Origin of the sequence: Klebsiella sp. CN_Kp106, from assembly GCF_040064575.1 — a bacterium.
GTDB lineage: Bacteria > Pseudomonadota > Gammaproteobacteria > Enterobacterales > Enterobacteriaceae > Klebsiella > Klebsiella michiganensis.
On record NZ_JBEAIG010000003.1, the window covers coordinates 1 to 113259 of the forward strand.

Annotated in this window: 108 protein-coding genes and 2 tRNA genes (1 of these 110 only partly in view); 72 read left to right on the forward strand and 38 right to left on the reverse strand. The window is 56.8% G+C overall.

Going from position 1 to position 113259, the window contains the following annotated elements; translation table 11 throughout:
* The first annotated feature begins 320 nt into the window (after positions 1-320).
* The 8 genes from mdcA to mdcH all read left to right on the forward strand — a co-directional run bounded on the left by mdcA (position 321) and on the right by mdcH (position 7372).
* Positions 321-1976, forward strand: coding sequence for a malonate decarboxylase subunit alpha (gene mdcA / locus ABLU96_RS02900; protein WP_004851289.1), 1656 nt, complete (start codon positions 321-323; stop codon positions 1974-1976).
* The gene (locus ABLU96_RS02905; RefSeq protein WP_014838630.1) at positions 1976-2818 is read left to right on the forward strand and encodes a triphosphoribosyl-dephospho-CoA synthase; all 843 of its coding nucleotides are present in this window, start codon (positions 1976-1978) and stop codon (positions 2816-2818) included. The genes mdcA and ABLU96_RS02905 overlap by 1 nt, the downstream gene beginning before the upstream one ends.
* Positions 2819-2835: 17 nt before the next feature.
* Entirely contained in the window at positions 2836-3135 is a 300-nt protein-coding gene (gene mdcC / locus ABLU96_RS02910) for a malonate decarboxylase acyl carrier protein (protein ID WP_004102520.1), read from the forward strand.
* On the forward strand, positions 3128-3961 hold the full coding sequence (locus ABLU96_RS02915) for a biotin-independent malonate decarboxylase subunit beta (protein WP_064405925.1): 834 nt from the start codon (positions 3128-3130) through the stop codon (positions 3959-3961). The genes mdcC and ABLU96_RS02915 overlap by 8 nt, the downstream gene beginning before the upstream one ends.
* Positions 3961-4761, forward strand: coding sequence for a biotin-independent malonate decarboxylase subunit gamma (gene mdcE, locus ABLU96_RS02920; RefSeq protein WP_064374902.1), 801 nt, complete (start codon positions 3961-3963; stop codon positions 4759-4761). Before ABLU96_RS02915 ends, mdcE begins: the two co-directional genes overlap by 1 nt.
* A 129-nt stretch (positions 4762-4890) precedes the next feature.
* Positions 4891-5850, forward strand: a complete 960-nt coding sequence (locus ABLU96_RS02925) for an AEC family transporter (RefSeq protein ID WP_004851304.1) — start codon at positions 4891-4893, stop codon at positions 5848-5850.
* A gap of 2 nt (positions 5851-5852) precedes the next feature.
* Positions 5853-6473, forward strand: a complete 621-nt coding sequence (locus ABLU96_RS02930) for a malonate decarboxylase holo-ACP synthase (RefSeq protein ID WP_064357316.1) — start codon at positions 5853-5855, stop codon at positions 6471-6473.
* Positions 6470-7372 (forward strand): malonate decarboxylase subunit epsilon, encoded by a 903-nt coding sequence (gene mdcH, locus ABLU96_RS02935; RefSeq protein ID WP_064405921.1) that lies wholly within the window; start codon positions 6470-6472, stop codon positions 7370-7372. Before ABLU96_RS02930 ends, mdcH begins: the two co-directional genes overlap by 4 nt.
* Here the strand turns inward: mdcH and ABLU96_RS02940 are convergent.
* The 4 genes from ABLU96_RS02940 to ABLU96_RS02955 form a co-directional block, all read right to left on the reverse strand.
* Positions 7362-8288 carry a LysR substrate-binding domain-containing protein gene (locus ABLU96_RS02940; protein ID WP_004135593.1) on the reverse strand — a complete coding sequence of 309 codons (927 nt, stop codon included), beginning with the start codon at positions 8286-8288 and terminating at the stop codon, positions 7362-7364. The two genes, mdcH and ABLU96_RS02940, sit on opposite strands and share 11 nt — an antisense overlap.
* 215 nt (positions 8289-8503) lie before the next feature.
* Positions 8504-10159 (reverse strand): malate dehydrogenase (quinone), encoded by a 1656-nt coding sequence (gene mqo, locus ABLU96_RS02945; protein WP_025105795.1) that lies wholly within the window; start codon positions 10157-10159, stop codon positions 8504-8506.
* 300 nt (positions 10160-10459) lie between these two features.
* The gene (locus ABLU96_RS02950; protein WP_048262150.1) at positions 10460-11365 is read right to left on the reverse strand and encodes an N-acetylmuramic acid 6-phosphate etherase; all 906 of its coding nucleotides are present in this window, start codon (positions 11363-11365) and stop codon (positions 10460-10462) included.
* Between the two features lie 231 nt (positions 11366-11596).
* On the reverse strand, positions 11597-12337 hold the full coding sequence (locus ABLU96_RS02955; protein WP_025105797.1) for an SDR family oxidoreductase: 741 nt from the start codon (positions 12335-12337) through the stop codon (positions 11597-11599).
* Positions 12338-12444: 107 nt separating this feature from the next.
* Between ABLU96_RS02955 and ABLU96_RS02960 the strand changes: the two genes are divergently transcribed.
* The 3 genes from ABLU96_RS02960 to dcuR all read left to right on the forward strand — a co-directional run bounded on the left by ABLU96_RS02960 (position 12445) and on the right by dcuR (position 15778).
* Positions 12445-13368: a LysR family transcriptional regulator gene (locus tag ABLU96_RS02960; protein ID WP_064405919.1), complete on the forward strand. Its 924-nt coding sequence runs from the start codon at positions 12445-12447 to the stop codon at positions 13366-13368.
* 80 nt (positions 13369-13448) lie between these two features.
* Entirely contained in the window at positions 13449-15062 is a 1614-nt protein-coding gene (locus tag ABLU96_RS02965) for a sensor histidine kinase (protein WP_064405917.1), read from the forward strand.
* Positions 15059-15778 (forward strand): two-component system response regulator DcuR, encoded by a 720-nt coding sequence (gene dcuR, locus ABLU96_RS02970; RefSeq protein WP_348862324.1) that lies wholly within the window; start codon positions 15059-15061, stop codon positions 15776-15778. The genes ABLU96_RS02965 and dcuR overlap by 4 nt, the downstream gene beginning before the upstream one ends.
* Here dcuR and ABLU96_RS02975 read toward each other — a convergent pair.
* The gene (locus ABLU96_RS02975) at positions 15759-16709 is read right to left on the reverse strand and encodes an FAD:protein FMN transferase (protein ID WP_014838638.1); all 951 of its coding nucleotides are present in this window, start codon (positions 16707-16709) and stop codon (positions 15759-15761) included. The two genes, dcuR and ABLU96_RS02975, sit on opposite strands and share 20 nt — an antisense overlap.
* A 67-nt stretch (positions 16710-16776) precedes the next feature.
* The gene (locus tag ABLU96_RS02980; RefSeq protein ID WP_032694458.1) at positions 16777-19554 is read right to left on the reverse strand and encodes a flavocytochrome c; all 2778 of its coding nucleotides are present in this window, start codon (positions 19552-19554) and stop codon (positions 16777-16779) included.
* Positions 19555-20181: 627 nt separating this feature from the next.
* Here ABLU96_RS02980 and ABLU96_RS02985 point away from each other — a divergent pair.
* On the forward strand, positions 20182-21687 hold the full coding sequence (locus ABLU96_RS02985) for an anion permease (protein WP_004851326.1): 1506 nt from the start codon (positions 20182-20184) through the stop codon (positions 21685-21687).
* 51 nt (positions 21688-21738) lie between these two features.
* The gene (gene fumA / locus ABLU96_RS02990; protein WP_064374898.1) at positions 21739-23394 is read left to right on the forward strand and encodes a class I fumarate hydratase FumA; all 1656 of its coding nucleotides are present in this window, start codon (positions 21739-21741) and stop codon (positions 23392-23394) included.
* Between the two features lie 83 nt (positions 23395-23477).
* Here fumA (ABLU96_RS02990) and pcaC read toward each other — a convergent pair whose 3' ends face one another.
* The 6 genes from pcaC to ABLU96_RS03020 are packed head-to-tail and all read right to left on the reverse strand — an operon-like array spanning position 23478 to position 28536.
* A complete protein-coding gene (gene pcaC / locus ABLU96_RS02995; protein WP_064357309.1) occupies positions 23478-23861 on the reverse strand; it encodes a 4-carboxymuconolactone decarboxylase in 384 nt (127 codons plus the stop codon).
* Positions 23851-24618: a 3-oxoadipate enol-lactonase gene (pcaD, locus tag ABLU96_RS03000; RefSeq protein WP_048262166.1), complete on the reverse strand. Its 768-nt coding sequence runs from the start codon at positions 24616-24618 to the stop codon at positions 23851-23853. The genes pcaC and pcaD overlap by 11 nt, the downstream gene beginning before the upstream one ends.
* Positions 24608-25960, reverse strand: coding sequence for a 3-carboxy-cis,cis-muconate cycloisomerase (locus ABLU96_RS03005; protein ID WP_064405915.1), 1353 nt, complete (start codon positions 25958-25960; stop codon positions 24608-24610). Before ABLU96_RS03005 ends, pcaD begins: the two co-directional genes overlap by 11 nt.
* 9 nt (positions 25961-25969) lie before the next feature.
* Complete coding sequence (gene pcaF / locus ABLU96_RS03010; RefSeq protein ID WP_064405913.1) at positions 25970-27172, reverse strand: 3-oxoadipyl-CoA thiolase; 1203 nt, start codon at positions 27170-27172, stop codon at positions 25970-25972.
* Between the two features lie 10 nt (positions 27173-27182).
* The gene (locus ABLU96_RS03015) at positions 27183-27839 is read right to left on the reverse strand and encodes a 3-oxoacid CoA-transferase subunit B (RefSeq protein WP_233933097.1); all 657 of its coding nucleotides are present in this window, start codon (positions 27837-27839) and stop codon (positions 27183-27185) included.
* Between the two features lie 10 nt (positions 27840-27849).
* On the reverse strand, positions 27850-28536 hold the full coding sequence (locus ABLU96_RS03020) for a 3-oxoacid CoA-transferase subunit A (protein WP_038424589.1): 687 nt from the start codon (positions 28534-28536) through the stop codon (positions 27850-27852).
* A gap of 167 nt (positions 28537-28703) precedes the next feature.
* Between ABLU96_RS03020 and ABLU96_RS03025 the strand changes: the two genes are divergently transcribed.
* Positions 28704-29510: an IclR family transcriptional regulator C-terminal domain-containing protein gene (locus ABLU96_RS03025; protein ID WP_004851343.1), complete on the forward strand. Its 807-nt coding sequence runs from the start codon at positions 28704-28706 to the stop codon at positions 29508-29510.
* Here the strand turns inward: ABLU96_RS03025 and smrA are convergent.
* Together smrA and ABLU96_RS03035 are read right to left on the reverse strand one after the other, a co-directional pair.
* Positions 29507-30070, reverse strand: coding sequence for a DNA endonuclease SmrA (gene smrA, locus ABLU96_RS03030; RefSeq protein WP_004851345.1), 564 nt, complete (start codon positions 30068-30070; stop codon positions 29507-29509). The two genes, ABLU96_RS03025 and smrA, sit on opposite strands and share 4 nt — an antisense overlap.
* Positions 30071-30152: 82 nt before the next feature.
* Positions 30153-31061, reverse strand: coding sequence for a LysR family transcriptional regulator (locus tag ABLU96_RS03035; RefSeq protein ID WP_049083979.1), 909 nt, complete (start codon positions 31059-31061; stop codon positions 30153-30155).
* 166 nt (positions 31062-31227) lie between these two features.
* Between ABLU96_RS03035 and ABLU96_RS03040 the strand changes: the two genes are divergently transcribed.
* The 6 genes from ABLU96_RS03040 (at position 31228) to uspE (ending at position 38627) form a co-directional block, all read left to right on the forward strand.
* Positions 31228-32538: a M20 family metallo-hydrolase gene (locus ABLU96_RS03040; protein WP_047723727.1), complete on the forward strand. Its 1311-nt coding sequence runs from the start codon at positions 31228-31230 to the stop codon at positions 32536-32538.
* A complete protein-coding gene (locus ABLU96_RS03045; protein WP_064405911.1) occupies positions 32538-33983 on the forward strand; it encodes a M20 family metallopeptidase in 1446 nt (481 codons plus the stop codon). The genes ABLU96_RS03040 and ABLU96_RS03045 overlap by 1 nt, the downstream gene beginning before the upstream one ends.
* Positions 33984-34095: 112 nt before the next feature.
* Positions 34096-35622 (forward strand): p-aminobenzoyl-glutamate transporter, encoded by a 1527-nt coding sequence (gene abgT, locus ABLU96_RS03050; protein WP_025105810.1) that lies wholly within the window; start codon positions 34096-34098, stop codon positions 35620-35622.
* Between the two features lie 454 nt (positions 35623-36076).
* Positions 36077-36592 (forward strand): methylated-DNA--[protein]-cysteine S-methyltransferase, encoded by a 516-nt coding sequence (gene ogt, locus ABLU96_RS03055; RefSeq protein WP_014229564.1) that lies wholly within the window; start codon positions 36077-36079, stop codon positions 36590-36592.
* 194 nt (positions 36593-36786) lie between these two features.
* Positions 36787-37539: a fumarate/nitrate reduction transcriptional regulator Fnr gene (fnr, locus tag ABLU96_RS03060; protein WP_004851364.1), complete on the forward strand. Its 753-nt coding sequence runs from the start codon at positions 36787-36789 to the stop codon at positions 37537-37539.
* A gap of 137 nt (positions 37540-37676) precedes the next feature.
* Entirely contained in the window at positions 37677-38627 is a 951-nt protein-coding gene (uspE, locus tag ABLU96_RS03065) for a universal stress protein UspE (protein ID WP_004851366.1), read from the forward strand.
* Between the two features lie 128 nt (positions 38628-38755).
* Here the strand turns inward: uspE and ABLU96_RS03070 are convergent, their stop codons facing one another.
* The 3 genes from ABLU96_RS03070 to pntA all read right to left on the reverse strand — a co-directional run bounded on the left by ABLU96_RS03070 (position 38756) and on the right by pntA (position 42017).
* On the reverse strand, positions 38756-38944 hold the full coding sequence (locus ABLU96_RS03070; RefSeq protein WP_004102581.1) for a YdiH family protein: 189 nt from the start codon (positions 38942-38944) through the stop codon (positions 38756-38758).
* A gap of 144 nt (positions 38945-39088) precedes the next feature.
* Positions 39089-40477, reverse strand: coding sequence for a Re/Si-specific NAD(P)(+) transhydrogenase subunit beta (gene pntB, locus ABLU96_RS03075; protein ID WP_004851370.1), 1389 nt, complete (start codon positions 40475-40477; stop codon positions 39089-39091).
* 10 nt (positions 40478-40487) lie between these two features.
* The gene (gene pntA / locus ABLU96_RS03080; RefSeq protein ID WP_004851372.1) at positions 40488-42017 is read right to left on the reverse strand and encodes a Re/Si-specific NAD(P)(+) transhydrogenase subunit alpha; all 1530 of its coding nucleotides are present in this window, start codon (positions 42015-42017) and stop codon (positions 40488-40490) included.
* Positions 42018-42539: 522 nt separating this feature from the next.
* Here pntA and ydgH point away from each other — a divergent pair.
* The 3 genes from ydgH to folM all read left to right on the forward strand — a co-directional run bounded on the left by ydgH (position 42540) and on the right by folM (position 45814).
* Positions 42540-43490 carry a DUF1471 family protein YdgH gene (ydgH, locus tag ABLU96_RS03085; protein WP_014229567.1) on the forward strand — a complete coding sequence of 317 codons (951 nt, stop codon included), beginning with the start codon at positions 42540-42542 and terminating at the stop codon, positions 43488-43490.
* Positions 43491-43669: 179 nt separating this feature from the next.
* Complete coding sequence (locus tag ABLU96_RS03090; protein ID WP_014229568.1) at positions 43670-45052, forward strand: amino acid permease; 1383 nt, start codon at positions 43670-43672, stop codon at positions 45050-45052.
* A 36-nt stretch (positions 45053-45088) separates the two neighbouring features.
* Positions 45089-45814: a dihydromonapterin reductase gene (folM, locus tag ABLU96_RS03095; protein ID WP_014838648.1), complete on the forward strand. Its 726-nt coding sequence runs from the start codon at positions 45089-45091 to the stop codon at positions 45812-45814.
* Here the strand turns inward: folM and ABLU96_RS03100 are convergent.
* Entirely contained in the window at positions 45811-46146 is a 336-nt protein-coding gene (locus ABLU96_RS03100) for a GlpM family protein (protein WP_014229570.1), read from the reverse strand. The two genes, folM and ABLU96_RS03100, sit on opposite strands and share 4 nt — an antisense overlap.
* 1029 nt (positions 46147-47175) lie before the next feature.
* Here ABLU96_RS03100 and iraM point away from each other — a divergent pair.
* The 4 genes from iraM to ABLU96_RS03120 all read left to right on the forward strand — a co-directional run bounded on the left by iraM (position 47176) and on the right by ABLU96_RS03120 (position 51241).
* Positions 47176-47523 (forward strand): anti-adapter protein IraM, encoded by a 348-nt coding sequence (gene iraM, locus ABLU96_RS03105; protein ID WP_014229571.1) that lies wholly within the window; start codon positions 47176-47178, stop codon positions 47521-47523.
* A 348-nt stretch (positions 47524-47871) separates the two neighbouring features.
* A complete protein-coding gene (rstA, locus tag ABLU96_RS03110; RefSeq protein ID WP_004851385.1) occupies positions 47872-48588 on the forward strand; it encodes a two-component system response regulator RstA in 717 nt (238 codons plus the stop codon).
* A gap of 309 nt (positions 48589-48897) precedes the next feature.
* The gene (locus ABLU96_RS03115; RefSeq protein ID WP_064405909.1) at positions 48898-50670 is read left to right on the forward strand and encodes an EAL domain-containing protein; all 1773 of its coding nucleotides are present in this window, start codon (positions 48898-48900) and stop codon (positions 50668-50670) included.
* A gap of 88 nt (positions 50671-50758) precedes the next feature.
* Entirely contained in the window at positions 50759-51241 is a 483-nt protein-coding gene (locus ABLU96_RS03120) for a glutathione peroxidase (RefSeq protein WP_049082113.1), read from the forward strand.
* A 176-nt stretch (positions 51242-51417) separates the two neighbouring features.
* Here ABLU96_RS03120 and ABLU96_RS03125 read toward each other — a convergent pair whose 3' ends face one another.
* Positions 51418-52107 (reverse strand): VIT family protein, encoded by a 690-nt coding sequence (locus ABLU96_RS03125; RefSeq protein WP_049082114.1) that lies wholly within the window; start codon positions 52105-52107, stop codon positions 51418-51420.
* Between the two features lie 318 nt (positions 52108-52425).
* Between ABLU96_RS03125 and rstB the strand changes: the two genes are divergently transcribed.
* Both rstB and tus read left to right on the forward strand, forming a co-directional pair.
* The gene (gene rstB, locus ABLU96_RS03130; protein WP_064405908.1) at positions 52426-53727 is read left to right on the forward strand and encodes a two-component system sensor histidine kinase RstB; all 1302 of its coding nucleotides are present in this window, start codon (positions 52426-52428) and stop codon (positions 53725-53727) included.
* A 74-nt stretch (positions 53728-53801) separates the two neighbouring features.
* Positions 53802-54734 (forward strand): DNA replication terminus site-binding protein, encoded by a 933-nt coding sequence (tus, locus tag ABLU96_RS03135; protein ID WP_014229577.1) that lies wholly within the window; start codon positions 53802-53804, stop codon positions 54732-54734.
* Here the strand turns inward: tus and fumC are convergent.
* Both fumC and fumA (ABLU96_RS03145) read right to left on the reverse strand, forming a co-directional pair.
* Positions 54724-56124: a class II fumarate hydratase gene (gene fumC / locus ABLU96_RS03140; protein ID WP_025105818.1), complete on the reverse strand. Its 1401-nt coding sequence runs from the start codon at positions 56122-56124 to the stop codon at positions 54724-54726. The genes tus and fumC overlap by 11 nt on opposite strands.
* Positions 56125-56267: 143 nt before the next feature.
* Positions 56268-57914 (reverse strand): class I fumarate hydratase FumA, encoded by a 1647-nt coding sequence (fumA, locus tag ABLU96_RS03145; protein ID WP_014229578.1) that lies wholly within the window; start codon positions 57912-57914, stop codon positions 56268-56270.
* 197 nt (positions 57915-58111) lie between these two features.
* Here fumA (ABLU96_RS03145) and manA point away from each other — a divergent pair, with 197 nt between their 5' ends.
* Both manA and ABLU96_RS03155 read left to right on the forward strand, forming a co-directional pair.
* Positions 58112-59290 (forward strand): mannose-6-phosphate isomerase, encoded by a 1179-nt coding sequence (gene manA / locus ABLU96_RS03150; RefSeq protein ID WP_014229579.1) that lies wholly within the window; start codon positions 58112-58114, stop codon positions 59288-59290.
* A 98-nt stretch (positions 59291-59388) separates the two neighbouring features.
* The gene (locus tag ABLU96_RS03155; RefSeq protein WP_014838654.1) at positions 59389-60951 is read left to right on the forward strand and encodes a YdgA family protein; all 1563 of its coding nucleotides are present in this window, start codon (positions 59389-59391) and stop codon (positions 60949-60951) included.
* 25 nt (positions 60952-60976) lie between these two features.
* Here the strand turns inward: ABLU96_RS03155 and ABLU96_RS03160 are convergent, their stop codons facing one another.
* Positions 60977-62005 (reverse strand): Mal regulon transcriptional regulator MalI, encoded by a 1029-nt coding sequence (locus ABLU96_RS03160; protein WP_004851407.1) that lies wholly within the window; start codon positions 62003-62005, stop codon positions 60977-60979.
* A gap of 174 nt (positions 62006-62179) precedes the next feature.
* On the opposite strand from ABLU96_RS03160, the gene malX reads away from it, so the two are divergent.
* The 5 genes from malX to yedF all read left to right on the forward strand — a co-directional run bounded on the left by malX (position 62180) and on the right by yedF (position 66987).
* Positions 62180-63772: a maltose/glucose-specific PTS transporter subunit IIBC gene (malX, locus tag ABLU96_RS03165; RefSeq protein WP_004119586.1), complete on the forward strand. Its 1593-nt coding sequence runs from the start codon at positions 62180-62182 to the stop codon at positions 63770-63772.
* A 48-nt stretch (positions 63773-63820) separates the two neighbouring features.
* Complete coding sequence (locus ABLU96_RS03170) at positions 63821-64993, forward strand: MalY/PatB family protein (protein WP_064405933.1); 1173 nt, start codon at positions 63821-63823, stop codon at positions 64991-64993.
* A gap of 160 nt (positions 64994-65153) precedes the next feature.
* Entirely contained in the window at positions 65154-65357 is a 204-nt protein-coding gene (ydfZ, locus tag ABLU96_RS03175; protein ID WP_004851411.1) for a putative selenium delivery protein YdfZ, read from the forward strand.
* Positions 65358-65545: 188 nt separating this feature from the next.
* A complete protein-coding gene (yedE, locus tag ABLU96_RS03180) occupies positions 65546-66757 on the forward strand; it encodes a selenium metabolism membrane protein YedE/FdhT (RefSeq protein WP_064405905.1) in 1212 nt (403 codons plus the stop codon).
* Positions 66754-66987 carry a sulfurtransferase-like selenium metabolism protein YedF gene (gene yedF, locus ABLU96_RS03185; protein WP_004102619.1) on the forward strand — a complete coding sequence of 78 codons (234 nt, stop codon included), beginning with the start codon at positions 66754-66756 and terminating at the stop codon, positions 66985-66987. The genes yedE and yedF overlap by 4 nt, the downstream gene beginning before the upstream one ends.
* An 86-nt stretch (positions 66988-67073) precedes the next feature.
* Here the strand turns inward: yedF and metQ are convergent, their stop codons facing one another.
* Positions 67074-67889, reverse strand: a complete 816-nt coding sequence (gene metQ / locus ABLU96_RS03190) for a methionine ABC transporter substrate-binding lipoprotein MetQ (protein ID WP_004851417.1) — start codon at positions 67887-67889, stop codon at positions 67074-67076.
* A 272-nt stretch (positions 67890-68161) separates the two neighbouring features.
* Here metQ and add point away from each other — a divergent pair, with 272 nt between their 5' ends.
* Positions 68162-69163 carry an adenosine deaminase gene (gene add, locus ABLU96_RS03195; RefSeq protein ID WP_025105823.1) on the forward strand — a complete coding sequence of 334 codons (1002 nt, stop codon included), beginning with the start codon at positions 68162-68164 and terminating at the stop codon, positions 69161-69163.
* A gap of 70 nt (positions 69164-69233) precedes the next feature.
* Here the strand turns inward: add and ABLU96_RS03200 are convergent, their stop codons facing one another.
* Positions 69234-70274 carry an oxidoreductase gene (locus ABLU96_RS03200; protein ID WP_014838658.1) on the reverse strand — a complete coding sequence of 347 codons (1041 nt, stop codon included), beginning with the start codon at positions 70272-70274 and terminating at the stop codon, positions 69234-69236.
* A 188-nt stretch (positions 70275-70462) separates the two neighbouring features.
* Between ABLU96_RS03200 and blr the strand changes: the two genes are divergently transcribed.
* The 13 genes from blr (at position 70463) to gstA (ending at position 82297) form a co-directional block, all read left to right on the forward strand.
* The gene (blr, locus tag ABLU96_RS03205) at positions 70463-70612 is read left to right on the forward strand and encodes a division septum protein Blr (RefSeq protein WP_014229585.1); all 150 of its coding nucleotides are present in this window, start codon (positions 70463-70465) and stop codon (positions 70610-70612) included.
* 103 nt (positions 70613-70715) lie between these two features.
* Entirely contained in the window at positions 70716-72086 is a 1371-nt protein-coding gene (locus ABLU96_RS03210) for a GH1 family beta-glucosidase (RefSeq protein ID WP_025105825.1), read from the forward strand.
* 219 nt (positions 72087-72305) lie between these two features.
* Positions 72306-72521 (forward strand): transcription modulator YdgT, encoded by a 216-nt coding sequence (gene ydgT / locus ABLU96_RS03215; protein ID WP_004134363.1) that lies wholly within the window; start codon positions 72306-72308, stop codon positions 72519-72521.
* A gap of 79 nt (positions 72522-72600) precedes the next feature.
* Complete coding sequence (locus ABLU96_RS03220; protein WP_004851426.1) at positions 72601-73041, forward strand: DUF2569 domain-containing protein; 441 nt, start codon at positions 72601-72603, stop codon at positions 73039-73041.
* A gap of 77 nt (positions 73042-73118) precedes the next feature.
* Positions 73119-73700 (forward strand): electron transport complex subunit RsxA, encoded by a 582-nt coding sequence (gene rsxA / locus ABLU96_RS03225; protein WP_004102633.1) that lies wholly within the window; start codon positions 73119-73121, stop codon positions 73698-73700.
* Positions 73700-74278, forward strand: a complete 579-nt coding sequence (gene rsxB / locus ABLU96_RS03230; RefSeq protein ID WP_025105826.1) for an electron transport complex subunit RsxB — start codon at positions 73700-73702, stop codon at positions 74276-74278. Before rsxA ends, rsxB begins: the two co-directional genes overlap by 1 nt.
* Positions 74271-76457: an electron transport complex subunit RsxC gene (rsxC, locus tag ABLU96_RS03235; protein ID WP_064405900.1), complete on the forward strand. Its 2187-nt coding sequence runs from the start codon at positions 74271-74273 to the stop codon at positions 76455-76457. The genes rsxB and rsxC overlap by 8 nt, the downstream gene beginning before the upstream one ends.
* Entirely contained in the window at positions 76458-77510 is a 1053-nt protein-coding gene (rsxD, locus tag ABLU96_RS03240; RefSeq protein ID WP_014229590.1) for an electron transport complex subunit RsxD, read from the forward strand.
* 10 nt (positions 77511-77520) lie between these two features.
* On the forward strand, positions 77521-78141 hold the full coding sequence (gene rsxG / locus ABLU96_RS03245) for an electron transport complex subunit RsxG (RefSeq protein ID WP_004851434.1): 621 nt from the start codon (positions 77521-77523) through the stop codon (positions 78139-78141).
* 3 nt (positions 78142-78144) lie between these two features.
* Positions 78145-78852 (forward strand): electron transport complex subunit E, encoded by a 708-nt coding sequence (locus tag ABLU96_RS03250; protein ID WP_004851436.1) that lies wholly within the window; start codon positions 78145-78147, stop codon positions 78850-78852.
* Positions 78845-79480: an endonuclease III gene (gene nth, locus ABLU96_RS03255; protein ID WP_004851438.1), complete on the forward strand. Its 636-nt coding sequence runs from the start codon at positions 78845-78847 to the stop codon at positions 79478-79480. Before ABLU96_RS03250 ends, nth begins: the two co-directional genes overlap by 8 nt.
* 597 nt (positions 79481-80077) lie before the next feature.
* Complete coding sequence (dtpA, locus tag ABLU96_RS03260; protein WP_064405896.1) at positions 80078-81583, forward strand: dipeptide/tripeptide permease DtpA; 1506 nt, start codon at positions 80078-80080, stop codon at positions 81581-81583.
* A gap of 108 nt (positions 81584-81691) precedes the next feature.
* Positions 81692-82297: a glutathione transferase GstA gene (gene gstA, locus ABLU96_RS03265; protein WP_004851441.1), complete on the forward strand. Its 606-nt coding sequence runs from the start codon at positions 81692-81694 to the stop codon at positions 82295-82297.
* Positions 82298-82344: 47 nt separating this feature from the next.
* Here gstA and pdxY read toward each other — a convergent pair whose 3' ends face one another.
* The 5 genes from pdxY to anmK form a co-directional block, all read right to left on the reverse strand.
* On the reverse strand, positions 82345-83205 hold the full coding sequence (gene pdxY / locus ABLU96_RS03270) for a pyridoxal kinase PdxY (protein WP_009654806.1): 861 nt from the start codon (positions 83203-83205) through the stop codon (positions 82345-82347).
* A 61-nt stretch (positions 83206-83266) separates the two neighbouring features.
* A complete protein-coding gene (gene tyrS, locus ABLU96_RS03275) occupies positions 83267-84541 on the reverse strand; it encodes a tyrosine--tRNA ligase (RefSeq protein WP_004851444.1) in 1275 nt (424 codons plus the stop codon).
* A 253-nt stretch (positions 84542-84794) separates the two neighbouring features.
* Entirely contained in the window at positions 84795-85451 is a 657-nt protein-coding gene (pdxH, locus tag ABLU96_RS03280) for a pyridoxamine 5'-phosphate oxidase (RefSeq protein WP_004851446.1), read from the reverse strand.
* Between the two features lie 57 nt (positions 85452-85508).
* Entirely contained in the window at positions 85509-85832 is a 324-nt protein-coding gene (gene mliC, locus ABLU96_RS03285) for a C-type lysozyme inhibitor (protein ID WP_014229593.1), read from the reverse strand.
* A gap of 92 nt (positions 85833-85924) precedes the next feature.
* Positions 85925-87049: an anhydro-N-acetylmuramic acid kinase gene (gene anmK / locus ABLU96_RS03290; RefSeq protein ID WP_032748924.1), complete on the reverse strand. Its 1125-nt coding sequence runs from the start codon at positions 87047-87049 to the stop codon at positions 85925-85927.
* Positions 87050-87320: 271 nt separating this feature from the next.
* Here anmK and slyB point away from each other — a divergent pair, with 271 nt between their 5' ends.
* Both slyB and ABLU96_RS03300 read left to right on the forward strand, forming a co-directional pair.
* Entirely contained in the window at positions 87321-87788 is a 468-nt protein-coding gene (slyB, locus tag ABLU96_RS03295) for an outer membrane lipoprotein SlyB (protein ID WP_004851450.1), read from the forward strand.
* 229 nt (positions 87789-88017) lie between these two features.
* Entirely contained in the window at positions 88018-89370 is a 1353-nt protein-coding gene (locus ABLU96_RS03300; protein ID WP_064405894.1) for a GGDEF domain-containing protein, read from the forward strand.
* Between the two features lie 41 nt (positions 89371-89411).
* Here ABLU96_RS03300 and slyA read toward each other — a convergent pair whose 3' ends face one another.
* On the reverse strand, positions 89412-89852 hold the full coding sequence (gene slyA / locus ABLU96_RS03305; protein ID WP_016810099.1) for a transcriptional regulator SlyA: 441 nt from the start codon (positions 89850-89852) through the stop codon (positions 89412-89414).
* 171 nt (positions 89853-90023) lie between these two features.
* Between slyA and ABLU96_RS03310 the strand changes: the two genes are divergently transcribed.
* From ABLU96_RS03310 to ABLU96_RS03320, 3 genes are read left to right on the forward strand one after another with little or no spacing between them, the layout of a single operon-like run.
* Positions 90024-90260 carry a DUF1656 domain-containing protein gene (locus tag ABLU96_RS03310; RefSeq protein ID WP_004851455.1) on the forward strand — a complete coding sequence of 79 codons (237 nt, stop codon included), beginning with the start codon at positions 90024-90026 and terminating at the stop codon, positions 90258-90260.
* A 10-nt stretch (positions 90261-90270) separates the two neighbouring features.
* The gene (locus ABLU96_RS03315; protein ID WP_014229597.1) at positions 90271-91167 is read left to right on the forward strand and encodes an HlyD family secretion protein; all 897 of its coding nucleotides are present in this window, start codon (positions 90271-90273) and stop codon (positions 91165-91167) included.
* On the forward strand, positions 91167-93191 hold the full coding sequence (locus tag ABLU96_RS03320; protein WP_025105834.1) for an FUSC family protein: 2025 nt from the start codon (positions 91167-91169) through the stop codon (positions 93189-93191). The genes ABLU96_RS03315 and ABLU96_RS03320 overlap by 1 nt, the downstream gene beginning before the upstream one ends.
* Here the strand turns inward: ABLU96_RS03320 and sodC are convergent.
* From sodC to ABLU96_RS03335, 3 genes are read right to left on the reverse strand one after another with little or no spacing between them, the layout of a single operon-like run.
* A complete protein-coding gene (gene sodC, locus ABLU96_RS03325; RefSeq protein ID WP_004119475.1) occupies positions 93184-93705 on the reverse strand; it encodes a superoxide dismutase [Cu-Zn] SodC in 522 nt (173 codons plus the stop codon). The genes ABLU96_RS03320 and sodC overlap by 8 nt on opposite strands.
* 59 nt (positions 93706-93764) lie before the next feature.
* Positions 93765-94661, reverse strand: a complete 897-nt coding sequence (locus ABLU96_RS03330) for an aldo/keto reductase family oxidoreductase (RefSeq protein WP_009654772.1) — start codon at positions 94659-94661, stop codon at positions 93765-93767.
* Between the two features lie 48 nt (positions 94662-94709).
* Positions 94710-94970, reverse strand: coding sequence for a DUF1289 domain-containing protein (locus ABLU96_RS03335; protein ID WP_162140793.1), 261 nt, complete (start codon positions 94968-94970; stop codon positions 94710-94712).
* Between the two features lie 121 nt (positions 94971-95091).
* Between ABLU96_RS03335 and ABLU96_RS03340 the strand changes: the two genes are divergently transcribed.
* From ABLU96_RS03340 to rnt, 4 genes are all read left to right on the forward strand, one after another.
* Complete coding sequence (locus ABLU96_RS03340) at positions 95092-95691, forward strand: TetR/AcrR family transcriptional regulator (RefSeq protein WP_025105836.1); 600 nt, start codon at positions 95092-95094, stop codon at positions 95689-95691.
* Positions 95692-95744: 53 nt separating this feature from the next.
* The gene (locus tag ABLU96_RS03345) at positions 95745-96842 is read left to right on the forward strand and encodes an alkene reductase (protein ID WP_004851469.1); all 1098 of its coding nucleotides are present in this window, start codon (positions 95745-95747) and stop codon (positions 96840-96842) included.
* Positions 96843-96921: 79 nt separating this feature from the next.
* A complete protein-coding gene (gene gloA, locus ABLU96_RS03350) occupies positions 96922-97329 on the forward strand; it encodes a lactoylglutathione lyase (protein WP_004119471.1) in 408 nt (135 codons plus the stop codon).
* 106 nt (positions 97330-97435) lie between these two features.
* Positions 97436-98080 carry a ribonuclease T gene (gene rnt, locus ABLU96_RS03355; protein WP_014229602.1) on the forward strand — a complete coding sequence of 215 codons (645 nt, stop codon included), beginning with the start codon at positions 97436-97438 and terminating at the stop codon, positions 98078-98080.
* Positions 98081-98131: 51 nt separating this feature from the next.
* On the opposite strand, the gene grxD is transcribed toward rnt, so the two are convergent.
* Positions 98132-98479, reverse strand: coding sequence for a monothiol glutaredoxin 4 (gene grxD / locus ABLU96_RS03360; protein ID WP_004102692.1), 348 nt, complete (start codon positions 98477-98479; stop codon positions 98132-98134).
* A 339-nt stretch (positions 98480-98818) separates the two neighbouring features.
* Here grxD and ABLU96_RS03365 point away from each other — a divergent pair, with 339 nt between their 5' ends.
* On the forward strand, positions 98819-99673 hold the full coding sequence (locus tag ABLU96_RS03365; RefSeq protein ID WP_064405890.1) for a C40 family peptidase: 855 nt from the start codon (positions 98819-98821) through the stop codon (positions 99671-99673).
* Positions 99674-99797: 124 nt separating this feature from the next.
* Positions 99798-100379, forward strand: coding sequence for a superoxide dismutase [Fe] (sodB, locus tag ABLU96_RS03370; protein ID WP_004851476.1), 582 nt, complete (start codon positions 99798-99800; stop codon positions 100377-100379).
* A gap of 56 nt (positions 100380-100435) precedes the next feature.
* Here the strand turns inward: sodB and ABLU96_RS03375 are convergent, their stop codons facing one another.
* Complete coding sequence (locus ABLU96_RS03375) at positions 100436-101602, reverse strand: MFS transporter (RefSeq protein ID WP_004851479.1); 1167 nt, start codon at positions 101600-101602, stop codon at positions 100436-100438.
* A 164-nt stretch (positions 101603-101766) separates the two neighbouring features.
* Positions 101767-101856 carry a YnhF family membrane protein gene (locus ABLU96_RS03380; protein WP_049082851.1) on the reverse strand — a complete coding sequence of 30 codons (90 nt, stop codon included), beginning with the start codon at positions 101854-101856 and terminating at the stop codon, positions 101767-101769.
* Positions 101857-102152: 296 nt separating this feature from the next.
* Here ABLU96_RS03380 and purR point away from each other — a divergent pair, with 296 nt between their 5' ends.
* On the forward strand, positions 102153-103178 hold the full coding sequence (purR, locus tag ABLU96_RS03385) for an HTH-type transcriptional repressor PurR (RefSeq protein WP_004851481.1): 1026 nt from the start codon (positions 102153-102155) through the stop codon (positions 103176-103178).
* 18 nt (positions 103179-103196) lie between these two features.
* Here the strand turns inward: purR and punR are convergent, their stop codons facing one another.
* Positions 103197-104108, reverse strand: a complete 912-nt coding sequence (gene punR / locus ABLU96_RS03390; RefSeq protein ID WP_004851483.1) for a DNA-binding transcriptional activator PunR — start codon at positions 104106-104108, stop codon at positions 103197-103199.
* A 112-nt stretch (positions 104109-104220) separates the two neighbouring features.
* On the opposite strand from punR, the gene punC reads away from it, so the two are divergent.
* A complete protein-coding gene (gene punC / locus ABLU96_RS03395; protein WP_025105838.1) occupies positions 104221-105405 on the forward strand; it encodes a purine nucleoside transporter PunC in 1185 nt (394 codons plus the stop codon).
* Positions 105406-105703: 298 nt separating this feature from the next.
* Positions 105704-106852, forward strand: a complete 1149-nt coding sequence (gene cfa / locus ABLU96_RS03400; protein WP_014838673.1) for a cyclopropane fatty acyl phospholipid synthase — start codon at positions 105704-105706, stop codon at positions 106850-106852.
* Between the two features lie 29 nt (positions 106853-106881).
* Here cfa and ABLU96_RS03405 read toward each other — a convergent pair whose 3' ends face one another.
* Positions 106882-107517: a riboflavin synthase gene (locus ABLU96_RS03405; RefSeq protein ID WP_064405888.1), complete on the reverse strand. Its 636-nt coding sequence runs from the start codon at positions 107515-107517 to the stop codon at positions 106882-106884.
* Positions 107518-107746: 229 nt separating this feature from the next.
* Here ABLU96_RS03405 and mdtK point away from each other — a divergent pair, with 229 nt between their 5' ends.
* The 8 genes from mdtK to ABLU96_RS03445 all read left to right on the forward strand — a co-directional run.
* The gene (mdtK, locus tag ABLU96_RS03410; RefSeq protein WP_348862328.1) at positions 107747-109120 is read left to right on the forward strand and encodes an MdtK family multidrug efflux MATE transporter; all 1374 of its coding nucleotides are present in this window, start codon (positions 107747-107749) and stop codon (positions 109118-109120) included.
* 210 nt (positions 109121-109330) lie between these two features.
* Positions 109331-109407: transfer RNA gene (locus ABLU96_RS03415), tRNA-Val, on the forward strand.
* A gap of 4 nt (positions 109408-109411) precedes the next feature.
* A tRNA-Val gene (locus tag ABLU96_RS03420) sits at positions 109412-109488 on the forward strand.
* A gap of 444 nt (positions 109489-109932) precedes the next feature.
* The gene (locus tag ABLU96_RS03425; RefSeq protein ID WP_004136767.1) at positions 109933-110118 is read left to right on the forward strand and encodes a general stress protein; all 186 of its coding nucleotides are present in this window, start codon (positions 109933-109935) and stop codon (positions 110116-110118) included.
* 88 nt (positions 110119-110206) lie between these two features.
* A complete protein-coding gene (locus ABLU96_RS03430) occupies positions 110207-110704 on the forward strand; it encodes a ferritin-like domain-containing protein (RefSeq protein ID WP_014229611.1) in 498 nt (165 codons plus the stop codon).
* Between the two features lie 32 nt (positions 110705-110736).
* Positions 110737-111243 carry a ferritin-like domain-containing protein gene (locus ABLU96_RS03435; RefSeq protein WP_009653688.1) on the forward strand — a complete coding sequence of 169 codons (507 nt, stop codon included), beginning with the start codon at positions 110737-110739 and terminating at the stop codon, positions 111241-111243.
* Between the two features lie 19 nt (positions 111244-111262).
* Positions 111263-112144, forward strand: a complete 882-nt coding sequence (locus ABLU96_RS03440) for a manganese catalase family protein (RefSeq protein ID WP_046878485.1) — start codon at positions 111263-111265, stop codon at positions 112142-112144.
* A 62-nt stretch (positions 112145-112206) separates the two neighbouring features.
* Positions 112207-113259, forward strand: the 5' portion of a protein-coding gene (locus ABLU96_RS03445) for a cytochrome ubiquinol oxidase subunit I (RefSeq protein WP_014229613.1). The gene runs 351 nt beyond the window's last position; 1053 of the gene's 1404 nt are visible here — the first part of the coding sequence; it begins with the start codon at positions 112207-112209; its stop codon lies off the right edge, out of view.

Sequence of the window (113259 nt, forward strand, 5' to 3'; positions counted from 1 at the left end):
GAGCCGGAGAAAGTATCGGCAACTAAAAATGGTTGCAGGCGTTCACAGTATCTACCGGCCCGCAGACGCCCTTAACCCGTAGCCCGGCTAAACGCAGTGCGAGCCGGGAAGCCGCGCCAATGCCTCAACCCGGTACGTCCCCTGCTCGTAGACCAATCATTCGCAATCATTATTGATCGTCATCACATCTCTGCCCCGCCAATCATTACTCTTACGCTAACGATTCGCCATCGGCCTTAATTGATGCCCGCCACCTCGCGACGCACACTTACTTCCACACCAGGACAATCAAAACGATTCGTCGAATCAGGAGGTTAATAATGAGTGCCGAACAAACGACGGGACGCGTCTGGAACCGTCGCCGTACGGAAAAACAGCGGCGACTGACCGAGGCGAAGGTCTCGGGCAAAGTGATCCCCACCGACCAGCTGGTCGCCGTTCTTGAGCAGCTGCTGGCCCCCGGCGACCGGGTGGTGCTGGAAGGCAACAACCAGAAACAGGCTGATTTCCTCTCGCGGATGCTGGCGGAAGTTAACCCACAAAAAATTCACGACCTGCATATGATTATGCCGAGCGTCGGGCGCAGCGAGCACCTGGACCTCTTCGAAAAAGGTATCGCCCGCAAGCTTGATTTCTCCTTCTCCGGTACCCAAAGCCTGCGTATTTCGCAGCTGCTGGAAGATGGCCTGCTGGAAATCGGCGCTATCCACACCTACATCGAGCTTTACTCTCGCCTGTACGTCGACCTGTCGCCAAACGTCGCGCTGATCGCCGGTTACAAAGCCGACCGCAAGGGCAACCTGTACACCGGGCCGAGCACCGAAGATACCCCGGCGCTGGTGGAAGCCGCCGCGTTCCATGACGGCATCGTTATTGCGCAGGTTAACGAACTGGTCGATGACGAGTGCGATCTGCCGCGCGTGGATATCCCCGGTTCGTGGATTGACTACGTGGTCGTCGCGGATAAACCGTTCTTTATCGAGCCGCTGTTTACCCGCGATCCGCGTCTGATTAAGCAGGAACATATCCTGATGGCGATGATGGCGATTAAAGGCATCTACGCCGAGCATCAGGTGCAATCCCTGAACCACGGGATCGGCTTTAACACCGCCGCCATCGAACTGCTGCTGCCGACCTACGGCGAACAGCTCGGCCTGAAGGGCAAAATCTGTAAACACTGGACGCTGAACCCGCACCCCACCCTTATTCCGGCAATTGAAAGCGGTTGGGTCGAGAGCGTGCACTGCTTCGGCGGCGAGCTGGGAATGGAAGAGTACATTCGCGCGCGTCCGGATATCTTCTTCACCGGTGCCGACGGCTCCATGCGCTCCAACCGCGCGTTCTGCCAGCTGGCGGGACAGTATGCGGTAGATATGTTTATCGGCTCGACCTTACAGGTTGACGGCTACGCCAACTCCTCGACGGTGACCCGCGGCCGCCTCTCCGGCTTCGGCGGCGCGCCGAATATGGGCCACGACCCGCACGGTCGCCGCCACGCTACGCCGGCATGGCTCAACATGATCACCGAACCGGATCCGATGCAGCGCGGTAAAAAGCTGGTCGTTCAGATGGTGGAAACCTTCCAGGCGGGCGTGAAACCGACCTTCGTGGAAAAACTCGACGCCGTTGAGGTCGCCAAAACCTCCGGAATGCCGCTGGCACCGGTGATGATTTACGGCGATGACGTCACCCACGTGCTGACCGAAGAAGGCATCGCCTATCTCTATCGGGCGGAAAGCCTGGAAGAGCGCCGGGCAATGGTGGCGGCCGTGGCCGGGATCACCGATATCGGGCTCGGCGTTGACGCCAAACGCGTGGCCGCACTGCGCCAAAGCGGCAAAGTCGTCTATCCGGAAGATATCGGTATCCGCCGCAGCGACGCCACCCGCTCTCTGCTCGCCGCCGGCAGCGTAGCCGATCTGGTGGAGTGGTCCGACGGTCTGTACAACCCACCGGCAAAATTCCGGAGCTGGTAATGAAAAAACTCTCTCCCCACGTTGCTGAAACCCGGGCCCGCTGGCTGGCCCAGACCGCCAGCGCCTGCCTGGTTGACGAAGCGCGACTCAGCCCCAAGCCGGGCCTGGTGGATAGCCGCGGCAACGGCGCGCATCAGGACCTGAACCTGGCCCTGATGGAGCGTTCGGCCCACAGCCTGCAGCCGACGTTTCACGCGCTGGCTCAGCAGAGCTGGCGGCGTCCGGCCGACGTTGCCCTGCGCGAAACCGTTGGTCGGCTTGGCCGCGAAGGCGAAGCGCGGATGATGCAGGCGACCGCCGGGGTCAATACCCATCGCGGCGCTATCTGGGCGCTGGGCCTGCTGGTCAGCGCGACGGCGATGCTCGGGGGGGAGGGTCAGGCACAGAGAATTACGGAAACCGCCGCCGCCCTGGCCCGTCTGCCGGACGCCTGCGCGCCAAAGACCTTCAGTAAAGGTCTGCGCGCCAGCCGCCGCTGGCAGGTTCCCGGCGCGCGGGAAGAAGCGCAGCGCGCTTTTCCGCACATCACCACCCTGGCGCTGCCGCAGCTATTGCGCAGCCGGGCCGCGGGGGCCAGCGAGGATCAGGCCCGGCTTGACGCGCTGATGGCGATTATGACCTCGCTTAGCGATACCTGCGTGCTCTCCCGCGCCGGAATGGCGGGCCTTGAGGCGATGCGGCAAGGCGCAGGCGAGGTGCTGGCGGCAGGAGGATGTGCGACAGCCAGGGGGCGCGCCGCGCTGGCGCGTCTCGACGTGCAGATGCTGGCGCAGAACGCCTCGCCGGGTGGCGCGGCGGATCTTCTTGCCGCCACCCTGTTTCTCGACCGGGTTTCCGCTTAACGCATTCAGAGGATGTTATGGAACAGATTAAATTGTCATTCCCTGCCAACCGCGCCCTCAGCGGCAAAGCGCTGGCAGGCGTTGTCGGCTCCGGCGATATGGAAGTGCTCTATACCGCCGGACAGAGCGATACGCTCAACGTCGAAATCACCACCTCCGTGGACAACAGCCAGGCGCGCTGGAACGCGCTGTTCGAACGACTGAGCCTGATTAACGGCCTGCCCGGCGGACAGCTGATCATCCACGATTTCGGCGCCACGCCCGGCGTCGCGCGGATCCGTATTGAACAGGTTTTTGAGGAGGTGGCTCATGCGTAACGATCGCAGCTTTATTGAACTCCGCGCCCGTGAACGCGCCCGCACCCTGCTGGATGACGGCAGCTATCGCGAACTGCTGGATCCCTTTGACGGCATTATGTCCCCGTGGCTCGGCGCGCAGGGCATCGTCCCGCAGTCCGACGACGGTATGGTCGTCGCAAAAGGCACCATTAACGGCCAGCTGGCGGTAGTCATTGCCATCGAAGGTACCTTCCAGGGCGGCAGCATGGGCGAAGTCTCCGGCGCGAAAATGGCCGCCGCCCTTGAGCTGGCGGCGGAAGATAACCGCAACGGCATTCCTACCCAGGCGGTTCTGTGCCTGGAAACCGGCGGCGTGCGCCTGCAGGAAGCCAATCTGGGCCTTGCCGCCATCGCCGATATTCACGCCGCGATTGTCGACCTGCGCCGCTACACCCCGGTAATCGGCATTGTCGCCGGTACCGTCGGCTGCTTCGGCGGGATGTCCATCGCCGCGGCGCTGTGCAGCTACCTGATTGTCACCCGTGAAGCGCGTCTGGGCCTCAACGGACCGCAGGTTATTGAACAGGAAGCGGGGATTGAAGAGTACGACTCCCGCGACCGTCCGTTTATCTGGAGCATGACCGGCGGCGAAATTCGCTACGCCAGCGGTCTGGTGGATGCCCTGGTGGGCGATGGCATCAACGCGGTGAAAAGCGCGATGAACGAAGCCATTGCCAAAGGCGTGCCCGCGCAGCATCGCAGCGACAAATATGAAGATTTCCTGACCCGTTTGACCCATTTCGATACCCGCCAGCAGGCGGATACCGCTCAGATCAAACAGCTATTCGCCCGGGAGGAGAAATAATGAACCAGTTCACAAACCGCGCCGCGCTGTGGCTAAACCAGCTGGCGCCGAACGCCCCGCTAATGACCGGTCTGTGCCCCTCGGTGCAGGTTGCCGACGCCGATTTTAACGGTGAAACCGCCCGTTTTATCGCCGTGGTGCCGGATGCTAATAACCATTATCCACGCGCCGCTCAGGGTGAAGTCGGCCTGCTCGAAGGCTGGACGCTGGCCAAAGTGGTCAACGAAACCATCGACGCCGATGCCAATAACGCGGTGAAGCGCCCGATTATCGCGGTTATCGATGTCCCCAGCCAGGCCTATGGCCGTCGCGAAGAAGCGTTCGGTATTCATCAGGCGCTGGCGGGCGCCGCGGGCGCCTACGCCAAGGCGCGGCTTGCCGGACATCCGGTGATTGGTCTGATCGTCGGCAAAGCGATGTCCGGGGCGTTTCTCGCCCATGGCTACCAGGCCAATCGTCTGATCGCCTTTAACGACGCCGGCGTGCTGGTGCACGCGATGGGCAAAGCGTCCGCCGCGCGTATCACGCTACGTACCGTTGAGGCGCTGGAGAAACTGGCGGCAACCATTCCGCCGATGGCCTATGACGTCAGCAACTACGCAACGCTCGGCCTGCTCTCCGCCCTGCTGGATATCAGCAATCCTGACGCGCCGGACGCCCGCGATCTGACGCTGGTCACCGACACCCTGCGCGACGCCATCGCTGACGCCCGCCGGGATGTCTCGCTGAAGTGCCGCCTTGGCGCGGAGAACCGCCGTAGTTCCCAACAGGTGCGCGATCGCATGCGCGCCAGCTGGTAGTCAGTCCCTAAGTAGAAGAAAACCTGCCGGAAGCGGCCGCCCGGGGCGCCATCGCGCGCCCCGGAAATAAACCGTTTTTAGAAATTATAACAATCGCGCCAGTACTCTATTTTCATTTACAGGTGATTTATGACTTATGTGATTATTCATGCCCTCGCGCCGATTTTTGTCATCATGCTGCTGGGCTTCTGGGCCGGCAAGGCCAAAATGGTCGATAACAAAAACGTCTCTTTACTCAACATCTTCGTGATGGACTTCGCCCTGCCCGCCACGCTGTTCAGCGCCACGGTACAAACGCCGTGGAGCGGTATTGTCGCGCAATCGCCGCTGGTGCTGGTGCTGACCGGGGCGATGTGGATTACCTATGCGGCCATCTACTTCCTCGCGACCCGCGTCTTCAAGCGCTCGCCGCAGGATGCCGCCGTGCTGACCCTGACCGTCGCGCTGCCTAACTACGCCGCGCTTGGCCTGCCGATTCTGGGCAGCGTGCTCGGCGAAGGCGCATCCACCTCCCTCTCCGTCGCCGTTTCCATCGCCTGCGGATCGGTACTGATGACGCCGTTCTGCCTGCTGATTCTGGAACGTGAAAAAGCGCTCGCCGCCGGAGAGAACAGCGGCTCGACGCTGGCAATGCTGCCGGTTCTGATGTGGCGTTCGGTGAAAAAACCGATTGTCTGGGGTCCGCTGCTGGGGGTCGTGCTTTCAGCCATCGGTATCAAAATGCCGGATCTGCTGCTGGCCTCTATCAAACCGCTGGGCCTGGCGGCGACCGCCGCCGCGCTGTTCCTGACCGGGGTGATTCTGTCGGCGCGTAAGCTGCAGCTCAATGCGCTGATTGCCACTTCCACTATCGTCAAACTGCTGGTGCAGCCGTTTATCGCCTGGGGTCTGGTGATGCTGCTGGGGCTGCACGGCTCTATCGCCATTACCGCCATTCTGATGATTGCGCTGGCGGCCGGTTTCTTTGGCGTGGTCTTCGGCAACCGCTTTGGCGTGCAGTCGCCGGATGCGGAAGCGGTGCTGCTGTTAAGCTCGGTTCTGTGTATTCTGTCGCTGCCGCTGTTTATCACCTTAACGTCAGGAATCTAACGATGTCATCAACGCCGCGTCCTCATGATTTAGTCTGGTTGAATAATGCCGCCGCGCTGGAGGCGATTGAGGAGTCCTGGGTCGCGCAGCACTGGCGTATTAGCCTGCCAGTGGTGGTACGACGCGACGTTGATGCTAACGCCCGCATTCCGGTGGGCGTACGGGGGATGAAGCGCGATCAGCGGGCCGCAGGCTGGGTACAGAGGGAAAATATCGTCCGTACCGTCAGCCCGGAAACCCTCGCCGATCGCCAACAGCTCCTGCGCTCGCCGTTTGTCTCCCAGCCGCCGGTACAGGCGGCGATATCACTGACCTTACACTCCTGGCCGTGGCGCTGGGGCATTACCGGCAGCACCGGCTACGCGCTGGCCACCGAGATTCCGGTACTTCACGCCGCCAGCGATCTCGATCTGCTGATCCGCGCGCCGCAGCCGATCGCTCGCGAAGCGCTGCTCGCCTGGCAGTCCCGCGTCGCGCAGCTGCCCTGCCGGGCGGATACCCAGGTCGAAACGCCCGCAGGGGCTTTCGCGCTAAATGAGTGGCTGCGCGATGGCCGCGTCCTGCTGAAAACGTCCCGCGGCGCGCGCCTGACCGCTGCGCCGTGGAACAGGGAGGAAGCATGAAAATTCTCTTTACCTTTCCCGGTCAGGGAAACCAGCGGCCGGATATGCTCGCCGCGCTTCCCGACCGCCAGAATATCCTCGCTGAAGCGCGAACCGTGCTCGGCGATGAAGTAGACCATATAGATACCGCCGCCGCGTTAAAACATACCCGTGCGGTGCAGCTGTGCCTGCTGATCGCAGGCACAGCCTGGGCGCGGGAGCTGCAGCGTCAGGGAGTAAATCCGGACATGGTCAGCGGCCTGTCGATAGGGGCTTTCCCGGCGGCGGTGATGGCCGGCGCGCTGGATTTCACCGACGCCCTGCGGCTGGTGGCGCTGCGCGGCGATTTAATGGAGCAGGCTTATCCTCACGGCTACGGGCTGACGGCGATTATGGGCCTGACGCTCGACCGCGTGGAAAAGCTGATTGCCGACAGCGACCTCTATATTGCCAACCTGAACGCGGAAACGCAGATTGTCATTGCCGGACGCGACGACGAGATGGCCCGCGTGGCCCGGCTGGCGCTGGCGGCTGGCGCCGGTAAAGCACAGCGGCTGGCGGTCAGCGTACCTTCCCACTGCGCGCTGCTGGATGAACCGGCGGCTAAGCTGGCAAAAGCGTTCACTGACGTCACGCTGCAGCGCCCGCGCTGCGCCTATCTGAGCGGCTCCACGGCGCGCGTTTTATGGGACCCGTTAAGCATTGCCGACGATTTGGCGCGGAATATGGCGCGAACCGTGCGCTGGCAGGAAGCGATGATCGCCGCTGACGAACGGGACGCGCGGCTGGCGGTCGAGATGCCGCCCGGCGGCGTGCTGACCTGTCTCACCCGCCAGGCGGGCTGGCAGGGGGAGTGTATTGCGCTGGAGCGCAGCGGTATCGACGTTGCCCGTCACCTGGCGAACCGGCTTAACGGCTGAGGCTGCGGGCGTACATCCGCCCTTCTGCCGCCAGCGCCAGCAGGTCGGCGTCGCGCTCGCGATGGTGTGAGTAGACAATGGAGATCAGCTGGCGCATCTGATACGGCTCCGCCAGCTTCAGCAGCTGTACGTCGTTTTCATACACCTTTTTCATTCGTCCCGGCAGCAGCGCAAAGCCTACGCCCGCCTGCACCAGGCTAATCATCGAAAAGATATCGTTAACCCGGGTGACGATTTCAGGCTCGAATCCGGCCACCTGGAAGGCGTCCTGAAATCCAGCATAGGTGGCAAACCCTTCCGCCAGCGAAACAAACTTGCGCCTGGCGTAATCGCGCAGCTCGGCGGGAGCGGTGGTATCCAGCTGTTCCGTCGCCGGGGCGGCGAGGAAGATATCGTCCTCAAACAGCGGGACCACATCAAAAGCCGAATTATTGAATTCACCTTCGTTGGTGGCGATCAGGATCGCATCAAGCGCGTCATCTTCCAGCATATCCAGCAGCATCTGATTGGAGCCCATGGTGAGATCCAGCTCCAGCTCCGGCCGACGCAGCTTCATGCCCATAATAATGCGCGGCACGGTTTCAAGGGTCAGGGAGTAAAGCGTGCCGATGCGCAGCCGGCCCTGCCCGACGCCGGCTACTTTACGCGTCGCTTCCAGGCCGCGGGTCATCAGGCTCATGACGTCCTGACAGTACTCCAGCAGCGTCCACGCCGCCGGGAGCGGCAGCAGGTTGCGCCCTTTATGAATAAACAGCGGGCAGCCGACGCCCTCTTCCAGCGTATGCAGCGCCCGGTGGACGCTGACGCCGCTCAGCTGCATGGCCTCAGCGGTTCTGGCGATGTTCCCTTTCGCCATAAACATCATAAATACCGACAGCTTGCGGAAGGTGATGTCCTGATTAATGTCGTCTTTCATTGCCCTGGGCTCCGCGTTTCGGTCTTCATTAGCATTTTCTTTCGTGATTTCAAGACAGTATAACCACAATTAACGAATGAAGGATTAGCCGGAAGGGGGATATCAGCGCGGGGGGAGAGATTAGAGCAATGTCACGTTTTCGCCGGGGCAGCGAAGAGAGGCCAGTAGGCCCGGTGAGGCGTCAGCCGCCACCGGGCAATGTCAACGACGTGGGCTTACAGCGCCATATCGTGCTGCGGCGACGTTTCCGCCTTCGGCTCTGCCGGTTTGGCGGTCATCACCGGCGCGGTGGCGTTCATCTCAATCACCGGCGGTTTGGTCAGCTGCAGCGCCGCCGCGGTATCATCCCAAACCTGCTGGGTCAGCGCGACGTTGCCGTTCAGCTTCTGGCCGTAGCTCGGGACGATATCGTGAATACGGCGCTGCCATTCCGCTGAATGGAACTGCTCAGGGAACATCTGCTTAAGAACGTTCAGGGTAATCGGCGCGGCGGTAGAAGCCCCCGGCGAAGCGCCCAGCAGCGCGGAGAGGGTTTTCTGCTGATCGACCACCACTTCGGTACCCAGCTTCAGTACGCCGCCCTTCTCTGCATCTTTTTTGATGATCTGCACGCGCTGACCGGCCTGGATCAGCTTCCAGTCCTCTTTACGCGCGCCAGGATAATACTCTTTCAGCGCCGCAAAACGGTCGTCGTCGCTCAGCATCACCTGGCTGATGAGGTATTTCACCAGATCGAAGTTGTCCAGACCTACGTGGGTCATCGGCAGGACGTTATCGGTGGTGGTGGTGCTCAGCAGGTCGAAGAACGAACCGTTTTTCAGGAATTTCGTCGAGAAGGTGGCGAATGGCCCAAACAGCACCACGCGCTTGCCGTCGAGGAAACGGGCATCAAGATGCGGGACCGACATCGGCGGTGCGCCTACAGAGGCCTGACCGTAAACTTTTTGCTGGTGCGCATTGGTCACCGCCGGGTTTTCGGTCATCAGGAAAGAGCCGCCTACCGGGAAACCCGCATAGTTATCCGCTTCCGGAATACCGGTTTTTTGCAGTAATTTCAGCGCGCCGCCGCCGGCGCCGATAAATACGTATTTCGCATCGATCGCCTGCTCTTCACCGCTATTAACGTTTTTAATCGTCACGTGCCAGGAATTATCGGCATTGCGTTTAAAATCGGTGACTTCTGAAGAGGTCTGCAGCGTGAAGTTATTATTTTTCTTCAGGCTACCGATCAGCTGGCGGGTTATTTCCCCATAGTTAACGTCGGTACCCACCGGAGTCCAGGTTGCCGCAACGCGCTGCTGCGGATCGCGCCCTTCCATCACCAGCGGCGCCCACTGTTTTATTTGCGCGTGATCGGTAGAGAATTTCATCCCCTGGAATAAGGTCGTTTGCTGCAGCGCGGCGTAGCGTTTTTGCAGATAATCAACGTTATCTCCCCAGACGAAACTCATGTGCGGCGTGGAGTTAATAAAAGAGTGCGGATCGTGCAAAATGCCGCGTTTGACCTGCGCCGTCCAGAACTGGCGGGAGATCATAAACTGTTCGTTAATATCCAGCGCTTTGCTGACGTCGATGGTGCCGTCCGGGCGTTCCGGCGTATAGTTCAGCTCCATATTCGCGGAGTGCCCGGTACCGGCGTTGTTCCAGCCGTTAGAGGACTCCAGCGCGACGCCATCCAGCTTCTCAACCATCACCTGTTTCCAGTCCGGCTGTAATTCCTGCAGCCAGGTCCCCAGCGACGCGCTCATAATACCGCCGCCAATCAGCAGGAAATCGGTTTTTTTCGAGGTATCGTCATTTGCGAAGGTCGCCGAGCTGACAAACATCGCTAATGCGGTCATAGATATAATCGTATTTTTAATTGCAGGCATAATAGAAATATCACATAGCACAAGTGTAATAAGAGCGTGCATATTAACGCACTTTTACTTTATTTTAAAATATCATTTACACATCCGCACACATAGCTAATTATTGTTAACCTGGTTTTTTAACTTAAAAAAGTAAATACCTCGCCAGCAGCAATAAATACGCCTTGCGATGGCCATTTTCAAAGGGGGAATTAAACCCGGGTAAGCGGATGAAGAGTATGGAATAACGGTGCTGTTGATGGCCAGATTATTTTGCGTTATCCGGCGCGTATTGTGGAAATACGCGCCGTCGGGTTAAGTTCAGGCAACCGTCTGCGCCGCGCGTAGCGCAATCCGCAGATGATCGTTATGCTCTGCCAGCAGCTCGCGCGCCTGCCAGGCATCGAGCCCGCTGAGGAGCATGAGTATTGCCGTCCGGCAGTGCTGATTGCAGCTGGCCAGCGCGGCTTTGGCCTCGCTGCGCGAGCACCCCGTCGCCGCCATCACGATCGCTATCTGCCGCTCGGCCTCGTGCGGCGTATTGGCCTGCAGATCGACGCGCAGGTTTTCATAGACCCGTCCTTCGCGAATCGCCAGCCCGGTGGTCAGCATCGTCAGGATCTGCCGCTGCGCAATGCGCGCTTTCGGATTCCCGAAACCCGCCACCGCTTCCGGCCCGGTTTGCGGGGCGATAATGATATCCGCCAGCTGCGCGGCTTCACTGGTGGGCTGCTGCGTCACAACCGCAATCGGCGCCCCCAGCGACCAGGCGTGGCGCATCGCGCCCCAGACCCACGGCGTTTTGCCGCTAACCGTCAGCGCCAGCAGCATATCCTGGTTGCTGAATCGCAGAGCCTCAAGTTCGAAAGCCCCAAGATCGTAATGACTCGCGGCGGTTTCCATCTCCTGCCGCGCGGCGGTCGCTCCTCCGGCGATAAGGGCGACAAGCGAATGTTTTCCCTCCGGGGTAAATTCATTCACCGCCTGCGCGGCGGCTTGACCCGATGCCCCGGCCCCCACAATCACCAGCCGCCCTCCCCGGCTGAGCGTCGCCGTCGCGTTATCCATCAGGCGCGCGATCGCCGGCAAACAGGCCTCAACGGCATCGGCAATCCGCTTATCATCCTTATGCAGCAGCGTCAGCATATCGAGGGTGGCAAGACTATCAATATGGGTGGTTTCAGGGTGGCGTCGTTCCATCATTGAAGCGGTTGGCTTACTGCTCATAAAAACCTCCATTTAAACGCGAAAGAACCTTCCGGGACGAAAGCGCAGGCCTGAGGCAAACCCTTTCATTGACCATGGCTATTAATGGCAGTGTAAGGCTTAAGCGACGCGCTTTACCGCCACCGGAGTCACAGTTTTCATCCCCATGAAGCCATTCAGCTGCCGATTGGTCGTTATCCAACCAGCGGCGCGTTCGGCGCGCCGAGGTTGCGAGGCGAGGCCAATGCGCTATTAGCGCAACGTCAGCCCGCCATCCACGACATACTGGCTACCGCTCACGAAGGACGCCGCGTCGGAAAGCAGAAACAGCGCCACATCAGCCGCTTCAGCCGCCGTCCCCTGGCGGTGAAGCGCCAGGCGGCTCACCACCGAGGCTTCAAATTCGCGGCGCACCTCGTCGCGCATAAAATGGCGAAATGGGGTGTCAATCGGGCCGGGAACCAGCGCGTTAACGCGGATATTTCGTTCCCCTAACGCCGAGGCCCAGCAGCGGGTTAACGAAATCAGCGCGCCTTTGGTCGCCGAATAGAGGCTTGCCGCCGCGGCCCCTTCATAAGCGGAAGTGGACGCCGTCACCACCACCGAGGCTCCCGCATTAAGCTTTCCGGCGAGCGCCGCCATCTGGAGAACCGGCCCGCGCACGTTGGTCGCCATCATGCGATCAAAGGCCGCGGCATCCACCTGCGACAGCTCCCCAACCGCTGCGTATCCGGCGTTGAGCCAGAGGCCATCAAGCCCGCCGGATGAATCGATCGCCTCGGCCAACGCCTCGCCGGTCAGCGGATCGCTGGCATCATTGTCAATGACCCGCGCCCGATCCGATAGCTGCCGGCGAAGAGACGCCAGCCGTCTGGGATCGCGCCCGGTGGCGATCACCCAACCGCCTTCGCTATCGATGCGCTTTGCCCCGGCAAGCCCGATTCCGCTTGTCGCACCGGTGATAAGAACTCTTTTTGCGCTAAATCTCGCCATGGTCATTGCCCCTCTCTGCGTAATCACATTTATCAGGATGGTAACCAGCGGAGAACTGTTTGATAATACCAGTATTATCAATAAGACTGTTTGGGGTAATAGCCATAATGCGGGGAAGTGATTTTGCGGAATTAAGAGCCTTCGCGATGGTCGTTGAGCAAGGCAGTTTTACCCGGGCGGCGGCGCATCTCGGCGTCACGACCTCCACCTTAAGCGCAACCATCCGTCGTCTCGAGGAGCGCATCGGCGTACGTTTATTACACCGGACAACGCGCAGCGTCGCGCCGAGCGAGGCCGGCAAGCGCATGATGCAGCGGCTGGCTCCTGCGCTGGCGGCGCTGGAAGACGCGGTTACCGATGCCCGGACGGCCAGCGCGCCCGCGGGCCGCCTGCGCCTCAATGTGTCGCGCATCGCCGCGATTCATTATCTGGCGCCGCTGCTGGGCGGATTTATGCAACGCTATCCCAACATTGAGCTGGATATTGTTACCGACGATGCTTTAGTCGATATCGTTTCTTCCGGTTTTGACGCCGGAATTCGTCTTGGTGAAAAGCTCCATCAGGATATGGTTGCCGTCAGGCTGAGCGGCGACCTTGAAATGAAAGTCGTCGTCTCGCCGCACTATCTGGCGCAAGCGCCGCAGCCGCGAAAGCCGCAGGATTTGCTGCAGCACCCCTGTCTGACTTATCGCAGACCCAGCGACGGCAGCGTTTATCGTTGGGAGTTTCAGCGCGACGGCGAACGCTACGAGATTGCGGTCAAAGGGCCGATCGTCGTCGATGAACCGGCCATGCTGACGCCGTTAGCCCTCAAGGGCACCGGTATTGCCTATCAGTTTGCCCATCAGGTCGATCCCTGGCTTGAGACAGGCCAGCTAGTCCAGCTATTGAAAGAGTGGACCCCGGCTTTTCCCGGGTTTTACGTTTACTACCCCAGCCGTAAGCAGATGGCATCGCCGCTGCGGGCGTTTATTGACTATCTGCTGGCCGTCGGCGGCAAATCGCCTCCGCCAGAATTGCCGTCTGGCTGATTTTGCTTTTATTACGCGGCTTTATGTAAACCGCGCATTCAGCGATAATACGCCTCTATCCGTTTTCTCCTGGGGTCGGTATGAATGAATTCGCACAGCAGCCCGCGCGTAAACGCGCAATGAGCATGAAGCTGAGCACCGCCGTGACCTTAATGATCGGCAGCGTCATCGGTTCAGTACTGATTCTGGTCTATGCCCTGTGGTTTATGCAGATTAGCGGCGCCACCCGCGACGGCGTGAAAGATACGGCGCTGGCGGTGGCGCGGACGCTGGCCGACACCCCGGAAGTCAAGCACGGCCTGACGCTGCCGCCGGACAGCGGCATTATTCAGCCGCTGGCGCTGGCCGTCACCCGGCGCAATGGCCTGCTGTTTGCCGTCGTCACCAATATGGACGGCATTCGCTACTCGCATCCCAATAGCCAGATTATCGGCAAACCTTTTATCGGCGATGACATCCGGCCCACGCTGGCGGGCAAAGAGAACGTTGCCGTCAACCACGGCGTGCTGGCTCCGGCGCTGCGCGTCTTCACCCCGGTGTTTGACGATAGCCGCCGGCAAATCGGCGTGGTGGCGATTGGCATTTCGCTGAGCAAAGTCGATACGCAGATCGCCGCCAGCCGCTGGGATGTGATTCTGACCGTGCTGTTCAGCGCGCTCGTGTGCGCCGTCGGTACATGGAGCCTGGTTCGCGGCCTGAAGCGCGTCCTGCTGGGCCTTGAGCCGCAGGAGATCTCAACGCAGTTCCAGCAGCGCCAGGCGATGCTGCACTCATTAAAAGAGGGCGTCGTGGCGGTGGATACAGACGGCAAGGTGACGCTGATTAACCCCGCCGCGCGCGACATTCTGTTTAACGGCCCCGGGAACGATATCGCGCAAACGCCGCTGCTGGTGGATTTGCAGGAAGTGCTGCAAACCGGCGAGCCGATTTACGATCGGGAGCTGGGCTGTAACGGTCTGCTGCTGATCAGCAACACGGTCCCCGTCCGCGACGAGGATGACGTGGTCGGCGCCATCAGCACCTTCCGTGACAAAACCGAAGTCAGCCAGCTGCTGCAGCGGCTTGACGGGATGGTGAACTATGTGGACGCCCTGCGTACCACCTCGCATGAATTTATGAATAAGCTGCACGTGATCCTCGGCCTGTTGAATATGAAAAGCTACGATAAGCTGGAAGAGTACGTGCTGCAGACCGCCCACACCTATCAGGCGGATATCGGCGAAATCCAGCACCGGATTAAATCACCGGTAGTGGCAGGCTTTTTGATCGGTAAAATTCAGCGCGCTAAGGAGCGGGGTTTTACCCTCACTCTCGCCGAAGAGAGCCTGGTGCCGGACTGCCCGAATGAAAAGCAGGTCACCGTACTGGTTACGGTGCTGGGTAATTTAATCGAGAACGCGCTGGATGCCATGAGCGGCCAGGCCGAAGGCGAAGTCGGCCTGCTGCTGCATTACCAGAACGGCTGGTTAAGCGGCGAAGTCAGCGATGATGGTCCCGGTATCCCGGAAGCATTTATCGATGATATTTTTAATAAAGGCTTCTCCACCAAAGGTGAAAACCGCGGCGTCGGGCTGTTTCTCGCCAGCCAGCAGCTTCGCGAACTGGGCGGATCGCTGGCCGTGGAATCCGAACCCGGCGTATTTACTCAATTTTTTGTTCATCTCCCGTGGGACAGTAAAAGGAAAAGTGCGTGATAAATGTATTAATTGTTGACGATGATGCCATGGTTGCCGAACTGAACCGCCTGTACGTGGGACGGGTCAGCGGCTTCCGCTGCAGCGGTACGGCGTCTACGTTGAGTAAAGCCAGGGAGATGATTAACGACAAGGATCTGGAGATAGACCTGGTGCTGCTGGATGTCTATATGCAGCAGGATAGCGGTCTGGATCTGCTGCCCGCCATTCGCGCGTCCGGACGGGCCATCGACGTGATTATGATTACTTCCGCCGCGGATGCCGCGACGGTTCAGGCCTCGATGCGCTACGGCGTGGTGGACTATCTGATCAAACCCTTCCAGTTTCCACGGTTTGAAGAGGCGCTCACCGCCTGGCGCGAAAAGCGTAAGCTGATGACCGGTCAACCCTATTATGAACAAGCGGATGTCGACCGGCTGCTGCACGGCGGCATACCGGAAGCCGCTGACGCCCGCAAGTTGCCGAAAGGCCTGACGCCCCAGACGCTGCGCACCCTCTGTCAGTGGATTGATGCCCATCCGGACGTGGAGTTCTCCACCGACGAGCTGGCGGCAGCGGTAAATATATCCCGGGTTTCGTGCCGCAAATACCTGATTTGGCTGGCGCAAATTAATATTTTGTACACCAGTATCCACTACGGCGCCACGGGACGTCCGGTGTACCGCTACCACCTGATAGCGGAACAGTACGGCCTGCTTAAGCAGTACAGCCAGTAAGCCGGTAGCCGTCATCCAGCAGCTGAAAGCGGAAACGACGCTGTGAAGAGAGGATAACGTCGCGATTTTTAGTGACGAAAATCGCTTCGATATCCTCGCGCTGGCGCAGCGCCGCGCAGCCTTTCTCTACGCCAAGACCGTAGATCAGGGTGGTCCAGATATCGCCGTCCAGCGAGTCGGCGGAAATAATCGTTACGCTCTCCAGCTCGTTATCCAGCGGGTAGCCGCTGCGCGGGTCGAGAATATGGTGCCAGCGTTTGCCGTCCTGCTCGAAGTAGCGTTCGTAAATGCCCGAGGTCACCACCGATTGCCCCGCCACCGCAATGCTGCCAATCAGCGCATCCGCCGCTGAGTACGGTTTTTTCAGCCCGATTGACCATTCGCCCAGGGTATGGACATTGCCGCCGAGATTAATCAGCGCGGCGTTCACGCCCTGCTGCCGCAAATAGTCGCGCACCCGGTCGGCGATATAGCCTTTCGCGATGGCACCAAGATCGATCTCCATTCCCGTCCGCGCAAGGTAGACGCTGCTGGCGGCGTCATCGAGGATCACATCCTGCGCACGCGTTAACGTCAGGCGAGCGGCAATATCCTGCGGGGCGGGCACGCTCTGACCCTGAAAACCAACGCGCCACAGCTTCACCAGCGGGCCGATCGCCAGGTTAAACGCGCTGTCCCGCACCATGCTGGCGGCTTTGGCGCATTTAATCAACGCATACACCGGGCGGCTCACCGTCACCGGATGCCGCCCGGCGGCATGGTTGATATCCATCACCTGGGAGTGCGCGCGGTTAACGGTGAAAAGATCTTCATAGCCTTTAATCAGCTGAAAGACGCGGGAGGCGAGCGGTTCATCGTGAACGTAGAGCTTGAGGAGAATGGGCGAACCCATCAGTACGGCGGAGTAGCTGTAGACGCGGTTGTCGGACATATCGCACTCCTCAGAGAGATAAGAAGCCGGGCCGTCTATTTGCCAGCCCGGCGGGTGTCGCTGACGTTTAACCTCTGGCGCGTTTCGCCGCCTGATGGCCCGCGAGGGTCCCGAAGATAATGATATCGGCCACCGCGTTACCGCCGATGCGGTTACCGCCGTGAATGCCGCCAACCACTTCGCCCGCGGCAAAAGCGCCCGCAATCACCTGATGACCGGCATTCAGCACCGCGGTATCGGTGTTAATGGTCACGCCGCCCATCGTGTGGTGAACCCCCGGGGCGATACGAATCGCATGGTAAGGGCCTTCATTGATCGGCGCACGCAGCGCGGTGGTACGACCAAAGTCATCGTCATGCTGTTTTTCAACAAAGCCGTTGTAGCGTTCCAGCGTATTGAGAAAAGCATGGTAATCCATCCCCAGTTTCTCCGCCAGCTGACGCGGCGAGCTGGCGCTGGTGACGAAACCTTTAGCGATGTACTCATCGGCGGCTTTGTTTTTCGCCCGGACGTGCTCGTCAAAGACGATATAGGCGAAGTGCTCAGGCAGCGCGATAATCGCGGCGGAAACCTTATCGCGGGTCTCCATTTCGTTGAAGAAGCGGTTGCCCTGCGGGTTCACCAGTATCGCCCCGCCGCCGCGAATCGACTCGGAAATCAGGTACGAGGTTTGCTGCTCGACGGTCGGGTGAATCTGAATTTCACCCATATCCACGGTGCCCGCGCCGATGCGTTCAAGCAGCGCGATACCGCCGCCGGTCGCCCCTTTATGGTTGGTGGTCACAAAGCCCGCCAGATCCGGGCGGTATTTCACCACCATCGCGCTGTTGGCGCTGAAGCCGCCGGTAGCCACCACGATGCTCTTCGTCTGTACCACAACGGATTCGTTTTCATCGGTGAGCAGGCGCACGCCGCTCACCTCATCGTCGGTCATCAGGATCTCTTCCACCGACGTATCCAGCAGGACATCGATACCGCGTTTGGTGATGTTACGCACCAGGCCGCTGATCAGGTAGCCGCCGACCGCCGACCCGTCGCGCGGACGGTGGGTGCGGTCGATGCTCATCCCGCCGGTAGTGGTGATATCGTTAAGCATAATTCCGCGACGCGCCAGCCACTCAATGGCTTCCGGCGCATTCTCCACGAAGCGGCGCAGCAGCTGCGGGTCGTTTTTGTTCTTACCGCCTTTCAGCGTTTCCTGGTAAAACAGCTCTTTGCTATCTTCAATACCTTTCACGCGCTGGAAGCGGGTCTCTGCGGCGTTCATCCCGGCAGAAGCTTTAATCGTGTTACCGCCGATGGTCGGCATTTTTTCAACGATCAGAACGCTCGCGCCTTCATCGTGCGCCTGAATCGCGGCCGCCAGACCGGCTCCGCCGCTGCCGACCACCACCACATCGTAGCTTTTCGGCGCCGCATCGCCCGCGCCCTCTTCGGCGGCCAGCGCTTTACTGGACTTCAACATCGCTTTGGAAACCGCCTTTTTCACCGCTTCGCTCTGGCTGGTTGCGCCGGAAATCGCATCCACGTGCGGGGTGTTGGCGCTGAGGATCCGCTCGCGGATCTCTTCAAAGCTGGTGGTGAACTCGACGGTCTGTACCGGGCTTGCCGCCAGTGCGATATCGGCAATGCGGTCGTTTTCCAGGCTGACGTTGATCACCAGCTCGTTAGCGTCGTCCTGAACGGTTTCGACGAACATCCCCGGTTTGAATTTGGCGTCGCCCATGCTCATATCGCGGATCATCGCTTCCACCAGCGAGAAGCGCCACAGCGGTTCCGGGATGTTCAGCGCTTCGCGCTGGGTGCTGTCAATAAACAGCTCCAGCTCTTCGCCGGCGGCAATGCGCGCCGTCCAGTCAGGATACGCGATACAGGCGCGGCCCACCGCCATCAGGTCGTAGCCGTGATCCAGACCCTGCTCGGCATCGGCCGCGTTCACTACCCCGCCCACGCCCATCACCGGCACCTGAGCCAGGGTTTCAGAGCGCATGGCGCAATATTTTTCAATCAGCGGCGTGGGATCGGTGGTATCGACAATCGAGGGTCGCAGCGTGGCGCCAACCGAGAAGTGGAGATAGTCGACGCCGCGGGCGGCCAGCTTTTCCAGCAGATACATGGTGTCAGCAAAACGGATACCGGGGACTTCCATCTCTTCCGGGGAGAACCGGTAGCCGATAATAAAGGCATCGTCGGCGTACTGGCGGGCCATTTTGTGGGTGATGTCCAGTACCGCCAGCGGGAATTTCGCGCGATTATCGCGGCTGCCGCCCCATTCATCGTCGCGCTGGTTAGAGTTTGGCGAATAAAACTGCTGGATCAGATAGGTGTTCGCGCCGTGAATCTCGACGCCGTCGAAACCGGCCTGAATGGCGCGGCGTACGCCTTCGCCAAACTTCGCGATCATGCCCTCGACTTCAGCGCCGCTCAGCGCGCGGGGGGTTGCTGCGCCATCGCGCGGCGCGGCAATCGCGCTCGGGGCCACCGGCTGGCGTCCGCCGATAAGCTGCGGGTCGACCATCCGGCCGCCGTGGTAGATCTGCAGAATCGCTTTTGACCCTTCCGCCTTGATGGCGGCGGCAATTTTCGCCAGGCCAGCCACTTTTTCATCATTATCGATACCGATGGCGCCGGGGAACGCCAGACCGTAGTCATCAATAAAGCAGCATTCAACGATAATGGTGCCGATACTGCCTGCGCGAGCGCGGTAGTACTCAACCAGTTCGCTGGTCACGGTACCGTCAAAATAACCGGTGCAGGTGGTCATCGGCGCCATTAACAGGCGGTTTTTAAGCTCAGTACCGTTCGGTAAAGTAAAAGGACGCAAAATTCGTGGATGACTGGTCATAATGACGCTCCAGATTTTAAATATTGAAAATTGAGAATTGGGTGACGGAATTGTTTTTGTTTGTATTTGGTAATCCCTTAAGTCATGCCAATAATATAGCGCTTTTTTTAGTTACCAAAATAATTACGTTAATTAAAAAACTATTTAATACCAACAATAACATCGATACCTCCTTTGTATTATTAATTAAATATAATTCGTTCACATAGTGGATATAACCAATAACAAATCTGAAACCATTTTTAACATGTATCGCCAGGAATATATCAAAATAAAATGATAAAATTCAATAAGATAAATACATTATCGGTTCATGAAATCATTCGTGATTTAACATTAAGCCAAATTTCAGACAAATAAACACCTCACTAAACAGGGTTATTCGTAATAATAAAAAAGTGGCTAACAACCCGCTTTTTTTGATCTAAATCAATTGCAACGGCGCATGAAAGCGCAATATATAAATAACCCAATATTTTAATTTAACGCCCAACGAAGCGCGTTAAATAACAGTCAGCGCAATAACCAAAATCGACAATTAATAATTAAAGAAAGTTTTGCAACTAAAGAAATCGAACGGTTAAGCGATGACCAAACCCTATTTTTAACTACTTGCAGATACTCATTATGAAAGAGAAAAAGACAACCATACCGCCTGCCGGTGCAGCAACAAATGCTGCTTATAAACGTCTGCTGATGATGGCGATGCCCATTATCGTTGCCGTCTTACTCTTATTCGTCCCGGTGCCCGACGGCCTTCCCCCTTACGCCTGGCACTACTTTGCCATTTTTGTCGGCGTGATCGTCGGTCTGATCTTCGAACCGCTGCCCGGCGCGGTCATCGGTATTACCGGCGTGGTGGTGATTGCGCTGTGCAGCCAGTGGCTGCTGTTCAGCCCTGAACAGCTGGCCGCGCCAGGGTTCAAGCTTGCCGGCGCCTCCTTTAAATGGGCGGTGAGCGGTTTCGGTAACTCCACCGTCTGGCTTATCTTCGGCGCCTTTATGTTTGCCGCCGGCTACGATAAGACCCAGTTTGGCCGCCGTCTGGCGCTTATTCTGGTGAAGTATCTCGGCCGCCGCAGCCTGACGCTGGGCTACGCCATTACCTTCGCCGACCTGCTGCTGGCGCCGTTTACCCCCTCCAACACCGCGCGCAGCGGGGGGACTATCTACCCGATTATCGCTAACCTGCCGCCGCTGTACGGCTCTAAGCCTAACGACCCGAGCGCGCGCCGTATCGGCTCCTACCTGATGTGGGTGGCCATTACCGCCGCCTGTATCACCAGCTCGATGTTTCTCTCCGCACTGGCGCCGAACCTGCTGGCGCTGGCGCTGGTGAAAAGCATCGTCGGCATTAATATCTCCTGGGGCACCTGGTTTATCGCCTTCCTGCCGCTGGGTATCCTGCTGATTCTGGCAATGCCGCTGCTGGCCTACTGGTTCTACCCGCCGGAAGTGAAAGTCAACGATGAAGTGCCGCTGTGGGCCGCCCGCGAGCTGGAAAAACTTGGCCGCCTGTCGCGCAATGAAATTCTGCTGCTGGTCTTCGTCTGCTTTGCGCTGATGATGTGGATCTTCGCCGCCGAATGGATTGAACCGGCGCTGGCCGCCCTGCTGGTTATCGTGCTGATGCTGTGGACCGGCGTACTTTCGTGGAACGATATCACCAGCAACAAAGCGGCGTGGAATACCTTTGCCTGGTTCGCGACCCTGGTGGCGCTGGCCGACGGCCTCTCCTCCACCGGTTTTATCGCCTGGCTGGGTAAAGAAGGCGGCGCGCTGATGAGCGGCATCTCCCCGGGCGTCGCGACCGTCGTCCTGCTGCTGGCGTTCTATCTGCTGCACTACTTGTTCGCCAGCACCACCGCACACACCACCGCGCTGCTGCCGGCCATGCTGACTATCGCCTCCACCATTCCGGGGATGAATATGCAGGTGTTCGTACTGCTGATGGTGACCTCGCTCGGCGTGATGGGGATTATCACCCCCTACGGTACCGGCCCCAGCCCAATCTACTACGGCAGCGGCTATCTGCCGACCAAAGACTACTGGCGTCTCGGCACCATTTTCGGCGCCATCTTCCTGGCCGCCCTGCTGCTGATTGGCTATCCGTGGATGTCCATGATGTTCTGATTCATAACCGTCGGGCCGAACCCGGCGGTTTTACTCTTAGGGAGCAAAGCAATGTCGACTAAACCATTTGTCTATCAGGAAGCCTTTCCGCTAGCAAAAGATCAGACTGAATACTATCTGCTGAGCAAAGAGCACGTGTCCGTGGCCGAATTTGAAGGCCAGGAGATCCTCAAAGTAGACCCTCAGGCCCTCACCCTTCTGGCACAACAGGCCTTTCACGATGCGGCGTTTATGCTGCGCGTTTCCCACCAAAAACAGGTCGCGCAGATCCTTCTCGACCCTGAAGCCAGCGATAACGATAAGTACGTGGCGCTGCAGTTCCTGCGCAACTCTGAAATCGCGGCCAAAGGCGTGCTGCCCACCTGCCAGGATACCGGCACGGCGATTATTATGGGTAAGAAAGGCCAGCGCGTGTGGACCGGCGGCGGTGATGAAGCGGCCCTCGCCCGCGGCGTCTATAACACCTATACCGAGGATAACCTGCGCTATTCGCAGAACGCCGCGCTGGATATGTACAAAGAGGTCAACACCGGGACTAACCTGCCTGCGCAAATCGACCTCTACAGCGTCGACGGCGATGAATATAAATTCCTCTGTATGGCCAAAGGGGGCGGCTCGGCCAACAAAACCTATCTGTATCAGGAAACCAAAGCGTTAATCACTCCGGCGAAGCTGAAAAACTATCTCGTTGAGAAGATGCGCACGCTCGGTACCGCCGCCTGCCCGCCGTACCATATCGCCTTTGTGATTGGCGGTACCTCGGCAGAAGCGACGCTAAAAACGGTGAAGCTGGCCTCTACCCACTATTACGACGAACTGCCGACCGAAGGCAACGAACACGGCCAGGCCTTCCGCGATATTCAGCTGGAGCAGGAACTGCTGGTGGAGGCGCAAAACCTCGGTCTCGGCGCGCAGTTCGGCGGCAAATACTTCGCCCACGATATCCGCGTCATCCGCCTGCCGCGCCACGGCGCCTCCTGCCCGGTGGGCATGGGCGTCTCCTGTTCGGCTGATCGCAATATCAAAGCCAAAATCAACCGCCACGGTATCTGGATTGAGAAACTGGAGAGCAACCCGGGTCAGTATATTCCCGAACATCTGCGCCAGCAGGGCGAAGGCAAGGTCGTCAGCATCGATCTTAATCAGCCGATGAGCGAGATTCTGGCCCAGCTTTCCGCCCATCCGGTCTCGACGCGTCTGACGCTCAACGGCACCATTATTGTGGCCCGCGATATCGCCCACGCGAAGCTGAAAGAGCTTATCGATAACGGTGAGGAACTGCCGCAGTACGTCAAAGATCACCCGATCTACTACGCCGGCCCGGCGAAAACCCCGGAAGGCTATGCGTCCGGCTCCCTTGGCCCCACCACCGCAGGCCGAATGGACTCTTACGTCGACCTGCTGCAATCCCACGGCGCAAGCATGGTGATGCTGGCCAAAGGCAACCGCAGCCAGCAGGTCACCGATGCCTGTCACAAGCACGGCGGTTTTTACCTCGGCAGCATCGGCGGCCCGGCGGCGGTGCTGGCGCAGCAGAGCATCAAGAGCCTGGAGTGCGTGGCCTATCCTGAACTGGGGATGGAAGCCATCTGGAAAATCGAAGTGGAAAACTTCCCGGCGTTTATTCTGGTGGATGACAAAGGCAATGACTTCTTCCAGCAGATCCAGAATAAGCAGTGCGCAGGCTGTTCGCAGCAAAGAGGATGATATTACCCGCCCCTGGCGGCGGGTAACCGTCGAAGGCCGTCGCATGACGGCCTGAGATGTGCGACAAACCTGCCGGGTGGCGGCTAAACGGCATCCAGCTCGTCAAATACCTGCTGCGCCAGATGCATCGTGGCGTTGGCGGCGGGCAGGCCGCAGTAGAGCGCGGAGTGCATAATCAGCTCTTTCAGCTCATCGCGGGTGACGCCGTTATTAAACGCCGCGCGCAGATGCATTTTCAGCTCTGCTTCGCGGTTCAGCGCAATCAGCATGGCAATAGTGATCATGCTGCGGGTATGATGATCGAGCCCCGGCCGGGTCCATGTCTCTCCCCAGGCGTAGCGGGTAATAAAATCCTGGAACTCTTCATTCAGCGGCGTCAGCTTTTGCAGCGTCTTATCGACGTGAGCATCGCCGAGCACCTTCCGCCGGACCTCCATTCCCCGCTGATACCGCTGTTTATCGTCCATGCTTTTCCCCCTGAACAAAACCCAGCAGCGCCGAGCTGAACGCCCCCGGCGCTTCGATATTCGATAAATGCGAAGCCGCCAGCACGACGACTTCAGAGACCGGGATCTGCTGATGCAGGAAGTTGGCGTCCGCCACCGTTGTGACAGGGTCACTTTCTCCGGCGACGATCAGCACCGGAATCGCGATCTGCGCGACCTCTCCACGCAGATCGGCGGCGGCCAGCGCTTCGCAGCAGGCCGCATAGCCTTCAGCATCGATATGGGTCAGTTGGTGACACAATGCTTCCACCACTTCCGGCGTCTTCTGGCGAAATGCGTGGGTAAACCAGCGGTCCGCGGCGCCTGCGGCGACCACTGCCATCCCTTCCTGACGCACCGTGCGGGCACGCGACAGCCAGCCGGCCTGGTCGCCAATACGCGCAGCGGTGTTGGCAACGACCAGCCCCTGAAAACGTTCAGGGGCAAAGCGCCCCAGCCACAGGCCGGTCAGGCCGCCCATTGAAATCCCGCAGAACCAGGCTTTAGCGATATTAAGATGATCGAGCAGCGCAATCACATCTTCGCCGAGCTGCGCCAGCGTCACTTTACCGTTTTTACGGGTGGCGCCATGGCCGTGGGTATCGTAGCGCAGCACGCGAAAATGCTGCGTTAACGACTCAAGCTGCGGCTGCCACATCGCCCGGGTGGTGCCCAGCGAGTTAGAGAGAACGATGACCGGCGCGTCTTGCGGCCCGTCTATCTGATAATCAACATTCATAACGTTGCTCCTTATAGCGCGCCACAACCTGGCGCACGAAGAGTGCTGAGCTGCCGGTCGCCGTTGTCGGGTCCAGCAGTTGGGTTAAGCGGCTGGCGGAGAGATGCTCACTGACCAGCGGATCTGTTTCCAGCACGCTTAACAGCGAACGTGACGCATCCAGCGCCTGGCGACACAGCGCCTCAACCCGGTGATGAGCCTCGGCTTTGCCGACAAACTCCGCCAGCGCCAGAGTGACGGCCTCGGCCATAATCAGGCCATGGGTGATATCGAGGTCGGCGCGCATCTTATGCGGGAAGACCTGCATGTCGCGGACCAGCGTTTCGCTCTGCGCCAGCGCGCCGCCGGCGAGGGTTATCAGCTCCGGCAGCGTTTCCCACTCCGCCTGCCAGCCGCCCAGCGCCCGCTCGTGCTGCTGGATCTGCCCGGCATAGAGCGTTGCCACCAGTCCGGGCGTACGCTGGGCGGCGGTCAAAATAGCGGCGCAGGAGATGGGATTGCGTTTGTGCGGCATGGTAGACGATCCGCCGCGTCCTTCGGCGACCGGTTCACCCACCTCTGCAACCTCGGTTTGCATCAGCAGAGAAAAATCATTGGCGAATTTACCCAGCGTGCCGCAGACGCCCGCGTACCATGCCCCCACCTCCAGCAGCCGGTCGCGCTGGCTGTGCCACGGCGCGTCCGGAAGCTGCAGGTCGAGGGTTTTCGCCAGCGCGCCGGCGATCCGCGGCGCCTGCGTTTTAAGGGAATCGAGGGTGCCCGCCGCGCCGCCAAACTGCAGCGCCAGCACCCTTGAGCTCATCTCTCGCAGACGCACCTGCCAGCGCAGCAGCGCATCCAGCGTCCCGGCCAGTTTCAGACCGAAGGTGACCGGCAGCGCATGCTGCATCCAGGTACGCCCGGCCATCACCGTATCCTGATAGCGCGCCGCCTGATGGGCTAACGCGTCGAGCAGTTGCTGCAGCAGGGAGTCCGTTTCCGCCAGCGCGCCGCGCAGTTGCAGGATAAAGCCGGTGTCGATAGCATCCTGGCTGGTCGCCCCCCAGTGTACGTAGCGCGCCGCCGCGTCATCCCGTTGTTTAACCCGCGCGGTCAGCTGTTTGACCAGCGGGATCGCCAGATTCCCGGCGCTGGCGGCGGCCTGCCCCAGCGCGGAGAAGTCGATGTTTTCGTGCCGGCAACTCTCAATAATGGGATTAAGCGCCGCCTGCGGCACGAGGCCGCATTCGACCTGAGCGCGAGCCAGCGCGGCTTCAAAATCCAGCATCCCCTGTACCCGCTGCGCATCGCTGAACCAGGCGGTCAGCGGACTGGTGCGCATCATCGGGGTCAACAAACTCATTATGGCTCCTTAAACGCGTTCTATAATCAGCGCGATCCCCTGACCGACGCCGATACACATGGTGCACAGCGCATAGCGCCCGCCGGTACGGCGCAGCTGGTACGCCGCGGTCATTGCCAGACGGCCGCCGGAGGCGCCAAGCGGATGTCCGAGGGCTATCGCGCCGCCGTTAGGGTTGACGTGCGCCGCATCGTCGGGCAGACCCAGATCGCGCGTGACCGCCAGCGCCTGAGCGGCAAAGGCCTCATTCAGTTCAATGACGTCCATCTGCCCAAGCGTTAGCCCGGTTTGCGCCAGCACCTTACGTACCGCCGGCGCCGGGCCAAATCCCATAATACGCGGCGCCACCCCTGCCGTCGCGACGCCCACCACGCGGGCGAGCGGCTGTAAATCATTGGCGGCCAGCGCCTGCTCGCTGGCAAGCAGCAGCGCGCAGGCGCCGTCGTTGACTCCGGAAGCGTTACCTGCCGTCACCGTACCGTCGGCGCGCACAACGCCGCGCAGCCTGGCCAGCGCCTCCGCCGTGGTACTGCGCGGGTGCTCATCGCGGCTAAAGAGTAGCGGTTCGCCCTTACGCTGCGGCACCGAGACGGCAATCAGCTCGTCGGCAAAGCGTCCGGCCTCCTGCGCCGCCGCCGTACGCAGCTGGCTACGCAGCGCAAACGCATCCTGGTCCTCCCGCGTAATGGCGAAATCGTCCGCCACGTTTTCCGCCGTTTCCGGCATCGAATCCACGCCGTACAGCGCTTTCATCTGCGGGTTAATGAAGCGCCAGCCGATGGTGGTATCTTCCATCCGCATCGTGCGGCTAAAGGCGCTTTCGGCCTTGCCCATCACAAAAGGCGCGCGCGACATGCTCTCCACGCCGCCGGCGATCATCAGCTGAGTTTCGCCGCTTTTAATCGCGCGCGCTGCGATACCGATCGCATCAAGGCTGGAACCGCACAGGCGGTTTACGGTACTGCCCGGTACGCTTTCCGGCAGACCGGCCAGCAGCAGCGCCATGCGCGCAACGTTGCGGTTATCTTCCCCCGCCTGGTTAGCGCAGCCGTAAATCACATCGTCAATACGCGCCGGATCGAGTCCCGGGTTGCGCTCCAGCAACGCTTTCAGCGGCAGCGCCGCCAGATCGTCGGCGCGCAGGGTGGCCAGGGTACCGCCAAAGCGGCCGAACGGCGTCCGCACCGCATCACAGATAAATGCCTGATTCATCATAGGTTCCTTACGCGCTTTCCGCCAGTTGTGCAAAAGTCAGCGCCACCGGCGTGATGCGCTGCAGTTCCTCAAAAGAGAGGCCATTAAAGATTTCCCGCACCACCGGGCCGCTTTCGCTGATATCGATGACCGCCAGGTCGGTGTAGATACGGCTGACGCAGCCGACGCCGGTCAGCGGATAGGTGCAGTGCTCTACCAGCTTGCACTCCCCGTCGCGGGTCAGGTGATCCATCATCACGAAGACCTGACGAGCGCCAATGGCCAGATCCATCGCTCCGCCGACGGCAGGAATGGCGTCGGGCGCGCCGGTACTCCAGTTCGCCAGATCGCCGCTGGCGGAAACCTGGTAAGCGCCAAGCACGCAGATATCGAGGTGCCCGCCGCGCATCATGGCGAAGGAGTCGCCGTGGTGAAAGTAGCAGCCGCCGTTGAGCAGAGTCACATACTCTTTCCCGGCGTTAATCAGCTCCGGAGCCTCTTCCCCCGGCAGCGGTTTCGGCCCCATCCCCAGCAGGCCGTTTTCGCTGTGCAGGAAGATTTCTTTATCGGCAGGAAGATAGTTGGCGATGCGGGTGGGCAAGCCGATCCCCAGATTGACGTAAGCGCCTTCGGGAATATCGCGGGCCACGCGCTGGGCCATCTCATCGCGAGTCAGTTTTTGCATTAAGAGTTCCTCAGGCGCTTTTAGCGGCAATCAGGTTTTCCAGGGAGTAGACGCGCTGCACAAAAATGCCCGGGGTAATGATGCTTTCCGGGTCGAGATCGCCCAAGGGCACCAGCTGCGAAACTTCTACAATGGTGGTTTTCGCGGCGGTCGCCATAATCGGGCCAAAATTGCGCGCCGCTTTGCGATAAACCAGGTTTCCCCAGCGGTCGCCCTGGTGGGCTTTGATCAACGCGAAGTCGGCCCTGATAGGGTATTCGAGCACGTAATGACGCCCGTCAATTTCGCGGGTCTCTTTCCCCTCCGCCAGCGGCGTACCGTAGCCGGTGGGGGTAAACACTGCGCCGAGGCCAGCGCCTGCCGCCTGGATCCGCGCCGCGAGGTTGCCCTGCGGTACCAGCTCCAGCTCAATTTTGCCGCGGCGATAAAGGTCATCGAAAATCTGCGAATCAACCTGACGTGGGAACGAACAGATCATTTTTCGCACCCGACCGGCCTTCAGCAGCGCCGCCAGGCCGACTTCGCCGTTGCCCGCATTGTTATTGATAATGGTTAAATCACGGGCCCCCTGTTCTATCAGAGCATCTATCAGGTACGTCGGCTGCCCGGCGGGGCCAAAACCGCCAATCATTATGGTCGCCCCGTCGTGGATCCCGGCGATGGCATCACGTAGCGTCGACACGCTTTTATCAATCATCAGGTCGCTCCTGTATGTGCGGTAATCGCACTTTTATTCGTTGTTCGCACAAAATGTGACCCGCTTAACGATGCTGGTCAAGGGCGATAATCGAAATATGGTGCGATAATCGAACATCGTGTATGTTTAGCGAAAGAATGTGATCGACGGCAAATACGGAGAAGAAAATGGAGAAGCATCCAGATGATTTACTGACGGGCGATAGCGATCCGTTTAAGGGCGATCCGAACTTTATGGCTTCGCTGGCGCGCGGGCTGGAGGTGATCCAGGCGTTTACTCCGCAGCGCCCGCTGCTCTCAATTTCGCAGATCAGCCAAAAGACCGGCATTCCGCGCGCGGCGGTGCGCCGCTGCCTGTATACGCTGAGCAAACTGGGCTTTGTTTACGCCGAAGATGGTAAAAATTTCCAGCTGCGACCGAAAATTCTGGCGCTGGGCCACGCCTGGCTTGCCTCCACGCCGCTGGCGCGTTCGGCGCAGCCGGTGCTGAAGCATTTAAGCGAAATGCTCAATGAGTCCTGCTCCATCGCCACTCTCGACGGCGACGACATTCTTTATATCGCTCGCGCGTCGAGTTCGCGCATTATGACCATCGATCTCGACATCGGCAGCCGCCTGCCCGCCTGGGCGACCTCCATGGGACGCGTGCTACTGAGCTATCAGCCGGAGGAGAAGCTGAACGATATGCTGGGCCGGGTCACGATGATTCGCTATACCCCGCAAACCGTTGATTCGGTTGCAAAGCTGCGTACCGAACTTAAGCGCGTGCACCAGCAGGGCTACGCGCTTAACGATCAGGAGCTCGAGATGGGGCTGCGCTCGCTGGCGGTGCCGCTCTTTAACCCTCAGGGGCAGATTCAGGCTGCGCTGAACGTCGGCGTACACGCCGGGCAGGTCTCCACGCACGAGATGCTGGAGCGGGTGTTACCCGAGCTACAGAAAGCAGCCCGGGAACTGACGCTGCTGATGCGCTAGCGGCTATGCTTGGCGTGGCGCTCCCAGTTTTCCTGCTTTGCCTCCGCCGATTTCCGCAGGGCCACGTAGCAGGCGCCGCTGCCGCCGTGGTGCGGTAACGCCGCGCAGAACGCCTGGACTTCCGGGAGCTCCACCAGCCAGCGCGCCAGGTAGCTGCGAATAATATTGGCGTGCGCGTTATCGTCGCGCCCTTTGCCATGCACGATCAGCACATTACGCAGCCCCTCTTTTTGCGCCTGGACCACAAAAGCAAACAGATTCTGTCGGCACTTCTCCACCGGCTGGCGCAGCAGATTGAGGCTTGCCTGCTGGCCGTATTTGCCGCGCCGGAGCTTCTCCAGTACGCCGCTTTGCAGACCTTCCCGCTTAAACTCAAGGGCGGTTGCCAGCGGCACAATATCGAGATAGCCGGTGGTCAGAAAGTTATCCAGCTGCAGGGGATCAATCCGCTGCGCGGCGCGAGTATTGCGCGCGGGGTGCCAGTGAACGTCGTGATTATGTTTCAGAGGCTGAACGTCCTCCATGGCGCCAAGAAATAGGGATTTGTCGTCAAGGTTCATGCGCGCTCCTCCAGCTACTACCGGGTGGTTACTATAGCCGTCTCGCGGCGCCTCCTCAACGCGTTTAACCACCTCTGCGCGATTATGGAAACAGTTGACGGCTCTGACGACGAAACAGCGTGATTAATGACGCGGTTAAGGGCGTTTGCCGCGTATCGCGGCGCTGAATCAGAAAATAGGCGGCTTTGGGTAACGCTTCGCGGATGGGGATCATCACCAGCTTATCCGCCATCATCGGGTCGTTGCCAAGTTCGACCGGCAGAATGCTGAGAAAATCGCTTTTCACCACCAGGCTAATGCACGAAGAGAAGGTCTCACAAACGATATCCACCTTTGGCGCCAGTCCGGCCTGGTTAAACATCTCCTGCAGCTGTTTGAAGTAGCTGCCGCGCGGCGTCGGCATCGTCCAGTGGTGATCGAGCAGCTCGGTCAGTGAAGTGACGTGTGCCGCCGGGTGACCGGCGCGGGCGAATACCGCGAAGGGTTTCTCAAATAGCTTCTCAAAGCTGAATTCATGATCGTAGGGGCCGGGATAGTAAGTATTGATAGTGAAATCCAGCTCACCCTGGCGCAGTTCATTAATCATCGCCAGCAGCTGTCCTTCCATAATCCGCACCTTCACCAGAGGATGCTGCTGATGAAAGCGGCAAATAACCGAAGGCATCAGCGAACGCGCTACGCTGGCGCCAAGGCCGATATTAATCTGCCCGGCCTGCTCGCCCTGACGTTGCAGTAATTCATCCTGCGCCACCCGCAGCTCTTCCAGGATCAGGCTCGCATGTTGATAAAAGCTTTCGCCATTTTCGGTCAGCGCCACCCCCTGGCTACGGCGCACAAACAGCTGCGCGGAGAGCCCCTCTTCCAGCTCTTTAATCGCTTTGGTCAACGCCGGCTGCGAAATCGCCAACGCCCGGCTGGCGCCGCGAATACTTCCTTCGCGCGCGACCTCAACGAAGGCGCGAATGTGGTGAAATTTAATCTGAAATGACATGTTGTGAGTGATAACCAGTGTTTATCAGACAGAAGAAAATGACATCTACTGTAATCGATTGTGCTGTGGCAGGTTAAGGATGAGAGTGCATGAAAGTGATGGGTGATAAGTAAAGGCTATCACTTCGTGAACACCATCACAGTTTTTGCTTATAACGGGAAAGGTTATGCCGCAACTTTATGATTTCATCAACCAGCTGGCGCCAAAAATGACCGAATGGCGTCGCGATTTTCACCTGCATGCGGAATCCGGCTGGCTGGAGTTCCGCACCGCCAGCAAAGTGGCGGAAGTATTAGACGGTCTGGGTTATCAGCTGGCGCTGGGGCGCGACGTTATCGATGCCGATAGCCGTATGGGCCTGCCTGATGAAGAGACGCTGGCGCAGGCGTTCCAGCGCGCCCGCGCGCAGGGTGCGCCTGAACGCTGGCTACCGGCGTTTGAAGGCGGCTTCGCCGGAGTGGTGGCGACCCTCGATACCGGGCGGCCGGGGCCGACGCTGGCGTTTCGCGTCGACATGGATGCGCTCGATCTCAACGAGCAGCATGACGATAGTCACCGTCCGCATCGCGATCGTTTTGCCTCCTGCAACGACGGCATGATGCATGCCTGCGGCCACGACGGTCACACCGCAATCGGGCTGGGTCTGGCGCACGTTCTGAAGGAGTATGCCGCGCAGCTCAACGGGACGATGGTGCTGATTTTCCAGCCGGCGGAAGAAGGTACCCGCGGCGCGCGCGCCATGGTCGCGGCGGGCGTGCTTGATGAGGTGGATTACTTTACCGCCATTCATATCGGTACCGGTGTCCCTGCCGGCACCGTCGTCTGCGGCGGCGATAACTTTATGGCCACCACCAAATTCGATGTGCAGTTCAGCGGCGTCGCCGCCCACGCTGGTGGTAAACCGGAAGATGGCCGTAACGCGCTACTGGCAGCGGCCCAGGCCGCCCTTGCCCTGCACGCCATCGCGCCGCACAGCGCCGGGGCATCAAGGGTTAACGTCGGCGTCATGCAGGCCGGTACCGGACGTAACGTGGTTCCCTCCTCCGCGCTATTAAAAGTCGAAACCCGTGGCGAAACCGATGCCATTAACCAGTACGTCTTTGAGCGGGCTAAACAGGCGATCGCCGGCGCGGCGACCATGTATGAAGCCAGTTACCAGCTGCAGCTGATGGGCGCGGCCACCTCCAGCGCCCCGTCGCCGGCGTGGGTGGACTATCTGCGCCAGCAGACGGCCCAGGTCCCCGGCGTTAAACAGGCTGTCGATCGTATCGCTGCCCCGGCGGGTTCCGAGGATGCCACTCTGATGATGGCCCGGGTCCAGGAGCGCGGCGGTCTCGCCTCATACATGATATTCGGCACGGAACTGAGCGCCGGTCACCACAATGAAAAATTCGATTTCGACGAGAACGTGATGACCCTGGCCGTCGAAACGTTAGCACGCGTCGCCCTGAACTTTCCCTGGCAGCGAGGTGTGTAATGGAACACGTTTATCAATTTGTCGATGACGTTATTGAGGGGCGGCGCAACGATTTTTGCGCCATTGCCGATGATATCTGGGACCATCCGGAAACCCGCTTTCAGGAGTTCTGGTCGGCTGCGCGTTTGGCCGATGCGCTGGAAGCGGAAGGCTTTCAATTGACCCGCAATGCCGGCGGGATCCCCAACGCCTTTATCGCCAGCTTCGGCGCGGGCCAACCGGTGATTGCCCTCCTCGGCGAATTTGACGCCCTGGTGGGGCTCAGCCAGCAGGCCCACTGCGCGAAACCCGCGTCTTCTACGCCGGGAGAAAACGGCCACGGGTGCGGACATAATCTGCTTGGTACGGCGGCGTTCGCCGCCGCGGTCGCCGCCAGGAACTGGCTGCAGCAACAGGGCGGCGCCGGCACGCTTCGCTTCTATGGCTGTCCCGGCGAGGAAGGCGGCTCGGGGAAAACCTTCATGGTCCGCGAGGGGTTATTCGATGACATCGATGCCGCTCTGACCTGGCATCCGGAAGCCTGGGCCGGGATGTTCAGCACCCGCACCCTTGCCAACATTCAGGCGGCGTGGCGGTTTACCGGCACCGCGGCGCACGCGGCAAACTCGCCGCATTTGGGCCGCAGCGCGCTGGATGCCGTGACGCTGATGACCACCGGCAGCAACTTCCTTAACGAACATATTATCGAAAAAGCGCGGGTGCACTACGCCATCACCGATACCGGCGGCGTCTCTCCCAACGTTGTTCAGGCGCAGGCGGAGGTGCTGTATCTCATTCGCGCGCCGGAAATGGCCGACGCGCAGCAAATCTTCGCCCGGATCGAGAAAATCGCCCAGGGCGCGGCGTTGATGACCGAGACCCGCGTCAGCTCTCGCTTCGAAAAAGCCTGTTCCAGCTATCTGCCCAACCGCACGCTGGAAGCGGCGATGTATCAGGCGGTTTGCCATTACGGCACGCCGCCCTGGAACGCGGAAGAGCGCGCATTCGCCGCCGAAATTCGCGCAACCTTGAGCGCGAACGATATCAATAACAGCCTGAAAAACATTGCCGACACCGGCGGCGAGGACGGGAAAGCGTTCGCCCGCCGCCACCGCGAAACGCGCCTGATCGATGAAGTGGCGCCGTGGGCGGCAACGGACAACATCCTTGCGGGCTCTACCGACGTCGGCGACGTGAGCTGGAAGGCCCCCGTGGCCCAGTGCTTCAGCCCCTGTTTTGCCGTCGGGACGCCGCTGCACTCCTGGCAACTGGTGAGCCAGGGCAGAACCTCCATCGCCCACAAAGGGATGCTGCTGGCGGGGAAAGTGCTGGGCGCGACGGCCATTCGTCTGTTCAGCGACAGGGCGTTACTGACCGCCAGCCAGCAGGAACTGGCGCAGGTCTTAGCCGAAAGGCCCTACCGGTGCCCCATTCCACAGGAGATCAACCCTTCGATTTTAAAATAATAAAAGCCCCGTGGATGGAGTACGGCAACGCGGTAATCGCCAAAAAAATAACGGCTGACACGCCCAGGGGTAAAGAGACAACCAACACAACAACGACAACTGAGGAACGCCCATGAGTATGTCATCCATACCGTCGCCTTCCCCCACCGGTAAGCTTTATGGCTGGGTTGAAAAAATAGGTAACAAGGTCCCGCATCCGTTTTTACTGTTTATCTATCTGATTGTGGCGTTAATGGTCGCCACCGCCATCCTGTCGGCGCTGAACGTCGGGGTACAGAACCCCACCGACGGCTCGCGAGTGGTGGTGAAAAATTTGCTTAGCGTTGAAGGATTGCACTGGTTTTTGCCGAACGTCATTAAGAATTTCAGCGGTTTCGCGCCGCTGGGGGCCATTCTGGCTCTGGTGCTGGGGGCCGGTTTTGCGGAACGAGTGGGCCTGCTGCCTTCGCTGATGGTGAAAATGTCATCCCACGTTAGCGCCCGTTACGCCAGCTATATGGTGCTGTTTATCGCCTTCTTTAGCCACATCTCTTCCGATGCCGCGCTGGTGATTATGCCGCCGCTGGGCGCCCTGATGTTCCTCGCCGTCGGCCGCCACCCGGTTGCCGGGCTGCTGGCGGCCATCGCCGGCGTCGGCTGCGGCTTCACGGCCAATCTGCTCATCGTCACCACCGATGTCCTGCTCTCTGGCATCAGCACCGAAGCGGCAAAAACCCTTGACGCCTCGCTCCACGTCAGCGTGATTGATAACTGGTATTTTATGGCAACCTCAGTGATCGTTCTCACGCTGGTTGGCGGATTGATTACCGATAAACTGGTGGAACCGCGGTTAGGGCAATGGCAAGGCAACAGCGATGAAACGCTGCAGACGTTGACGCCGGAACAGCGCTTCGGCCTGCGCGTGGCCGGCGTGGCCGCGCTGTTATTCGTGGCGGCGATCGCGCTGATGGTCGTGCCGGAAAACGGTATCCTGCGCGATCCCATCAAGCATACCGTGATGCCTTCGCCGTTTATAAAAGGGATCGTCCCGCTCATTATCTTTTTCTTCTTCGTCGTTTCACTGGCCTACGGCATCGCCACCGGCAAAATTCGCCGCCAGGCCGACTTGCCTCAGCTGATGATTGAGCCGATGAAAGAGATGGCAGGTTTTATCGTGATGGTCTTCCCGCTGGCCCAGTTCGTCGCCATGTTCAACTGGAGCAATATGGGGAAATTTATGGCCGTCGGCTTGACGGATCTGCTGGAGAGCGCGGGAATGAACGGCGTACCGGCGTTTGTCGGCCTGGCGCTGCTATCCGCCTTTTTGTGTATGTTTATCGCCAGCGGTTCGGCAATCTGGTCGATTCTGGCGCCGATTTTCGTGCCGATGTTTATGCTGCTGGGCTTTCACCCGGCATTTGCGCAGATTCTGTTTCGCATCGCCGACTCATCGGTGCTGCCGCTGGCGCCGGTATCGCCGTTTGTGCCGCTATTTCTCGGCTTCTTACAGCGCTACCGGCCCGACGCTAAGCTTGGAACCTACTACTCGCTGGTCTTGCCTTATCCATTAATATTCCTTGCCGTCTGGCTACTGCTGCTGGTTGGCTGGTACCTCGTGGGGCTGCCCATCGGACCGGGTATTTATCCGCGATTACCTTAACGTCGCGACAGGCCAGGGAAGGCCACAAAAACGTTAACGCCAGGTCGCGCGGTTACTGATGACTTTATACAGTCCTTCAATCGCCAAAGCGATCAGATGAATTACTAAGCCGCTGATAATCACAATTACAACGCCAGTCATCATATATTGCATATCACCACCTTTGTTGGTAAAAACCCGCGCAGAAACGCCGGGAAATCATGGACTCAAGGAAAGCCAGTCTGTTTATCTGCCGCGCCGGATGGTTGCCGGTGAATTCGCCGCCGGATAAAGGTAGCAAAATCGCCTTGCCAACGCGTCTGCGAGTGAATGTAAAAATAAACATCGCTTTCCTCACCTCATAATTAATAGTCCATGCTGACCCTGTTTGTTGACCTTTTCGGAGTATGGTTTGCCCACATCGCGTCGTGCTATGGTGATGCCCTGCCAAAATAACCTCGCTGAAGGAGGACCGATGCTCACGCTGTTGCAAGATAAAATTGACACCCCGCTGGGGCCGCTGTGGGTGATTTGCGATGAGCAGTTTAACCTGCGGGCCGTTGAGTGGGATCAGCACCGCGACCGCATGGAACAACTGCTGGATGTGCATTATCGCCGTGAAGGCTACCAACGCGTTGATTCGCGTAATCCCGGTAACCTGAGCCGTAAGCTTAGCGATTACTTCGCGGGCGATCTCGCCGTTATCGACACCTTACCTACCGCCACCGGCGGGACGCCGTTTCAGCGGGAAGTCTGGCAAACGCTGCGCACCATCCCCTGCGGCCAGGTCATGCACTACGGTCAGCTCGCGGAGGCGCTGGGACGTCCGGGCGCGGCGCGCGCCGTGGGTGCCGCCAACGGTTCAAATCCTGTCAGTATTGTGGTGCCCTGCCACCGGGTGATCGGGCGTAACGGCACCATGACGGGTTACGCCGGCGGCGTGCAGCGAAAAGAGTGGCTATTGCGTCACGAAGGCTATCTGCTCCTTTGACCGTAAGTGCCTTTTCTGGAATCTTCCGGTAATTTTACAATCCAACATCGCCAGATAATTTATTCATAATCAATGAGATAAAATGGGTAACTGATTTACCCTTTTAATATTACGTGTTTCAGGGGTTCGAGACTTACCTGCTCACCAAAAAGATGTTAAAATTGACCAATATCAATTAAAGCCTGAGCAGACTTATGATCCCGGAAAAGCGAATTATACGACGCATTCAGTCTGGCGGTTGTGCAATCCATTGCCAGGATTGCAGCATTAGCCAGCTTTGCATCCCTTTTACTCTGAACGAGCATGAGCTTGACCAGCTTGATAACATCATCGAGCGGAAAAAGCCTATCCAGAAAGGACAGACCTTGTTCAAAGCCGGTGATGAGCTGAAATCGCTGTATGCAATTCGTTCTGGCACCATTAAAAGCTACACCATCACCGAACAGGGCGATGAGCAGATCACCGGTTTTCATCTGGCCGGCGATTTGGTCGGCTTTGACGCTATCGGCACCGCCCACCACCCGAGCTTTGCCCAGGCGCTGGAAACCTCAATGGTCTGCGAGATTCCGTTTGAAACGCTGGACGACCTCTCCGGTAAGATGCCGAACCTGCGTCAGCAGATGATGCGTCTGATGAGCGGCGAGATCAAAGGCGATCAGGATATGATCCTGCTGCTTTCTAAAAAGAACGCAGAGGAGCGCCTGGCGGCCTTTATCTACAATCTGTCCCGCCGTTTCGCGCAGCGCGGCTTCTCGCCGCGTGAGTTCCGCCTCACCATGACCCGTGGCGATATCGGCAACTATCTGGGCCTGACGGTAGAAACCATCAGCCGCCTGCTGGGACGTTTCCAGAAAAGCGGTATGCTGGCGGTTAAAGGCAAATATATCACCATCGAAAACAGCGACCTGCTGGCGCAGCTTGCTGGCCAGGCCCGCAACGTCGCCTGATAGTCCTCCCGTATCCGGCCGGATCGCGAATTTTTTTCTAATTTGTTGATCTGGCCAGGCTCATCCCCTGTTTCATTTCATCCATATAGGTTATCTTTTTAATACAGACTGTAGTTACAGTTGTAAGGAGACCCTGTATGGCGAAGTATCAGAACATGCTGGTAGTAATCGACCCCAATCAGGACGACCAGCCTGCATTGCGGCGCGCGGTGTATCTGCACCAACGGATTGGTGGCCGCATCAAAGCCTTTTTGCCGATCTATGATTTTTCTTATGAAATGACCACCCTGCTCTCCCCCGACGAACGCACGGCCATGCGCCAGGGCGTCATCGGGCAGCGTACCGCCTGGATCCGCGAGCAGGCAAAATTCTATATAGAGTCCGGCGTGCCCATTGATATTAAAGTGGTGTGGCACAATCGTCCCTTCGAAGCCATTATTCAGGAAATCATCAGCGACAAGCATGATTTAGTGCTGAAGATGGCGCACCAGCACGACAAGCTGGAAGCGGTGATTTTCACCCCAACGGACTGGCACCTGCTGCGTAAATGCCCATGTCCGGTCTGGATGGTCAAAGATCAGCCGTGGCCGGAAGGCGGTAAAGCGCTGGTGGCGGTCAATCTCGCCAGTGAAGAGAACTACCACAACGCGCTCAATGAAAAACTGGTCAGAGAAACCATTGAGCTGGCGGAACAGGTTAACCATACAGAGGTTCACCTGGTGGGCGCCTATCCCGTCACGCCCATCAATATCGCGATTGAGCTCCCTGATTTTGACCCCAGCGTCTATAACGACGCCATTCGCGGTCAGCATCTGCTGGCCATGAAAGCGCTGCGGCAAAAATTCGGTATCGATGAAGGCCGCACCCACGTTGAAAAAGGGTTACCTGAGGAGGTCATTCCCGACCTGTCAGAGCATCTTCAGGCGGGGATCGTGGTACTGGGTACGATTGGTCGAACCGGACTCTCGGCAGCCTTCCTCGGCAATACCGCTGAACAGGTTATTGACCACCTGCGCTGCGACCTGCTGGCGCTGAAGCCGGACCAGTACCAGACGCCGGTTGAGCTGGACGACGAAGAAGACGATTAGTCCGTTGACTTCATTCGTGGTAATAAGACGTCATCCCCCGCCCGCGCGGGGGATTTTTTTGCATCCCATTAACAAAAATAAAGGGCCATTTGGCCCCGATTTCAACAGCTTTGTGGGTAACGAAAACGTTAGTGGATACCTAAGCGCCAGGCGTGATCGATCTCTTCTTTAAGCTCCATGGACGAAAGCGCCATTAAATCGGCGAACTCAAGTTCCAGCAATTTCAGCTTTTTCAGATACTGCGCGGGGGTTAAAGCAGCGGGGTCACGGCGCAGAAATTCGATGGCCAGTTGCGTGGGGGTTAACTCGGTATCCATAATATCCTCAGTTTGGGTGAAAAACAGCCTATTGTAACACCTTCGCCTGATTATTTTATGAGCAAATAACCCCTTCGTCACCTATATAAAAAAGCCGTCTCAGAAGAGACGGCTTAAGAAGCACAGGTTTTAAACGACCAGGCCTTACAACGCTTTCAGAATCGCATCGACGCTGGCTTTGGCATCGCCAAACAGCATGTGGGTGTTCTCTTTAAAGAACAGCGGGTTTTGTACGCCAGCGTAGCCGGTGTTCATTGAACGTTTAAATACAATGACGTTCTGCGCTTTCCACACTTCCAGCACCGGCATACCGGCGATCGGGCTGCCCGGATCGTCCTGCGCGGCCGGGTTCACCGTGTCGTTAGCGCCGATGACCAGTACGGTGTCGGTATCGGAGAAATCATCGTTGATCTCATCCATTTCCAGCACGATGTCATACGGGACTTTCGCTTCCGCCAGCAGGACGTTCATATGGCCCGGCAGACGCCCGGCAACCGGATGAATACCGAAACGCACTTTGATTCCGCGCGCGCGCAGTCTCTCAGTGATTTCCGCGACCGGATACTGGGCCTGCGCAACCGCCATGCCGTAGCCCGGGGTGATGATGACCGACTGAGAACCTTTCAGCATCTCAGCGGTTTCTTCGGCGCTGATTTCACGGTGCTCGCCCACTTCTTCATCACCTGTGGACGCCGTGCCGTCAGAACCAAAACCGCCGGCAATCACGCTGAAGAACGAACGGTTCATCGCCTTACACATGATGTAGGACAGAATTGCACCGGAAGAACCTACCAGCGCACCGGTTACGATCAGCAGGTCGTTGCTGAGCATAAAGCCCGCCGCCGCCGCCGCCCAGCCGGAGTAGGAGTTCAGCATTGATACCACGACCGGCATATCCGCGCCGCCGATGGAGGCCACCAGGTGCCAGCCAAACGCCAGGGCAATCACGGTCATCACCAGCAGGCACAGTACCTGCATGCCAATGCTGTCGGTACGCACGAAAACGATCAGCAGCAGGAAAGAAATGACCAGCGCCGCCAGGTTTAGCTTATGACGGTTCGGCAGCATCAGCGGCTTAGAAGACATCTTGCCGCACAGCTTGCCAAACGCCACAACGGAACCCGTAAAGGTCACCGCGCCGATGAAGATACCGAGGAACACTTCGGTCAAATGAATATTGACCAGAATCTGTTCCATACCGGTTTCATGCTGCAGATAGCTGTTAAAGCCAACCAGTACCGCCGCCAGGCCCACGAAGCTGTGCAGAATCGCCACCAGCTCCGGCATCTCGGTCATTTCAACTTTCTTCGCCAGACGAATACCGATCGCGCCGCCGATAACCATCGCCAGCAGGATCCACGCGACGTTGCTGCTATCCGGCCCCAGAATGGTCGCCACCAGCGCAATCGCCATCCCGGCAATGCCGTAGTAGTTCCCCTGCTGGGAGGTTTCGTGTTTGGAAAGCCCCGCCAGGCTAAAAATAAACAGAATCGCGGCAACAATGTATGCAGCTGTAACTAATCCACCAGACATTTGTTACCCCTTATCCTTTGCGGAACATTTTCAGCATGCGCTGAGTGACGGTGAAACCACCAAAAATATTAATGCTGGCGATCAGCACCGCGATAAAGCTCAGGAAGCTGACCCAGCCGCCGTGGCCTATCTGTAACAATGCCCCTACCACGATAATGCCGGAAATCGCGTTAGTGACCGACATCAGCGGCGTATGCAGCGCATGGGAGACGTTCCATACGACGTAGTAACCGACCACGCAGGAGAGCGCGAAAACGGTAAAGTGGCCGAGGAACTCTTTCGGCGCCACGCTTGCCAGCCAGCCAAACAGAATAATCGCCAGCGCCATCAGCGCATACTTGCGCAGCGGCGAGCTCGGTTTCGCCTCTGCTTTTGGCGCTTCAACCTTTTTCGCTGCCGCCTGCGGCTGAGCAGATACCTGAATGGGTGGAGCGGGCCAGGTGATTTCACCCTCGCGAACCACGGTAACGCCGCGGATAACGACATCATCAAAATCGATAACGACATTGCCGTCTTTCTCTTTGCACAGCAGCTTAAGCAGGTTAACCAGGTTGGTGCCATACAGCTGTGAGGACTGCGTCGGCAGACGACCAGGGAGATCGGTATAACCGATAATCTTCACGCCGTTGGCGGTGGTAACCACCTGGCCCGGCACGGTGTATTCACAGTTGCCGCCGTTTTGCGACGCCAGGTCAACCACCACGCTGCCGGACTTCATGGAGTCAACCATCTCGCGGGTAATCAGCTTCGGCGCCGGTTTACCCGGAATCAGCGCGGTGGTAACGATGATGTCGACATCTTTGGCCTGCGCGGCAAAGAGCGCCATCTCGGCTTTGATAAAGGCTTCAGACATGACTTTGGCATAGCCGTCGCCGCTGCCCGCTTCCTCTTTAAAATCCAGCTCAAGGAACTCGGCGCCCATACTCTGCACCTGTTCTTTCACTTCCGGACGGGTATCAAACGCGCGGACGATTGCGCCGAGGCTGTTAGCCGCGCCGATGGCCGCCAGACCGGCAACCCCGGCTCCGATAACCATCACCTTCGCGGGAGGAACCTTACCTGCCGCGGTGATCTGCCCGGTGAAGAAGCGGCCAAACTCGTGGGCGGCTTCAACGATTGCGCGATAGCCGGCGATGTTAGCCATCGAACTTAACGCATCCAGCGACTGAGCGCGCGAAATACGCGGCACTGAATCCATCGCCATCACGTTGATATTACGCGCCGCCAGTTTTTCCATCAGCTGCGGGTTTTGCGCCGGCCAGATGAAGCTGATGAGCGTCGTGCCGGGATTAAGCAGCAGGATCTCTTCGTCATCGGGCGCGTTCACTTTCAGAATGACGTCGGACTGCCAGACGTCATCACCGCTAACGATCTCCGCTCCAGCCTGAACGAAGGCCTCGTCGTCGAAACTGGCCAGCTTACCTGCTCCGCTTTCTACCGCGACGCTGAACCCGAGTTTCAGCAGCTGCTCCACCGTTTTCGGCGTGGCGGCGGCCCGGGTTTCCAGGGCTAGTCTCTCTTTTGGTACACCAATACGCATAGTTTTCCCTTCCATCGGTTTTTGATGATGGTTTACTTTTCTTACAAACGACCGTCGCGAAGGCGGATGAACGTGCCTTCCAACATATGTCTGAAAAAATAAAACAGTAACAAACTTTTTATAACCTACTGAAAATACCGATTGTGATCTACAGCAATAAAACAGAAATTTTGATTTTATTGGTAAAACGCACGGCTAACCGTGCCAGGCAGCAATATTTACCTTATTTTTATGCCAGCGCCTGATAATCCGCTTGGCAGAGGGGTTAATTCACCATTTATCGCCGTCTTGATCATCGCATTAACATTACGTTAACTTATGAAAGTGATATCGATTATCGATTTTGCTGGTCAAGCGGCTGTTTTTTCAACATATCGAAAAATGTTATATTTCTGCAGTATACGTTTAGGGCGACAACTGAAAATTGACGCAGACAGTCACTCACGATAAATGCAATAATCAAATGTTTTCAGTCAACAACAATACCAGTACATGGTTTGCGCAAGGCAAAGGATTATTTTTATGAAGCTTAAGAACTCACTCCTGGCGTCTGCTCTTCTGGCTACAACCGCGTTGTCTGCCCATGCAGCGACCGAGCTGACTCCGGAGCAGGCGGCAGCGCTGAAGCCCTACGATCGCGTAGTGGTTACCGGCCGTTTTAACGCCATTGGCGACGCAGTGCAGGCCGTTTCCCGTAAAGCGGACAAAGAAGGCGCAGCATCCTTTTATGTTGTCGACACGTCTGATTTTGGCAGCGGCGGCAACCTGCGCGTAACGGCCGATTTTTATAAAGAAAATGCCCCGCAGGCCGACGCGCCGAAAAATCGTGTGATTAACGGCGTAATGGAATTACCGAAGGACCAGGCCGTCGAGCTGGAGCCGTTTGATACCGTCACCGTACAGGGCTTCTACCGCAGCCAGCCGGAAGTTAACGACGCCATCACCAAAGCCGCTAAGGCCAAGGGCGCCGCCTCCTTCTTTATCGTGCGCCAGGTTGATGCCAACCAGGGCGGCAACCAGCGCATCACCGCCTATATCTACAAAGCCGATGCCAAAAAACGCGTTCTGCAAAGCCCGGACGCTATCCCGGCAGATTCAGAAGCCGGTCGCGCTGCGCTGGCTGAAGGCGGAGAAGCCGCGAAGAAAGTGGAGATCCCGGGCGTAGCGACCACCGCAGCGGTCGGTTCCGGCACCGGCGTAGGCCGCTTCTTTGAAACGCAATCATCTAAAGGCGGGCGTTACACCGTCACTCTGCCGGACGGTACCAAAGTCGAGGAAGTGAACAAAATCACCGCCGCGCAGATGGTGCCATACGACAGCATCAAGTTCACCGGTAACTACGGTAACATGACGGAAATCTCCTACCAGACGGCGAAGCGCGCGGCGAAGAAAGGCGCGAAGTATTACCACATTACCCGCCAGTGGCAGGAGCGCGGTGGCAACATCACCATCAGCGCCGACCTGTATAAATAACGGCGTCTGAGCTGAACAAAAAGGCGGCGATCTGCCGCCTTTTTTCTTTTTTTCATTTCTCGCCATTGCATGCATACAAAACACTCCGTAAAATCCCGCGCCTTAGCGCAATCCTCCATTTTTATGCGATTTCGCCAAATAAATATTCTTAGTTTGATGATTGTCACCTCGGGAATGCAATGGAAAAGAAACTGGGCCTTAGCGCCCTGACCGCGCTGGTTCTCAGCTCAATGCTGGGTGCAGGCGTATTCAGCCTGCCGCAAAATATGGCAGCCGTCGCCAGCCCTTCCGCACTGCTTATCGGCTGGGGTATCACCGGCGTGGGGATCCTGTTCCTCGCCTTTGCCATGCTGCTGCTCACCCGCATTCGCCCCGAACTCGACGGCGGTATTTTTACCTACGCCCGGGAAGGCTTTGGCGAGTTGATAGGCTTCTGCTCCGCCTGGGGCTACTGGCTGTGCGCGGTTGTTGCCAATGTCTCCTATCTGGTTATCGTCTTCTCTGCGCTAAGCTTCTTTACCGATACCCCCGAGCTGCGCCTGTTTGGCGACGGCAACACCTGGCAATCCATCGTCGGCGCCTCCGTCCTGCTGTGGATTGTCCATTTCCTCGTGCTGCGCGGTGTACAAACGGCCGCGGGTATCAACCTGGCCGCGACGCTGGCCAAACTGCTGCCCCTCGGCGCGTTTATCGCGCTGGCCGCCATCGCGTTTCGTATGGAGACATTCCGCCTGGATTTCAGCGGCCTGGCGCTGGGCGTACCGGTATGGGAGCAGGTCAAAAACACCATGCTGATCACCCTGTGGGTTTTTATCGGCGTCGAAGGCGCGGTGGTTGTTTCCGCACGCGCGCGTAATAAACAGGATGTTGGCCGCGCGACGCTGCTGGCAGTACTCTCCGCGCTGGCGGTCTATCTGCTGGTGACGCTTCTCTCGTTAGGCGTCGTGCCGCGTAGCGAGCTGGCGGAAATACGCAACCCCTCAATGGCCGGGCTGATGGTCAACATGATGGGCTCATGGGGGGAGATTGTTATTGCCGCCGGGCTGATTATTTCCGTCTGCGGCGCGTATCTGAGCTGGACCATTATGGCGGCGGAGGTGCCCTATCTGGCAGCAACGCATAAAGCCTTCCCGCGCCTGTTTGCCCGGACCAATAAAAACAATGCCCCGTCGGCTTCGCTGTGGCTCACCAACGTCAGCGTACAGGCTTCGCTGGTATTGATTTGGCTTACCGGCTCAGATTACAACACGCTGCTGACCATCGCCTCTGAGATGATCCTGGTGCCCTACTTTCTCGTCGGCGCATTTTTGCTGAAGATTGCTGAGCGCCCGCTGCACAAGGCCGTCGGTGTCGGTGCCTGTATTTATGGCTTATGGTTATTATATGCGTCCGGCCCTGTGCATTTATTGTTGTCAGTGATACTTTACGCTCCGGGTCTTCTGGTTTTCCTGTATGCCCGTCGTACACACCAGCACGATCGCCCGCTCAAACGCCGTGACCTGGCATTAATTGGTTTTTTGCTGGTTGCCGCCGTACCGGCAACGTGGATGTTGGTAGGGTAAGCGGTTACCCTGCCGCTGAACTCAAAGGAGATACCCATGGCTGACATCCAGCCTCGTCCAATCCTGATTACCGGCGGGGGCCGTCGTATCGGCCTCGCCCTGGCCCGCCATTTTCTGGCCCGGCAGCAGCCCGTTATTATCAGCTACCGCACCTGGTATCCCGCCATCGACGCGCTACGTGAAGCGGGCGCCGTTTGTCTGCACGCGGATTTCAGCACTGACGATAGCATTCTGGCGTTCGCCGAAGAGGTGAAGGCGCACGCCGGCAGCGGTCTGCGCGCCATCATCCATAACGCCAGCGGCTGGATGGCGGAAAAGCCCGGGGTGCCGTTAACCACGGTGCTCGCCAGCATGATGCAAATTCACGTCAACGCCCCCTACTTGCTCAACCATGCCCTGGAGAGCCTGCTGCGCGGCCACGGCCATGCGGCCAGCGACATTATCCATATCACCGACTACGTTGTGGAGCGCGGCAGCGACAAACACATTGCCTACGCCGCCAGCAAAGCGGCGCTGGATAATATGAGCCGCTCGTTCGCCCGCAAGCTGGCGCCGGAAATTAAGGTCAATGCTATCGCCCCTTCGCTGATTTTATTTAACGAAGGCGATGACGCGGAATACCGCAAGCAGGCGCTTGATAAATCGCTGATGAAAATCGCGCCAGGTGAAAAAGAGATTAGCGACCTGATCGAATACCTGTTCAGCAGCCGCTACGTGACCGGTCGCTCATTTGCCGTCGACGGCGGCCGCCATCTGCGCTAGTGGAAACGGCTCCAGCCGATAATTAACAGCCACGCGCAGAGGCTCCAGCACCCCACTGCGCCTGCCAGAGCGAACGGCAGGCGCATAACGCCGGTGAAATACCATAGCGAGAGCAAATAGATAAAGTATGGAATGATCGACCACATCCCGAATACGATGGTGGTTCGCAGCGCTTCGATCCCCCGCTCGCTGGCAACGATATAGTTCGCGATCAGGGCGAAAGTCGGAAAGAGCGGAATCAACCCGGCGATGTAGTAGTTCTTCGTTTTAGACAGCACGCCAATCAGGACAACGACCAGCGCGCCGAGCAGCGCTTTTATCAACAACCCCATTCCTTTTGCCTTAACATTTAAACAACAAGACCCCGCAGCATAACGGAAGCGCCGACAATTATAAACGCGCAAGAGCGGCCGATACCGTGTAGAAGCAAAAGACCTATTTTTTAGCGGTCTCATCACTGCCGCCCCCCCCTATGCCGAATATCCGCTCCTGGCGATAACCGTTCGCAAGGATGATATCCCTGGCAAGCGGAGCGCGTTATTAGATGGCCGTTTTTGCTGCCTTAAAAACTCTTCGGCTAAATACATTCATTAAATCGAAAAGAGAATGTTTTTTCTGATTGTTGAGTTATACGTATAACATATTATTTTTCGTATTTTTAGATATAAATCAAATTAGCCTATTTTCGGCGCATCTCTTCCTCACGTATTTACACAGATTTTAAGCATCGAGCGTTTGACTGACGGGCATTTACAAAATACCCAGCTCAATAACCGCACCGTTTCAGTGCAGCTATTGTTTTTCACTAAATGATTCAAATCAATACTGGCAAAATAGAGTAAAAGTGGTTAATTGATATGGTTGATTTTTATCATAAGAGGTTATTTTGAAATTATTCTTTTTGCGCAAATCCTGAATAAGCGCACATAGCCATTTTTTAACAAAATGGCTAAATAAAACCAATTATTTTGATTTACATCAATATAAAACCGATTTCATAAGGAAGCATACTTTGCCGTTAATAACAGGCGCGGTAGTAGATATGATCGTAATTATATGATTTCACAATCTTTCGATCTGTTCCTGATATCCAGAACAGAATTTTATTCTGTTCACAATCCTCAATGCAGCCATTTAGTTCAGCTCATGCCAGTTTTTCGAATCTTTTACTTGTTGCTATTATCATTACTAGTATTAGACACTCATCTAATTGTTATTATTTTATATTAATCAGCATAAGAACCAGTTAAAGGAATCTCCATGTTCGGACCTGCTTCACGCAAAGTAAAAATGGCCATGAACTTAATCAAAATATATTCATCAACGCGAAAATGCTCGTAAATTACCGGAGAGCGTCAAGCATGCAGTGGAATATTGAAAATAGCCTTGTATGTCCTGTAACAGGAACAGGTTTTTCAGTTGCGGCAAGTGCCAAAAATCTGAAATTAATTATTTGGTATAGTGGGGATTATTTTTTGAGCATTGGTTCGGTTATTAACATCACACAAAATGAAGTTTTCATTAATGGTGTGCCCGGCGATTTACAGGTTATTCATGCATTCCCCTATACGGAAAATTTATGGTCAACATTTTCAAAGAATATTGAATGCCCCGGTAATCAGAACCCTATGCTGCTCATCTGCAATCGAAGAAGCCTCTGCAAGTTCGCCTTGTGCCCCTACGGCGCCAGGCAAAAGAGGCCGCAATAAGGCTTCCCCATCATTCGCGCTAGCGTACCGGTACTTATTTTCTATGTGGGCACGCGCTGTCCTGACAGCCCGTGCCCACATTGTGCCGCACCCTGTTCCCTTAATGCGCAATGCTTCTGCTCGTATCTGAATCATTGTCTGGCTCCGCAAAAAATAGTCCTGAACCGCAGCTCCGGGAATCATAGCGAATTTCATGGCTAATATATAGCTCATATTAATGTCCGGATGGTTTACAATGGCGGTAGCGAATGAATAGGCACCTGACTTCAGATACTGAATGCGCCACCTCAGCCGCGATGCAGGTAAAGAGATTCAAGCGATTAAAAGATGAGTGCAAGCATACACAATATGAATAAAATTGTTTTCGTTGAGGATGATGCTGAGGTCGGCGCACTGATTGCGGCCTACCTTGGCAAACACGATATGGACGTGGTGGTAGAACCGCGCGGCGATCGGGCGGAAGAGGTTATCGCGCGCGAAAAGCCGGACCTGGTGCTGCTGGATATCATGCTGCCGGGTAAAGACGGTATGACGCTGTGCCGCGATTTACGCGGCCAGTGGCAGGGGCCAATCGTATTGCTCACTTCACTGGACAGCGATATGAACCATATTCTCTCACTCGAAATGGGCGCCAGCGATTATATCCTGAAAACCACGCCGCCCGCGGTGCTGTTAGCTCGCCTGCGCCTGCATTTGCGCCAGCATATCGCCGTGCCGGACGGCAGCGTCCCCTCCTCGCTCACCCCGCATAAAGCGATCGCTTTTGGCTCCCTGAGTATCGACCCGGTGAATAGACAGGTGATGCTCGGCGGCGAAAGCGTCGCCTTATCCACTGCGGATTTCGATCTCCTGTGGGAGTTAGCGACCCATGCTGGACAAATTATGGATCGGGACGCGTTATTAAAAAATCTGCGCGGCGTCAGCTACGATGGTATGGACCGCAGCGTCGATGTCGCCATCTCGCGGCTGCGTAAAAAGCTTCTCGATAATGCGACTGAGCCATATCGTATCAAAACGGTACGCAATAAAGGTTACCTGTTCGCCCCGCACGCCTGGGACAACTAATTCAGGCATGTGGCGATGGAATAGCTGTTTGTGCGGAGTTAGCCGTCAGAGCCAATTCAACCTCCTGTTAATTATTTTTAAAACAGGGGGTGAAATTGCTTTTCCCACGCAAAACCCGCGCTTCACCGCGCGGCGCGCCTCACGACTTGCCGGGCGGGTGATACTCTTTGCAGACAATCAACGGAAAACATTCTACTGTGGAGTGATAGCGCTGGCGCCTGGCCAGTATCGACACCCGTCGTGAGTATAGAGATTCACACCTTCAGTGGGTTGGGATGACCGGAATATCTACTGCACGGGAGCATCTATATGTTGAACGATCTCAGCAGCGATGAAAGCAAAAGACGCGCGGCGATTGACCTGTTAAAAAACGCGGACGAAGGGCGAGACGAAGCGTTAAAAAAATACACTCATCTGGTCTGCCAGTTGCTAAAAATGCCAATGAGTTTTGTGTCAATCCTTGACGATGAAAAGCAGTACATCAAATCCGCTCAGAATATCGCCCCCACGGACACCAGCCTGGGCGGAGCATTTTGCGAACAGACCCTGAAACAGGGTGAGACTTTCCTTTGTCCTGATACGCATCAGCACCCGATCTTTCATCGCGATCGGGCGGTCAGAGAAGCGCCATTCATTCGCTTTTATGCAGGATGCCCGCTGAAAACCCGCGACGGAGTGACCGTGGGTACCTTGAGTATCTTAGATACGCAACCCAGGACACTTTCAGATGAGCAGATCGCTATTTTTAAGACTCTGGCCGAGCTGATATCGGATTTCTTAGCCTCCTGGCACTCAGTGGGGTATATCGACGTCGTCACGCTTTTACCCAATCGGCAGCGCCTGCTCAAGGACATTGAGGTGTCGGCGGAGGGTACTTTCAGGCTGGTCATTATTGACTGCATTGATATGCCATTTGCCTACGAGATGGCCCGCTCATTGGGGATGCTGGCGGTAGAGAATTTGCTTCGTGACATGACCGTCGCGCTGCAGGCGCGCCTGCCCATGGCGAGCAAACTTTACGCCGTGGCGGTGGGACGCTTTGCCTTTTTCACCCCGGAACCCATGGCGCTGTCATTGGAGGGTATAGCACTACGGCTTCAGGGAACCCAGGCCAGGATCGGCCCGGACGTTCCCCTGGATTTGAATATTCACATGGGTGACTCCGGTATTTGCGATAGCGACATGACGCCAAATGAAATTCTGCGGCGCGCGGTGAGCGCACTGCATGAAGCGATAAGCCAGGGGCACCGTTTTACGACCTATAATGACGCACTGGACATCCGCAAGAAGCGAGATTTCAGCCTGCTCACCGAACTCAGGCAAACGCTGCAGGGAAACCAGGGGTTATATCTGGTCTTTCAGCCAAAAATTTCGCTGACGACGGGAGACGTGACGGGCGCTGAAGCCTTGATAAGATGGAAGCATCCTATCAATGGCGAAGTGCTGCCGGGTGAATTTATTCCGCTGGTCGAAAAGACTAGCCTGATGCGCGAACTCTCGGCCTGGGTTATCGATCATACTATCGCGCAACTGAGTGACTGGCGGGATCGGGGGCTTTCTCTTCCCGTCTCAATTAATCTCGCCGCCAGCGATTTTTCTCGACCCGATTTCGCTGAGGAGCTTGAGCAGAAACTGCGAGAGGCGTGTCTTGACCCAGCCCTGCTGGGGGTGGAGTGTCTGGAGACTGAGAAGATGCTTGAAAGTCCGGCCGCGCTGAACGGACTAGACATGCTCAAAAAACGCGGGTTTAAAATTTCTCTGGATGACTTTGGATCGGGATACAGCAACATTAATTACCTGCGGCAAATCCCGCTGGACATCATCAAACTCGACCGGTCTATTGTGAGGCATATAGTCCATGAGAAAGCCAGCCGCATTATTGTGCACAACGTTATCAGGCTCCTCAAGCAGCTCGATTACGTCGTCCTTGCCGAAGGCGTCGAGGATCTCGAAACGGTTGAGATTTTACGCAGCCTGGGCTGCGATGAGGTTCAGGGATATTTTTATGCCCGGCCGATGGTCTCCGTTGATTTTGCCGCATGGTATCGCGCCAGAAAGGCAGACCTGGGAAAGCAATCCTGAGATGAACGACTCTTTTCAATGTTCTTTCAGTCTATGAACCAATCCAGCGATAAAGACGCGCAACGGGCGCTGCACTGAGGAACACGATATGACTACCTTTTACCAATTGACTGCCACCAGCCTGCACGGCCAGCCCATCTCAATGGCTGACTATGCTGGCAAGCTCGTTCTGGTAGTCAATACCGCCAGCCACTGTGGCTTCACGCCACAATATGCAGGGCTGGAAGCGCTCTACGCGAAATACGCTGCCCAGGGGCTGATAGTGCTTGGTTTCCCCTGCAACCAGTTTGGTAAGCAGGAGCCCGGCGGCGTCGATGACATCGAGCAGACCTGTCGGATCAATTACGGTGTAAGCTTCCCGATGTTCGAGAAAGTGGAGGTCAACGGCGCCAGCGCGCACCCGCTGTTTCGTTACCTGAAAGATGAGTTACCCGGCGTGCTGGGCGGGCGGATCAAATGGAACTTCACGAAGTTCTTGATCGGTCGCGACGGCACCCCTCTCACGCGTTTCGCGCCGTTCACCACCCCGGAGAAAATGGAGACCGCCATCCTTGCCGCACTAAAGATTTAAATCTTTTGCCTCCCTGACCACTGCCTGTGCGCGAGTGAATGTTCGCTCCGCGCCGGAAGTGCGCCTGAAAAAATGACAATGGGTTATGAATAAGTCCCGCGCACGCGATACAAATCACTCATTTTTCAGCCCACCACACGCCAGATATTTCTCTTTTCTGCGAGTTAAGCAATCTATTAAAACAATACCTGCCCAGCAAGATGACCTATTCCCATCGACGAAAACATCGCCAGGGTGCTCCAGAAAGTAATTCTGCCGATCGCCCTGACAGGAGAGGCTCTGCTGACAACTGAAGATATATAGCCAAGAGCGGCCAGTGAAAAAAGGGAGGAGAGAATAACAAAGAGAAAAACCAGCGTTGCTGGAGAAAGCCATGCAACGACTAAAGGCAACGTTGCGCCAGCGGAAAAACTCAGCGCCGAGAAAACGGCAGCCTGCAGGGGGCGCGCAGAATTGGTATCCGTCAGTCCCAGCTCCTCGCGGGCATGCGTGTCCAGAGCATCTTTCACCATGAGTTGTTCGGCAACCTTTTGGGCAAGCTCTGGCTCGAGTCCGCGTTGCACATAAAGTAAAGTCAGCTCGCGTACTTCTCCCTGATAATCTGTTTCCAGTTCCCTCTTTTCCTGAGCGAGAGCCGCGTTTTCCGTGTCGGCCTGAGATGAGACGGAAACATATTCCCCCGCTGCCATCGACATCGCCCCCGCGACCAACCCGGCAATGCCCGCAAGTAAAACCCCGGAAGAGCCCGTATTAGCAGAAGCAACGCCAAGAACAAGGCTCGCTGTCGAAACAATACCATCGTTAGCCCCGAGTACAGCAGCCCTCAACCATCCGACGCGTTCAATGCTGTGTCGTTCAAGATGCATGCTTTTATTCTCCTTTAAGTACACCTGTTCAGCCTGGCGGAATGAGGGTGGAATAAAACGGATTAAAACAGAGAACGCTTCGCACATCGGCGCCGACCGAGGTACATTACATTCTTCTCTGATTTGGCTTCAACCCACACCATCATACTTATGCGTGCCGGATGTTGTCAGCCGCAGCGAACCCTGCTTTCATAGCAAATCAAATGGGCATAAAACGCAACAAGGGTTTTTCACGTAGATTGCGCCTGGATAAATGCCCCCGCAGTGCCCCTGCAGGTAAAAGCAGGAATTTAACCTTTTGATTTTGAGTGAGATTTAATGAAAAAGCTGTTTGTGCAGTTTTACCTCCTGCTGTTCGTCTGCTTCCTGGTCATGACCATGATGGTGGGCCTGGTGTACAAATTCACCGCCGAACGCGCAGGGCGTCAGTCGCTGGACGATCTGATGAAAAGTTCGCTGTATCTGATGCGCAGCGAGCTGCGGGAGATCCCGCCGCGCGACTGGAGCAAAACGCTCAAAGAGCTGGACCTCAATCTCTCTTTCGATCTGCATATCGAGCCCATCAGCAAATTCAAGCTCTCGGAAAACTCGATGCAGCATCTGCGCGCCGGGGATATCGTCGCCCTCGACGATCAGTACACCTTTATCCAGCGGATCCCGCGCAGCCACTACGTGCTCTCCGTCGGTCCGGTGCCGTATCTCTATTTTTTGCATGAGATGCGCCTGCTCGATCTGGCCCTGATGGCTTTTATCGCCATCTCGTTGGCCTTTCCGGTCTTTATCTGGATGCGTCCTCACTGGCAGGATATGCTGCGTATTGAGACCGCCGCCCAGCGCTTCGGCGACGGACATCTTACTGAACGCATTCATTTCGACAGCATGTCCAGCTTCGCGCGGCTGGGGGTGGCGTTTAATCAGATGGCCGATAACATCAACGCGCTTATCGCCAGCAAAAAACAGCTGATCGATGGCATCGCCCATGAGCTGCGGACCCCGCTGGTGCGCCTGCGCTATCGCCTGGAAATGAGTGAGAACCTCACCGAAGCCGAATCGCAGGCGTTGAACCGCGATATCGGGCAGTTGGAGGCGCTGATTGAAGAACTTCTGACCTACGCGCGGCTTGACCGCCCGCAGAACGAACTGAAGCTGACGACCCCCAATTTCCCGGCGTGGATCCGCGATCACGTGGAAGATATTCAGACGGTTAATCCCCAGCGCGAGATTGCGCTAACCGACGTCGTGGCCGGGAGTTACGGCGCGCTGGATATGCGCTTAATGGAACGGGTGCTGGATAATCTGGTGAATAATGCCCTGCGCTACAGTAACCAGCGTATTCAGATCAGCCTGACGCTGCAGGCTTCGCGCGCGACGCTGCGGGTCGAAGATGATGGCCCCGGAATTGCGCCTGATGAACGTGAGCGAGTGTTCGAGCCTTTCGTACGCCTCGACCCGAGCCGCGATCGCGCGACCGGCGGCTGTGGCCTCGGTTTAGCTATCGTCCACAGCATCGCCCAGGCAATGGCCGGGGAAGTGCATTGCGAAGCGAGTTCGCTGGGCGGGGCCTGTTTTTGCTTTAGCTGGCCGGTCTATCATCAGTTGCCGGATTTTACCTCCGCCTGATACGCCTTTGCGCAAAAGCTGAGGCCTGCTATAGTTAAAAAATCGCTAAGTATGTTGTAACTAAGGTGGGGAATATGGCCAGCTATGACCTTGTTGAACGTCTGAACGACACCTTTCGCCAGCTCGAGCATGAACTACAGGCGTTAAAACACGCCCTGAGCCAGTGCCGCCTGCTGGCCGCCCGCGTCTTTGAGCTGCCGCCGGTGAGTAAAGACGCAGAACACCAGCCGCTGGAGAGCATCAACGTGGTTCAGCACACCGGCAAAACCGCGCTGGAGATGGCGCTCAGGCACTATAGTCATCTGTTTATCCAGCAGCAGTCGGAAACCCGCAGCAGCAAAGCCGCCGTGCGTTTACCCGGCGCGATTTGTCTGCAAACTGACGCCCGCGAACAGGCTGAACTCTTAGACAAAATCACCCATATCAACGCCCTCAAAGCGCGCTTCGAGAAGATTATCACCGTGGATTCCGGCCTGCCTGCCGCCGCGCGGTTTGAGTGGGTCCATCGCCACCTGCCGGGGCTGATTACGCTGAGCGCCTATCGCACGCTAACTCCCCTCCTCGATCCGAGCACCATCCGCTTCGGCTGGGCCAATAAGCACGTGATTAAAAATCTCACCCGCGATCGGGTACTCATGCAGCTGGAAAAAAGCCTTCAGTCGCCCCGGGCGGTTCCGCCGTGGACCCGCGAGCAGTGGCAAAGCAAGCTGGAGCGAGAGTATCAGGATATTGCCGCCCTGCCGCAGCGGGCAAAGCTGAAAATAAAGCGGCCGGTGAAGGTGCAGCCCATCGCCAGGGTCTGGTACAGCGGGGAACAAAAACAGGTGCAATACGCCTGTCCGGGACCGATGATTGCGCTGATATCCGGCACCAAGGGCGTCAGCGTGCCGGACCTCGGTGAACTCCTGAACTATGACGCCGATAACGTGCAGTATCGCTACAAACCGCAGGCGCAGTCGCTCAGGCTACTGATTCCGCGGCTGCACCTGTGGCTGGCTAGCGAGTAGACATACTGCCCACCATCTCTTCCGGGCGCACCCAGCGGTCAAACTCGGCTTCCGTAAGGTAGCCGAGCGCCAGCGCCGACGCTTTCAGGGTTAACCCCTCTTTATGGGCCTTTTTGGCAATTTCCGCCGCTTTGTCATAGCCGATATGGGTATTCAGCGCGGTTACCAGCATCAGCGACTCATTCAGCAACTGGCTGATGCGTTCACGGTTCGGCTCAATGCCTTCCGCGCAGTGCTCGTTAAAGCTCGCCATCCCGTCAGCCAGCAGCCGCACCGATTGCAGGAAGTTGTGGATCACCATCGGGCGATAGACGTTGAGCTCAAAGTTGCCCGATGCGCCGCCGATATTCACCGCGACATCGTTGCCCATCACCTGACAGCACAGCATGGTCAGGGCTTCGCACTGGGTCGGGTTCACCTTGCCAGGCATAATCGACGAACCCGGTTCATTTTCCGGGATCGCAATTTCGCCAATCCCACAGCGCGGGCCGGAGGCCAGCCAGCGCACATCGTTGGCAATTTTCATCAGCGAAGCGGCCAGCCCTTTCAGCGCCCCGTGCGCGTGCACCAGCGCATCAACGGTCGCCAGCGCTTCAAACTTGTTCGGCGCGGTGACAAACGGCTGGCCGCTTAAGGCCGCCAGCTCGGCGGCGACGCGTACCGCATATTCCGGATGGGTATTGAGCCCGGTTCCCACCGCCGTCCCGCCCAGCGCCAGCTCGGCCAGATGCGGCAGGCTATGGTCGAGATGTTTTAAATTGTGCTCCAGCATGGCTACCCAGCCGGAGATCTCCTGACCGAGGGTCAGCGGCGTCGCATCCTGCAGATGGGTGCGGCCGATTTTGACAATATCGCTGAAGGCAACGGCTTTATTGTTCAGGGTCTGCTTCAGCACGTTGAGCTGCGGGATCAGCTTCTCCCGCAGGGCAATCATCGCCGCCACGTGCATCGCCGTCGGGAACACGTCGTTAGAGCTCTGGCTCTTGTTGACATCATCGTTGGGGTGAATCTTACGCTCCATCCCGCGCGCCCCGCCCAGCAGTTCACTCGCGCGATTGGCCAGTACCTCATTCATATTCATGTTGCTTTGCGTGCCGGAGCCGGTTTGCCAGATAGCCAGCGGAAACTCGTCCGGATGTTTGCCTGCCAGCACTTCGTCCGCGGCCTGAATAATCGCTTGCGCTTTCTCCGCGGCCAGAAGGCCGAGATCGTTATTCACCTTCGCCGCTGCGCGCTTGGTCAGCGCCAGCGCATAAATAAGCTCGGCCGGCATTTTTTCCGTCGAAATACGAAAATGCTCCAGCGAGCGCTGGGTTTGCGCGCCCCATAGCTTGTCGGCAGGCACATCGATGGCGCCCATTGAGTCTTTTTCACTGCGATGCGTTGTCATGACTTTCTCCTTGGATTCAACGTGCGTAATAGCGACAAAGCTCACCTGCTCAAAGGGTAAAGTATGGGTCAGATTTATAAGTTGTTTTGGTGGTTCGTACCGCTAAGCGGCATAAAAAAAACCGCCCCGAAGGGCGGCTGAAATCATTTCACGCAGCGGGCGCACTGCGAGCTCTGGATTTGCTGGAAGAAGTCGTTGCCTTTGTCATCCACGAGGATAAACGCCGGGAAGTCTTCGACTTCAATTTTCCAGATGGCTTCCATACCCAGCTCCGGGTACGCCACGCACTCGAGGCTGCGGATACTCTGCTGCGCCAGTACCGCCGCCGGGCCGCCGATGCTGCCGAGGTAGAAACCGCCGTGTTTATGACAGGCGTCGGTCACCTGCTGGCTGCGGTTGCCTTTGGCTAACATGATTTTACTCGCCCCGTGCGCCTGCAGCAGGTCGACGTAGGAGTCCATGCGGCCAGCGGTAGTCGGGCCAAGGGAGCCGGACGCGTAGCCGTCCGGCGTTTTCGCCGGGCCCGCGTAGTAGATCGGGTGGTCTTTGACGTACTGCGGCAACGCCTCACCGCTGTCGATGAGCTCTTTCAGCTTTGCGTGGGCGATATCGCGGGCCACGATAATCGTCCCGCTCAGCGACAGGCGGGTCGACACCGGGTACTGCGACAGCAGCGCCAGAATATCGCTCATCGGCTGGTTGAGGTTGACCTTGACCGCCTCGCCCTCGCCGGCCTGACGAAGATGCTCGGGAATATATTTGCCCGGATTGCTCTCCAGTTTCTCAATCCAGATCCCCTGGCGATTGATCTTGGCTTTGATATTGCGATCCGCCGAGCAGGAGACGCCCATACCCACGGGGCAGGAGGCGCCGTGGCGCGGCAGGCGCACGACGCGGATATCGTGGGCGAAGTATTTGCCGCCGAACTGCGCGCCGAGACCGAGGTTTTGCGCCTCCACCAGCAGTTCCTGTTCCAGCTGAATATCGCGGAAGGCCTGACCGTGTTCGTTGCCTTCGGTCGGCAGGCCGTCGTAGTACTTGGTTGAGGCCAGCTTAACGGTTTTCAGGGTGGACTCCGCCGAGGTGCCGCCAATGACGAAAGCAATATGGTACGGCGGGCAGGCGGCGGTTCCCAGAGTGCGCATCTTTTCGACGAGATAGTTTTTCAGCTTCGCCGGGGTAATTAACGCTTTGGTTTCCTGGTACAGGTAGGTTTTATTCGCCGAGCCGCCGCCTTTGGCGATGCAGAGGAATTTGTACTCCTCGCCGTCGGTGGCGTAAAGATCGATCTGCGCAGGCAGGTTAGTGCCGGTGTTGACCTCTTTATACATATCCAGCGGCGCGTTCTGCGAATAGCGCAGGTTATCCTGGATATAGGTGTTATAAACGCCCTGCGCCAGCGCGGCTTCATCGCCGCCGCCGGTCCACACGCGCTGGCCTTTTTTGCCGGTAATAATCGCGGTACCGGTATCCTGGCAGGTCGGCAGCACGCCTTTGGCGGCGATATCCGAGTTGCGCAGAAACTGCAGCGCCACGTACTTATCGTTTTCGCTGGCTTCCGGGTCGTTGAGAATATCGGCCACCTGCTGCTGGTGCGCCGGGCGAAGCATAAAGGAGGCGTCGTGGAAAGCGTGTTGTGCCAGTAAAGTTAGCGCCTGAGGTTCAACTTTCAGAACTTCCTGGCCGGCGAATTCGGCGACGGAGACGTAATCACTGCTGAGGAGGTAGTACTCGGTATCGTCCTTTTTCAGTGGAAAAGGATCCTGATATACAAACGGTTTATTCGACATTGTGCTCTCACTTACTGCTTAGCTGATTATATTTCAGGCAGACACTCCATTTGCCCGTGGAAAAGCGAGTCGATCGATTTTACACAATTTTTTAACAAAAACTGAGACAAGGACGACTTTTTCTTCGCGCCGGTTGCTTATCGGTCGATTGCTGGTTTAATAGTGCCATGACTATTAAGTGGAAACAGGGATTGAGAATGCAAAAGCTCATTAACTCAGTGCAAAACTACGCCTGGGGAAGCCATACCGCCTTAACCGAACTTTATGGGATTGCTAACCCGGACAACCTGCCGATGGCGGAGCTGTGGATGGGCGCCCATCCCAAAAGCAGCTCGCAGATTGTGGATAATAGCGGGACGCCGCGCTCCCTGCGCGACGCGATCGAAAGCGATAAAGCAACCCTGCTTGGCGCGAAAGTCGCCGAGCGTTTTGGCGAACTGCCGTTCCTGTTCAAAGTTCTGTGCGCCGCGCAGCCGCTCTCTATCCAGGTGCACCCCAACAAGCAGGCCTCGGAAATCGGTTTTGCCAAAGAGAACGCTGCCGGGATCCCGCTTGATGCCGCCGAACGTAACTATAAAGATCCGAACCACAAGCCGGAGCTGGTTTTCGCCTTAACGCCGTTCCTCGCCATGAACGCCTTCCGCGAGTTTGCCGAAATCGTCACCCTGCTGCAGCCGGTTGCCGATGCGCATCCGGCGATTGCCCAGTTCCTTGCGCAGCCTGATGCCGGGCATCTGAGCCAGCTGTTCGCCAGCCTGCTGAACATGAAAGGCGATGAAAAAGCGCACGCCTTACGGGCGCTGCAGGCGGCGCTGGACAGCGAGCAGGGTGAGCCCTGGCAGACTATCCGCCTGATCGCCGAGTTCTACCCGGACGATAGCGGCCTCTTCTCTCCGCTGCTGCTCAACGTGGTCAAACTGAATCCCGGCGAGGCGATGTTCCTGTTTGCGGAAACCCCGCACGCCTACCTGCAGGGCGTGGCGCTGGAAGTGATGGCCAACTCTGACAACGTGCTTCGCGCGGGCCTGACGCCGAAATATATCGATATTCCGGAACTGGTGGCGAACGTCAAATTTGAGCCAAAACCCGCGGGCCAACTGCTGACCCAGCCGGTAATTCACGGCGCGGAGCTGGACTTCCCCATCCCGGTTGACGATTTTGCCTTCTCGCTGCACGACCTGTCAGCGCAGGCGTCAACCATCGCCCAGCAGAGCGCGGCGATCCTGTTCTGCGTCGAGGGTGAGGCGACGATTGCCAAAGGCGAACAGCGCCTGACGCTGAAGCCGGGTGAATCCGCGTTTATCGGCTGTAATGAATCACCGGTGCAGGTCAGCGGCCGCGGCCGCGTGGCGCGCGTGTTTAATAAGCTCCAGTAAGTTACTGAACTTTTTAGCCACAGTTGCTAGACTTTCACCCATCATGACAACACAACCAGGCGGCCCGATCCGCCTGGTTTCATTTATGGACAAATGCTATGAAAAAATCGCTGGTCGCAGCAGGAGTTATCATTGCGCTGGGCGTCGTCTGGACGGGCGGCGCGTGGTATACGGGGAAGCAGCTGGAAAGCCGCATTGCCGACATGGTGCAGCAGGCTAATGCTCAGCTGCAAAGCAGCGCGCCGCAGGCTGGCGTGGAGCTGACGTATCAGGGCTATCAGCGCGGGCTGTTCCGCAGCCATTTACAGCTGGTGCTGAAGCCTGCTGCCGGCAAAGCGCCCCGCTGGCTTGCCGCCGGACAGTCGCTGGTGTTTGATGAAGTCGTCGATCACGGCCCTTTCCCGCTGGCTTCGCTCAAATCCTTTAACCTCGCCCCGGCGATGGCGTCCGTCAAAACCACCCTGACCAATAACGACGCCAGCAAGGCGCTGTTCGACATCGCTAAAGGCGAAACGCCGTTCACCATTGATACCCGTATCGCTTATAGCGGCGACAACACATCCGCTATTGTGCTCAACCCGCTTGATTACGCGAAAGGCGATGAGAAGGTGACCTTCAGCGGCGGACAGTTCCAGCTGGACGCTGACCGCGAAGGGAAAACCCTCAGCCTGAGCGGCGAAGCCGGTAGCGGGCAGATTAACGCGGTTAACGAGTACAACCAGAAAGTTCAGCTCACCTTTAATAACCTGAAAACCGACGGCTCTACCGAAATGGCCAGCTTCAACGAGCGTATCGGTAAACAGGCTATCTCGCTGGACAAGCTGGCGATTGGCGTTGAAGGCAAAGAGCTGGCGCTGTTCGAAGGGATGAAAATTGACGGCAATTCGTCGCTGACTGCCGACGGTAAAGGTATTAACAGCCAGCTGGACTACACGGTCAACAGCCTCAAGCTGCAAAATCAGGATATCGGTAGCGGCCGGCTGACGCTGAAGCTGGACAATATTGATGGCGAAGCCTTCCATCAGTTCAGCCAAAAATACAACGCTGAAGCGCAGGCGCTGATGGCGGATCCGCAGCTGGCGCAGAATCCTGAGCTCTATCAGCAGGCGCTGACGCAGACCTTCTTTAGCGCGCTGCCGATGATGCTGAAAGGCAGCCCGTCTCTGACCATTTCGCCGCTGAGCTGGCGCAATGCGAAGGGGGAAACCACCCTGAATCTTTCGATTCTGCTCAAAGACCCGTCGCTGACCACCACCCCGCCGCAGACGCTGGCGGATGAAGTGGATCGTAGCGTTAAATCGCTCGACGGCAAGCTGGTGATCCCGGTGGATATGGCGACGGCGTTTATGACCCAGATTGCCGGGCTGGAAGGCTATCAGCCCGCCGACGCCGCTAAGCTTGCGGATCAGCAGGTGAAAGGCCTGGCGGCGATGGGGCAGATGTTCCGCATCACCACCATGGAAGATAACGCCATCACCTCAAGCCTGCAGTACGCTGACGGCCAGGTTACGCTGAACGGACAGAAAATGCCGCTGGATGAGTTTGCCGGAATGTTCGGTTTAGCGCTTCCCGCCGTCTCTGAACCCGCAGCGCCGCAGGAAACTCAGCCGCAAGATGACGCGCCGCAAGACGTGGTGCCACCCGCCGCGCCGCAGCAATAAACGGCAAATAGCCCCTGCCCAGGGGCTATTTTCGGGTAATCAGCCGGGGAGAAATAATCTGGTTTCTCGCCGCGCCCTGTCCCTCTTCCATACGCCGTAAAATACACTCCGCGAGGCTTTGTCCCAGCTCCCGGGCGGGCGTCGTCACCCAGGTCAGCGGCAGATCGTCCAGCGCCTCCTCGGGTAACTCCGCAAATGCCGCCAGCGCGACCCGCTGTTCAAAATAGCTTTCGACGCCAGCTTCGCCGCTCTGGCGCCCGGCGCGCATCAGCCCAAACCACGCCCCGGTGGCAATCACGCTGTTGTAGCACAGCACCGCGCTAATCGTTGGGTTTTGCCGCAGCAGCGCCGCCATCGCCTCTGCCGCCTGCTTCTGGCTCGACTCGCACTCCAGCACCCACTCGCTATGAAACGGCAGGCCATACTTCAGCAGGGTGGCGCAGTAGCCGCCTACCCGTTCGGCGCGCGTCAGGGACGAGCTCTGCCCTCCCAGCCAGGCAATGCGCTGATGGCCGCGTCGGATCAGGTGCTCGGTGACAATCTGCGCCGCCTGCATATTATCCGGGCGGATCAGGTCGACATCGTCGAGATAGCTGGCGCGGGAAGCAAACACCAGCGGCATTCCAGCTTGCGCCGCGCGATCGCGCAGCTCCGCTCCCTGGTCGATCGCCCCGGCAATCACCACGCCGTCGACCCCTTGCGCCACCAGGGTATCAAAACGCTGGAGCATTTTTTCACCGCTGTGCCCCCCCTGGGTGAGAAACACCATTCTGCCCTGCGACTCAAGCGCATCGGTCAATCCGGCGGTCATCTCCGCGTAGAAAGGCTTCGATAAGTCGCTGACGATCAGGCCAATAACGCCGCTCTGGCCGCCGCGCAGCGACGCCGCCTGGCGGTTGCGCACGAAGCCCAGCTGTTCAATGGCATGATTGACGCGCTCGCCGGTGGCCGACGAAATACGCCCCTTGCCACTCAGCACCAGCGATACCGTACTGACCGACACGCCTGCCGCCTGGGCGACATCATTAATGGTGATTTTTTTCGCGATAGCCATAACTGCAGGCCGACTCCCTTTGGCTGTCGATAAAACGTTTTATCAAGATACTCTCTTTATAAACGTTATTATCGCCGGAATATGTGATTTTTATCGCACTAAAATTTGGTAAAACGTTTTATCTTTCCGTGGCGTTACATCCTACCGATAACTTAAAGAACCAGGATTCGTGTTATGACGGCGAAAACAGCAACCAAAATTACCCTGTGGGAGTTTTTCCAGCAGTTAGGGAAAACCTTCATGTTACCCGTGGCGTTGCTCTCCTTTTGCGGGATCATGCTGGGGATCGGCAGCTCTCTGAGCAGCCATGATGTCCTGACGCTCCTGCCGTGGCTGGACGTGCCGCTGCTGCAGGCCGTATTCATCTGGATGGGCAAAGTCGGCTCCTTCGCCTTCAGCTTTCTGCCGGTGATGTTCTGTATCGCCATTCCGCTAGGACTGGCCCGGGAAAACAAAGGCGTCGCCGCGTTTGCCGGTTTTGTCGGCTATGCCGTGATGAATCTGGCGGTTAACTTCTGGCTGACGGCCAAAGGCATTCTGCCGACCACCGATGCCGCCGTCCTCAAAGCGAACAACATCCAGAATATTATCGGCATTCAATCGATCGACACCGGGATCCTCGGCGCGGTGATCGCCGGGATCATCGTCTGGATGCTGCATGAGCGTTTTCACAATATCCGCCTGCCCGACGCGCTGGCCTTTTTTGGCGGCACCCGCTTTGTACCGATTATCACCACCGTGGTTCTCGGCCTGGTCGGTCTGGTCATTCCGCTGATCTGGCCCGTCTTCGCCATGGGGATTAATGCCCTCGGCCACGTCATCAATAGCGCGGGAGATTTCGGACCGATGATTTTCGGTACCGGAGAGCGCCTGCTGCTGCCTTTCGGCCTGCACCATATTCTGGTGGCGCTGATCCGCTTTACCGAGGCGGGGGGAACCATGGACGTTTGCGGCCATAGCGTCAGCGGCGCGCTGACGATTTTCCAGGCCCAGCTCAGTTGCCCAACCACCCACGGCTTCTCCGAAAGCGCGACCCGTTTCCTCTCGCAAGGCAAAATGCCGGCCTTCCTCGGCGGCCTGCCGGGAGCGGCGCTGGCGATGTACCACTGCGCTCGCCCGGAAAACCGCCATAAAATTAAGGGGCTGCTGATTTCCGGCGTTATCGCCTGCGTGGTAGGCGGCACGACCGAGCCGCTGGAATTTTTATTCCTGTTCGTCGCCCCGGTGCTGTACGTTATCCACGCGCTCCTCACCGGACTGGGCTTTACCATGATGGCCATTCTGGGCGTGACTATCGGCAACACCGACGGCAACGTTATCGACTTTGTGGTGTTCGGCATTCTGCACGGTCTGTCAACCAAGTGGTATCTGGTACCGGTGGTCGCGGCCATCTGGTTTGCGGTTTACTACGGCATCTTCCGTTTCGCTATCACCCGCTTTAACCTGAAAACCCCGGGACGCGATATTGAAACCAATAGCGCTTTCGAAAAGGCCGTCACCGGCGTGACCGGAAAATCAGGCTACAACGTTCCGGCGATTCTGGCGGCGCTCGGCGGCGCGGAAAATATCGTTTCGCTCGATAACTGCATCACCCGCCTGCGTCTGTCGGTTAACGACATGAGCAAAGTCGACAGCGCCGCGCTGAAAGCGAATCGCGCCATCGGCGTGGTGCAGCTTAACCAGCACAACCTGCAGGTGGTGATTGGCCCGCAGGTGCAGTCGGTGAAAGATGAAATGGCTGTCCTGATGAATACCGTCGAGGCATAGACTCCGCCCCCCTCCGTACAGGAGGGGGACATGATGAAGGAAGTGCAGATGTTTGATTTTTCAACGCCGGTCGACCGTCACGGCACCTGGTGCACCCAGTGGGATTACGTCGCCGACCGTTTTGGCGCGGCCGACCTGCTGCCCTTTACGATCTCCGACATGGATTTCGCCACCGCCCCCTGTATCATCGATGCCGTCAGCAAACGCCTGGCGCACGGCGTTTTTGGCTACAGCCGCTGGAAAAACGATGAATTCCTCGGCGCGGTGAGCCACTGGTTCGCCAGCCGTTTTCATAGCCCAATCGACCTCGAAGCAATTGTTTACGGACCGTCGGTTATCTATATGGTGGCGGAGATGATTCGTCAGTGGTCGGCAGCGGGTGACGGTATTGTGGTACACACTCCGGCCTACGATGCCTTTTATAAAACCATTGAAGGCAACCAGCGGCGCGTCGCGGCGGTTCCGCTCTCCCTCAACAACCATCAGTGGCGCTGCGATATGGCGCAGCTGGAACGGGTACTGGCTCAGCCGCGTAATACCGTGCTGCTGCTGTGCAGTCCGCATAACCCCACCGGCAAGGTATGGACCCGCGAAGAGCTGGAAACCATGGCGCGGCTGTGCGAGAAGCACGGCGTAAAGGTAATTAGCGACGAGATCCACATGGACATGGTGTGGGACGAACATCAGCACACCCCGTGGTGCGAGGTGGCTCGCAGCCCCTGGGCGCTGTTCACCTCCGGATCGAAAAGCTTCAACATTCCGGCGTTTACCGGCGCATACGGGCTGATTGACGATCCCGCGGCGCGCGAAAGCTATCTGCACGCACTTAAGGCCCGCGATGGCCTCTCTTCCCCTTCCGTACCGGCGCTGGTGGCGCATATCGCCGCCTATCGCGAGGGCGCCGCCTGGCTGGATGCCCTGCGCGGCTATCTGCAGGAGAATATGCGCTACATCGCACGCGAACTGAATCAGGCGTTTCCCGAGCTAAACTGGCAGCCGCCGCAGGCGACTTACCTGGCGTGGATTGACCTGCGCCCGCTGGCGGTGGACGATCGTGCCCTGCAAAAAGCACTTATTGAGGAACAGAAGGTCGCCATTATGCCAGGAGACACCTACGGCGATGAGGGTAAGGGTTTTGTCCGCCTGAATGCCGGCTGCCCACGTGAAAAGCTGGAAAAAGGCGTGCAGGGATTAATTGCCGCCCTGGGCTCGCTGCGCTAACTGTTTTCGCTGGCCGCTACCGCTGACTCTCCGCTCACTCATCCGTCCTCCCCGCACAATAAAACGATATTTTGACGAGACTCAAAAAACGCTATTTCACAAAGGTGTATTTAAATGCCGTTTTTAATTCCCGTCAAAATATTCACCAGGAGGAAAAAATATGAACACCTACGATCGTAACCGTAACGCTATCGCTACCGGCAGCATGGTTATGGTGGCCGACAGCGGCGCGACGGGCGTCATCAAAGCCATCCACGCCGAGGGTAAAACGGCGGAGCAGCTCCGCCGGGCGGACTGCGTGGAAATAGACGGACATCAGGGTTTATATTGCCCGCTAAACCTTATTCGCCTGGGCTTTAATTAATCGCAATATCCGTCATCAATATCTGACCGCGGATCCGCAGGCGTAAAAGGCCACCCAAGCGTGGCCTTTGATATTCTCTTTATCGTTCAATTTGATCCCATCGAGCGTTTTACATTAATAAGCAGCGTATTATCGCCCCTCTTCTACCCGCTACGGGTAATATACCTTCTGAGTTCAGAGGCATCTTCATGACATGGCAACAGTTCAAACAGGCGTGGCTGATTAAATTCTGGTCGCCCGTCCCCGCCGTTATCGCCGCGGGTATTCTCTCCACCTACTACTTCGGCATTACCGGCACCTTCTGGGCCGTCACCGGCGAATTCACCCGCTGGGGTGGGCAATTGCTGCAGCTCGTCGGCGTGCACAGCGAAGAGTGGGGCTACTATAAGCTCATTCATCTCGAGGGCACCCCGCTCACCCGTATCGACGGCATGATGATCATCGGTATGTTCGGCGGCTGTTTCGCCGCCGCGCTGTGGGCGAATAACGTCAAGCTGCGCTTCCCCCGCAGCCGGATCCGCATTCTGCAGGCCGTCGCCGGGGGAATCATCGCCGGTTTCGGCGCCCGTCTGGCTATGGGCTGCAATCTGGCCGCATTTTTTACCGGTATCCCACAGTTTTCCCTGCACGCCTGGTTCTTTGCCATCGCTACCGCTATCGGAACCTGGTTCGGCGCGCGCTTTACCTTACTGCCCATCTTCCGTATTCCGGTAAAAATGCAGAAAGTGTCCCAGGCCTCGCCGCTGACGCAAAAACCTGACCAGGCGCGGCGCCGGTTCCGTCTCGGCATGGTGGTCTTTTTCGCCATGATCGCCTGGGGCCTGCTCACCGCGGCCGATCGGCCGAAGCTCGGCCTGGCGCTGCTGTTTGGCGTCGGATTTGGCCTGCTCATCGAGCGGGCGCAGATCTGCTTCACCTCCGCCTTTCGCGATATGTGGATCACCGGACGTACCAATATGGCGAAGGCGGTTATTTTCGGCATGGCCGCCAGCGCTATTGGGATCTTCAGCTACGTGCAGCTGGGTATGGAGCCGAAAATCATGTGGGCGGGGCCCAACGCGGTTATCGGCGGCCTGCTGTTTGGCTTTGGCATCGTCCTGGCGGGCGGCTGCGAAACCGGCTGGATGTACCGCGCGGTGGAAGGTCAGGTGCACTACTGGTGGGTCGGGCTGGGCAACGTTATCGGTTCAACGATCCTCGCCTACTACTGGGACGGGCTCTCTCCGGCGCTGGCCACAAGCTGGGATAAAATCAACCTGCTGGCGACCTTCGGACCATTCGGCGGCCTGCTGGTGACCTATCTCCTGCTGCTGATCGCGCTGATTCTGGTGATTGGCTGGGAAAAACGGTTTTTCCGCCGCCAGTCTCTCGCCCCCTCGACCGTTAAGGAAAGCGCATGAAAACTCTGGTCCCCGATTATCGCCTCGATATGGTTGGCGAACCCTGCCCCTATCCGGCCATCGCCACGCTCGAAGCCATGCCTTCGCTGAAGAAAGGCGAGATTCTGGAAGTGGTCAGCGACTGTCCGCAGTCGATTAACAACATCCCGCTGGATGCCAAAAACCACGGCTATACCGTGCTCGACATTCAGCAGGATGGGCCAACCATCCGCTATTTGATTCAAAAATAGCCATAAAAAAGCCGGTAGTGGGCTACCGGCTGTCTTCCGCATCACATGCGCTAGCCCGCGCGTCACGGGCCTGAAAACGTCAACGATTACCAGCCCTTAACCGCATCGCCTTTGTAAAGCTGCTCTGCTGCCGCGGCCACCTCATCGCTCTGGTAGGCCTTCACAAGGTTTTTCACCTTTTCGCTGTCTTTATTTTCGATACGACTGGCGAAGATATTCACGTAAGGGGAATCTTTGCTTTCCACAAACAGGCCGTTGCGCGACGGCGACAGCCCGACCTGGCTTGAGAAGGTGGTATTGATAATCGCCATGGTTATCTGCTGGTCGTCCAGCGCGCGGGTGAGCTGCGGCGCTTCAATTTCGACGATTTTTAGCTTTTTCGGGTTGTTAATAATATCCAGCGAGGTGGGCAGCAGACCTACGCCGTCCTTCAGCGTAATCAGCCCCTGCTTTTGTAGCAGCAGCAGAGAGCGGCCGAGGTTAGTTGGATCGTTGGGGACCGCCACCTGCGCGCCATCGGGCAGCTGAGCGACCGACGTGATTTTCTTCGAATAGGCCGCTATCGGATAAACGAACGTGGTGCCAACCTGAACCAGCTTATAGCCGCGCTCCTGGATCTGTTTGTCCAGATAGGGCTTATGCTGGAAAGCGTTAGCATCAAGATCGCCGTTGTTCAGCGCCTCGTTGGGCAGGACGAAATCATTAAACGTCACCACCTCAACGTCGAGATTGTACTTCTCTTTCGCCACTTTTTGCGCCACCGCCCAGACTTCCTGGTCAACGCCTGCGCTTATGCCCACTTTGATGTGGTTGGGGTCCTGCTCGCCAGGTTTGCAGGCGGCCAGCAGCAGCGAGCCTGCGACAACCAGCGGTACCGCGACTTTTTTTAACGTGAAGATCATATTCCCAGAGTCCTTTTTAAAATTGCCTGCCATTCATTGCAGGAAAACCAGCGCCTGAGACTATAGAAAATCTCGGGCGCGAAATTAAATACTGATTGTCTATGATTAATAGCGTTTTGCTATGAGCGATTTCGTCATTGCTCCCTTTGAGAGGGCAATCTTCCCTTCCCTCACCGTTTTCCCTTGTATTGTTCGGTAATTTTCTCCGCTTTTAACCATTTATCGTTCTGATGTACAATGACGCGCACTACAACTAAAAAAAGAGTGCGACCATGATTGATTTAACTTTGCCATTAACCGACATCCATCGCCACCTTGATGGTAATATCCGGGCCCAAACCATTCTCGATCTTGGCCGCCAGTACAACCTCGCCCTTCCGGCAGACACCCTCGACACCTTACGTCCTCATGTACAGGTCACCAGCAATGAGCCTGATCTGGTCAGCTTCCTCGCTAAGCTGGACTGGGGCGTAAAGGTACTGGCCTCGCTGGAAGCCTGCCGCCGCGTCGCTTATGAAAACCTCGAAGATGCCGCTCGCAACGGCCTGCACTACGTTGAACTGCGTTTCTCTCCGCGCTATATGGCGATGACCCACCAGCTGCCGGTCGCGGGCGTAGTCGAAGCGGTGATCGCCGGGGTTAAAGAAGGCAGCCGCGACTTTAACGTTGAGGCCCGCCTGATCGGCATTCTGAGCCGCACCTTTGGCGAAGCGGCCTGCGAAGAGGAGCTTGCGGCCCTGCTCGCCCATCGCGATGGCATCACGGCCCTCGACCTCGCCGGGGATGAGCTCGGCTTCCCGGGAAATCTGTTTATGGATCACTTCAGCCGCGCGCGCGATGCGGGCTGGCGCATCACCGTACATGCGGGCGAAGCCGCTGGCCCGGAAAGCATCTGGCAGGCGATTCGCGAACTGGGCGCCGAGCGTATCGGCCACGGCGTGAAGGCGGTGCAGGATCCGGCGCTGATGGATTATCTCGCCGCGCAGCGAATCGGGATTGAGTCCTGCCTGACCTCTAATATTCAGACCAGCACCGTGCCATCCCTGGCCGAGCATCCGCTGAAAACATTCCTTGAACACGGCGTGCTGGCCTGCATCAATACCGACGACCCTGCCGTTCAGGGCGTCGATATTATCCACGAATACACCGTCGCCGCCCCGGCTGCCGGTTTAAGCCGCGAGCAAATTCGCCAGGCGCAGAGAAACGGTCTGGAGCTCGCCTTTTTAAGCGCCCAGGAAAAAGCGGCGCTGATCCAGCGCGTGCAGCAGGCTTGATGTTTCTCCCCCGTGCCAGCACGGGGGGAAGCTCAATCAGCGCCTGGCCAGCGCGTTTCGTCAGGTCGGCCTAATTCAGGCACAGCGTCGCCCGATGCCTGGCCGACTCCAGCCCAAGCTCAATCAGCTCCATAATCTGAATCGCCTGGCTTGCCGGAACCGGGTTAACGCCGATGCCATTAAGCGCATCGCGAATGGCGGCGTAATAGGCCGGATAGTTGCCCGGTAGCGTCAGCCACGACTCCTCGGTGATTTCCTCGCCTTCGGCACGCGTCAGCAGCCCGTCGCGCATATCGTACCCCCAATCCTCCTGCGGCAGGCGCTCGCCGCTTTTCAGCCGTTCTTCCTGCGGATCAAGGCCGTATTTCACATAGCTTCCCCGCGAACCGTGGATGATAAAGCGTGCCGTTTCCGCCGCGGCCACCAGGGTTCCGTGCAGCACCACGCGACGCTGCGGCCAGGCCAACACCGCATGAAAATAGTCTGTGGACTGGGAGCCAGGCCGTAGCTGAGCCAGGTCGACCTGCATACTCACCGGCAGACCGAAGAGATTTACCACCTGGTCCAGCAGATGCGGGGCAAGATCGTACCAGATGCCGCTGCCCGGCCCACCTTGCTCGCGCCAGCGTTGCCGTACCTGCGGTCGATAGCGGTCGAAATGCGACTCAAAATAGCCGACTTCCCCTAACAGGCCTTCGTTAATCAGCGACTTCACCGTCAGAAAATCGCTGTCCCAGCGGCGGTTATGGAACACGGACAGCAGTCGCCCCTCGCTTTTGGCAATGGCCTCAAGCTCGCGAGCCTGTGACAGCGTCACGGTAAACGGTTTATCCACCACTACATGCTTGCCCGCTTCCAGCGCAGCTTTCGCCAGCGGAAAATGGGTATCATTGGGCGTGGGGATCACCACCAGATCGATATCGGGGTCGCTAAAGAGCGCCTGCGGTGCGGTCACCACCTTCACCGCAGGCCAGTCGGCCAGCACTTTCGTTTCATCGCTGCTCGAGACCGCCGCCAGCGTCATCCCCGGCGTACCGCTGACCAGCGGCGCATGAAAGGTTTTGCTCGCATAGCCGTACCCGATTAAACCTACCCGGATAGGGTCACTCATTTTTCTGCCCCCTTAACGAAATGTCGCAGCCGCACTAACACCGCGATTCTGAACGCATCTTCGACGCGTTTGCCCCTGCACCGGTTGCTCAGCTTTACGCCATTTGCGCAGCTAAGATCATGTAACACTTGCGTTACTTCAGTCGTTGAGTACCATTTCAGTCTGGTTTCACCATTTGCCGTAGAGTTATGGAAAACGTTTTTAACCGTATTGTAGAACTTATTGGCTGGATTGTTTTGGGCGTTTCGGCCCTGCTTTTAGTTATCGCTCATCATATTGATAACTACCAGTCCCCGCCTGCCGTTGATGCTGTTCAGACGAAGCCGCTGTCGAAATAAACAGTGACCCGCTTCGCAACTATGCAACCGGTTTCTGAAACCGGTTGCATAGTTGCATACGCCTTTATTACACTCTCTTTATCAATCGATAAGGAGTTTCTTCATGTCCAAATTCCCGCAACACTTTTTATGGGGCGCCGCGACCGCGGCCTGGCAGGTTGAAGGCGGTCACGATGCCGACGGCAAAGGCCCTTCTATCTGGGATATTTATTCTCACCTTCCGGGCACCACCTATCAGGGGACGACCGGTGACGTCGCCGTTGACCACTACCATCGTTTTCGCGAAGACGTAGCGCTGATGGCGGAAATGGGTTTGCAAAGCTATCGCTTTTCTATTTCCTGGCCCCGCCTGCTGCCTGGCGGCCGCGGTGAAGTGAACGAGGCTGGTGTCCAATTCTACAGCGACCTGATTGACGAACTGCTGGCGCATAACATTGAACCGATGATTACCCTGTACCACTGGGATCTTCCCCAGGCGCTGCAGGATGAAGGCGGCTGGGAGGCGCGCAGTACCGCGGAAGCCTTCGCTGAGTACGCTCGCCTGTGCTATCAACGTTTTGGCTCCCGGGTCAAACTGTGGGCAACCTTTAACGAGACTATCGTCTTTATCGGCCACGGTTACATTAACGGCCTCCATCCTCCTGCGGTGCGCGATCCGGCGCGCGCCATTCAGGCCTGCCATCACGTCTTTATCGCCCATGCGCTGGCCGTGAAAGCGTTTCGTGAAATGGGCGTGGCGGGGGAGATAGGGTTTGTCAACGTGCTGCAGCCGCACACCGCATTAACCGACAGTGAGGAAGATAAGCGGGCGACAGAGATGGCGGACGCCATCCATACCCACTGGCTCTACGATCCGGTATTAAAAGGCGGCTATCCCGAAGAGCTACTGCAGCAGACCCGGGCGCTGTGGGGGGTTCCGGTCTTTGAACCGGGAGACGACGCGCTGCTGCGTGACAACCGCTGTGACTTTATCGGCCTGAACTACTATCGCCGTGAAACCGTGTCGGCGCAGCCTCCTGAAGTACCGACCGGCGGCGAGCCGGGCGTGGATGGGCTCTTCCACTTCGTGCGCAACCCGCAAAGCACCTATACCGAATGGGGCTGGGAAATTTGGCCTCAGGGCTTAACCGACGGGATCATGATGATTAAAGCGCGCTACGGTGATATTCCGATCTACATCACCGAAAACGGCCTGGGGGCAATAGACCCGATTATCAATGGCGAAATCGTCGACGACCCGCGGATTGACTATCTCAGTAGCCATATTACCGCGCTGGAAAAAGCGCTGGAACAGGGCGCCGACGTGCGCGGCTACTACCCCTGGTCCTTTATTGATCTTTTGAGCTGGCTGAACGGTTATAAAAAACAATACGGATTCGTTTATGTCGATCACCAGCAAAATCTGGCGCGTAAACGGAAAAAGAGTTTTTTCTGGTACCAAAACGTTATTGCCAGCCGAGGCGAACAGCGTTAATCTTCTCTCCCAGGCGCCTTCCGGCGCCTGATTCAGTTCTGGAATACTCTTAAATTTCTTTTTACCAGGCCGGAAACATCATCTGTTCTTGTCACCGGTATTTACAACCGAAATAATTGCATACAGTTTATCTTAGAAAGGAACTGCCGGTTGAGAACAGGTTTACTCAGTATGGGTATATTCAACTTAATTTATTCCGATTATAAAATGGATACGCAAATGACCGTTCAGGACTACTTATTAAAATTTCGTAAAATCAGTTCGCTGGAAAGTCTGGAAAAACTTTTTGATCACCTTAACTATTCCCTGACCGATAACGAAGAGATCGTCAACATGTATCGCGCGGCCGACCATCGCCGGGCGGAGCTGGTTTCTGGCGGCAAATTGTTCAACATCGGCGAAGTGCCCAAGTCCGTCTGGCGCTACGTGCAATAAAGACTGTCATCATTCACGCCAGTTGCTTATACTTCCGCCCTGCTTTTATTTATAACTGGCGTTGAATTTTGGAGTAATAATGTCTTCTGACTCTGTGGAACGTATTGGCGGATGGCTTCTGGCACCGCTGGCATGGCTCCTGGTAGCCCTGCTTAGCGCCTCATTGTCGCTGCTGTTTTTTGCTGATGCCCTGATGTCTTCCCAGACTTACACATTGCTGAGCGCGATGAGTATCGAACATCTCGCCCTGTGGATCGCCTCCTTAGCCTTTGCGATCGCCATGTGGTACTACACGCTGTGGTTGACCATCGCCTTCTTTAAACGGCGGAAAGGGGTACCGAAGCACTACATTATCTGGCTGCTGATCACGCTTCTGCTGGCGGTAAAAGCCTTTGCCTTTTCCCCTATTTCCGACGCGCTCGCGCTGCGCCAGCTGCTTTTCCCTCTCCTCGCCGCAGCGCTGCTTGCGCCCTATTTCAGGCGTTCTCAACGGGTTAAGCGGACCTTTGTGAATCCGTAATAACCACACAGTTAACCTGTTGTCGCCGGTATCGATTTATTCGATAATAGACAGCTTTTTCTATTTCAGGTCGAATGATGGCTGATTATTTACTGCTCTTTGTTGGCACTGTCCTGGTTAACAACTTCGTGCTGGTGAAGTTTCTTGGACTGTGCCCGTTTATGGGGGTTTCCAAAAAGCTGGAAGCCGCTATGGGGATGGGGCTTGCCACCACGTTTGTGATGACGCTGGCCTCTATTTGCGCCTGGTTAATTGATACCTGGATCCTTATCCCGCTGGATCTGGTCTATTTACGTACGCTGGCCTTTATCCTGGTCATCGCCGTGGTGGTGCAGTTTACCGAAATGGTCGTGCGTAAAACCAGCCCGGCGCTGTATCGCCTGCTGGGCATCTTCCTGCCGCTGATCACCACCAACTGCGCGGTGCTCGGCGTGGCGCTGCTCAACATTAACCTTGGGCATAATTTCCTGCAATCGGCGCTGTACGGTTTTGCCGCCGCGGTCGGTTTTTCGCTGGTTATGGTGCTTTTCGCCTCCATTCGCGAGCGACTGGTGGTAGCGGATGTTCCCGCGCCGTTTCGCGGTAACGCGATTGCGCTGGTCACCGCAGGTTTAATGTCCCTTGCTTTCATGGGTTTTAGTGGTTTGGTGAAGTTGTAATGAACGCTGTCTGGATAGCCGTGGTCGCCATTAGCCTGCTGGGGCTAATTTTCGGCTTAATTCTGGGGTACGCCTCCCGCCGCTTTGAGGTGGAGGATGACCCGGTGGTGGAAAAAATTGATGCCCTGCTTCCGCAGAGCCAGTGCGGCCAGTGCGGCTATCCTGGCTGTCGTCCCTACGCTGAAGCGGTGGGGACCCAGGGCGAGAAAATCAACTGCTGCGCCCCCGGCGGCGAAGCGGTGATGCTGAAAATCGCCGAGCTATTGAACGTCGATCCGCAGCCGACAGACGGCGATGCGCAGGAAGCCGAACCGGCGCGAATGCTGGCGGTGATCGACGAGGCGAACTGCATCGGCTGCACAAAATGCATTCAGGCCTGTCCCGTCGATGCCATCGTCGGCGCCACGCGCGCCATGCATACGGTGATGAGCGATCTCTGTACCGGCTGTAATCTTTGCGTCGCGCCTTGTCCGACGCAATGTATTGAACTGCGCCCGGTGGCGCCGACGACAGAAACCTGGAAATGGGATCTTCAGACCATCCCGGTACGCATTATTCCCGTGGAACAACATGTTTAAGTTATTTTCCGCTTTTCGCAAAGATAAAGTCTGGGACTTCAACGGCGGCATCCATCCGCCAGAAATGAAAACCCAGTCCAACGGTACCCCGCTGCGTCAGGTTTCACTGCCGCAGCGTTTTGTCATTCCGCTAAAACAGCATATTGGCGCGGAAGGTGAGCTCTGCGTTCAGCCTGGCGATCGCGTCCTGCGCGGCCAGCCGTTAACGCGCGGCTGGGGCAGAATGCTGCCGGTGCACGCCCCGACGTCCGGTACGGTGGCGGCCATTGCTCCCCACTCTACCGCCCACCCTTCCGCGCTGGCGGAAATGAGCGTGATTATTGATGCCGATGGCGAAGACCGCTGGATTGAACGCGATGGCTGGAACGATTACCAGAATAAATCCCGCGAAGCGCTGATTGAGCGTATTCACCAGTTTGGCGTGGCCGGACTGGGCGGCGCGGGTTTCCCGACCGGCGCCAAGCTGCGCGGCGGCGGCGACAAAATCGACACACTCATTATCAACGCCGCCGAGTGCGAACCCTATATTACCGCCGACGACCGTCTGATGCAGGATTGCGCGGCGCAGATCGTCGAGGGTATTCGCATCCTTGCCCATATTCTGCAGCCAGCTCAGGTACTGATCGGCATCGAGGATAATAAACCGCAGGCGATTTCGATGCTGCGCGCGGTATTAGCCGACACGCACGGTATTTCCCTGCGCGTGATCCCCACGAAATATCCCTCCGGCGGCGCGAAACAGCTGACGCAGATCCTCACCGGCAAGCAGGTGCCTCACGGCGGACGCTCCTCTGACATCGGCGTGCTGATGCAGAACGTCGGCACCGCCTATGCGGTGAAACGCGCGGTAATCGACGGCGAGCCGCTGACCGAGCGCGTCGTCACCCTGACCGGGGAAGCGATCTCGCGTCCGGGCAACGTCTGGGCGCGCCTCGGCACTCCGGTCAGCCATCTGCTCAACGATGCCGGTTTCTGTCCGAGCGGCGATCCTATGGTAATTATGGGCGGGCCGCTGATGGGCTTCACCCTGCCGTGGCTCGACGTGCCGGTCGTGAAAATCACCAACTGCCTGCTGGCGCCGTCGGCGAGCGAAATGGGCGAGCCGGAAGAGGAAAAAGGCTGCATCCGCTGCAGCGCCTGCGCGGACGCCTGCCCGGCAGATCTTCTGCCGCAGCAGCTTTATTGGTTCAGCAAAGGCCAGCAGCACGACAAAGCCACCAGCCATAACCTGGCGGATTGCATTGAGTGCGGCGCCTGCGCCTGGGTCTGCCCAAGCAATATCCCGCTGGTGCAGTACTTCCGCCAGGAAAAAGCGGAGATTTACGCGCTTGCTCAGGAAGAGAAACGCGCGGCGGAGGCGAAATTACGCTTTGAGGCCCGTCAGGCGCGTCTTGAGCGCGATAAAGCCGCGCGTCTTGAACGGCATAAGCAGGCCGCGGCCCAGCCCGCGGCGAAAGATCAGGACGCGATTAACGCCGCCCTTGCCCGGGTACGGGAAAAGCAGCGTGACGCGGCGCAGCCGATTATCGTGCTCTCCGGCGCCAAACCGGATAACAGCGAAGCCATTGCCGCCCGCGAAGCCCGCAAGGCCGAGGCCCGGGCACGCAAAGCTCAGCAACAGGCACAAAGCAACGTCGCCGGGCCGTCATCTGACGCCGCCGTTGACCCGCGCAAAGCCGCCGTAGAGGCCGCCATCGCCCGAGCCAAAGCGCGCAAAGTCGAACAGCAGGCGGTTCCTGCGGAAGACGCTCCAGCAGAGCAGCCCGCCGCCAGTGACCCGCGCAAAGCCGCCGTCGAGGCCGCCATCGCCCGGGCCAAAGCGCGTAAAGCCCAACAGCAGGCGGTTCCTGCGGAAGACGCCCCAGCAGAGCAGCCCGCCGCCGTTGACCCGCGCAAGGCCGCCGTTGAGGCCGCCATCGCCCGGGCTAAAGCGCGTAAAGCCCAACAGCAGGCCGCTCTGGCAGAAGACGCCCCAGCGGAGCAGCCCGCCGCCGTTGACCCGCGCAAGGCCGCCGTTGAGGCCGCCATCGCCCGGGCTAAAGCGCGTAAAGCAGAACAACAGCAACAAGCAGTTCCCCCGTCGGCAGCCAATGATGACGCCCGCAAAGCGGCAGTCGCTGAAGCAATCGCCCGCGTTCAGGCCCGGAAAGCATCCCGGCAGGCAGTTAACGAGGATTAAATGGTTTTCAGAATCGCAAGTTCCCCTTATACCCACAATCAGCGCCAGACTTCGCGGATTATGCTGCTGGTGCTGCTCGCCGCCGTGCCCGGCATCGCGGTTCAGACCTGGTTTTTCGGCTGGGGTACCGTGCTGCAAATTATCCTTGCCGCCATCACGGCGTGGGGAGCCGAAGCGGCCATCCTTAAACTGCGCAAACAAAATATTCCCGCGATCCTCGCCGATAACTCCGCGCTGCTGACCGGCCTGCTGCTGGCCATCAGTATTCCGCCTTTTGCTCCCTGGTGGATGGTGGTGCTGGGGACCGCGTTCGCGGTGATCATCGCTAAACAGCTCTACGGTGGTCTGGGTCATAATCCTTTTAACCCGGCGATGATCGGCTATGTCGTCCTGCTCATCTCCTTCCCGGTCCAGATGACTTCGTGGCTCCCGCCGCATGAGATAGCCGCCAATGTTCCCGGATTTAGCGACGCGCTGCGGATGATTTTCACAGGCCATACGGCGAGCGGTGGAGACATGAACAGCCTGCGAATGGGCATTGACGGTATCAGCCAGGCCACGCCGCTGGATACCTTCAAAACCTCGCTTCATGCCGGTCACGCGGTTGAAGAGATTCTCCAGTATCCTGTCTACGGCGGCGCGCTCGCCGGCCTCGGCTGGCAGTGGGTTAACGTGGCGTATCTGGCGGGTGGTCTGTTCCTGTTATGGCAGAAAGCCATTCGCTGGCATATTCCGGTCAGTTTTCTGCTGAGCCTTGCCGTTTGCGCTACCCTCGGATGGCTGTTCTCCCCGGAAAGCCTCGCCTCGCCGCAGATTCATCTGCTGTCCGGCGCCACCATGCTGGGCGCGTTCTTTATTCTGACGGATCCGGTAACCGCCTCCACCACCAATCGCGGACGCCTGATCTTCGGCGCGCTGGCGGGATTACTGGTATGGCTAATTCGCAGCTTTGGCGGCTATCCGGATGGCGTGGCCTTTGCCGTTCTGCTGGCCAATATTACCGTTCCCTTGATCGATTACTATACGCGCCCGCGCGCGTACGGCCACCGCTGAGGACCCGAACATGTTACAAAGCATGCGTAAACACGGCATCACGCTGGCCCTCTTTGCGGCGGGGTCTACCGGGCTGACGGCCGCGATTAACGAGCTGACCAAAAGCACCATTGAAGACCAGGCTGCCCAGCAGCAAAAAGCCTTATTTGACCAGGTTATGCCGGCTAATCTTTATAACAACGACTTGCTGAAAAGCTGTTATCAAGTTACCGCCCCGGCGCTGGGAAAAGGCCAGCACAAGGTTTGGATCGCTCAGGATGGCGAAAAACCGGTGGCTGCGGTGATGGAAGCCACCGCACCGGACGGCTATTCCGGGGCCATTCAGCTGCTGGTGGCCGCCGATTTTAAAGGTACCGTGCTGGGTACCCGCGTCACCGAACATCATGAGACGCCGGGGCTGGGCGATAAAATCGAACTCAGAATTTCCGACTGGATCACCCTCTTTGCCGGTAAAGTGATTCATGGGCAAAACGACAGCCACTGGGCCGTGAAAAAAGACGGCGGCGACTTCGACCAGTTTACCGGGGCCACCATTACCCCGCGCGCGGTGGTCAATGCCGTCAAGCGCGCCGGCCTGTACGCACAAACGCTGCCCGCGCAGATTTCCGCATTCACTCCCTGTGGAGACTAAATCATGAGCGAAGTAAAAGACGTTATTGTTCAGGGGTTGTGGAAAAACAACTCCGCGCTGGTTCAGCTGCTGGGGATGTGTCCCCTACTCGCCGTGACCTCGACCGCCACCAACGCCCTTGGCCTTGGGCTGGCGACGACGCTGGTGCTCACCCTGACGAACCTGACTATTTCCAGCCTGCGCCGCTGGACGCCGGCGGAAATCCGTATTCCGATTTACGTCATGATCATCGCTTCGGTGGTGAGCGTCGTGCAGATGCTGATCAACGCCTACGCGTTCGGCCTCTATCAGTCTCTGGGGATCTTTATCCCGCTGATTGTCACCAACTGTATCGTGGTTGGGCGCGCTGAGGCCTTTGCCGCGAAAAAAGGCCCGGCGCTGTCGGCGCTGGATGGTTTTTCCATCGGTATGGGGGCAACCTGCGCGATGTTTGTGCTCGGCTCAATGCGGGAAATTCTCGGCAACGGTACCCTGTTTGACGGTGCCGATAGCCTGCTCGGCAGCTGGGCTAAAGTTCTGCGCATTGAAGTATTTCATACCGATACGCCGTTTCTGCTGGCGATGCTGCCGCCGGGGGCATTTATTGGCCTCGGCATGATGTTGGCGGTAAAATACCTTATCGATGAACGTAGCAAACAGCGCAAAGCTAAAGCGGTACAAGCCGATGTCGTTGCGCCGTCTGATGTGACGGGAAAAGCCTGGAATGAATAAGAGTAAACGCCTGGAGATCCTCACCAGGCTCAGGGATAACAACCCGCACCCCACCACGGAGCTGAATTTTCACTCGCCGTTTGAATTATTGATCGCCGTCCTGCTCTCGGCGCAGGCCACCGACGTCAGCGTCAACAAAGCGACGGCAAAACTCTACCCGGTCGCCAACACGCCGGCGGCCATGCTGGCGCTGGGCGTTGAGGGCGTGAAGTCGTATATCAAGACTATTGGCCTGTTTAACAGCAAAGCAGAAAACGTCATCAAGACCTGTCGTATCCTGCTTGAGCAGCACAATGGTGAAGTGCCGGAAGATCGGGCGGCCCTTGAGGCGCTTCCCGGCGTGGGACGCAAAACGGCAAACGTGGTGCTGAATACCGCCTTCGGCTGGCCGACAATCGCCGTCGATACGCATATCTTCCGCGTTTGCAATCGGACACAATTTGCGCCCGGTAAGAACGTTGAACAGGTCGAAGAAAAGCTGTTAAAGGTGGTTCCAGCGGAATTTAAAGTCGACTGCCATCACTGGTTAATCCTGCACGGTCGTTATACCTGTATTGCCCGCAAACCGCGCTGCGGCTCCTGCCTGATAGAAGACCTTTGCGAGTACAAAGAGAAGGTCGATCTCTGAACACGCATCGCGTCATTATCCATCAGGGTGATGACGCTGCTTTTCCCCCGCCTTCATCGACATTCACGCCATCATTTTCGCGCTGTTGCGGGTGATTATGCGGTTATATAATCATCGGCCAGCTTATTCATTTTTTTTAGAGGCAAAATTTCTATACATTTGTGATCGAGATCACCTGGTCAATTTATTGTTGATTTAATGTTAACGCCTTTGCGTGCAAACCTGCTGATTCAAATACCCTTAAGTTAAATACCAAAACAATAACCCATCAATTTTTAGGATTACGGGCTATATCACTGGATGCAAGCGCATACAGCCGAACATATCGCCATTATGCGAAAAACTTCGGATTCCAACAGATAAAAACTCTACCTTTGGCTAAACCTTGAAATTTAACTCTGAATAACATTTGAGTAGGCGGTGTATTATGCCACATGGAATATGTGTAACAGATTATTGCAAAGCTATTGCCTGAAGGGGCAGGATAGTGAACATTACCTGCCGTTTTCCCTCCAGAATAACTATAAAGGCGGCGGTCTGAGAAGATTGCGCCCCGAACACCCCCCGTTAATATGGGATGTAAAAAAAGAGGTATTTGTGTCGACTGCAAACAATAAACCAACAGAAAGCGTAAGTTTAAACGCTTTCAAACAACCACGTTCGTTCTATCTCATCTTCTCTATTGAGCTGTGGGAACGTTTTGGTTTCTACGGCCTGCAAGGGATCATGGCCGTTTACCTGGTTAAACAGCTGGGTATGTCAGAAGCGGACTCTATTACTCTGTTCTCCTCCTTTAGCGCGCTGGTCTACGGTCTGGTGGCGATTGGCGGCTGGCTGGGCGACAAGGTGCTTGGCACTAAGCGCGTCATCATGCTCGGCGCAATCGTTCTGGCTATCGGCTACGGCCTGGTGGCGTGGTCAGGGCACGATGCGAGCATCGTGTATATGGGTATGGCGACGATTGCCGTCGGTAACGGCCTGTTTAAGGCTAACCCCTCTTCCCTGCTCTCAACCTGCTATGAAAAGAACGACCCGCGTCTGGACGGTGCATTTACCATGTACTATATGTCCGTCAACATCGGTTCCTTCTTCTCTATGCTGGCCACGCCGTGGCTGGCGGCGAAGTTCGGCTGGAGCGTCGCTTTCGCCCTGAGCTTTGTCGGCCTGGTGATCACCATCGTCAACTTCGCTTTCTGCCAGCGCTGGGTTAAACAGTACGGCTCGAAGCCTGACTTCGCACCGGTGCAGGTAGGCAAGCTGCTGGCGACTATCGTTGGCGTGGTGGTTCTGGTCGCGATTGCAACCTGGCTGCTGCACAACCAGGGTATTGCACGTATGGCGCTGGGCGTGGTTGCGCTGGGCATCATCGTTATTTTCGCTAAAGAAGCCTTCGCGATGCAGGGCGCGGCCCGTCGCAAAATGATCGTCGCTTTCATCCTGATGCTGCAGGCGATTATCTTCTTCGTTCTGTACAGCCAGATGCCAACCTCCCTCAACTTCTTTGCGATTCGCAACGTTGAACACTCTCTGCTGGGCATCGCTTTCGAGCCTGAGCAGTACCAGGCGCTGAACCCTTTCTGGATCATTATCGGTAGCCCGATTCTGGCCGCCATTTATAACAAGATGGGCGATACCCTGCCGATGCCGATGAAGTTTGCTATTGGTATGGTCCTGTGCTCCGGCGCCTTCCTTGTCCTGCCGCTGGGCGCTAAGTTCGCCAGCGATGCGGGCATCGTAAACGTCAGCTGGCTGGTGATCAGCTACGGCCTGCAGAGTATCGGTGAACTGATGATTTCCGGTCTGGGTCTGGCGATGGTGGCACAGCTGGTTCCGCAGCGCCTGATGGGCTTCATTATGGGTAGCTGGTTCCTGACTACCGCTGGCGCCAACCTGATCGGCGGCTACGTGGCGAACATGATGGCGGTGCCGGATAACGTGACTGACCCGCTGATGTCGCTGGAAGTTTACGGTCGCGTGTTCCTGCATATCGGTGTCGCCACCGGCATTATCGCCATCCTGATGCTCATGACGGCGCCGAAGCTGAACCGTATGACCCAGGACGACGATAAAACGGCAAAAGCCAGCGATACCGCTACGGCTTAAGCTCCCCGGGAAAACCCATAAATTTAAACCGCTAACGCGCTGTTAGCGGTTTTTTTTTACCCCTGGGCGGACTAACATACAGGAAACCGCAGCCACGAGGAGTTACCGATGAAACTGTTCTACAAATCCGGCGCTTGTTCTCTTGCTTCGCATATCGCGCTACGCGAAAGCGGGCTGGACTTCACCCTGCAGGGCGTTGACGTGATGAAAAAACGTCTCGAAAACGGGGATGATTATCTGCAGATCAACCCGAAGGGTCAGGTACCGGCGCTGCTGCTGGACGATGATGTGCTGCTGACGGAAGGCGTGGCCATTATGCAATATATCGCCGATCGCGTGCCGGACCGCCAGCTGCTGGCGCCGGTGGGAAGCATTGCCCGCTATCAGACGCTGGAGTGGCTAAACTACGTGGCGACGGAGCTGCATAAAGGTTTTACCCCGCTGTTTCGCCCGGATACGCCGGAGGATTACAAACCTGTCGCTCGCGCGCTGCTGGACAAAAAAATGCAGTACGTGAACGAATGCCTGGAAGATAAAGAGTGGATTAACGGGCACCGTTTCACTATCGCCGATGGCTACCTGTTTACCGTGCTGCGCTGGGCGTACGCCGTGAAGCTGGATATGGAAGGCTATAGCAATATTGCAGCCTGGATGAAGCGCGTTGCCGCGCGGCCTGCGGTAGCCGCCGCCCTCGAGGCTGAAGGGCTGAAGTGAAGCCGATGCTTGCCCGACGCAGGTCGGGCAAGTTGTTCTCACGCCTCTTAAAGCTGCGTGGCGCTGAAGTAGTGCTCCGGCTGCGCGATGCGATCCTGAGCCGCCACAACCTGTAGCTCATACTCCTGCATATTTTTTGTCGCCAGCATGATTTCATACACCGCGGCGGTCACGTGCTCCAGCGCATCGCGCAGTCCCGCGCCCTGCAGCAGCTTAACCAGCAGCAGCCCGCTGGTGACATCGCCGACGCCCACCGGCTGGCGCATGCCAAAATCCACCAGCGGACGGCTGATGTGCCAGGCTTCCTGCGCGGTGACCAGCAGCATTTCAAAACGATCCATACTCAGCCCGGCCCGCGAAAGATGCTTCACCAGCACCACTTCCGGCCCCTGCGCGATCAGCTCGCGCGCGGCCAGCACCGCTTCGTTGACGTTCGCCACCGGATGCCCGCAGAGGATCTCCAGCTCAACCAGGTTTGGCGCAATAATATCGCTCGCCGGCAGCGCATAGCGTACATGAAACTCCGCGACGCCGGGCGCCACGATACAGCCCTTTTCAGGGTGCCCCATGACCGGATCGCAGAAATATTTCGCGGCCGGATTGGCGCTTTTCACCTGACGCACGATACCAAGAATATGTTCGCCCTGTTCCGCCGATCCCAGGTATCCGCTTAATACCGCGTCACAGCGCTGCAGCTGGTTAATATCGGCAATCCCCTGAACAATTTCCGTCAGATGCGCTGGCGGCATCACGCAGCCGGTCCACTTTCCGTATTGGGTATGGTTGGAGAATTGTACGGTATTAAGCGGCCAGACGTTGGCACCAAGGCGGCGCATCGGAAATTCAGCGGCGCTGTTGCCCGCATGGCCAAACACAACGTGGGACTGGATGGCGAGGATATTCTTCATCTTGATTACCTGAGAGCAAAAAATAAGGGGCGCGGTTTCCCACGCCCCTGCCTTTACGCAATTACTTCCAGCAGACCAGACAGTAATTTTTCTTACCGCGACGCAGTAAGGTGTAGCGACCAAAGAGACGGTCGGCATCAACAAATACGTATTCCGGGTCGGACTGTTTTTCGCCGTTGATGGTCACCGCATTGGATGCGATGGTTTTACGCGCCTGACCGCGGGACGGCTGCAGTTCAGAATCCACCAGCGCCTGCATCAGATCGGCGCCTTTATCCATTTCGATCATCGGCACGCCATCCTGCGCCAGCTGTTCGAAATCGGCTTCGCTCAAATCGCTCAGGTTACCGTTGAACAGGCTCTCGGTAATGCGTTTTGCCGCCACAAGACCTTCTTCACCGTGCACCAGGCGGGTCACCTGTTCGGCCAGCACATACTGGGCGCGCGGTGCTTTACCGCTGTTTTTGTCTTCTTCTTCCAGGGCATTGATTTCAGCCATGTCCATAAAAGTGAAGAACTTCAGGAAGCGATAAACGTCGGCATCCGCGGTGTTGATCCAGAACTGGTAGAACTTGTACGGACTGGTTTTCTTCGGATCCAGCCACACTGCGCCGCCTTCGGTTTTACCGAATTTCGTGCCGTCCGCCTTGGTGATCAGCGGAACGGTGAGGCCAAAGACCTGGTTCTGGTGCAGACGACGGGTCAGGTCGATACCGGAGGTAATGTTGCCCCACTGGTCAGAACCGCCGATTTGCAGCGCCACGCCGTGCAGCTTGTTCAGGCAGGCAAAGTCGTAACCCTGCAGCAGGTTGTAGGAGAACTCGGTAAAAGAGATGCCCTGGTCGTCACGGTTCAGACGCTGCTTCACCGCTTCTTTGTTAATCATCTGGTTTACCGAGAAGTGCTTGCCGATATCACGCAGGAAAGTCAGCACGTTCATGCTGCCAAACCAGTCGTAGTTGTTGGCGGCAATGGCAGAATTTTCACCGCAATCAAAGTCGAGGAAAGGCGCGACCTGTTTACGAATTTTATCTACCCACTCCTGCACGGTATCTTCAGTGTTCAGTTTACGCTCCGCGGCTTTAAAGCTCGGGTCGCCAATCAGACCGGTCGCGCCGCCCACCAGGGCAACCGGTTTATGGCCGGCCATCTGGAAGCGTTTCAGGCATAACAATGGAACAAGATGCCCCAAATGCAAGCTGTCAGCGGTGGGATCGAAGCCGCAATAGAGCGCGATCGGGCCTTGCGCCAGTCGCTCTGCTAACGCTTCTTCGTCCGTCACCTGGGCTATCAGCCCCCGCTCCTGCAATTGTTTAATCAAGTTACTGCTTGCCATCAAATTCTCCATCTATAAAACGACTGCACCTCTGCCGGTACACGACTTTTCGCCAGACGCGAAAAAAATATCTACGCAAAATTATTCAAGCTGCGTCGCCGCGGCAAGCATGTGAAAGCCCAGGGAACTTACTCAGGTAAGCGACAGAGCCAGGCAGGCGCAGCTAACAAAGATGCAGCTTGAAAAATGAAGCGTATAGAATAAAGCGCCGGGCCACGATGCACCAGCGCTTAACACAACATTTTTGCGTCCTTTATGGCGCCAGTCGGTCGATTTGCCAGCCGCCGTTTTGCCGCTGGTAGAGAAAACGATCGTGCAGACGATGCTCGCCGCCCTGCCAGAACTCCATCTGTTCGATACTGACGCGGAATCCGCCCCAGAAGCTCGGCAGCGGCACTTCGCCCTGCTGGAATTTTTGCTTAAGCTCCAGGAACTTACTCTCAAGAATGCCGCGCGCCGAGATACGGCTTGACTGCTGCGACACCCATGCGCCAATCTGACTATCGCGCGGACGGCTATGGAAATATTTCACCACTTCCAGCGTTGAAAGGCGTTCCGCTTTACCGATAACCATCACCTGACGTTCCAGCATATGCCATGGGAAAAGCAGGCTGATGCGGGGATTTTTTTCAATTTGATGGGCTTTGCGGCTGCCGAGGTTGGTATAGAACACCAGGCCTTTCTCATCGTAGTGCTTGAGCAACACGATGCGCTGGTAAGGCTGCGAGTTTTCATCGACGGTCGCGACAACCATCGCCGTTGGGTCAGCGAGCTTTGCGTCACAGGCCTGACGCAGCCAGCGCTCAAAGAGTGCCAGAGGTTCGGCGGGAAGATCGTGGCGGCGCAGGCCACCACGGGTATACTCACGGCGCAGGTGCGCGATTTGCTGCAATTCGTCGTTATCAGACATGGCAATTGAGAAAATAATCAAAGGGTAGCGTTATTGTGCGCCCCCATGGCTGAAATCTCAACGTTTGGCGGTTTGCAGCTGACAGTTTTCCAGCACGATACGGTCCCGTTTATAGACGGTGGCGCTATCGCCCTTCGACCAGAAGACGTAAACGCCATCGGTATAGCGCGCGCCAGAAGCGGAGAGCCCCTGCTGTAAATTGAGCTGCTGATTATCGTAAATAAAGCTGACCTGCTGGCGAGTATGATTGAGATGGACGGTCAACGGTTTCTGGTCACACTGATACTCGAGGGTGTCCGTATTCATCCGCTCGACAAACTGGTTGTAGTAGCTACAGCCCGCCAGCATAAAAGGTACAGCAAGAATAAGAATTTTTTTCATCAATTTGCCTTCGACTTTCCCGGTCCGGGAAGGCATAACGCCCTCCCTCAACGCTGTCCAGTTTACGAAGAAACCGGCGCGGGTGATTTCAGTTAACTCTGATTTTGCGGCGGATTGGCCGGAAAAATCGCACCAAGCACGGAAGCTTGCGACGCGCCGGTCACGGAAGGGAGATTGCCGGGTAGTCCGGCAAGCGTCCGCCACGCCAGCCATGCGAAAGCCAGCGCCTCCATATCATCACCGCTGATCCCCGCCTCATCGGTCGTCGATACCTCGGTTCCCGGCAGCAGCGCCGCCAGACGGGCCATCAGAAGCGGATTGCGCGCCCCGCCGCCGCATACCAACAGACGTTCACATCCCCCGCTGAGCAGCACCTGTTCACTGATGCTGACGGCGGTCAGCTCCGCAAGGGTCGCCTGAACGTCCTGGGCGCGAAGCCCCGGATAACGCGCCAGATGCTGCGACAGCCAGCCGTAGTTAAAGTATTCACGACCGGTGCTCTTTGGCGCCGGCAGCGCAAACCACGGATCGCTTAGCATATCCTGCAGCAACGGCAGCACAATTTTACCCTCGCTGGCCCACTGTGCGTCTTTATCAAAGGGTTTACCACACTGACGCCAGACCCACGCATCCATCAGCATGTTGCCCGGGCCGGTGTCGTAGCCGCGCACCGGCAGACCTGGCGCCAGCAAAGAGAGGTTGGCGATCCCGCCAATATTGAGAACCATTCGACGCTCAACCGGGTGCGCCAGCAGCGCGTGGTGGAACGCCGGGACCAGCGGCGCGCCCTGCCCGCCGAGCGCCATATCGCGACGGCGAAAGTCCCCGACCACCGTCACGCCGGTATGCGCGGCAATCTGGTTATTGTCGCCAATCTGCAGAGTATGCGGCGCATCGCCTGCTGGCTCATGCCAGACCGTTTGGCCGTGGCAGCCGATAGCGATGATGTCAGCCGCCTTAAGCTTTTCCTGAGCCATCAATGCCAGAACCGCATCGGCAAATAGGCGTCCCAGGCGCGTATCGAGCCGCCCCAGCTGCGAGAGAGTCAGCGGCTGCCCCTGGCAGATGGCCAGGATATCTTCTTTAATCGCGATGGGGATGGGATAGGTCAGGCTGGCCTGCTGGGCAACCAGATTTTCATTAATTGCTGCGAGAACAACATCAACACCATCAAGGCTGGTGCCGGACATAACGCCGATAAAGCGGCCTGATTTCATACGCTTTCCTTCATTCCATGACTCTCGTATATCCCCACACTCCATCATAAACGAGGGGGCAAAGCTACGCTGCTATAATACTTTTTAACAATACAAGCAGCGCTGCCGGTTCTTAGGGTAAAGAACTTGTGTTTAGTTTAGGTTGAGACGACTCTGATTATTATTTTTTGTATAGTCGTTGCATCTGCTATGCCAGCAGACGCTTAAATGCCATATAATTGGCTACAAGGAAGTTCAACAGAACGCTTCTTGGTGAACAGGAGATTCATAAATGATTTTACGTGTTTTGGCTGTCTCGATGATTGGTTTTACGCTTGCAGGCTGCGTCAGCAGCAGCGGCCTGTCCGGCGATGTTTACTCCGCATCTGAAGCCAAACAGGTCCAGAGCGTGACCTACGGCACCATTGTGCATACCCGCGCGGTGCAGATTCAGGGCGGAGATGACAGCAACGCCATCGGCGCTATCGGCGGCGCGGTGCTCGGCGGCTTCCTCGGTAACACCATTGGCGGCGGCACGGGTCGCTCCCTGGCAACGGCGGCAGGCGCTGTCGCCGGCGGCGTAGCCGGTCAGGGCGTACAGGGCGCGATGAACAAAACTCAGGGCGTTGAGCTGGAAATCCGCAAAGATGACGGTAACACCATCATGGTAGTGCAAAAGCAAGGCAGCACGCCGTTCTCCGTCGGCCAGCGCGTAGCCATTGCCGGCAGCGGCAGCCAGGTTACGGTCTCCCCGCGCTAAATCTTCTCTCTGCGGCCCGGACGGGCCGCTTATTGATATAAAATACGCATTATTTTCCCATCGTAAATAAATAATTCATATATATTTATATTTTTCTTTTATACACACACTAATTTGCGCCCGCGCAATATTCTGCCCGCCACCATCACGTATTCTCCAGCCAGTATTATTTAAAAGCATTCACGACTATCTTGTCGTTTTACCTTCGCACTTCTCAGGGATGATGACTATGCGCGTTAATATAAAAAGCTTACCCTACCGGATATTTATTTACGCTGTCGCGTGCGGCTTATCCATTGCCGTGGTTAATTTTATCACTACCTCATTAATTCATCGTATCTCTACAACATCATCCATGCTTTTCCCAGTACTGACTATTTCACTGATGGGTTTTCATATTATGATTGCCTGCTTTATGGGCATGAAATATCTGTGTGATAAAAAACAGCTGTACCTGGCCCCGATAGCCTTCGCATTTACCTGCTCGGCCCTGCTGATGCTGGGAACGATAGGCAGCTATCCCGACTGGCTGGTCTGCGCTCAGGGGCGCGAGATCAATCAAAATGACGCGCTGATTTTTTATTTTTTCCGCAACGTAATGATGGCTGTTTTATTTATAACCTCAATTATTTTATATCGCATCCGACATATTACCGGCCACTCAAGAAAAATTCACGGTGCGGTGCTCAGTAGTTGTTTTATTTTTATCACCGCAACGCTCATATTATCGTGGGTTCATTCAAGCAACTCGCCGTTGCTAAGCATTGAATTCATTGACAATCTAACCTACACCTTTACGCCACTATGGCATAATCGAATTGGCTGGCTATTAATTATCATATGGTCATTAACGCTGATTTTACTGATCGGCCTGACTCGGCTGCGTAATATATTCTGGTACAGCGGCGCTTTTTTTTGTACCGCCTATATCTTTACGCTGCTGGTGCTGCTCTCCACGGTTAGCGGTAACGCTCACTCGTGGAATCAGGCGCGACTTTTTGAAACGCTGAGCACCCTGTTTCTGATTTTAATTCTGCTTGGTGACGTTTTTATACTCTATCGCGAATCAAACGAAAGATACGTCCGCTCTTACCAGAACTCGATTCGCGATCCCCTGACCCGGCTGTATAACCGCAGCTATTTCTATGACACCCTGACTCAGCGGTTGTCGAAGGCTTCCGCTTCACAGCCGCTGTCGGTTATCGTCTGCGACCTCGATCGCTTTAAGCGCATCAACGACACCTACGGTCACGTGCAGGGAGATAAGGTGATTCAGTTTGCTGCCAGCGTGTTGCAGAACAACGTGCGCCAGGAGGACATTGCCGCGCGTATCGGCGGGGAAGAGTTTGCCGTGCTGCTGGTGAATATCGGCGCCAACGAAGCGCTGGCAATCGCCGAACGTATCCGCCTGTCGGTCAGCGAGAAGCAGGAGGGATTACCGGAGAGAATGACCATCAGTATGGGCGTGTTCACCACGCAGGATGCGCACGTTTCGGCAGAAGAGTGCGTTAAGCGCGCGGATACCGCGATGTACGAAGCGAAAAACAGCGGGCGTAACCGCGTAGTGGTCTGGCGTGAATAAACAAAAAAGAGGCCTTGAGAGTCCTCAAGGCCTCGCTAAGGTCAATCTTTTGCCTGGAGATCGAGAATATTGTGTTCAAGTTTACGAATCAAATTAAGCAGCGTTTCCACCTCTTCCTTAGATACGCCGGCCAGAATCTCATCACGCGTTTTGCCGATAACCTCTTCCATTTCGTTGATCAGAGGCTCGGCTTTTTCGGTAAGCTTGATACGTTTTGCCCGCCGATCGTTAGCACAGGTCTGGCGAGAAATAAGCCCTTTCTCCTCCAGCTGGTCGAGCGTGCGAACCAGCGACGGCTGCTCAATACCTATGGCTTTCGCCAGCTGAATCTGCGACTGTTCAGGCGGCAGCTGGTGAATGTTATGCAGCGTGACCCAGTGCGTCTGCGTTAACTCCAGAGGTTTCAGGCGATGGTCGATTAGCGCGCGCCAGACGCGCACCAAACGTGCCAGATCAGAACCAAGTGGCGATTCCAATTTCATCTCCTTATAATTAGCTTGCTAAGTTATTATACTGATTTTAGAATAGTGTGCAGCATTTAAATTACCAAAACAAATGAATTACCCGATTCACTAAAATCAGAACAATGATTTACAATGTGAATAATCGCATAACCTGAACATTCCTCCTGCAACGGCAAAGGATTTTTGCTTGTGAAACTGAGTCTTAACACTGCCGGATTGTCGCTCCAGGACCTGGTGTTCGGCGCTTCTGTCTATTTCCCTCCCGTGTTTAAAGCCGTTTTGCTGGGCTTTTTTATCTGGTTGATTATCCACCGCCAGCTGCGGGACTGGATGTATGCAGGCGAGATTTGGCATCCCCTGCTAATGGACCTCTCCTTCTTTGCGCTCTCCGTCTGTCTGGCGCTGGTTTTACTGACTATCTGGTAATGTTCATTACATGAAGAAACTAAAATACTTATCCACGCTGCTGGTCGCCGCGCTGGCTATTATTGCCGCCTGGCTGGTCTGGAATTACTACACGCAATCCCCGTGGACCCGCGACGGCAAGGTCCGCGCCGAGCAGGTTGGCGTCACGCCCCAGGTTTCCGGCAGCATCCTGCAGCTCAACGTGCGCGACAACCAGCTGGTTAAAGCGGGAGACGTGCTGTTCAGAATCGATGACACGCCTTATAAAATCGCCCTGCTCAACGCCCGGGCGCAGCTTGCTAAAGCCAAAGCGGAAGTCGCCCGCGCGCAGGCAGAACAGAAAAAAGCCGCCAGCGATGCCAGCCGTCGGCGCCATCTTTCACAGAACTTTATCTCGGCAGAAGATTTAGAAAACGCCAACACCGCGCTGAATACCGCCACGACCAACCTCGAAGCCGCTAAGGCCGTGGTTGGCGTGGCGCAGGCCACTCTCGATCACGCCCAATGGCAGCTCACGCAGACGGAAATAAAAGCGCCGGTTGACGGCTGGGTTACCAATCTCTCAACCCGGGTTGGCGACTACGCCGCCGTTGGCCACCCGGTTTTCGCCCTCGTGGACAGCCGCTCCTTCTACGTGGTGGGTTATTTTGAAGAAACGAAACTGCGCAATATCCGTCCCGGTGACAGCGCGCAGATCATTCTTTATAGCAGCAAGCAGAAGTTACAGGGTCACGTGAGCAGCATCGGACGCGCCATCGTCGACCAGAGCGTGGAGAGCGGCGGCGATCTGGTAGCGAACATTAAACCGAATATTCCGTGGGTCCGACTTGCCCAGCGCGTACCGGTGCGTATTGAGTTTGATCATTTGCCGCCGGATACCATCCTGGTCTCCGGTACCACCTGCACCGTAGCCATCGGCGCGCAATAATGAAGCTGCAGGCTCTGACGTGGCGCTCGCTCCCGTGGATTAAGGCCAGCCGTCCGCAGTGGCGCTATGCCTTGCGTAACGGGATTGCCATGTGCCTGGCGCTGAGCGTCGCCTACTGGCTGAATCTTGACGAACCCTACTGGGCGATGACCTCCGCCGCGGTGGTCAGCTTTCCCACCGTCGGCGGGGTGATCAGCAAAAGCTTCGGGCGTATTGCCGGCAGCCTGCTCGGCGCCTGCGCGGCGCTGCTGCTGGCCGGGCATACGCTCAACGATCCGTGGCTGTTTCTGTTCAGCATTTCGGCGTGGATAGCCCTCTGCACGTGGGCCTGCGCGATGTTTACCAATAACGTCGCCTACGCTTTCCAGCTTGCGGGCTACACCTGCGCGATTATCGCTTTCCCGGTTATCAATATCACCGACGCGAACGAACTGTGGACCATCGCCCAGTCGCGCGTCTGCGAAGTCATCGTCGGTATTTTGTGCGGCGGGCTGATGATGATGATCTTACCGAGCACCTCCGATGGCGCTACGCTGCTGACGGCGCTGAAAAACATGCATGCGCGCCTGCTGGAACACGCCAGCCTGCTGTGGGTGCCGGAAACGACCGATGCCATTCGCACCGCGCACGAGAGCGTGATCGGGCAAATCCTGACCATGAATCTGCTGCGCATTCAGGCTTTCTGGAGCCACTATCGCTTTCGTCGGCAAAACCCGCTGCTGAACTACCTGCTGCATCAACAGCTGCGAATGACCAGCGTGATTTCGAGCCTGCGGCGAATGCTGCTCAACTGGCCCACCGCGCCCGCCCGCACCCGCGAGATACTGGAGTCGTTGCTCAACGAGTTATCTCATGCCAACGCCGACGCCCTGAGCGTTGCCCGCATCATCGCTCCGCTGGCGCCCCCCGCGGACGCTGACTACCGGCATATCGCCTTCTGGAAGCGTCTGCGCTACTTCTGTCGTCTCTATCTGGAGAGCAGCCGCTGGCTCAGGCGCATCGAAAACGCCAGCGCGATAACCGAATTTAACGTACCTTCCGCGCCAGCGCTGGCTCGCCATACCGATCAGGCCGAAGCCTTATGGAACGGCGTACGCACTTTTTGCGCGCTGGTGATGGTCGGCGCCTGGGGAATTAGCACCCAATGGCAGGCCTGCGCCGCAGCTCTGACCCTGGCGGCGATCTGCTGCGTGCTCTATTCGGTCTCTCCTTCGCCGTTTAAGTCACTAACGCTGCTGATGCGTACCCTGATCCTGCTTTCACTCTTTAGCTTTGTGGTGAAGTTTGGCCTGATGGTGCAGATAACCGATTTATGGCAGTTCCTGCTGTTTCTGTTTCCCCTGCTGACCACCATGCAGCTGCTGAAACTCCAGATGCCTAAGCTCGCCGGACTGTGGGGGCAGCTGATTGTATTTATGGGGTCGTTTATTTCGGTGACCAACCCGCCGGTCTACGACTACGCATCGTTTCTTAACGATAATCTGGGCAAAATCATCGGCGTCGGCCTTGCCTGGCTGGCGTTCGCCATCATCAGCCCGGGTTCAGACGCGCGTAAAAGCCGCCGTCATATCCGTGCGTTACGGCGTCACTTTGTCGACCAGCTAAGCCGCCGCCCGCAGCATAGCGAGCATGAATTTGAATCGCTGGTTTATCACCACATCAGCCAGCTCAGCAATAGCCAGGATGCGCTGGCGCGCCGCTGGCTGCTGCGCTGGGGCGTGGTTTTGCTCAACTGTTCCCACGTGGTGTGGCAGCTTCGCGAGTGGGAAACCCGTTCCGACCCGCTATCGCAGGTGCGCGATTTATGCATCAGCCTGCTGCGGGATGTGATGAGCGAGCGCGGGGTACAGCAGCGGCCACTCGCCTCGACGCTGCAGGAGCTGCAGCGCATCTGCGACGCGCTTAATCACCACCACCAGCCGGCAGCCAAAGAGCTGGCGGCGGTTATCTGGCGACTGTGGTGCGCGCTGTCGCAGCTGGAACAGGCGCCCATTGCCGGCACCTTAACGGAAAGAACTACTTAATCACGCCGCAGGCGAACCGCTCGCCGCCGCCGCCAAGGGGCTGCGGGCTATCGGACATATTGTCGCCCCCCACGTGAATCATCAGCGCCTTCCCTTTAACCTCATCCAGCGTTTTTAAGCGCGGCGCGACCACCGGCTGGGTTGCTTTACCGTCGTTATTGACCACCAGGAACGGCAGATCGCCGAGGTGACCGGCGCCGTCGGGACCTTCATGCTTACCGGTTTTTTGCGGATCGTAGTGCCCGCCTGCTGCGCCAGCGGCGACGGCTTTACCCTCTTTAATCGCGGGCTGGCAGCTGCCGTTGGCGTGGATATGGAAGCCGTGCTCGCCGGGAGGCAGCGCCTTCAGGTCTGGCGTAAATTCCAGGCCTTTCGCGGTTTCGCTGATTTTAACGCTACCGATAGCCTGACCGACGCTCTGGCTGGTGACAAGATTGATATCGACGCTTTCACTGGCCGCCTGCGCGCCTGCGCACGCGGCCAGGGTAAGTATGGCGAGAATACATCGTTGCATAACACCTCCTTAATGGCTCTGTCGCTACTAAGTGTAGGCCATTGCGGAGGTGATGGGGTTTACGGAACGTCGTAACCTAACGCCGCTTTGCGGATACGGAACCACTGCTGGCGGGACATCTTCAGCTTTTCGGCCACCACCGCGGAACGCACGCGCTCTATTTTCCCTGAGCCAATAATCGGCAACGGCTGCGACGGCAGGCGCAGGATCCAGGCATACACCACCTGCTCAATGCTCTCCGCATTCAGCTCCTGAGCAACGCGCGCCAGCTCATCGCGCAGCGGCTGGAAGCTGTCGTCGTTAAACAAACGACCGCCGCCGAGGCAGGACCAGGCCATCGGGCGAATACGCAGCTGCTGAAGCTGATCCAGCGTACCGTCAAGCAGCAGCGGCTGATGAACCGGAGAAATTTCCACCTGGTTGGTCGCCAGGGTAAACGGCAGGCGCGACTGCAGCAGGGTAAACTGGGCGGGGGTAAAGTTCGATACGCCGAAGTGACGAACCTTGCCGCTATGGTGAAGGGCCAGGAAGGCTTCCGCCACTTCATCCGCATCCATCAGCGGGTCCGGACGATGAATCAGCAGCAGGTCAATATGGTCGGTGGCAAGGTTACGCAGCGACTGCTCCGCGCTGAGAACAATATGGTCGCGGTCGGTAATATAGTGGCCGATGGTGTTTTCCGCCCGCGCTTTCGTGGCAATCCCGCACTTGGTGACAATTTCCATCCTGCTGCGCAGATGCGGCGCCAGCTTTAGCGCTTCGCCAAACGCCGCCTCGCAGCGATAGTCACCGTAAATATCGGCATGATCGATGGTGGTAATGCCCAGATCCAGGTGTTGCTCAACAAAGCCCACCAGCGCCTGAGCGGACATATTCCAGTCCATCAGACGCCAGTAGCCCATCACAAAACGAGAGAATTCCGGCCCCTGCGGAGCCATAGCAATACGCTGAACCATAACAGCTTCCTCAATAAAAAAGTGCCCTGAGTATACGCAATTTTAGGCTTAAAACAGTGAGGGTTGCTGCGGTTCTTCCGCACTATCCTGCTTAGCTGCGCGTAATTTGCGCAGTAGCCGCTGACGGCACAGACGCAAAACATCCTGCTTTTGCGCATCGCTCATTTTCTGCCAGTTGAAACGCTCGTCGCGGCTACGCATACACCCCCGACAGTAGCCGCGTTCATCAGACTGACAAATCCCCCGGCACGGACTCTGTACCGGGAAGAATTCCAGTTGTTCAGCCACTTCGCCTCTCCTGCCGCTCATCTCTTTCTTTATTGAAGACGTTTCATCCGCCGTACGCAAATTTTGTTCATCAGCCTCTGCGCCAGGCGGCATTTTTAATTATGACTTGCATTAGACCAATCGGTCTATTACAGTGAGCGCCATGAACAAGCACAGTGAATGTAACACCCGCGAACATATCCTGGCCACCGGCGAGCAGCTCTGCATGCATCGGGGGTTTACCGGTATGGGTCTGAGCGAACTGCTGAAAACAGCGGAGGTGCCGAAAGGCTCTTTCTATCACTATTTTCGCTCTAAAGAAGCCTTTGGCGTTGCGCTGCTCGACCATCACTACGCCGGATATCTTCAGCGCCTGGTCGATCATTTTGACCACGGCGAGGGGAACTATCGCGACCGCCTCCTGGCCTACTATCAGCATACGCTGACGCAGTTTTGCCAGCAGGGCATCATCAGCGGCTGTCTGACGGTGAAGCTGTCGGCAGAGGTCTGCGATCTGTCGGAAGATATGCGCACCGCGATGGATAAAGGCGCCAGCCAGATCATCGTTCTCCTCGGCGATGCGCTGGAGAAAGGCCGTCAGGAGGGCAGCCTTGCGTTTGAGGGCGACGCCTTAACGCTTTCGCAGGTGCTTTACTCCCTGTGGCTGGGGGCGAATCTGCAGGCTAAAATTACGCGTAGCGCAACGCCGCTGGAAAGCGCCCTTGCCCACGCCAAACGTATTATTGCTGCGCCTGCCGTTTAACAGGCGTTTTTATTTACCCCGTTTCAAGACGACCGGTCTACTCAGGAGTCATTATGTCAGAATCAAAGTTGTTTACCCCGTTGAAAGTGGGTGCGGTAACCGTACCGAATCGCGTGTTTATGGCTCCGCTGACGCGTCTGCGCAGCATTGAACCGGGCGATATTCCTACCCCGCTGATGGGCGAATACTACCGCCAGCGCGCCAGCTCAGGCCTGATTATTTCCGAAGCTACCCAGATCTCCGCTCAGGCTAAAGGCTACGCGGGCGCACCGGGCCTGCACAGCCCGGAGCAGATTGCCGCATGGAAAAAAATTACCGCCGGCGTACACGCCGAAAACGGGCGTATTGCCGTTCAGCTGTGGCACACCGGGCGCATTTCCCACAGCAGCATCCAGCCGGGTGGCGCCGCGCCGGTTGCGCCATCGGCCATTAGCGCGGGCACCCGTACCTCGCTGCGTGATGAAAACGGCCACGCTATTCGCGTAGACACCTCGATGCCGCGCGCGCTCGAAACCGCCGAGATCCCGGGGATCGTTGATGATTTCCGCCAGGCGGTAGGCAACGCCCGCGATGCCGGCTTTGACCTTGTCGAACTGCACTCCGCGCACGGCTACCTGCTGCACCAATTCCTTTCCCCTTCTTCCAACCATCGTACTGACCAGTACGGCGGCAGCGTGGAAAATCGCGCTCGCCTGGTGCTGGAAGTGGTTGATGCGGCGAGTAAAGAGTGGAGCGCCGACCGTATCGGGATTCGCGTCTCGCCTATCGGCAGCTTCCAGAACGTCGATAATGGCCCGAATGAAGAAGCCGACGCGCTCTATCTCATCGAAGCGCTGGCCAAACGCGGTATTGCTTACCTGCATATGTCCGAGCCGGACTGGGCTGGCGGCCAACCGTACAGCGATGAATTCCGTCAGAAAGTCCGCGACCGCTTCCCGGGCGCTATTATCGGCGCTGGCGCCTACACGGTGGAAAAGGCAAACGATCTGATCGGTAAAGGCCTGATCGATGCCGTGGCCTTCGGTCGCGACTATATTGCCAACCCGGATCTGGTCGCGCGCCTGCAGAAGAAGGCCGCGCTGAATCCGCAGCGTCCGGAAAGCTTCTACGGCGGCGGCGCGGAAGGTTATACCGATTACCCTACCCTGTAATCCCTCCATTGATAGCGGCGGGTTATCGCCGCTATACTCAACGCTCTGATGTATCAAAATAAACTGCATAGGGGACATTATGCGCTTACTTCACACCATGCTGCGCGTTGGCGACCTGCAACGTTCTATTGAGTTTTACACCAACGTGCTGGGCATGAAACTGCTGCGCACCAGCGAAAACACTGAGTATAAATACTCGCTGGCATTCGTGGGTTACGGCGAAGAGAGCGATACCGCCGTGATTGAGCTGACCTATAACTGGGGCGTTGATAAGTACGATCTCGGCAGCGCTTATGGCCATATCGCGCTCAGCGTTGAAAACGCGGCCGAAGCCTGCGAGCGTATCCGCCAGAACGGCGGCAACGTGACCCGTGAAGCCGGCCCGGTCAAAGGCGGCACCACCGTCATCGCCTTCGTCGAAGATCCGGATGGCTATAAAATTGAACTGATTGAAGAGAAAGACGCCGGAAAAGGCCTCGGCAACTGATCGGCTGCGGGCACCCGCGGTGCCTGCTGTTTTATCCCCTTCCTGCTGCAAGCCGCGGCAAAATTTGCCATAATGCGCGCTACTTTTTTCCAGCTAAGAGAATCTGATGTCCGAGAACGTTCAACTTAATGGTCTGTGCGACCGTTTTCGCGGTTTTTATCCTGTGGTAATCGATGTTGAAACCGCCGGGTTTAATGCCAAAACCGACGCCCTGCTGGAGATCGCCGCTATTACGTTGAAAATGGATGAGGAAGGCTGGCTGATGCCGGACGAAACGCTGCATTTTCATGTTGAGCCTTTTGAAGGCGCCAACCTGCAGCCCGAAGCGCTGGCTTTTAATGGTATTAACCCTAACGATCCCGAGCGCGGCGCGGTGAGCGAATACGATGCGCTGCACGCGATTTTTAAAATGGTCCGCAAGGGAATGAAAGAGAGCGACTGCAGCCGCGCGATTATGGTCGCGCATAACGCCACGTTCGATCACAGCTTTACCATGGCGGCGGCAGAGCGGGCTGGCCTGAAACGTAACCCCTTTCATCCGTTCGTGACCTTCGATACCGCGGCTCTGAGCGGCCTGGCTCTGGGTCAAACGGTGCTGTCGAAAGCCTGTATTGCCGCGGGAATGGCATTTGATGGTACCCAGGCACACTCGGCGCTTTACGATACCCAGCAAACCGCCCAGCTATTCTGCGAAATCGTCAACCGCTGGAAGCGCCTTGGCGGCTGGCCATTACCCGTGGCCGAAGAGTAAGCGATAAAAAAAGCGACTTCACCGGAAGTCGCTTTTTTATTGGCAGCCGAATTACTCGGCTTTCGGTTCGTCAGTCTTGTACTTCGCGGCCGTTTCTTTGATCAGCTGCTGCAGTTCGCCGCGCTGATACATTTCAATCACGATGTCACAGCCGCCGACCAGTTCACCGTCAACCCACAGCTGCGGGAAGGTCGGCCAGTTAGCGTATTTCGGCAGCTCTGCGCGGATGTCCGGATTTTGCAGGATATCGACGTAGGCAAAACGTTCGCCACAGGCGGAGAGCGCCTGAACGGCCTGAGCGGAGAAACCGCAGCTTGGCAGCTTCGGCGACCCTTTCATGTACAGCAGGATCGGGTTTTCAGCGATTTGACGTTGGATTTTTTCTAAAGTCGTGCTCATTGTCGTGCTTCCTTAAACTTCTTTACGGCAGTAATTTGTCATTGTAGCGCCCTGGGCGCAGGACCGATAATAACATTTTTTTCACTTGCCACATTTTATCTTCTGTCGGCATAAGTTGCCTTAAAAATATCATTTTATTGCTATACGCGGCAACGCGTTGCGCGTTTTTCACGCGCGGGTACCGCTGACGGAAGCATTTTTTTGCAAATGTTAACCAAACGAGACGTTAGATACAAAAGAGTAGTAACTCTCCACGATTTTATGCTTTAGAATCGATGCGGTTTGTCATTCATCGTCAGGCATCTGTATATGTCTGTAATTTAATCAGGGGATTGCTCAGTGGCGCGTCTTAACAAAATCGCGATTTCGCTCTGTGCATTACTTTTCACATCTATTTCACTTACGCCGCTGGCGCATGCTTCCGGGCATACGCACGCTTCGGCCACGCCAAAAGCGCATCCGGCCAAGGGCACGACCGCAGAGCGTAAGAAAAAAGCAGCCAGTTCTAAAAGTAAAACCACCGCCAAAACCCCCAGCAAGAAAAGGTCGACCGCCAGCCGCAGCAAATCAACCGCGTCACGCCAGACTGCCAGCGCCACAAAAAAATGCGTTCTGCGCAAAGGCTATAAAAAACTGTGCGCCAGCTCGACAAGGTCGATAGCGGAAAGCAAGCTGGCAACCGCAAGCGTGCAGAAAAAGTGCGTGGTGCGTAAAGGCTATAAAACCCGCTGCAAACCGGTTGCCGACGAGCCGCAGCTGACCATCGCCGACGCGCATAAAGCTCGGGTACAAAAGGCGCAAAGCACCGCCATGTCCAAGCTGATGGATCAGATTGGCAAACCCTATCGCTGGGGCGGCACCTCTCCGCGTACCGGGTTTGATTGTAGCGGTCTGGTCTATTACGCCTATAAGGACCTGGTTAAAATTCACATTCCGCGCACCGCCAATGAGATGTATCACCTGCGCGACGCCCGTCCGGTGGATCGCGGCGAGCTGCAAAGCGGGGATCTCGTCTTCTTCCGCACCCGCGGGCGCGGCACTGCCGATCACGTCGGGGTTTACGTTGGCAACGGCAAATTTATCCAGTCTCCGCGTACCGGCCGCGATATTCAGATCACCTCATTAAGCGACGATTACTGGGTACGCCACTACGTTGGCGCGCGTCGCGTCATGACGCCGAAAACCATTCGCTAATTGTGCCTTGTCGCTGCGGCGGCAGGGTAACTCTCTCTTTTGCCACATCTTTTAATTTGCTACTATTATTACCCTGCGTAATACATGGTTATTACGCAGGCAAACTATAAAAAGGAGAGTAGCAATGTCGTTCGAATTACCTGCATTACCATATGCAAAAGACGCCCTGGCGCCGCACATTTCCGCAGAAACCCTGGAATACCACTACGGTAAACACCACCAGGCCTACGTCACCAACCTGAATAACCTGATCAAAGGCACCCCGTTTGAAGGCAAAACCCTGGAAGAGATCGTGCGTTCTTCCGATGGCGGCGTTTTTAACAACGCAGCTCAGGTCTGGAACCACACCTTCTACTGGAACTGCCTCGCGCCGAACGCCGGCGGCGAACCGCAAGGCGAACTGGCGGCGGCTATTGCTAAGTCCTTCGGCAGCTTCGCTGATTTCAAAGCCAAATTCACCGACGCAGCGGTAAAAAACTTCGGCGCAGGCTGGACCTGGCTGGTGAAAAACGCCGACGGTAGCCTGGCTATTGTCTCCACCAGCAACGCCGGTACGCCGCTGACCAGCGACGCAACTCCGCTGCTGACCGTGGATGTCTGGGAACACGCTTATTACATCGACTACCGTAACGCCCGTCCGAACTATCTGGAGCACTTCTGGGCGCTGGTAAACTGGAAGTTTGTTGCTGCTAATCTGGCTGCATAAAAGCAAACCGCAGAAGCCTTGCAGCTTCTGCGGTTATTGTATGACTTCACGCAATATTAACGGTTGGCGAACGCCTCTTCCGGCTGCGCCCGGCCGCTGAACAGCACCAGCAGTAGCGCCACGCCTGCGATAATCGCCCCCATCACCGGGACAAAGGCATAGCCCAGGCCGCCAGAGATCACCGCGCCGCCCGCCGCCGCGCCCAGCGCGTTTCCGAGGTTAAAAGCCCCAATATTGACCGATGATGACAGCCCCGGCGCTTCGTGGGCGACGCGCATCACGCGCATCTGCAAAGGCGGCACCACCGCAAAGGTCGCCGCGCCCCAGACCACCATACTGATTGCCGCGCCCACCTGCGATTGCGCCAGCAGCGGGATCGCCAGCATGATAACCATCAGCAGCAGCAGAAAGCCCTTCAGCGTCCCGCTAACGGAACGGTCGGCAAACTTACCGCCAAGGTAGTTACCCAGCGAGAAGCCGACGCCAATCAGCACCAGCATGGCGGTCACAAACAGCGGAGAGGCGTGGGTGATGGTATGCAAAACGGGAGAAATATAGGTATAAAGCGTGAACATCGCCCCTGCCCCCAGTACCGTCGTCAGCAGCGCCGACAGCACCTGCGGACGCATCAGCACGGAGAGCTCCTGCTTGACGTCAGGGCGCTCGCCGGCGCTGCCCTTCGGTAGAGAAAACCACAGACCGATAATCGCAATCACGCCCAGCCCCGCCGTGGCAAGAAACGACATCCGCCAGCCGATGGTTTCGCCCAGCCAGGTCGCCGCGGGAACGCCGCCGATATTCGCGATCGTCAGCCCCATAAACATCGTCGCCACGGCGCTGGCCTGTTTGTGTTTTGGCACAACGCTCGCCGCCACCACCGAACCCAGGCCGAAGAAGGCGCCGTGGTTAAGGCTGGTAATAATGCGCGACAGCAGCAGCGTGGTGTAATCCGGAGCAATGGAAGAGAGTACGTTACCGAGGGTAAAAATCGCCATCAGAAAGATCAGCGCATTTCTGCGCGCGCGGTGGGAGAGCAGCAGAGTCATCAGCGGCGCGCCGACCATCACGCCGATGGCATAGGCGCTAATCAGCATTCCCGCCGCCGGAATCGAAACGTCCACGCCTTTAGCGATAACCGGTAATAGCCCCATCGGGGAGAACTCGGTTGTGCCGATACCAAAGGCACCGATCGCCAGCGCGAGCAGGGGAAAATTGATTTTCATGCAGGGACTCCATCAGGCCGCCTTCCGCGACGGCATCTCATCAGAAGTCAAAAGCATGACATCAATCACAGAAAAACAAAAGTGAACGAAATGGCAAAAGATTTTTGCGAAAATGATAATAATGGCGGAGAGAAAGGGAGAGCGGCCCCTCCCTTATCGCATAATTAGTGCAGTACTGCAGTCAAACCTGCGGCAACAATCAAACCAAGAACAATAATCGTCGTCGTCAGCGAAAACTTTAAATTTGTATCCATCAATTTTTCCCCCTGATTATCCCCACATGAAAAGTGAGCTTGCTCATTTTTACACAGAATAGCGTAAAAATCTTCCGAGATTTAGAGTGATGCACATTTTTGCTCTTCCCCTTTGCCCCAAGATCGGACAAAATCCCACGCTAATTTGAAAGCGTATCGGCCATTGACCCCTTCCTGTCGTTCTGTGTCGTTTTCCCGACGTGATGCCATGCTCAATTTTGGCGCCAGGGTGTGTACAGGCAAACGTTTACGTACCGATAAACAGACGATCAGGTCAAGGTCTGGAGTGAGAAGTAATGGCAACTATTAAAGATGTAGCGAAGCGCGCAAACGTTTCCACTACAACAGTGTCACATGTGATTAACAAAACCCGATTCGTTGCGGAAGAGACGCGCAATGCGGTGTGGGCGGCAATAAAAGAACTGCATTACTCCCCCAGCGCCGTTGCCCGCAGCCTGAAGGTCAATCACACCAAATCTATTGGTCTGCTGGCAACCAGCAGCGAAGCGGCCTATTTCGCTGAGATTATCGAAGCCGTCGAGAAGAGCTGCTTCCAGAAGGGCTACACCCTGATCCTCGGCAACGCGTGGAACGACCCTGAGAAACAGCGCGCCTATCTGTCAATGATGGCGCAGAAACGCGTAGACGGCCTGCTGGTGATGTGCTCCGAGTATCCGGAGTCGGTGTTAAGCATGCTGGAAGAGTATCGTCATATTCCGATGGTAGTAATGGACTGGGGCGAGGCAAAAGCCGACTTCACCGACTCGGTTGTCGATAACGCCTTTGAAGGAGGCTATATCGCCGGGCGCTACCTTATTGAACGCGGGCATCGCGATATCGGCGTGATCCCCGGCCCGCTGGAGCGTAACACCGGCGCAGGCCGGCTGGCAGGTTTTATGAAAGCGATGGAAGAGGCGCAGATTAGCGTTCCGGAAAACTGGATTGTGCAGGGCGATTTTGAGCCGGAATCCGGCTACCGCGCCATGCAGCAGATTCTCGGCCAGCATCCTCGCCCAACGGCCATCTTCTGCGGCGGGGATATTATGGCGATGGGCGCCATCTGCGCGGCGGATGAAATGGGTCTGCGCGTGCCGCAGGATATTTCGCTGATCGGTTATGATAACGTGCGCAACGCCCGCTACTTTAGCCCGGCGCTGACCACCATTCATCAGCCTAAAGACTCTCTTGGCGAAGCGGCGTTTAACATGCTGCTGGACCGCATCGTTAATAAGCGTGAAATCTCGCAGTCGATTGAAGTCCACCCTCGCCTGGTCGAGCGCCGTTCCGTGGCCGATGGCCCGTTTGTTGATTATCGCCGTTAACCTTTCCCGCGGCGTCGGTCATTCCGGCGCCCGCAGCCACTCCCGGTTTAGCGTTTCGCTATCGCCAAGGTAATCCAGCAGCCATAGCAGCGCCGGCGAGGCATCGCTTTGCTGCCACGTCAGGCAGCATGCGGCGTCCGGGAAGGGGTTCTCCAGCTCCAGCGCCGTCCATGCGCCGCTATCAAGCCACGGGCGCGCTAAATGCCCGGGTACCATACCGACGCACAGTCCGGCGGAGAGACAGGTTTCTGAGGCATCCCAGTCCGGCACCACCACCCTCTTCTGGTTATCCAGCAGCCAGGTGGTCCGCTTCGGCAGCGAGCGCGAGGTATCCTCCCTGACCAGCGACGGCCAGTTGCGCAGGACGTCATCGCTCAGAGGCCCGGCCATTTTGGCCAGCGGATGGTGGCTCGCGACGACGCAGTCCCAGCTCAGCATTCCCATATCGCGAAAGGCGTAGCGGCCCCCTACCGGAATTGAGCGCGTCGCGCCGATGGCCAGCTCCACGCGACCGTCGGCGAGCGCATCCCAGACGCCGTTGAACACCTCCTGAAAAACAATCAGTTCGACGTCATCAAAATGACGATAGAAATCAACGATCATCTGCCGCATGCGCGTGGGTTTAACGATATTATCCACCGCAATAGAGAGCTGCCCGCGCCAGCCGTTGGCTATCTGCTGGCACTGCTGGCGGGTGATCTGCATTTTTTTGATAACAGAGCGCCCCTCCTGTAAAAACCAGACGCCGGCCGGCGTTAATTCCACATCACGATGACGGCGTTCGAACAGCGGTACCGCCAGCCACTCCTCCAGCTGACGCACGGTATAGCTGACGGCCGAGGGTACGCGGTGCAGTTCCTGCGCTGCGGCGCTAAAGCTGCCGTTACGGGCGACAGCATCGACAACTTCAAGCGAGTATTCGGACCACATTTTCTGCCTGCAAAATTTTTGAATTCACCTGACAAATATTAGCGTTTCACAAGCCTTAATGCACTCCCTACACTCTGCGCCATCGTACCTGCAACAATAAAAAGAGAAGATGATGCAACAACCTGGGAAAGGATTTTTAGTCTGGCTGGCTGGACTCAGCGTACTGGGCTTTCTGGCGACCGATATGTATCTTCCGGCTTTCGCCGCCATGCAACAAGATTTGAACACTTCTGCGGCCTCCGTCAGCGCCAGCCTGAGCCTGTTCCTGGCAGGCTTTGCGCTGGGCCAGCTTTTCTGGGGGCCCCTTTCCGATCGCTATGGCCGCAAGCCGGTGCTGTTGAGCGGGCTGGCCATTTTTGCTATCGGCTGTCTGGGGATGCTGTGGGTTCGCGATGCCAACCTGATGCTCGCGCTGCGATTTATTCAGGCCCTGGGGGTTTGCGCCGCCGCGGTGACCTGGCAGGCGATGGTCACCGATTATTATCCAGCGCAAAGAACCAACCGGATTTTCGCCGCCATTATGCCGCTGGTCGGTTTATCGCCGGCGCTGGCACCGCTGCTCGGCAGCTGGCTGCTGGTCCATTTTGAATGGCAGGCTATTTTTGCCGTGCTGTTCGCGATTACCCTGCTGCTGATGCTGCCCGCCCTGCGCCTGAAGCCAGCGAACAAACCGGTTGCCAGCGCCCAGCAGAAGCTCACGTTTCTCACCCTGCTGCGCTCGCGCGAGTATAGCGGTAACGTGCTCATCTACGCCGCCTGTTCCGCCAGCTTTTTTGCCTGGCTGACGGGGTCGCCGTTTATTCTTCATGAAATGGGCTATGGCCCGACCGTTATCGGCCTGAGCTACGTTCCGCAAACTATCGCGTTTCTGGTGGGCGGTTATGGCTGCCGCGCGGCGCTGCAAAAATGGCAGGGCCAGCAAATTCTGCCCTGGCTGCTGGCGATTTTCGCCCTCAGCGTCGCCGCCACCTGGCTGGTAGGCCTGCGGGAAAACGCCACGCTCGTTGGTTTGATGATTCCGTTCTGCGCCATGGCGGTGGTGAATGGCGGTATTTACCCTATCGTCGTCGCGCAGGCCCTGAAGCCATTCCCGCAGGCGACCGGTCGCGCCGCTGCGCTGCAAAACACCCTGCAGCTTGGCCTCTGTTTCCTTACCAGCCTGCTGGTCTCGACGCTGATTGCCACCCCGCTGCAAACGACCACCAGCGTGATGCTGGTCTCCATCGTGCTGGCCGGGATGGGCTACCGCATGCAGCACAAAGCCGCGCATCTGGCAACAAAATCGTCACATGCTTAAGGTAATGTGCTGATAGTGCAAAGATCCAGTAATTAGCTTGCTAAGATATTTTTGTTGAAAGCCTGTTTTTAGCGGCCTATACTGGATCCGGCATCACATAAATAGAAAACTAATTGATTTTAACGGGAGCAGGATGCATCCCGTTTCACCATGGAAGGCCTTTCGGCAAGGGTTATCTCCCTTCCTCTGTTCTACGTCGGATAGCAGCCTCACGGATTATCCGTGAGATTTCTCACAAAGCCAAAAAAGCGTCTACGCTGTTTTAAGGTTCTGATCACTTGGGCGTGATGGAGAAGCTATGAGTTCATCGTGTATAGAAGAAGTAAGTGTACCAAATGATGACTGGTACCGAATTGCAGCTGAATTATTAGGCCGTGCGGGCATTGAAATTAATGGTCCTGCTCCCTCCGACCTGCGAATTAAAAACCCTCTCTTTTTTAAGCGCGTTTTACAGGAAGGGTCGCTGGGGTTAGGCGAGAGCTATATGGACGGCTGGTGGGATTGTGAGCGGCTGGATATATTTTTCCATAAAGTTTTACGCGCCGGTCTGGAAAATCAGCTTCCCCATCATTTCAAAGATACCTTGCGTATCGCCAGCGCACGCTTATTCAATCTGCAAAGTAAAAAACGATCCTGGATTGTCGGTAAAGAGCATTACGATTTAGGTAACGATCTCTTCAGCCGCATGCTCGACCCCTATATGCAGTACTCTTGCGCTTACTGGAAAGACGCGCAGACTCTCGATGACGCGCAGCAGGCAAAATTAGATCTGATCTGCCGTAAACTTGAGCTTGAGCCAGGGATGCGGGTACTCGATATCGGCTGCGGCTGGGGCGGGCTGGCTTACTACATGGCCAAACATTACCAGGTCAGCGTGGTTGGCGTGACCATCTCGGCAGAGCAGCAGAAAATGGCGCAGCAGCGCTGCGCGGACCTCGACGTTACCATCCTGCTCCAGGACTATCGCGACCTGCACGAAAGCTTCGATCGTATTGTTTCCGTCGGCATGTTCGAACATGTCGGGCCTAAAAATTACGCCACCTATTTTGATGTGGTCGATCGTAATCTGAAACCCGACGGTCGTTTCCTGCTGCATACCATCGGTTCGAAAAAAACCGATCATAGCGTTGACCCGTGGATTAACAAATATATCTTCCCTAACGGCTGCCTGCCGTCGGTGCGCCATATTGCCGAAGCCAGCGAATCGCATTTCGTTATGGAAGACTGGCATAATTTTGGTGCCGACTACGACACGACGCTGATGGCCTGGTATGAGCGCTTCCTCGCCAGTTGGCCGGAAATCGCCGACAACTACTCGGAACGCTTCAAACGTATGTTTAGCTATTATCTGAATGCCTGCGCTGGCGCTTTCCGCGCGCGCGATATTCAGCTCTGGCAGGTGGTTTTTTCTCGCGGGGCCGAACACGGCCTGCGCGTGGCCCGCTAAAAATATCCCCGCATCGGCGGGGATATTTTTTACTCGGCCGCCGTTTTCAGTGCCGCCTCTTTCGCCGCCAGCACGCGCTCGACGGTATCGATGACCGCCTGAGTCTGCGGATCGATTTCAATATTCACCCGATCGCCCAGCTTTTTCATCCCAAGCGTGGTGCGCTGCAGCGTTTCCGGGATTAGATGTACGCAAAAGCGGGTTGGCGTCACTTCACCGACGGTGAGGCTAATCCCATCTACGCCGATATAGCCTTTATAGAGGATATATTTCATCAACGTCGGGTCCTGAACCTTAAACCAGATCTGGCGGTTATTTTCCGAGGTGAGAATTTTCACTACTTCCGCGGTGGTCATAATATGGCCGGACATCAGGTGACCGCCAATTTCATCGCTGAATTTCGCCGCGCGCTCAACGTTAACGCTGTCGCCCTCGCCAACCTCGCCCAGATTAGTTATACGTAGGGTCTCTTTCATCAGGTCAAAACTCACTCGCGCGCCGTCTATATGGGTGACGGTCAAGCAGCAGCCGTTGTGCGCTACGGAAGCCCCGGTTTCGAGCCCCGCCAGCATATGCTCAGGCAGCTCCACGACGTGGGTGCGAAAGTTAGGTTTTTCATCGATCGCCACCACTTTGGCGGTCCCCTGCACAATACCGGTAAACATATTTTGCTCCTGTATAAATTCGTGACGGTATCAGTACCGTTTTAGGCTATGACGAACAATAACAGGTGGCAAAACAGGTTGCCAGCGCACAACGTGCAGTGGAATTTTTTCACTGGCTAAATGGCTAATCCTCGCTACAATAGTCTGGCAAATCCCTCTGCTTTTCTTCTTGCTGCCACATATGGCGGCTTTTTTAGTCCTCCAATAACAACAATATAAAGGTGTTTACGTGCAGAAGTATTTTATTGAAGCGCGTCAGTTATTAGCACTGGCTATACCCGTTATACTCGCCCAGGTGGCGCAAACCGCCATGGGCTTCGTCGATACCGTGATGGCGGGTGGCTATAGCGCCACCGACATGGCGGCCGTCGCCATCGGTACCTCTATCTGGCTACCGGCGATCCTCTTTGGCCACGGCCTGCTGCTGGCCCTGACGCCCGTTATTGCCCAACTGAATGGTTCCGGCCGTCGCGAGCGTATTGCTCACCAGGTACGCCAGGGGTTTTGGCTGGCTGGCTTCGTCTCCCTCCTGGTGATGGTCGTGCTGTGGAACGCCGGTTACATTATCAGCTCAATGCATAACATCGACCCGGCGATGGCAGAGAAAGCGGTCGGCTACCTGCGGGCGCTGCTGTGGGGCGCGCCCGGCTATCTGTTCTTTCAGGTCGCTCGCAACCAGTGTGAAGGCCTGGCGAAAACCAAACCGGGTATGGTAATGGGATTTATCGGTCTGCTGGTCAACATTCCGGTGAACTACATTTTTATCTACGGCCACTTTGGTATGCCGGAGCTCGGCGGTATCGGCTGCGGCGTGGCGACGGCATCGGTTTACTGGGTCATGTTTTTCAGCATGCTCTTCTGGGTGCGCCGCGCGCGTTCGATGCGCGATATTCATCACACAGAGCGCTTCAGTAAACCTGATTTCGCCGTCATCCAGCGTCTGGTACAGCTGGGCCTGCCGATTGCGCTGGCGCTGTTTTTCGAAGTGACCCTCTTCGCCGTCGTGGCGCTGCTGGTTTCGCCGTTGGGGATCGTTGACGTCGCCGGGCATCAGATAGCCCTCAACTTCAGCTCGCTGATGTTCGTCTTGCCGCTCTCGCTGGCGGCAGCGGTGACCATTCGCGTCGGTTTCCGTCTCGGGCAGGGTTCCACGCTGGAGGCCCAGACCTCGGCCAGAACCGGCGTCGGCGTCGGGGTGTGCATGGCCGTTTTCACGGCGGTTTTCACCATGCTGATGCGCAAGCAAATCGCGCTGCTGTATAACGATAATCCCGAGGTGGTTACCCTCGCGTCCCAGCTGATGCTGCTGGCGGCGATCTACCAGATTTCCGACTCCATTCAGGTGATCGGCAGCGGAATTCTGCGCGGCTACAAAGACACGCGTTCCATCTTCTTTATCACCTTTACCGCCTACTGGGTATTGGGACTGCCGAGCGGCTACCTGCTGGCGCTGACCGATATCGTGGTACCGCGCATGGGCCCCGCCGGGTTCTGGTGCGGCTTTATTATTGGCCTCACCTCCGCCGCCGTAATGATGATGCTGCGCATGCGTTTCCTGCAGCGTCAGCCTTCCAGCGTCATTTTACAACGCGCGGCGCGCTAGCCCGTCACGGAAGCGAAGTCGCTATCCAACGGCGCTGATTCAGCGCCGTTTTCTCAAGCTGGTGAAGAAATATTCTTTTGCATCAGTAAAATATAACCAATATGGATAAAACTTCTGCGATCGTGAGAAATCTGGAAGAAAAGTGACGTTTGCCTCTTGCCACAACCCCTCCCTCCCGCTAATATGCGTCCCCGTTGCCACTGCAACATTGCGTTCATAGCTCAGTTGGTTAGAGCACCACCTTGACATGGTGGGGGTCGTTGGTTCGAGTCCAATTAAACGCACCATAATGCGTCCGTAGCTCAGTTGGTTAGAGCACCACCTTGACATGGTGGGGGTCGGTGGTTCGAGTCCACTCGGACGCACCATTTCACAGCCTCGTGATCTGGTGCCTTTTATCTCCCGCATTGAAATATCCGAAAATTACTTTCAGCACTGGCGATACGCTATTTTCTGATTTTTCCCGGTCGTGTCCTTAATATCTTTCACCATTCCGACAACTTATTTCCCGCGCTTATGTAAAGAGACGTAAAGCCCTGCGCCGCGTCTACGCTGCATTTATTAACGCAGCGGCCCCGCCGATATTCCCTCGCGAATAAAAATCTTTCGTTAGATCATAACCCGTTATGCTGACATTCATTAAAAACAAGCGAAACGGTAACAGCAGCGCAATTCAGAGTATTTCAAAAAATATCACCACAAACCGGTTTGACTGTTCAAAAATAACGACTAAATTTAATTTCTGAACGACAACGGATACGTACCTGAAGCGTATCTTCCTGACATAAACTCAACAACAGAGGTATGAAAATATGGCAGAACATCGTGGTGGTTCCGGTAATTTCGCTGAAGACCGTGATAAAGCATCTGAAGCAGGACGTAAAGGCGGTCAGCACAGCGGTGGTAACTTTAAAAACGATCCGCAGCGCGCATCTGAGGCCGGAAAGAAAGGCGGCCAAAATAGCCATGGCGGCGGGCGTAAATCTGATAATTCCTGATATTAATCGCCTCATTCTCTTGTAACTAAAAGAGTAACCTGCGAGTCTGCGGACTCGCAGTTATTCTCCGTTTATAAAGGTAATTAATATGAATATGAAGAGCATAGAAGACGTTTTTATTCATCTTTTATCGGATACATATAGCGCAGAAAAACAATTAACCCGCGGCCTGGCGAAACTCGCCAGAGCGGCGTCCAGCGAACAGCTTAGCGCCGCGTTCAAGGCCCACCTGGAGGAGACTCAGGGGCAAATTGAACGTATCGATCAAATTGTCGAGCAAGAGCCTGATATCAAAATTAAACGGATGAAATGCGTGGCCATGGAGGGGCTGATTGAAGAAGCTAACGAAGTTATTGAGAGCACGGAGAAAAATGAAGTGCGGGATGCGGCATTAATTGCCGCTGCGCAAAAGGTTGAACATTATGAAATTGCCAGCTACGGCACTCTCGCCACTTTAGCAGAACAGCTTGGCTATAAAAAAGCGGTTAAACTTTTAGCGGAAACGTTAGAAGAAGAAAAATCAACCGACCTTAAATTAACTGACCTGGCGGTCGGCAATATTAATAAAGACGCCCAAAATAAATAGCCAGATGGTAAACCAATATTAAGGAGTTGATTATGAATTATCTTGAACATTATCACGACTGGCTACGCGATGCGCATGCAATGGAAAAACAGGCAGAATCTATGCTGGAATCCATGGCGAGCCGCATCGATAATTATCCTGACCTGCGCAGCAGAATTCAACAGCACGTAACTGAAACCAAACGCCAAATTACGGTACTGGAGGAGATTCTGGATCGTAATAATATATCACGCTCGGTGCTGAAGGATTCCATGAGCAAAATGGCCGCGTTGGGCCAATCCATTGGCGGGATGTTCCCTTCCGATGAAATCGTTAAAGGGTCAATTAGCGGTTATGTATTTGAGCAGTTTGAAATTGCCTGTTATACCTCCCTGCTTGCCGCCGCGAATAAAGCCGGCGACACCGCCTCAATCCCCGCCATCGAATCGATTCTGGCAGAAGAGCGGGCCATGGCCGACTGGCTGCTGAAACATATTCCGCAAACAACGGAAGAGTTCCTTCTGCGCTCTGAAGCCGAAGGCGTTGAAGCGAAAAAATAAGCAATAAGGATAAGAGCCTATGTTCCGACACGTTAAGCAGCTTCAGTATACCGTAAGGGTCGCCGAGCCGAATCCGGGACTGGCGAACCTTCTTCTGGAACAATTCGGCGGTCCCCAGGGCGAACTGGCCGCCGCATGCCGGTATTTTACTCAGGGCCTGAGCGATGACGATCCGGGCCGTAAAGATATGCTGATGGACATTGCCACCGAAGAGCTGAGCCACCTTGAAATTATCGGCTCGCTGGTTGGCATGCTCAATAAAGGGGCCAAAGGCGCCCTGGCGGAAGGCGCGGAAAACGAAGCCGACCTGTACCGCTCGCTTACCGCTAACGGTAACGACAGCCATATCACCTCTTTGCTGTATGGCGCAGGCACGCCGCTGACCAACTCCGCCGGGGTGCCCTGGACCGCCGCCTATATTGATACGATTGGTGAGCCAACCGCGGATTTACGGTCCAACGTGGCGGCCGAGGCGCGGGCCAAAATCATTTATGAGCGCCTGATCAACGTCACTGATGACCCCGGAGTGAAGGATGCGCTGGCCTTTCTGATGACCCGGGAAGCCGCTCATCAGCTCTCTTTCGAAAAAGCGCTCCAGTCCATCAGAAATAACTATCCGCCGGGAAAATTACCGCCCGTCCCTGAATACGCCAGCACCTACTACAATATGTCAGAGGGCGACGACATTCGCGGTAGCTGGAATAGCGATAGGCACTTCGAATATGTGGCAAATCCACAGCCTGCAGTGGATGGCGGAGAGGGTGGCGCCAGCGTTAAGCTAACGGCCAAACAAAAGGCCCTGGCGAAAACCATGGCGAAACGGACCCAATCCGATCCGGATGGCGATCCTCTGACCGGCGCAGAGCTCGGCGCAGGCAAGAAAAGCCCTGGTCCTCGATAACCTGCTGTTAATCACTTCCCCCTGCTCAATTCGGGGGGGTGTTCTGTGATGGGGTCCGGAATATGTTTGAACTCGACGCGTTTAATCTGGCTCGGCTGCAGTTCGCATTTACCGTCTCTTTTCATATCCTTTTTCCGGCGATTACCATCGGACTGGCCAGCTATCTGGTGGTGCTGGAGGGGATGTGGCTGCGGACAAAAGATGACGTCTGGCGCTCATTGTATAATTTCTGGCTGAAAATTTTTGCCGTTAATTTCGGGATGGGCGTGGTTTCAGGCCTGGTCATGGCTTATCAATTCGGCACCAACTGGAGCGGTTTCTCACAGTTTGCCGGTAGTATTACCGGTCCCCTGCTGCTTTATGAAGTGCTCACCGCCTTTTTTCTCGAAGCCGGTTTCTTAGGCGTTATGCTCTTTGGCTGGAACAAAGTTCCTCCCGGCCTGCACTTCTTCACCACCTGCATGGTGGCGCTGGGCACGCTGATGTCAACCTTCTGGATCCTCGCGTCAAATAGCTGGATGCAGACGCCGCAGGGTTTTACCATTGAAAACGGTCATGTCATTCCCCAGGACTGGCTGGCGATTATCTTTAACCCTTCTTTCCCCTATCGTCTGTCCCATATGGCGATTGCCGCTTTTCTCAGCAGCGCGATGTTCGTCGGCGCCTCCGCCGCCTGGCATCTTCTGCGGGGCAATGATACGCCGGCCATACGTAAAATGTTTTCCATGGCGATGTGGATGGCCCTGCTGGTCGCGCCGGTCCAGGCCATCGTTGGCGATATGCACGGGCTCAACACGCTTGAACATCAGCCAGCAAAAATCGCTGCCATAGAAGGCCACTGGGAGAACAAACCCGGAGAAGCCACCCCGCTGCTGCTGTTTGGCGTGCCCGATATGGATGAAGAACGCACCAAATACGGGCTGGAAATCCCTGCGCTTGGCAGCCTGATCCTCACCCATAGCCTGAACAAGCAGGTGCCGGCGCTGAAAGATTTTCCGCCGCAGAATCGGCCAAACTCGCTTATCGTCTTCTGGTCTTTCCGCATCATGGTCGGCATGGGCGTGTTGATGATTGCCCTCGGCGTATGGAGCCTGTGGCTCCGCTACCGGCAGCGT

Coding starts and splice junctions, on each gene's coding strand:
- ABLU96_RS03160 (WP_004851407.1), bottom strand. CDS start 62,005: ATGGCTATCGCGAAAAAAATCACCATTAATGATGTCGCCCAGGCGGCA.
- mdcH (WP_064405921.1), top strand. CDS start 6,470: ATGAAAATTCTCTTTACCTTTCCCGGTCAGGGAAACCAGCGGCCGGAT.
- ABLU96_RS03380 (WP_049082851.1), bottom strand. CDS start 101,856: ATGGATACAAATTTAAAGTTTTCGCTGACGACGACGATTATTGTTCTT.
- mdcE (WP_064374902.1), top strand. CDS start 3,961: ATGAACCAGTTCACAAACCGCGCCGCGCTGTGGCTAAACCAGCTGGCG.
- rsxC (WP_064405900.1), top strand. CDS start 74,271: ATGTTTAAGTTATTTTCCGCTTTTCGCAAAGATAAAGTCTGGGACTTC.
- ABLU96_RS03090 (WP_014229568.1), top strand. CDS start 43,670: ATGGAAAAGAAACTGGGCCTTAGCGCCCTGACCGCGCTGGTTCTCAGC.
- ABLU96_RS02960 (WP_064405919.1), top strand. CDS start 12,445: ATGCGGGGAAGTGATTTTGCGGAATTAAGAGCCTTCGCGATGGTCGTT.
- fnr (WP_004851364.1), top strand. CDS start 36,787: ATGATCCCGGAAAAGCGAATTATACGACGCATTCAGTCTGGCGGTTGT.
- gstA (WP_004851441.1), top strand. CDS start 81,692: ATGAAACTGTTCTACAAATCCGGCGCTTGTTCTCTTGCTTCGCATATC.
- mdcA (WP_004851289.1), top strand. CDS start 321: ATGAGTGCCGAACAAACGACGGGACGCGTCTGGAACCGTCGCCGTACG.
- ABLU96_RS03250 (WP_004851436.1), top strand. CDS start 78,145: ATGAGCGAAGTAAAAGACGTTATTGTTCAGGGGTTGTGGAAAAACAAC.
- mliC (WP_014229593.1), bottom strand. CDS start 85,832: ATGAAAAAAATTCTTATTCTTGCTGTACCTTTTATGCTGGCGGGCTGT.
- ydgH (WP_014229567.1), top strand. CDS start 42,540: ATGAAGCTTAAGAACTCACTCCTGGCGTCTGCTCTTCTGGCTACAACC.
- ABLU96_RS03300 (WP_064405894.1), top strand. CDS start 88,018: ATGCGCGTTAATATAAAAAGCTTACCCTACCGGATATTTATTTACGCT.
- rstA (WP_004851385.1), top strand. CDS start 47,872: ATGAATAAAATTGTTTTCGTTGAGGATGATGCTGAGGTCGGCGCACTG.
- grxD (WP_004102692.1), bottom strand. CDS start 98,479: ATGAGCACGACTTTAGAAAAAATCCAACGTCAAATCGCTGAAAACCCG.
- cfa (WP_014838673.1), top strand. CDS start 105,704: ATGAGTTCATCGTGTATAGAAGAAGTAAGTGTACCAAATGATGACTGG.
- nth (WP_004851438.1), top strand. CDS start 78,845: ATGAATAAGAGTAAACGCCTGGAGATCCTCACCAGGCTCAGGGATAAC.
- pdxY (WP_009654806.1), bottom strand. CDS start 83,205: ATGAAGAATATCCTCGCCATCCAGTCCCACGTTGTGTTTGGCCATGCG.
- pcaF (WP_064405913.1), bottom strand. CDS start 27,172: ATGAATCAGGCATTTATCTGTGATGCGGTGCGGACGCCGTTCGGCCGC.
- yedE (WP_064405905.1), top strand. CDS start 65,546: ATGACATGGCAACAGTTCAAACAGGCGTGGCTGATTAAATTCTGGTCG.
- ABLU96_RS03100 (WP_014229570.1), bottom strand. CDS start 46,146: ATGGGGTTGTTGATAAAAGCGCTGCTCGGCGCGCTGGTCGTTGTCCTG.
- folM (WP_014838648.1), top strand. CDS start 45,089: ATGGCTGACATCCAGCCTCGTCCAATCCTGATTACCGGCGGGGGCCGT.
- gloA (WP_004119471.1), top strand. CDS start 96,922: ATGCGCTTACTTCACACCATGCTGCGCGTTGGCGACCTGCAACGTTCT.
- ABLU96_RS02940 (WP_004135593.1), bottom strand. CDS start 8,288: ATGAAAGACGACATTAATCAGGACATCACCTTCCGCAAGCTGTCGGTA.
- pntA (WP_004851372.1), bottom strand. CDS start 42,017: ATGCGTATTGGTGTACCAAAAGAGAGACTAGCCCTGGAAACCCGGGCC.
- ABLU96_RS03345 (WP_004851469.1), top strand. CDS start 95,745: ATGTCAGAATCAAAGTTGTTTACCCCGTTGAAAGTGGGTGCGGTAACC.
- ABLU96_RS03125 (WP_049082114.1), bottom strand. CDS start 52,107: ATGCATCTTGAACGACACAGCATTGAACGCGTCGGATGGTTGAGGGCT.
- mdcC (WP_004102520.1), top strand. CDS start 2,836: ATGGAACAGATTAAATTGTCATTCCCTGCCAACCGCGCCCTCAGCGGC.
- manA (WP_014229579.1), top strand. CDS start 58,112: ATGCAAAAGCTCATTAACTCAGTGCAAAACTACGCCTGGGGAAGCCAT.
- ABLU96_RS03035 (WP_049083979.1), bottom strand. CDS start 31,061: ATGTCATTTCAGATTAAATTTCACCACATTCGCGCCTTCGTTGAGGTC.
- anmK (WP_032748924.1), bottom strand. CDS start 87,049: ATGAAATCAGGCCGCTTTATCGGCGTTATGTCCGGCACCAGCCTTGAT.
- ABLU96_RS02925 (WP_004851304.1), top strand. CDS start 4,891: ATGACTTATGTGATTATTCATGCCCTCGCGCCGATTTTTGTCATCATG.
- ABLU96_RS03025 (WP_004851343.1), top strand. CDS start 28,704: ATGGAGAAGCATCCAGATGATTTACTGACGGGCGATAGCGATCCGTTT.
- ABLU96_RS03015 (WP_233933097.1), bottom strand. CDS start 27,839: ATGCAAAAACTGACTCGCGATGAGATGGCCCAGCGCGTGGCCCGCGAT.
- rsxA (WP_004102633.1), top strand. CDS start 73,119: ATGGCTGATTATTTACTGCTCTTTGTTGGCACTGTCCTGGTTAACAAC.
- ABLU96_RS03405 (WP_064405888.1), bottom strand. CDS start 107,517: ATGTTTACCGGTATTGTGCAGGGGACCGCCAAAGTGGTGGCGATCGAT.
- mqo (WP_025105795.1), bottom strand. CDS start 10,159: ATGCCTGCAATTAAAAATACGATTATATCTATGACCGCATTAGCGATG.
- purR (WP_004851481.1), top strand. CDS start 102,153: ATGGCAACTATTAAAGATGTAGCGAAGCGCGCAAACGTTTCCACTACA.
- ABLU96_RS03375 (WP_004851479.1), bottom strand. CDS start 101,602: ATGAAAATCAATTTTCCCCTGCTCGCGCTGGCGATCGGTGCCTTTGGT.
- rstB (WP_064405908.1), top strand. CDS start 52,426: ATGAAAAAGCTGTTTGTGCAGTTTTACCTCCTGCTGTTCGTCTGCTTC.
- fumA (WP_014229578.1), bottom strand. CDS start 57,914: ATGTCGAATAAACCGTTTGTATATCAGGATCCTTTTCCACTGAAAAAG.
- ABLU96_RS03155 (WP_014838654.1), top strand. CDS start 59,389: ATGAAAAAATCGCTGGTCGCAGCAGGAGTTATCATTGCGCTGGGCGTC.
- ABLU96_RS03005 (WP_064405915.1), bottom strand. CDS start 25,960: ATGAGTTTGTTGACCCCGATGATGCGCACCAGTCCGCTGACCGCCTGG.
- ABLU96_RS02985 (WP_004851326.1), top strand. CDS start 20,182: ATGAAAGAGAAAAAGACAACCATACCGCCTGCCGGTGCAGCAACAAAT.
- ABLU96_RS03040 (WP_047723727.1), top strand. CDS start 31,228: ATGCCGCAACTTTATGATTTCATCAACCAGCTGGCGCCAAAAATGACC.
- pcaC (WP_064357309.1), bottom strand. CDS start 23,861: ATGGACGATAAACAGCGGTATCAGCGGGGAATGGAGGTCCGGCGGAAG.
- ABLU96_RS03045 (WP_064405911.1), top strand. CDS start 32,538: ATGGAACACGTTTATCAATTTGTCGATGACGTTATTGAGGGGCGGCGC.
- smrA (WP_004851345.1), bottom strand. CDS start 30,070: ATGAACCTTGACGACAAATCCCTATTTCTTGGCGCCATGGAGGACGTT.
- ABLU96_RS02975 (WP_014838638.1), bottom strand. CDS start 16,709: ATGTCCGACAACCGCGTCTACAGCTACTCCGCCGTACTGATGGGTTCG.
- ABLU96_RS02980 (WP_032694458.1), bottom strand. CDS start 19,554: ATGACCAGTCATCCACGAATTTTGCGTCCTTTTACTTTACCGAACGGT.
- ABLU96_RS02955 (WP_025105797.1), bottom strand. CDS start 12,337: ATGGCGAGATTTAGCGCAAAAAGAGTTCTTATCACCGGTGCGACAAGC.
- abgT (WP_025105810.1), top strand. CDS start 34,096: ATGAGTATGTCATCCATACCGTCGCCTTCCCCCACCGGTAAGCTTTAT.
- ydfZ (WP_004851411.1), top strand. CDS start 65,154: ATGAACACCTACGATCGTAACCGTAACGCTATCGCTACCGGCAGCATG.
- ABLU96_RS03200 (WP_014838658.1), bottom strand. CDS start 70,274: ATGAGTGACCCTATCCGGGTAGGTTTAATCGGGTACGGCTATGCGAGC.
- punC (WP_025105838.1), top strand. CDS start 104,221: ATGCAACAACCTGGGAAAGGATTTTTAGTCTGGCTGGCTGGACTCAGC.
- add (WP_025105823.1), top strand. CDS start 68,162: ATGATTGATTTAACTTTGCCATTAACCGACATCCATCGCCACCTTGAT.
- ABLU96_RS03115 (WP_064405909.1), top strand. CDS start 48,898: ATGTTGAACGATCTCAGCAGCGATGAAAGCAAAAGACGCGCGGCGATT.
- ABLU96_RS03320 (WP_025105834.1), top strand. CDS start 91,167: ATGAAGCTGCAGGCTCTGACGTGGCGCTCGCTCCCGTGGATTAAGGCC.
- metQ (WP_004851417.1), bottom strand. CDS start 67,889: ATGATCTTCACGTTAAAAAAAGTCGCGGTACCGCTGGTTGTCGCAGGC.
- uspE (WP_004851366.1), top strand. CDS start 37,677: ATGGCGAAGTATCAGAACATGCTGGTAGTAATCGACCCCAATCAGGAC.
- pntB (WP_004851370.1), bottom strand. CDS start 40,477: ATGTCTGGTGGATTAGTTACAGCTGCATACATTGTTGCCGCGATTCTG.
- ABLU96_RS02905 (WP_014838630.1), top strand. CDS start 1,976: ATGAAAAAACTCTCTCCCCACGTTGCTGAAACCCGGGCCCGCTGGCTG.
- ABLU96_RS02930 (WP_064357316.1), top strand. CDS start 5,853: ATGTCATCAACGCCGCGTCCTCATGATTTAGTCTGGTTGAATAATGCC.
- ABLU96_RS02965 (WP_064405917.1), top strand. CDS start 13,449: ATGAATGAATTCGCACAGCAGCCCGCGCGTAAACGCGCAATGAGCATG.
- fumA (WP_064374898.1), top strand. CDS start 21,739: ATGTCGACTAAACCATTTGTCTATCAGGAAGCCTTTCCGCTAGCAAAA.
- tyrS (WP_004851444.1), bottom strand. CDS start 84,541: ATGGCAAGCAGTAACTTGATTAAACAATTGCAGGAGCGGGGGCTGATA.
- ABLU96_RS03425 (WP_004136767.1), top strand. CDS start 109,933: ATGGCAGAACATCGTGGTGGTTCCGGTAATTTCGCTGAAGACCGTGAT.
- ABLU96_RS03340 (WP_025105836.1), top strand. CDS start 95,092: ATGAACAAGCACAGTGAATGTAACACCCGCGAACATATCCTGGCCACC.
- ABLU96_RS03440 (WP_046878485.1), top strand. CDS start 111,263: ATGTTCCGACACGTTAAGCAGCTTCAGTATACCGTAAGGGTCGCCGAG.
- ABLU96_RS03070 (WP_004102581.1), bottom strand. CDS start 38,944: ATGGATACCGAGTTAACCCCCACGCAACTGGCCATCGAATTTCTGCGC.
- ogt (WP_014229564.1), top strand. CDS start 36,077: ATGCTCACGCTGTTGCAAGATAAAATTGACACCCCGCTGGGGCCGCTG.
- blr (WP_014229585.1), top strand. CDS start 70,463: ATGGAAAACGTTTTTAACCGTATTGTAGAACTTATTGGCTGGATTGTT.
- rsxD (WP_014229590.1), top strand. CDS start 76,458: ATGGTTTTCAGAATCGCAAGTTCCCCTTATACCCACAATCAGCGCCAG.
- sodB (WP_004851476.1), top strand. CDS start 99,798: ATGTCGTTCGAATTACCTGCATTACCATATGCAAAAGACGCCCTGGCG.
- slyA (WP_016810099.1), bottom strand. CDS start 89,852: ATGAAATTGGAATCGCCACTTGGTTCTGATCTGGCACGTTTGGTGCGC.
- fumC (WP_025105818.1), bottom strand. CDS start 56,124: ATGACAACGCATCGCAGTGAAAAAGACTCAATGGGCGCCATCGATGTG.
- ABLU96_RS03170 (WP_064405933.1), top strand. CDS start 63,821: ATGTTTGATTTTTCAACGCCGGTCGACCGTCACGGCACCTGGTGCACC.
- rsxB (WP_025105826.1), top strand. CDS start 73,700: ATGAACGCTGTCTGGATAGCCGTGGTCGCCATTAGCCTGCTGGGGCTA.
- ABLU96_RS03020 (WP_038424589.1), bottom strand. CDS start 28,536: ATGATTGATAAAAGCGTGTCGACGCTACGTGATGCCATCGCCGGGATC.
- ABLU96_RS03335 (WP_162140793.1), bottom strand. CDS start 94,970: ATGAGCGGCAGGAGAGGCGAAGTGGCTGAACAACTGGAATTCTTCCCG.
- punR (WP_004851483.1), bottom strand. CDS start 104,108: ATGTGGTCCGAATACTCGCTTGAAGTTGTCGATGCTGTCGCCCGTAAC.
- ABLU96_RS03430 (WP_014229611.1), top strand. CDS start 110,207: ATGAATATGAAGAGCATAGAAGACGTTTTTATTCATCTTTTATCGGAT.
- yedF (WP_004102619.1), top strand. CDS start 66,754: ATGAAAACTCTGGTCCCCGATTATCGCCTCGATATGGTTGGCGAACCC.
- ABLU96_RS02950 (WP_048262150.1), bottom strand. CDS start 11,365: ATGAGCAGTAAGCCAACCGCTTCAATGATGGAACGACGCCACCCTGAA.
- pdxH (WP_004851446.1), bottom strand. CDS start 85,451: ATGTCTGATAACGACGAATTGCAGCAAATCGCGCACCTGCGCCGTGAG.
- rnt (WP_014229602.1), top strand. CDS start 97,436: ATGTCCGAGAACGTTCAACTTAATGGTCTGTGCGACCGTTTTCGCGGT.
- ABLU96_RS02915 (WP_064405925.1), top strand. CDS start 3,128: ATGCGTAACGATCGCAGCTTTATTGAACTCCGCGCCCGTGAACGCGCC.
- ABLU96_RS03120 (WP_049082113.1), top strand. CDS start 50,759: ATGACTACCTTTTACCAATTGACTGCCACCAGCCTGCACGGCCAGCCC.
- tus (WP_014229577.1), top strand. CDS start 53,802: ATGGCCAGCTATGACCTTGTTGAACGTCTGAACGACACCTTTCGCCAG.
- ydgT (WP_004134363.1), top strand. CDS start 72,306: ATGACCGTTCAGGACTACTTATTAAAATTTCGTAAAATCAGTTCGCTG.
- pcaD (WP_048262166.1), bottom strand. CDS start 24,618: ATGAATGTTGATTATCAGATAGACGGGCCGCAAGACGCGCCGGTCATC.
- ABLU96_RS03220 (WP_004851426.1), top strand. CDS start 72,601: ATGTCTTCTGACTCTGTGGAACGTATTGGCGGATGGCTTCTGGCACCG.
- iraM (WP_014229571.1), top strand. CDS start 47,176: ATGCAGTGGAATATTGAAAATAGCCTTGTATGTCCTGTAACAGGAACA.
- rsxG (WP_004851434.1), top strand. CDS start 77,521: ATGTTACAAAGCATGCGTAAACACGGCATCACGCTGGCCCTCTTTGCG.
- ABLU96_RS03330 (WP_009654772.1), bottom strand. CDS start 94,661: ATGGTTCAGCGTATTGCTATGGCTCCGCAGGGGCCGGAATTCTCTCGT.
- malX (WP_004119586.1), top strand. CDS start 62,180: ATGACGGCGAAAACAGCAACCAAAATTACCCTGTGGGAGTTTTTCCAG.
- slyB (WP_004851450.1), top strand. CDS start 87,321: ATGATTTTACGTGTTTTGGCTGTCTCGATGATTGGTTTTACGCTTGCA.
- ABLU96_RS03435 (WP_009653688.1), top strand. CDS start 110,737: ATGAATTATCTTGAACATTATCACGACTGGCTACGCGATGCGCATGCA.
- ABLU96_RS03210 (WP_025105825.1), top strand. CDS start 70,716: ATGTCCAAATTCCCGCAACACTTTTTATGGGGCGCCGCGACCGCGGCC.
- ABLU96_RS03315 (WP_014229597.1), top strand. CDS start 90,271: ATGAAGAAACTAAAATACTTATCCACGCTGCTGGTCGCCGCGCTGGCT.
- sodC (WP_004119475.1), bottom strand. CDS start 93,705: ATGCAACGATGTATTCTCGCCATACTTACCCTGGCCGCGTGCGCAGGC.